General features: G+C 59.0%; 66 protein-coding genes, 7 pseudogenes and 1 CRISPR repeat array. Of the genes and pseudogenes, 23 read left to right on the top strand and 50 right to left on the bottom strand.

The annotated features are described in order from the left end of the window. Positions 1 to 616 precede the first annotated feature (616 nt). Positions 617 to 1,426 (top strand): IclR family transcriptional regulator, encoded by an 810-nt coding sequence (locus C482_RS02810; protein WP_049896419.1) that lies wholly within the window; start codon positions 617 to 619, stop codon positions 1,424 to 1,426. Between the two features lie 319 nt (positions 1,427 to 1,745). On the opposite strand, the gene C482_RS02805 is transcribed toward C482_RS02810, so the two are convergent. Both C482_RS02805 and C482_RS02800 read right to left on the bottom strand, forming a co-directional pair. Further along, the gene (locus C482_RS02805) at positions 1,746 to 3,191 is read right to left on the bottom strand and encodes a uracil-xanthine permease family protein (protein WP_083858572.1); all 1,446 of its coding nucleotides are present in this window, start codon (positions 3,189 to 3,191) and stop codon (positions 1,746 to 1,748) included. Between the two features lie 233 nt (positions 3,192 to 3,424). Then, positions 3,425 to 3,853: a DUF3830 family protein gene (locus tag C482_RS02800; protein ID WP_006165904.1), complete on the bottom strand. Its 429-nt coding sequence runs from the start codon at positions 3,851 to 3,853 to the stop codon at positions 3,425 to 3,427. A gap of 1,390 nt (positions 3,854 to 5,243) precedes the next feature. On the opposite strand from C482_RS02800, the gene C482_RS02795 reads away from it, so the two are divergent. Beyond that, complete coding sequence (locus C482_RS02795) at positions 5,244 to 6,041, top strand: IclR family transcriptional regulator (protein ID WP_161605588.1); 798 nt, start codon at positions 5,244 to 5,246, stop codon at positions 6,039 to 6,041. A gap of 104 nt (positions 6,042 to 6,145) precedes the next feature. Here the strand turns inward: C482_RS02795 and C482_RS02790 are convergent, their stop codons facing one another. From C482_RS02790 to C482_RS02780, 3 genes are all read right to left on the bottom strand, one after another. Beyond that, entirely contained in the window at positions 6,146 to 6,721 is a 576-nt protein-coding gene (locus C482_RS02790) for a VOC family protein (RefSeq protein ID WP_006165902.1), read from the bottom strand. 81 nt (positions 6,722 to 6,802) lie between these two features. Continuing rightward, positions 6,803 to 7,687 carry a DMT family transporter gene (locus C482_RS02785; RefSeq protein WP_006165901.1) on the bottom strand — a complete coding sequence of 295 codons (885 nt, stop codon included), beginning with the start codon at positions 7,685 to 7,687 and terminating at the stop codon, positions 6,803 to 6,805. A 127-nt stretch (positions 7,688 to 7,814) separates the two neighbouring features. Further along, positions 7,815 to 8,639 (bottom strand): aspartate dehydrogenase, encoded by an 825-nt coding sequence (locus C482_RS02780; protein WP_006165900.1) that lies wholly within the window; start codon positions 8,637 to 8,639, stop codon positions 7,815 to 7,817. A gap of 206 nt (positions 8,640 to 8,845) precedes the next feature. Between C482_RS02780 and C482_RS02775 the strand changes: the two genes are divergently transcribed. From C482_RS02775 to C482_RS02765, 3 genes are all read left to right on the top strand, one after another. Beyond that, positions 8,846 to 9,859, top strand: a complete 1,014-nt coding sequence (locus C482_RS02775; protein WP_006165899.1) for a M29 family metallopeptidase — start codon at positions 8,846 to 8,848, stop codon at positions 9,857 to 9,859. A gap of 180 nt (positions 9,860 to 10,039) precedes the next feature. Continuing rightward, a complete protein-coding gene (locus C482_RS02770; protein WP_006165898.1) occupies positions 10,040 to 11,704 on the top strand; it encodes a thiamine pyrophosphate-binding protein in 1,665 nt (554 codons plus the stop codon). Positions 11,705 to 11,776: 72 nt separating this feature from the next. Further along, positions 11,777 to 12,658 (top strand): alpha/beta hydrolase family protein, encoded by an 882-nt coding sequence (locus tag C482_RS02765; protein ID WP_206537126.1) that lies wholly within the window; start codon positions 11,777 to 11,779, stop codon positions 12,656 to 12,658. Positions 12,659 to 12,851: 193 nt separating this feature from the next. Here C482_RS02765 and C482_RS02760 read toward each other — a convergent pair whose 3' ends face one another. Genes C482_RS02760 through C482_RS02750 form a run of 3 tightly spaced genes read right to left on the bottom strand, consistent with a single transcriptional unit; the run spans position 12,852 to position 15,227 of the window. Next, positions 12,852 to 13,307, bottom strand: coding sequence for a hypothetical protein (locus C482_RS02760; protein ID WP_006165893.1), 456 nt, complete (start codon positions 13,305 to 13,307; stop codon positions 12,852 to 12,854). Continuing rightward, positions 13,304 to 13,852 (bottom strand): aromatic-ring-hydroxylating dioxygenase subunit beta, encoded by a 549-nt coding sequence (locus tag C482_RS02755; protein WP_006165891.1) that lies wholly within the window; start codon positions 13,850 to 13,852, stop codon positions 13,304 to 13,306. The genes C482_RS02760 and C482_RS02755 overlap by 4 nt, the downstream gene beginning before the upstream one ends. Position 13,853: 1 nt before the next feature. Next, positions 13,854 to 15,227 (bottom strand): aromatic ring-hydroxylating oxygenase subunit alpha, encoded by a 1,374-nt coding sequence (locus tag C482_RS02750; RefSeq protein ID WP_152421954.1) that lies wholly within the window; start codon positions 15,225 to 15,227, stop codon positions 13,854 to 13,856. Positions 15,228 to 15,399: 172 nt separating this feature from the next. Here C482_RS02750 and C482_RS02745 point away from each other — a divergent pair, with 172 nt between their 5' ends. The 4 genes and pseudogenes from C482_RS02745 to C482_RS02730 form a co-directional block, all read left to right on the top strand. Further along, complete coding sequence (locus C482_RS02745) at positions 15,400 to 16,227, top strand: SDR family NAD(P)-dependent oxidoreductase (RefSeq protein WP_006165887.1); 828 nt, start codon at positions 15,400 to 15,402, stop codon at positions 16,225 to 16,227. A 365-nt stretch (positions 16,228 to 16,592) separates the two neighbouring features. Continuing rightward, a complete protein-coding gene (locus tag C482_RS02740; protein ID WP_049896417.1) occupies positions 16,593 to 16,907 on the top strand; it encodes a hypothetical protein in 315 nt (104 codons plus the stop codon). After that, the gene (locus tag C482_RS02735) at positions 16,900 to 18,447 is read left to right on the top strand and encodes a sodium:solute symporter family protein (protein ID WP_006165883.1); all 1,548 of its coding nucleotides are present in this window, start codon (positions 16,900 to 16,902) and stop codon (positions 18,445 to 18,447) included. Before C482_RS02740 ends, C482_RS02735 begins: the two co-directional genes overlap by 8 nt. Before the next feature lie 130 nt (positions 18,448 to 18,577). Then, positions 18,578 to 18,960, top strand: a pseudogene (locus C482_RS02730) (IS6 family transposase); the annotation flags it as partial. 267 nt (positions 18,961 to 19,227) lie between these two features. On the opposite strand, the gene C482_RS02725 reads toward C482_RS02730, so the two are convergent. Together C482_RS02725 and C482_RS22190 are read right to left on the bottom strand one after the other, a co-directional pair. Then, positions 19,228 to 20,472: a tyrosine-type recombinase/integrase gene (locus C482_RS02725; protein ID WP_006165880.1), complete on the bottom strand. Its 1,245-nt coding sequence runs from the start codon at positions 20,470 to 20,472 to the stop codon at positions 19,228 to 19,230. A gap of 420 nt (positions 20,473 to 20,892) precedes the next feature. Next, positions 20,893 to 21,168 (bottom strand): annotated as a pseudogene (locus C482_RS22190) (transposase); the annotation flags it as partial. A 368-nt stretch (positions 21,169 to 21,536) separates the two neighbouring features. On the opposite strand from C482_RS22190, the gene C482_RS02720 reads away from it, so the two are divergent. After that, the gene (locus C482_RS02720) at positions 21,537 to 21,797 is read left to right on the top strand and encodes a hypothetical protein (protein WP_049896416.1); all 261 of its coding nucleotides are present in this window, start codon (positions 21,537 to 21,539) and stop codon (positions 21,795 to 21,797) included. Between the two features lie 17 nt (positions 21,798 to 21,814). Here the strand turns inward: C482_RS02720 and C482_RS02715 are convergent, their stop codons facing one another. Together C482_RS02715 and C482_RS02710 are read right to left on the bottom strand one after the other, a co-directional pair. Further along, positions 21,815 to 22,132, bottom strand: coding sequence for a hypothetical protein (locus tag C482_RS02715; protein WP_006165878.1), 318 nt, complete (start codon positions 22,130 to 22,132; stop codon positions 21,815 to 21,817). A gap of 8 nt (positions 22,133 to 22,140) precedes the next feature. Beyond that, the gene (locus C482_RS02710; RefSeq protein WP_006165877.1) at positions 22,141 to 26,331 is read right to left on the bottom strand and encodes a hypothetical protein; all 4,191 of its coding nucleotides are present in this window, start codon (positions 26,329 to 26,331) and stop codon (positions 22,141 to 22,143) included. Positions 26,332 to 26,585: 254 nt separating this feature from the next. On the opposite strand from C482_RS02710, the gene C482_RS02705 reads away from it, so the two are divergent. The 3 genes from C482_RS02705 to C482_RS02695 all read left to right on the top strand — a co-directional run bounded on the left by C482_RS02705 (position 26,586) and on the right by C482_RS02695 (position 31,538). Then, a complete protein-coding gene (locus C482_RS02705; RefSeq protein ID WP_006165876.1) occupies positions 26,586 to 27,116 on the top strand; it encodes an aspartate/glutamate racemase family protein in 531 nt (176 codons plus the stop codon). An 86-nt stretch (positions 27,117 to 27,202) separates the two neighbouring features. After that, positions 27,203 to 30,214 (top strand): hypothetical protein, encoded by a 3,012-nt coding sequence (locus C482_RS02700; RefSeq protein WP_049896415.1) that lies wholly within the window; start codon positions 27,203 to 27,205, stop codon positions 30,212 to 30,214. A 133-nt stretch (positions 30,215 to 30,347) separates the two neighbouring features. Further along, complete coding sequence (locus tag C482_RS02695; RefSeq protein ID WP_006165874.1) at positions 30,348 to 31,538, top strand: hypothetical protein; 1,191 nt, start codon at positions 30,348 to 30,350, stop codon at positions 31,536 to 31,538. 465 nt (positions 31,539 to 32,003) lie between these two features. Here the strand turns inward: C482_RS02695 and C482_RS02685 are convergent, their stop codons facing one another. Together C482_RS02685 and C482_RS20200 are read right to left on the bottom strand one after the other, a co-directional pair. After that, positions 32,004 to 32,219, bottom strand: a complete 216-nt coding sequence (locus C482_RS02685; RefSeq protein ID WP_006165871.1) for an SMI1/KNR4 family protein — start codon at positions 32,217 to 32,219, stop codon at positions 32,004 to 32,006. Further along, positions 32,216 to 32,323 (bottom strand): annotated as a pseudogene (locus C482_RS20200) (transposase); the annotation flags it as partial. The gene C482_RS02685 and the pseudogene C482_RS20200, both read right to left, overlap by 4 nt. Positions 32,324 to 32,809: 486 nt before the next feature. On the opposite strand from C482_RS20200, the pseudogene C482_RS22185 reads away from it, so the two are divergent. Further along, positions 32,810 to 33,003 (top strand): annotated as a pseudogene (locus C482_RS22185) (IS5/IS1182 family transposase); the annotation flags it as partial. Between the two features lie 89 nt (positions 33,004 to 33,092). Here the strand turns inward: C482_RS22185 and C482_RS02680 are convergent. Beyond that, a complete protein-coding gene (locus C482_RS02680) occupies positions 33,093 to 34,643 on the bottom strand; it encodes an ABC1 kinase family protein (protein WP_049896414.1) in 1,551 nt (516 codons plus the stop codon). 263 nt (positions 34,644 to 34,906) lie between these two features. Here C482_RS02680 and C482_RS02675 point away from each other — a divergent pair, with 263 nt between their 5' ends. Further along, complete coding sequence (locus tag C482_RS02675) at positions 34,907 to 35,752, top strand: universal stress protein (RefSeq protein ID WP_006165868.1); 846 nt, start codon at positions 34,907 to 34,909, stop codon at positions 35,750 to 35,752. Positions 35,753 to 35,841: 89 nt separating this feature from the next. Here C482_RS02675 and C482_RS02670 read toward each other — a convergent pair whose 3' ends face one another. From C482_RS02670 to C482_RS02660, 3 genes are all read right to left on the bottom strand, one after another. Beyond that, a complete protein-coding gene (locus C482_RS02670; protein ID WP_006165863.1) occupies positions 35,842 to 36,333 on the bottom strand; it encodes an adenine nucleotide alpha hydrolase family protein in 492 nt (163 codons plus the stop codon). A gap of 505 nt (positions 36,334 to 36,838) precedes the next feature. After that, positions 36,839 to 37,087, bottom strand: coding sequence for a hypothetical protein (locus C482_RS02665; RefSeq protein WP_006165861.1), 249 nt, complete (start codon positions 37,085 to 37,087; stop codon positions 36,839 to 36,841). A gap of 626 nt (positions 37,088 to 37,713) precedes the next feature. Then, the gene (locus tag C482_RS02660) at positions 37,714 to 38,328 is read right to left on the bottom strand and encodes a DUF389 domain-containing protein (protein ID WP_394295527.1); all 615 of its coding nucleotides are present in this window, start codon (positions 38,326 to 38,328) and stop codon (positions 37,714 to 37,716) included. 115 nt (positions 38,329 to 38,443) lie between these two features. On the opposite strand from C482_RS02660, the gene C482_RS02655 reads away from it, so the two are divergent. Next, entirely contained in the window at positions 38,444 to 38,887 is a 444-nt protein-coding gene (locus C482_RS02655) for a universal stress protein (RefSeq protein ID WP_006165858.1), read from the top strand. 177 nt (positions 38,888 to 39,064) lie between these two features. On the opposite strand, the gene C482_RS02650 is transcribed toward C482_RS02655, so the two are convergent. After that, positions 39,065 to 40,282, bottom strand: a complete 1,218-nt coding sequence (locus C482_RS02650; RefSeq protein WP_006165857.1) for a CBS domain-containing protein — start codon at positions 40,280 to 40,282, stop codon at positions 39,065 to 39,067. A gap of 696 nt (positions 40,283 to 40,978) precedes the next feature. Between C482_RS02650 and fer the strand changes: the two genes are divergently transcribed. Both fer and C482_RS02640 read left to right on the top strand, forming a co-directional pair. Continuing rightward, positions 40,979 to 42,205 (top strand): ferredoxin Fer, encoded by a 1,227-nt coding sequence (gene fer, locus C482_RS22595; RefSeq protein WP_006165855.1) that lies wholly within the window; start codon positions 40,979 to 40,981, stop codon positions 42,203 to 42,205. A gap of 74 nt (positions 42,206 to 42,279) precedes the next feature. Next, positions 42,280 to 42,930 carry a cytochrome b family protein gene (locus tag C482_RS02640; protein ID WP_006165854.1) on the top strand — a complete coding sequence of 217 codons (651 nt, stop codon included), beginning with the start codon at positions 42,280 to 42,282 and terminating at the stop codon, positions 42,928 to 42,930. 114 nt (positions 42,931 to 43,044) lie between these two features. On the opposite strand, the gene C482_RS02635 is transcribed toward C482_RS02640, so the two are convergent. From C482_RS02635 to cobN, 19 genes and pseudogenes are all read right to left on the bottom strand, one after another. Then, a complete protein-coding gene (locus tag C482_RS02635; RefSeq protein ID WP_049896413.1) occupies positions 43,045 to 45,855 on the bottom strand; it encodes a cation-translocating P-type ATPase in 2,811 nt (936 codons plus the stop codon). 369 nt (positions 45,856 to 46,224) lie between these two features. Further along, the gene (locus C482_RS02630; RefSeq protein WP_006165850.1) at positions 46,225 to 47,112 is read right to left on the bottom strand and encodes a universal stress protein; all 888 of its coding nucleotides are present in this window, start codon (positions 47,110 to 47,112) and stop codon (positions 46,225 to 46,227) included. A gap of 549 nt (positions 47,113 to 47,661) precedes the next feature. Beyond that, positions 47,662 to 48,147, bottom strand: a complete 486-nt coding sequence (locus C482_RS02625; protein ID WP_006165849.1) for a hypothetical protein — start codon at positions 48,145 to 48,147, stop codon at positions 47,662 to 47,664. Positions 48,148 to 48,297: 150 nt separating this feature from the next. Further along, on the bottom strand, positions 48,298 to 50,577 hold the full coding sequence (locus C482_RS02620) for a phage tail protein (protein WP_006165848.1): 2,280 nt from the start codon (positions 50,575 to 50,577) through the stop codon (positions 48,298 to 48,300). Positions 50,578 to 50,579: 2 nt separating this feature from the next. Continuing rightward, entirely contained in the window at positions 50,580 to 52,610 is a 2,031-nt protein-coding gene (locus tag C482_RS02615; protein WP_049896420.1) for a putative baseplate assembly protein, read from the bottom strand. A 174-nt stretch (positions 52,611 to 52,784) separates the two neighbouring features. After that, positions 52,785 to 56,348 (bottom strand): baseplate J/gp47 family protein, encoded by a 3,564-nt coding sequence (locus tag C482_RS02610; protein ID WP_006165846.1) that lies wholly within the window; start codon positions 56,346 to 56,348, stop codon positions 52,785 to 52,787. 39 nt (positions 56,349 to 56,387) lie between these two features. Further along, positions 56,388 to 56,786, bottom strand: coding sequence for a GPW/gp25 family protein (locus C482_RS02605; RefSeq protein ID WP_006165845.1), 399 nt, complete (start codon positions 56,784 to 56,786; stop codon positions 56,388 to 56,390). Positions 56,787 to 56,789: 3 nt separating this feature from the next. Next, positions 56,790 to 57,080 carry a PAAR domain-containing protein gene (locus C482_RS02600; protein WP_006165844.1) on the bottom strand — a complete coding sequence of 97 codons (291 nt, stop codon included), beginning with the start codon at positions 57,078 to 57,080 and terminating at the stop codon, positions 56,790 to 56,792. Positions 57,081 to 57,213: 133 nt separating this feature from the next. Further along, on the bottom strand, positions 57,214 to 57,951 hold the full coding sequence (locus C482_RS02595; RefSeq protein ID WP_006165843.1) for a phage baseplate assembly protein V: 738 nt from the start codon (positions 57,949 to 57,951) through the stop codon (positions 57,214 to 57,216). Further along, positions 57,948 to 58,973: a phage late control D family protein gene (locus C482_RS02590; protein WP_006165842.1), complete on the bottom strand. Its 1,026-nt coding sequence runs from the start codon at positions 58,971 to 58,973 to the stop codon at positions 57,948 to 57,950. The genes C482_RS02595 and C482_RS02590 overlap by 4 nt, the downstream gene beginning before the upstream one ends. Before the next feature lie 25 nt (positions 58,974 to 58,998). Further along, the gene (locus C482_RS02585) at positions 58,999 to 59,670 is read right to left on the bottom strand and encodes a CIS tube protein (RefSeq protein WP_006165841.1); all 672 of its coding nucleotides are present in this window, start codon (positions 59,668 to 59,670) and stop codon (positions 58,999 to 59,001) included. Continuing rightward, positions 59,671 to 60,327, bottom strand: coding sequence for a hypothetical protein (locus tag C482_RS21010; RefSeq protein WP_152421953.1), 657 nt, complete (start codon positions 60,325 to 60,327; stop codon positions 59,671 to 59,673). Positions 60,328 to 64,347: 4,020 nt separating this feature from the next. Further along, positions 64,348 to 65,520 (bottom strand): hypothetical protein, encoded by a 1,173-nt coding sequence (locus tag C482_RS02565; protein WP_152421952.1) that lies wholly within the window; start codon positions 65,518 to 65,520, stop codon positions 64,348 to 64,350. Positions 65,521 to 65,834: 314 nt separating this feature from the next. Next, a complete protein-coding gene (locus tag C482_RS02560; protein WP_006165835.1) occupies positions 65,835 to 66,761 on the bottom strand; it encodes a cobalt-precorrin-4/precorrin-4 C(11)-methyltransferase in 927 nt (308 codons plus the stop codon). A gap of 11 nt (positions 66,762 to 66,772) precedes the next feature. Beyond that, positions 66,773 to 67,456 (bottom strand): annotated as a pseudogene (locus C482_RS02555) (cobalt-factor II C(20)-methyltransferase); the annotation flags it as partial. After that, positions 67,453 to 68,064, bottom strand: a complete 612-nt coding sequence (gene cbiT / locus C482_RS02550) for a precorrin-6Y C5,15-methyltransferase (decarboxylating) subunit CbiT (protein ID WP_006165832.1) — start codon at positions 68,062 to 68,064, stop codon at positions 67,453 to 67,455. The gene cbiT and the pseudogene C482_RS02555, both read right to left, overlap by 4 nt. A 231-nt stretch (positions 68,065 to 68,295) precedes the next feature. Continuing rightward, positions 68,296 to 69,144, bottom strand: coding sequence for a cobalt-precorrin-7 (C(5))-methyltransferase (locus C482_RS02545; protein ID WP_006165830.1), 849 nt, complete (start codon positions 69,142 to 69,144; stop codon positions 68,296 to 68,298). Next, positions 69,141 to 69,914: a precorrin-8X methylmutase gene (locus C482_RS02540; protein WP_006165828.1), complete on the bottom strand. Its 774-nt coding sequence runs from the start codon at positions 69,912 to 69,914 to the stop codon at positions 69,141 to 69,143. The genes C482_RS02545 and C482_RS02540 overlap by 4 nt, the downstream gene beginning before the upstream one ends. Then, positions 69,907 to 73,824 carry a cobaltochelatase subunit CobN gene (gene cobN, locus C482_RS02535; RefSeq protein WP_006165826.1) on the bottom strand — a complete coding sequence of 1,306 codons (3,918 nt, stop codon included), beginning with the start codon at positions 73,822 to 73,824 and terminating at the stop codon, positions 69,907 to 69,909. The genes C482_RS02540 and cobN overlap by 8 nt, the downstream gene beginning before the upstream one ends. Before the next feature lie 34 nt (positions 73,825 to 73,858). On the opposite strand from cobN, the gene C482_RS02530 reads away from it, so the two are divergent. Next, positions 73,859 to 76,132, top strand: a complete 2,274-nt coding sequence (locus C482_RS02530; RefSeq protein WP_006165824.1) for a VWA domain-containing protein — start codon at positions 73,859 to 73,861, stop codon at positions 76,130 to 76,132. 206 nt (positions 76,133 to 76,338) lie between these two features. Here C482_RS02530 and C482_RS02525 read toward each other — a convergent pair whose 3' ends face one another. From C482_RS02525 to C482_RS02515, 3 genes are all read right to left on the bottom strand, one after another. Next, complete coding sequence (locus C482_RS02525) at positions 76,339 to 77,658, bottom strand: MFS transporter (protein ID WP_006165822.1); 1,320 nt, start codon at positions 77,656 to 77,658, stop codon at positions 76,339 to 76,341. A 76-nt stretch (positions 77,659 to 77,734) separates the two neighbouring features. Further along, positions 77,735 to 79,018 carry an ethylbenzene dehydrogenase-related protein gene (locus tag C482_RS02520; protein WP_083858569.1) on the bottom strand — a complete coding sequence of 428 codons (1,284 nt, stop codon included), beginning with the start codon at positions 79,016 to 79,018 and terminating at the stop codon, positions 77,735 to 77,737. Between the two features lie 72 nt (positions 79,019 to 79,090). Next, complete coding sequence (locus C482_RS02515) at positions 79,091 to 79,312, bottom strand: DUF7130 family rubredoxin-like protein (protein ID WP_006165815.1); 222 nt, start codon at positions 79,310 to 79,312, stop codon at positions 79,091 to 79,093. Positions 79,313 to 79,525: 213 nt separating this feature from the next. Between C482_RS02515 and C482_RS02510 the strand changes: the two are divergent. The 4 genes and pseudogenes from C482_RS02510 to C482_RS02495 all read left to right on the top strand — a co-directional run bounded on the left by C482_RS02510 (position 79,526) and on the right by C482_RS02495 (position 85,263). Next, positions 79,526 to 80,807 (top strand): annotated as a pseudogene (locus C482_RS02510) (amidohydrolase). 73 nt (positions 80,808 to 80,880) lie between these two features. Then, positions 80,881 to 81,528 (top strand): hypothetical protein, encoded by a 648-nt coding sequence (locus C482_RS02505; protein WP_006165809.1) that lies wholly within the window; start codon positions 80,881 to 80,883, stop codon positions 81,526 to 81,528. 639 nt (positions 81,529 to 82,167) lie between these two features. Then, positions 82,168 to 83,876, top strand: a pseudogene (locus C482_RS02500) (BCCT family transporter). Positions 83,877 to 83,901: 25 nt separating this feature from the next. Further along, a complete protein-coding gene (locus C482_RS02495) occupies positions 83,902 to 85,263 on the top strand; it encodes a class-III pyridoxal-phosphate-dependent aminotransferase (RefSeq protein ID WP_006165808.1) in 1,362 nt (453 codons plus the stop codon). A 324-nt stretch (positions 85,264 to 85,587) separates the two neighbouring features. Here C482_RS02495 and C482_RS02490 read toward each other — a convergent pair whose 3' ends face one another. The 9 genes from C482_RS02490 to cas6 all read right to left on the bottom strand — a co-directional run bounded on the left by C482_RS02490 (position 85,588) and on the right by cas6 (position 99,485). After that, positions 85,588 to 86,637: an RNA-guided endonuclease TnpB family protein gene (locus C482_RS02490; RefSeq protein WP_006165806.1), complete on the bottom strand. Its 1,050-nt coding sequence runs from the start codon at positions 86,635 to 86,637 to the stop codon at positions 85,588 to 85,590. Positions 86,638 to 86,799: 162 nt separating this feature from the next. Continuing rightward, positions 86,800 to 89,675: a CRISPR direct-repeat array (repeat unit 30 nt; unit sequence GCTTCAACCCTACAAAGGTTCGTCTGAAAC). Positions 89,676 to 89,784: 109 nt separating this feature from the next. Then, complete coding sequence (gene cas2, locus C482_RS02485) at positions 89,785 to 90,045, bottom strand: CRISPR-associated endonuclease Cas2 (protein WP_006165803.1); 261 nt, start codon at positions 90,043 to 90,045, stop codon at positions 89,785 to 89,787. 1 nt (position 90,046) lies between these two features. Next, the gene (gene cas1b, locus C482_RS02480; protein WP_006165802.1) at positions 90,047 to 91,039 is read right to left on the bottom strand and encodes a type I-B CRISPR-associated endonuclease Cas1b; all 993 of its coding nucleotides are present in this window, start codon (positions 91,037 to 91,039) and stop codon (positions 90,047 to 90,049) included. Positions 91,040 to 91,041: 2 nt separating this feature from the next. Continuing rightward, positions 91,042 to 91,590 (bottom strand): CRISPR-associated protein Cas4, encoded by a 549-nt coding sequence (locus C482_RS02475; protein ID WP_006165800.1) that lies wholly within the window; start codon positions 91,588 to 91,590, stop codon positions 91,042 to 91,044. Further along, positions 91,587 to 94,259: a CRISPR-associated endonuclease Cas3'' gene (locus C482_RS02470; protein ID WP_049896409.1), complete on the bottom strand. Its 2,673-nt coding sequence runs from the start codon at positions 94,257 to 94,259 to the stop codon at positions 91,587 to 91,589. The genes C482_RS02475 and C482_RS02470 overlap by 4 nt, the downstream gene beginning before the upstream one ends. A 1-nt stretch (position 94,260) precedes the next feature. Next, a complete protein-coding gene (gene cas5b / locus C482_RS02465; protein WP_006165797.1) occupies positions 94,261 to 95,070 on the bottom strand; it encodes a type I-B CRISPR-associated protein Cas5b in 810 nt (269 codons plus the stop codon). 4 nt (positions 95,071 to 95,074) lie between these two features. Continuing rightward, on the bottom strand, positions 95,075 to 96,148 hold the full coding sequence (cas7b, locus tag C482_RS02460) for a type I-B CRISPR-associated protein Cas7/Csh2 (RefSeq protein WP_006165795.1): 1,074 nt from the start codon (positions 96,146 to 96,148) through the stop codon (positions 95,075 to 95,077). 1 nt (position 96,149) lies between these two features. Beyond that, on the bottom strand, positions 96,150 to 98,306 hold the full coding sequence (cas8b, locus tag C482_RS02455; RefSeq protein ID WP_006165794.1) for a type I-B CRISPR-associated protein Cas8b/Csh1: 2,157 nt from the start codon (positions 98,304 to 98,306) through the stop codon (positions 96,150 to 96,152). A gap of 411 nt (positions 98,307 to 98,717) precedes the next feature. Continuing rightward, the gene (gene cas6 / locus C482_RS02450; protein WP_086009503.1) at positions 98,718 to 99,485 is read right to left on the bottom strand and encodes a CRISPR-associated endoribonuclease Cas6; all 768 of its coding nucleotides are present in this window, start codon (positions 99,483 to 99,485) and stop codon (positions 98,718 to 98,720) included. Between the last annotated feature and the right edge of the window lie 616 nt (positions 99,486 to 100,101).

Below are 100,101 nucleotides of genomic sequence, written 5' to 3'. Positions count from 1 at the left end.
TCTCCGACTCGTTGTTGCAATCACCAACTACGAGCGAGGAAACGAACCGGGCTGTGAGAAGCTATGAGATGGATTCTATGACACGCTCTAACTGGTTGCCCTTTTCACGGAGAACAGTTCCGATTCAGCGGGGTAACAATTGTGCCCTATTGCGATCGTCCCCAGCCCAGTTATACTGGGTCCGGGGACGAGACGAGGCACATGCGTCCAGGTGCAAGTAGTGTTGCAATGGAGCAGGTTCTGGCTCTGTTATCCTGACGAGTACCGGCTACTCACGGCTGTACCGCCAAGTTGCTGGGACAGTTTGTCGCCGATAGTGTCACATTCGAGATGTGGTAGATGCGTCCGCTCGCTGTTCGTCCGGACGAATCATCCGGCCCCTTCCGGATATGTTCACAAGTGTCCGTCTCAACCTGATCCCGGTCGTTCTCGTATTACAAACGCATGACTCACGTCAGAGTACCAGAAATTGATTCCCCTCGCTAGGGCCGCTTTTCGTGCCACCACCATCAGTTTCACTCGAAGGCTCACCTGTGATCGTCGCTTACTTCTGCTGTATTGGGTTTTATTTGTCATATGCAAACTTTCATTAGGGACTGGTATGACAATTATTGGTATGGCAAAGAGCGACAATACGGCTGCTCCACGGACATTGAAAACAGTGACGAGATCCGTAGATATCATCAATCTATTAATGGAACTTGACAGGGCGAGGTTGACTGAAATAGCGGACCACGTCAATATGTCTAAAAGCACAACCTATACCTATCTCAAAAGCCTTGAAAAATCAGGCCTCATCTCCCGTACACAGAATCAGTATCGACTCTCTGCGAATATGCTCGTTTACGGCGGATATGTGCGGAACAACAATATCTTATACGAGATTGGTAAACCGGAGATCGACGCCTTGGCGACTGAAACAGGACAATACTCACACCTCGTTATCGAAGAACACGGACGAGGAATCAACCTGTATAAGGCAAAGGGGGAGGAAGCAGTTGGTGATGATTATCAAATCGCCAAGTTCCAACAACGTGATTATCTCCATATCACAGCCTCTGGTAAAGCAATTCTCGCATATTTACCTGAGGAACGTGTTCGAGAGATACTCAATACACACGGTCTTCCGAGTCGGACAGAAGAAACAATAACCGATCGTGATGAACTTTTCAACGAGTTAGACGACATTCGTGAACGTGGCTTCGCTTACAACGATGAAGAGGAGATAGAAGGGTTCCGTGCAGTCGGTGCGCCGATCCGTGACCGTAACGGGACAATCCTTGGATCGCTGAGCGTGTCTGCCCCAATAAGCATCTTCAAAGATGAACGGTTTTACGACGAGATTCCAGAGTTAGTCGTCAATGTCGCAAACATAATCGAAGTCAACATAAACATGTCTCACAGAAGTTCTGAGATAACTGAGTAACCACACGTCATCTTGACGCATGCTTGCCTCGGATTTACTCTTGGATCTGTTTGGTGAGACGAATTGCTGTCCCGATTGACCGGTGCAACCGCGACTGCCACCGTCGGCTCTGTCAATGGCGATCTACAGGCGGAACAGGCCGAGTTCCTCGGGGTCGTACGGGAATCAAAAATTTCCGTGATGATGAGACGCTTTCGGCGTCTCGAACCACTTGACCCCGAGGTGGTTCACGATCAACGTTGGCCCTGCGAGGCCCCTGTAGTGTTGTCTCGTCCTCAGACTATGCTTTTTCGAGTACACCACCCACGCCTTGCTGTGTTCAATCTTCGGCCACCGATTCGCTGGGCTTGCCAGTACTTCCGACGGCTGGCTTATCATCACCTTGCTTTTTGTCCTGATCGCGATCACCAGGAGTTGGTATTCGTCCAGCAGTCTCGTCGGTCGGACCGATCCCAACGCCCCCACCCGGTAAGACGACGTTCAGTACGAGCGCAGAGACTCCGCCGACAAGGATTCCCTCCTCAAGGAGCAGCTCGAGTTGAGAAGGTAATTGGGCGAGCGCTTCAGGGCGTGTTGAGACGGCAACACCGAGTCCTATGGAGACGGCCAGAATCGTCATATTCCGGTGAGTCAACTCGACGTTGTTGTGAACAATCGAGAATCCTGATGCGAGAACCATCGCGAACATGATGAGTGCTCCGCCGCCTAACACTGCATCTGGCATGGCAGCAATGACCGCGCCGATCTTCGGAACGAACCCAAAGAGGACGAGGATTATGCCGCCAATACCGGCAACGTAGCGGCTTGCGACCCCGGTCAGATTAATGAGGCCAACGTTCTGTGCGAAGGCAGTATTCGGGAGCGCGTTGAAAATCGCTGCGAACGCACTGGCGAATCCATCGGCCATAATCCCGCCGCTTAGTTCTCGTTCTTTCGGACTACGTCCTTCAACTTCGACAATTGCGCCGATATTCCCGAGCGTTTCAACCCCAACAACCACATAAATGAACGCAATGAGGATGATTGCACTCGGCTCAAATGAGATCCCATACTTGAGTGGGACCGGCACCGTAACCCATCCAGCGTTTGCGACAGGCGAGAAATCAACGAGTCCCAGCGGAATTGCAACGACGTATCCAACAACAATGCCAACAAACACTGCAGCAAGCTTCAAAATCCCCTCCAGGAATTGATTACAGTAAATCGTCACAACGAGGACCAGAAACGCCAGGCCCAAGTTAATCATTGCGCCATAATTTTCGGACTCGGCACCTCCCGCAGCGTAATCCATCCCGGTTGGAATAAGCGTGATTCCGATTAGTATGATCACGATGCCAGTGACTAACGGCGGGAAGTACGGGCGGAGTGGTCGAATCGAGAAACCGAACACGACCTCGATAACTGCTCCGACGAGTGCCGCCCCGAAGACAGCAGCAATACCGAACTCGGTCCCGATATTGAGGACCGGACCCAGGAACGCGAAACTTGTGCCCATTACAATTGGAAGTCGAGCACCGACCGGTCCGATAGTAAATACCTGGACCAAGGTGGCGACGCCTGCAACGATAAGCGCCATCTGCACAAGGAACGTTGTCTCGCCGTCTGGCAATCCAAGTGTTGTTGCCAAGATCAACGGTGGCGCGACGTTCCCAAGGAACATCGCGAACACGTGTTGGAACCCTAGTGGTATCGCCTCCTGTAGTGGTGGTTTATCCTCTACACGATACTCTGCAAACCCCTCTTCTGATGACGATGGGGAACTCACGTGTAAGTATAACACGGAACACACTATATAAAACTAGCTCTAATATCTGTAGTGAATATTAATGTTATTGGGTTGCAGGTATTGCGCTCACGCTTACTTCTCGACTCCTGTGGGACCCCACCCTATCAAAACGAGCCTGGGTTCAGCCGTGGAACCAAAAGAATGTGAGCGGACCGATCTTGGATCTTCTCTGCGTTGATTTTTCAGTTCAGCTGCTTTGAGAGTGAGCCACGTTAGTCAACAATTCGGACAGTCACCTCCTTCAGTCCGTTCCTCAGGGTCTCTTGTTCGAGTTCGACGAGAGTTTCGTCCGCAACATCAAGAGTCGTGACGTGATTACCGGCGAGCTCTCCGGCAGGGCTCTTGAAGCACGTCGATCCACACGGGATCAGAATTTCCTGTTCGTTCCGATAGCCCGGATAGAACAGGATATCGCCGCGTGATGGATAGACTGTATGATTCTCACGGGGCACGTCAGGAAGATCAATCTCATCAATGTTGATCCAGGTGGCGTGCCCGCTCCAACGCACGTGCATCACTTCCGTTTCTAACGGCAGGAACTCTCGCATCGTCTCAATCGACTTCGGTGCCTCATCTTCGAGTAGTTCGCCACTGAAGGTGTCGAACGACCCATCTTCGAATTCAATTTCAAGCGTACTCATAGTCGTTCCTCGGAATATCCATCAGCAGCTATGGGTTATACATAAATATTGTTTTTGGTATTGAGTAGCTTGACTACAAAATAGAGCCACACTGTCGAGTGGGAATCAAATCGTGTCCGAGCGATCCAGCGACGTTCTACCAGCAGCTGCTGGTTCTTGCGTCTGTCATTCCATGTTGCCGTACCGAACGTCAGTGAGATAAAGCGGCTAATCACAGTGCATTGCTTTGGTGATGGTTGAATTAGTTCCACTTTTGGTCTTCACTGACTGTGACACAACTCACCCTACTCTCTCAAAGGGGAGGATCCAACCCTGGTTCAATATATACGAACATCTGTACTTGTGTCTTGTCAGTTTTGCCTGTTATTGGAAGTAATTTCCATACCACACTCCTGCAACAATCTATTTTACACTAGTACGTTAGTAAACGAACTGCTGTCATTCGATCCTTCGAATTACAGTTGTACCACTGTAACGAACATTTGATTACCCGGCTTTTGACGGAGTGACATTTGTATATCGTGAATAGACACCTCGATTCACGACGAGCGTATCGCCTCCATCAGGAAACCACTGGACCAAATCAGTTGCTCTACTACCCGAATTGGAAGAGTATTGGGCCTTCAACCAGATGGTATCAACGCTTTGGTCGACTGGATTGATCGATGCGACGGTAGATACTTCCACACTGTTGTGACACTTGGTTGCTACGAGGTATCGGCGGTCAGCATGGCGTGGGAACCCAATTTGTCACTTTCACACTAGATTTACAGAGGTACTTCTGTAATGGACCCGGAGTGGATTCTGAGGGAACTTCTCTTCACCATCCGTGACAGTATCGAGCGCTATTACCTCTCACGTCGTCGTTTGTGGTCGACAAACACCTCCTACATGTATAATTCCAGTCAAAGAGAGTGTTTTTTCAGAGAAATTTCCTTTGGATATATGTGTTATTCGGGAAAACTACCCCCAGCATCCGTAGACTCGTGACAACGCCATTGATTGACTACGTTTCAATTGTTGCTCTAGAGGAAATCAACCTGTGGGGTCCAATATGTGTTTGCTACTAGCAAACACAGCTCGGTCCGATGCTAGTTCGTCCTTGACTGGCCCGTTCGTCACACACAACCGTTCACCATGGCCAAGCATACCACGGACCACTAGTTTTGTCACAGTCTGGCAGGGCTAGTCTCCTCATTCCTTTGATTGGTACCACGCAGTCACCTTCCGTACTCGAGTACCCGGCTCGTTGATCATCTGCCATATCAACGGAATAGGGCACTGTCTGAAGCCGTGTTTCCAGATGGTTGGCTCATTCTTGCTGAGTCGCCCATACCGTGGCGTTTGTTCATCCCGAACGTATATGTGTGGTGGAGACGCAGCTATCGTCATGACCGAGAACTCGGACGACGGGCCTCGAACCATTCAGTCGGTCGAAAAAGCGTGTGCGATTATCAGAGCATTGCGAGAGCTTGATGGAGCGGGAATCACCGAACTGGCGACCCACCTCGACATGTCGAAAGGGTCTGTTCACACTTATCTGACGACGTTGAAGCGCAACGATCTGGTCACGGAATCCGGCGGTCGCTACCAGCTCGGTCTTTCCTTTCTCGATTTTGGTGAGTACGTCAAACGGCAAAATCTGGTCTACCAGTCAGCACAGGACTCACTCGATGAAATGGCGACGGAAACGGGCGAACTCGCTCGGCTGGTTATGCGAGAAGGAGCCCACGGGATCTATCTGGCCAAAGCTGAAGGCGAGAACGCAATCGAAACAACGGTTCGACCCGGGCAACGGGAGTATCTTCACTGTACGTCACAGGGCAAGGCAATCCTCGCTCACCTACCTACGTCCGAAGTGCGTCGGCTCATCGCTGAACACGGTCTGCCGGAGCGGACAGCGAACACGATTACGGAGGCAGATGAACTCTTTGACGAACTTGAGGAGATACGGTCGCACGGAATCGCGTTCAGTCGGAGCGAACTCACGCGCGGGCTGCGGTGTGTTGCCGCCCCAATTTACGGGACAGACGGAACCCCCATCGCTGCGATCGGGATTTGCGGCCCAACGAGTCGAATGCAAGGTGATCGATTCCGTGAGGAGTATCCGAAAATCGTCCGTGACAAGGCGAACGTCATCGAGATCAACATGCAAATGGCCACGAAGCGTCACGCTGAGACATCGTAACTGCTCTCTGCTGGAAAATTAGTTCTCGATTTTCTGCCAACGATCTCGGCGTGGACCGGCTCTACTGCTGTTCGGTACTCAAGCGGAGTGCCGATCAGCGACAGTTACTCGAGATCGTCGGTTTTTCGCCAGACGTTCCAGGTCTCTGATGACTCTGGCCACTGTTTTGGCGGTCGCCCACCGACCTCGATGGGTTCTTCCATCTTCGCGGTGAGCTCGATCGGATAGCCATCAGGGTCTGGGAAGTAGAGAAAGATGTTATTCCCGGGGCCGTGGCGGCCTGGACCTCGATAGATGGGGTGGTTTCGTTCTTCGAGCCCTTCGACTGTGTCTGTGATGGCGTTGTAGTCGGGAACTTCAAACGCGATGTGGTAAATCGGGCCGGTCGTGGGGAGCATCGGTGGTCCGTCTTCCGGGAGTTCCTCTTCAAAGTCGTGGAGGTCGAGCTCGAGTTCGCCGCGTTCTTCTAGGATTTCGAGTTCTTCGTCGGAGTACTGTGTGACGTTCATCTCGTGGTGTTCAGCCTGGTCAGCGACGGCAGGCGTTCGCAAGAACGCAACCGAGTCACCGATCCGGTCCGAGACGGCCATGTTCATCACGTCCGTATAGAACTCGATGGTCTGTTCAATATCGCGCACTTTGATCGCAACGTGGTCTAAACCCATGTTATCTACGACCATGCCCTACAGAGTAGGCTGGACTGTATTGAGCTTTCTGGTTGTGAGTGTGCTCACTGCAGCGAACACAATCGCGGGCCGTGGTCAGGCCGTCAGAGCAAGCAATACAACGCCGATAACAATAGATACCGTACCTGTGAGTACCTGTACCGAGAACGGTTCGTGCTCTCGCAGGAACGCATACGTGAGGCCGAGTGCGAACAGTGGTGTCGCATTGAGAATCGGTGTGACCATCACGACGTTTCCCGAGTGAAGCGCGGCGTACAGACTCACGAGACCGAGGCTCGAAGCGATTCCGGACAGGCTGAAGTATAGGAGATCGTTCCGCGGGATCGCCAACTGTGCTCGCTGGCTCGGGACGGCCGCCAGAATCAGCATGACGACGATCAATGATGTCGTCAGGTTCACTGCGGCACCGACCGCGGGTGCCGGGACGAGATCTGTGCCTGCCTTCCTGAACAACTGGACGGTGCCGTAGATGACTGCGCCCGCGACCGGAAACAGGAGGTCTCGGTACCGGATGGCCATCTCACGATCCTCGCCGCGTGTTGCGGATGCGAGCAGAATACCGCCGACGATCGTTGCAACTGCGCCGAACTGGCCCCGTACTGAGAGACTCTCCCCGAGAAACACTATCGCGAGTATCACCACCACGAGCGGGTTCGAGTTGCTGATAGGGAGTGTCAGATTCACGCCAACGCGCTCGAGACCGACATAGTTACAGAGTCGACCAAGTACCGGTGCGAATATCCCGGCGAGGATGAAGTAGCGCCACGCCCAGAGGTCAACCGTCACGTCATAGCGTGCGAGGCTGATCGTCCACAAGACGACGACATTAACGGTCACCGTCACCGCGAGGGCCGCCATCGGCGTCGAACGCTCGACGCCGAACCGGACAAGCACCGATGAGGTGGCGAACGCAAACGCCGTTCCAAGTGCGAACAGTATCGGGAGTGGAAGGTCAATCACGTAGTGTCCTCGGTATCATCGATGTCCTTTCGCAGACGGTAGGTGGGTGCGTTCTTCTCGTCTCTTTCGTGACGTGAGGGTGTACTCGAGTGGCGGTTACTCACAGACTGCGTGGTTGTCGCATCAGTCACGTGCCGACGGTCACTGTTGCACTGAGGCTGCGGAGTTTCTCGATGGCCGAAATCGCTGCGAGATAGCTCGTTTTTGGGTTCGTGGGAGAAGGGACGTTTTCGACCGTCGTTTCGATCCGTCCCATGCCACCCGTTGCGCTGATCGTGTGGGTGTTGGTCTCCGCGTCTGGGTGGGCCACGATTTCGACCGCGGTTTCGGATGGGCCAATCCCGGCGAGACTGAGCGCCATCGCGACGTTGATGTTCGACGGGAACGCCGAGGCGGCCTCGTTCGCCGGTCCCTCAAAGACGACTGTCGGTTCGGTAATCGCGTCGAGGTCGATGTCGTTGGCGTCGATATACGGTGCACCCTCAAGTCCCGAAGGTGGTTTCGTGGTCTGAAGCGTTGCGGTTTCTAGCTCGCCGGTGAGTGCTGCAGCCTTGATCGCGTCGAGACCAGCGATTGCGCCGGAGGGCAGATGGAGTCGTCCCGAGCCGGCATCCGCCGCTTCGAGAACGTCCGATCGCAACTCTGCATCAGCGAGGGCACCGACGCTCATGAGGAGACACTCACAGCCGTGCTCAAGCGCATCAATGGCCACATCGTCAACGGCATCTTGTCCTGCTGCCTCGATGACGATGTCTGCCTCGAAGAGATCTGAAATTGACTCTGCTGCTCGAGGCTGGGAGTCGGTGTCGAACTGGTCTTGCACGGCAGCGACCCGGTCCGGGTGTTGTCCGTGGACTACGGAGAGGGTGGCTGGAACCGTTTCAGTTGCAATCGCGCGTGCAATTTCGGTACCGATCGTTCCACAGCCGAGAATGCCGACTGAACGAACCATAGCACCAGTGGGATTGGTGGGATTAAAATAGTGACGCAACCGACCGGTGGTGATCGGTCCGCATTGGTAGTGATGGATCGGTCGGTGTCGAACTCTCTTCCACGAAGTGATAGTCGTTCACACACAAATTATATATAGGCACAAGGAAACAGTCGAGTGTACCCATGGAAGAAGCAGGTTTGCTAGTGCCATTGTTCCGTCGGCAGATGGAACACTGTCAGGTAACGCCCGACGAAACCGTCGCACTGGTGACTGACGCGAAGAGTCCGCGTGAGTTCATCGGTGCCTGTTTCGCTGCCGTCTCGGATCTCGACGCAGATGTCTTCGAGGTCCAGGTGCCAGAGTACGGCCGCAACTCCGTCGGCCCCGAAATTTCCGAGGGCCAAGGTGGAACGCTCCGTCTCCCCGACGGGCCGGTCGAAGCGTGTAAACACGCCGACATGGTCTTTGACTTCACACTCGAGGGCTTCATTCACGTCCCGGAACGCGGTGAAATTCGAGACGCTGGTACACGTATTCTACGTGTGGGCGCGCGTGAGCCGCATTACCTCCGACGGCTGATGCCGTGGGAGCCGGAAGAGGCCGCACGCGTCAAAGAGCGCGTACAACACCACCGCGACCTCCTTGCGGCGGCCGATGAAATGCGGATCACCTCTGAGTACGGGACCGACATCACCATGGAGGTCGAACCAGACACAGCCTTTGACTCCTATGGCTTTGTCGACGAACCCGGCAAGTGGGACGTTTGGGGACAGAATATGGTCTCGAACTACCCATCTAACGTCAACGGGACGATCGTCATCGGGCCGAGCGATTACAACGTCGTTCCCTTCGCTGATTACGTTGACTCCGCCATCGAGTGTGTCGTTGAGGACAACTACATCGTCGATATCAATGGCGAGGGCGGCGACGCTGAACTAATGCGTGGCCACCTCGAGAGCTACGATGATCCGGACGTCTGGGCAACGAGCCACTTCGGCTGGGGTCTCAACCCGAACGGCACGTTCTACAACATGGCGCTGCACGACCGCAAGCCCGATGAAACGGGTGTCAGTGCCAGCGAAGGCCGCGTCTGGGAGGGCAACATGCTCTGGAGCACCGGCCCGAACGTCCACGAAGACCGGTACGCACCGTGTCACTACGACATCGCACAGAAGAACTGCACCGTCTCCCTCGATGGCCGAACGATTGTCGAGGAAGGCGAGATCGTCGTCGACTAACATTACTCTGTCACAGTCCTCATACTGGTACCGCACCGACACCACACCCACCACCTCACCTCGGAAGCGCGGGCGTGCCATAACGCTCCACGCGAGCGTTCTTCGTCCACCGCACGGTGTCGGCACCGACCGTTTCTTGGCGACAGGTAATTTTAATTTGGTCCAGTTCGAGGGTGCTGTATGGACAATTCAGGAGGTGATGCTGTAGCCCGTGTTCTGGTCGAGAACGGGGTTACCGAAGCGTACGTACTACTTGGCAACCAGACCGTTGATGTCGCGGACGGCCTCGATAGTCGCGGTCGCGACGTGATCACGGCCCGTCATGAGTACAATGCCGCCGTGATGGCGGACACTTACGGCCGTCTCACCGGCGATCCTGGCATCGCACTCACCGTTGCTGGCCCCGGTGCGACGAACGCATTAACCGGCGTTGCACAGGCCTACACCGCTGCCTCGCCGATGATCCTCGTGAGCGCTGTGCTTCCGAAAGACGCCCCAACCGAATCACTCCACGGCGTCGACGATCCGTTCTTCCTCGAGAAGGCCTTCGAACCCGCAACCAAGTGGAGCACACAGGTCCACGACGCCGAACGCGTTCCCGACGCACTCAACCGCGCCTTCGACGTAGCGACACGCGGCCGTCCCGGTCCGGTATTCGTCGGTATCGACGAGGAAATCCTCATGGAATCGGTCGATATTCCGGAATCTGCCTTCGAGTGGACACCTGTCTCTGATACCCCTCCATCACCGTCCGCAGCGACGGACGCGCTCGAGACCGTTACGAACGCCGAAAAACGGATGCTCTACGTCGGCAAGGGCGTCCTCAGATCGTTCTCGAGTGACCAGGCGGTCGCGATCGCAGAAGCACTCGAGTGCCCCGTGGTCTGTCCGCGTCATTATCCGGATTCGTTTCCGAACGACCACGAACTGTTCGCGGGGACTGTCGGGATGTCGGATCATCCGGCGGCCGTTGGGGCGCTTGCGGAGGCGGAGGCCGTGTTGTCGATCGGCGTTCGGCCGAGTTCTCACGAGGCGGCCGTTCTCGACGACCGAACGAGCGACGAGGTCGAGATCGCCTATCTCCACTCGGGTCAGTCGGAGTTCCCACAGAGCAGTGCGGCTGCTGTCGTCGGGGGCGATCTGGCGACGACGCTGCCTGCCATCGCAGACACGCTCGCGGACGAGGTGAGCAAGACCGATGGCGACTACCGCGACACCGTGCAGGCGGAGCGACGGCGGGTTGAAGACGAGATCAAGTCGTACCTGGATTCGGTGGCCGAGCAGACGCCGATTCACCCGCTCGTCATCATGGATGCGCTGCGCGACGTGACCGACGATGATGTGATCCTCACGGGTGACGCTGGTGCGGCCGGCGGAGCGTGGCCGAACGACGCTTTCGAGTACCGCACGACAAACACCTTCCAGCACTCACGCCTGTACGACTCGATGGGCTTTCCGGTGCCAGCTGGCAACGTCGCAAAACTGGTCGAGCCGGAGCGCCAGGTCGTCAACCTGATCGGTGACGGTGGGATGCTCATGTGCAATATGGAGCTTGTTACGGCGGCCGCAACTGAGACGGATGCCGTGACGATCGTCATGAACGACGCCAAGTACGGGATGATCTGGAACTACCAGCAACGTGACGGCCACGCGGAGGTTGCTACGGACATTCCGCAGGTTGACTTTGCGACGATGGCGGAGACGATGGGTGTCCAGGGTGTCCGAATCGAAGACCCGGCTGCAGTCCGACATGCACTCGAGGAGGCTCTCGATGCGGACGAGCACGTAGTTCTCGATATCGTCACGGATCCGGCAGCGGACTACGTCTCTCGGACGGTCTGGTAGCGACTGTTCGTCTCGGGGTAACCGGTCGGCGAGAGGAAAACTATCTTATAGCTCGTCCGAGTGTGTCTATCTATGCCAGTGATGGAGCCAACACCAGCAGACATCACGCTTCGTGCAATTAACTACGAGAGCAGTGATGGACGCCAGATGGATGGGTTCGAACTGACCGGCGAGTCGACGACGTTCGAGGGTGAGGAGACGTGCGTGATCTTCCTGCACGGACTGCGTGGGTTCGCGCTCGGGGCGGGCATTTCCCCGGTTGCCTACCCGCTCGCCAGACGGGGTATTCGCTGTGTTTCGATCAACAAGCGAAACAGTGGAAAGGGATACGAGAAGTCCGATTTCGCTGAGGTCGATCGCGACATCGCCGGGGCGGTCGAGTGGGTAGCGGAGACCGGGGCGGATCGGATTATCCTCTGGGGTCGGAGCCTGGGTGCGACTGAGGCGGCCTACTACCAGGGGAAGCACAACGATGCGGCCGTCGATGCGGTCGTTCTGGCCGCGCCGTTCGCAGACATTCGCGAGCGGTCGACACGAAGCTACTTCGAGGCAATCGCCGACGATCCTGACGCCGCCTACGAGGAGTTCGTCGCCGAAGCCCGTGACCTCGTTGAGTCGGGTCGCGAGAACGAACTGGTCGGCCTGCCACGACCCGTTGACGGTGACATTGAGTACATCCCAATGACTGCCGAGTCCTTCCTCTCGTATCGCTCACCGGAAAGCAAGTGTGCAACGATCGACTGGACGCCGTCGATCGAAGTGCCGATACTTTTGCTCCCGCACGCGAGCGACCGAAACGTCACGCCCGACGAGGCACAGGAAATCGCGGATACTGCGGAGCGAAGTTCACTTGTCGACGTGAAACCAATCGAAGCCGATCACTTCTTTACCGGCGCGGAGGACGATGTTGCGGCGGCCACGGTCGATTTCGTTCGGCGTGCAACTGACCGGTAGCTCGCGACTCGGTTCGCGGGTGACACCCTGTTTTCGCGTGCTCGAACACACAAATAGCGGTCGTGCTAGCAATCACGTGACTGGAAGGATAAGCGAACGACGAGAACCGGATCAGACGGACTGTTGGAAGTTCGTTCCGGCGCACCCACGGACTGTCTGTGAGGTCACCAGGCACCCGTTCCAGCAGCCACTATCAGTGGACGCCGTGGTGATGGTCGTCTTCGGGACCCAGTGGCGTCTCGAGGAGATCGGAAAAGAAACCAGTCTCCTGCTGGGCGATTGTGTCCAGTTCGATCGGACTGAGACGGCACGCGTAGCCCAGTTTTGGCGACGCGAGCGCGATCCGCGGTCCGGCATCCGCCTCGAGCAGGCGGATCGTGACGACGGTGTACTCGTTGCTGAGTCGGAGTTCGCCGGACTCGTCGATCACACGCTGGTCTTCCTCGTGTGGCACCCCTGTGAGCGCCTCGAAGAACGACGGCTCCTGCCACGTAAGACTCTCGAGGGCGAGCGCATCGACACGGATCTCCGCCGACGAACCACGGATGATCACCCGCTCTCCACTCGGCGTCTGTAGCTTCTCGAGTTCGACCGTCTGCTCGTCAGCCACCAACTCGATCGATTCGGGTGATGTCGACTCAGGAGTCATAGGATGATCGAGAGCGAACTCGTCGGAATAACCGTGTGGTCGAGCAGGACCTCACGTTCTGCGAGCTTGAGACCAGGACCGTTGATCCACTCGGGGGCGTACCCGTCCTCGTCTCGACGGAGCGTCTCGTGTCGTTTCATCGAGAGGAGGTCCGGTTCTGTTTCGCTCTTTCGCGATTGGACGATGACGAGATTGTTCGTAAGTTCGATTTCGTCGTCGCTGCTGTCGGTAATGCGCACGTTCGATACCTGCCGACGGGTCCGTGATGGTGGATCTTCGGACCAGGCGAAATCACTCGCCATTCGTTCGGTTCGAACCTTGAGCGTGTCCCAGTCCTCTTTCATGTGGTAAGACGTGTCGCTGAATTCGGTGTCGCTCGCCCGCTCGCGCGTGGTTCGGATCGGGACCCGATAGCTGATGTCATCAGTCACCAGTTCGTGCCACTCGTTCAGTCGGCGATCATCGAGGAGTGCTGCTGCGTGGTACAGGAATTGCTCGCACTCGTGTTGGAGCGTCACTCGGTTGGGGATCTGATCTTCCTGCATACTACTCGGCCCCCTCGTTCACCATTGTCTCGTGCCACGTACGGTAGAAATCAAGCTGGTTTTCGTCGGTGAGGCCACCGTTCGCGTACGCAGTTCCCGGCCCAGCCCAGTCGTCGTCGACGGTCGCTGCGGCCTCCTCGCCCGTGCCCATGGTGAACTGCGTCGTCGCCTCGACTCGCTCTGCGAAGACGCTGCCTGCTGCCTCGTCGATCCCGTCCCAGATACCGATGTCGTCAGCCTCGAAGTTGCCGGAGACGCTGAACGTCGACATACCGACCTCATAGACGCGCTCTTTGTACTCCGTTGACGCATCGGCTGGAGCCAGTATCCAGTTCCAGACCTCCATCTCTCCGGGTCCGCGGGGTTGCCATTGGCGGAGACAGAACGTTCCGACGGGGTCTTTGTTCGGGTCATCCCGTCCGCCGAGGAAGATAAACGAGAGGTTCGGGAAGATCGAGCCGAGTGTGACGCCCGACTTGCGAGCAACCTCGTACTGCTCCGGAGACAGAACGTCGTGGTTGAACGTCTCGACGACCTCCTCGGGGTGGCCCCAGAACATCGGCTCTTCGGACTCGATCTGGTAGACGCTGAACGCGTGTCCGTCACAGTCCGCGATGCCGTACAGTTCACTCTCCTGCTCGCCGGTCGCCGTCTCGCTTCCGATCCCGACATCGATTGCTGACTTGTGCCCCATCGGCACGTGGTAGTTGTCGCCGTAGAAGTTCTCTGTCGGCGTCTTCCAATCGGCGTCGACGACCCACCGGTGTGGATCACCGATGACTTCCATGTCGATCAGGTCGAAGTACATGTCCAGATACCACGTCGCTCCACCGAGGTACTCCTCGAGCGGCTGTGCATCCGGCGCGATACAGGCAAACACCAGACCGTTGTACTCGTCGACGTGTGGCGCTTCGTGAAGGCTGTGGTCATCGGCATCGAGATGGTCGAAGCCGTCACCCTTCTGTGGGACACCGACGAGATCACCGGTGTTCTGGTACGTCCAGCCGTGATACGGACATCGAAAGTGGGTCGTGTTCCCTTTCTCCGCCCGACAGACGTTCGCCCCCCGGTGACGACAACTGTTGAACAGGACGCGGATCTCCCCGTTCTCGTCTCGAGTGAAGATGAACGGATCTTCCCCGATCGTTCGCTGCCGGTAATCGCCAGGTTCTGGAATTTCCGATACATGACCGATGTACGTCCAGGTCTGTCCGAAGATCTGGGACAGTTCGCGCTGATAGATCGCTTCGTTGTTGAGTATCTCAAGCGGGACCTCATTTTGCTCAAGCGCCTCCGCCATGTGATCCAGTAGTCGTCGGATTTGCTGTGGATCGGATTCGTCCGAAGATATGGACCGTTCGCTGTCGTGAGACATGTACACATGCCGATTGAGTGGGTTACAAGTACTTAATTATTGTTCCACACTGCTGCGGCGGTGAACACGACGGACGGACGACTGTCAAGTGAACCGGAGGAACAGACCGATTTGGGTGCCAGAATCGACCCCATCAACAAGTATTAGTAGTGACCGGGTGACGACTGGACCGATGGGATGGCTCGATAATCAGGTCGTTCTCGTCACTGGTGGTGGCTCAGGGCTTGGCCGCGCCGTGACGGAACGCTTCGTTGCGGAAGGCGCATCGGTTGGCATCATGGATCTCGACGAAGATCGTCTCGAGACGGTCCAGTCGGAGCTAGGCGAGAGCGTCGTGACGACCGCTGGCGACGTAACCGACATCGACGACAACAAACGCGCCGTCGCCGAAACGGTCGACGCCTTCGGCAAGCTAGACACCTTCGTTGGTAATGCGGGTGTCTTTGATCAGAACGCGGCGCTTCCGGAGCTCGCTCCTGATAACCTCGCGGAGAGTTTCACTGAACTGTTCAGCGTAAACGTCCTCGGATACATGCTCGGTGCGAAAGCCGCACTTCCCGAGTTAGTCGAGACCGGCGGTCAAATGGTCTTCACCGCCTCACAGGCGAGTTTTGGATCTGATGGAGGCGGAGTGCTTTATGTCCCCTCGAAACATGCGGTGGCTGGCCTCGTCAGACAGCTCGCGTTCGAACTCGCGCCGACGGTCCGCGTCAACGGCGTCGCACCGGGATACGTTCCAACCGATCTCTCAGACACCGACGCGCTTGGCGGTGACCGTGGTGTTGTCTCTCCTGATACCTTCGATCCTGAGAACCACCCACTCGAGATGACGCCGACGGCGGCCGACTACACTGGCCCCTACGTGTTACTCGCGTCGCCGGAGAACTCGAGTCCGATGACGGGTTCGATCGTTCGTGCCGATCTTGGCAGATCTGTTCGCGGTATTAGCGAGGTGAATCGGTCGGCAGTCGAGTATATCACGGACGACACCGACACGTGACCGCCAGCGGAGGCCTTGCCATGGAAGCGTTATACGGACTGCTGTAAGTCATTGCCAATGCAATCGTAAGTGCAATCGTGTCCTGTATACGGTTACACCGGTATACAGTGACAGCAGTCTGTCTCAGTCGGTGCGTTCGAGGCGTCCACTGCGAACAGCGTCCTCTCTGTGCTGTTACTGTTGTTGTCCGCTCATTTTGTCGCCTCACAACCGGTTGCTCAGCTCTTAGAATACCCCCGGGCTCTGTGTCTCGGCGCAGCGATGCCACTGTTGCTCGCTTTCAGCCAAATCACCACTATCTATGGCGTACGGTGTGTCACACTCTGTCGCAATGTTTATATGGGGTTACTGTGTTGTGTTACCCCATGGCTTGGAGTGAGAAGTGGCGGTCAGCTGACCGTCCAGACCCAGATGACATCCCAGACGAGTACAGCATTGCAACAAATTCCACAGAAAAACTGATGTGCTACTACTTCTGTGGTGTCACGGTCCTTTCGTACGTTGGCATTCGATTCGTCGGTACACAGGATCTGCTCGTTGCTGGTATTCCCGTCCTCATGTGGGTTATCGCAGTCATCGCCATGCTCGTTATACTTGGCCTCTACGTGATCTTCAGTCACAACTCGGGTAGTGAGACAATCACCGACATTGGTAATCAGACGGATCTCGACAATGAGTAATCAGCAACTGCTTCCACTGCAATCGCTACCGCCTGAGCTGTCGGAGACGATCGCAGCGAACCTACCGATCGCACTCGCAATCCTGGCCGGCTATCTGCTCGTCTTCGTCCTCATCACTCACCTTGCCAGACGTGGGCAAGCGAGCGGCCTGTCCGATCACATCGTTGCCTCCCGTGGTCTAAGCTGGCTCGTTGCGTCGCTTACGCTCGTTGCCACGGTGTTAAGCGGTGTTGGGATGGCCGGGTTTCCCGGAACGGTGTACTCAGTTGGGTTCTCGTTCATCGCAATGATTCTCGCCGGATACGCCGTGACTGCGCCAGCGGTCTGGTATCTTGGTCGCCGAATGTGGCTCGTCGGGAAGGAACACGACTTCCAGACACCTGGTGATCTGTTGGGTGACTACTACCAGAGTGATACCGTTCGTCTCTACACGGTCATCTCGAGCGTCGCCTTCAATACGACGTACATCGTTGCGCAGTTGCTCGCCGGCGGCCTCATCTTGATGATTCTAACTGGTGGTGTCGTGTCGTTCGAAATGGGTGTGCTCTTGCTCGCAGCCGTCGTCGCAGTGCATCTTATCACGACGGGGATGCGCGGTATCGCGTATCTCGATACGTTTAACGGCGTCCTCATTTCGGTGCTTCTCGGTGCGTTCGGTGTGTTCATTATTAGCCACGCCGGCGGGGTCGCGGACGTGTTTACGAGCCTCGGAAGCGAGCGTGCGGGCTACACCACTGCACCCGGGCTGACACAGCTGTTTACGCCGGAGGTTATCCTCATCGTTGGGATTCTGTTCACCGTGGGCAACTCCCTGATCGCACCGGCTGCATGGATTCGAATGTATTCTGTCGACGCTGAGGAGAACTTCGCTAAGGTGGCTGCGATGATGGTCGGTGTCTTGACGGTTATCTACATCTTTGGGACGAGTTTCATCGGCATCTACGGACAGACAGTGATGCCGGATGGGACGAACCCTGATACAGTCTCCTCACTGCTTGCTTTCGAGGTGATGCCCTTTAGTCTCGCTGTCTTGTTCCTCGTCGGTGTCCTCGCTGCGATAATTTCCACGACGGACTCCTATGCGCACGTTCTGGCTGCGACAGTCTCGCGTGACCTTATCAGGGAATTCATCAACCCGGACATCTCCGAGGAACACGAGTTGCTCCTCAATAAGGTCGTTATCTCATTGACAATGATCGCGGGTGCTGTCGGTGCACTCGTTTACCCGAACTTGATCACGCCGCTTGCCCTCTTCGTCGTCGCGATCTCGGTACAATTGTTCACACCACTGATGGGTGCTGTTGCGTGGCCGCGTGCGTCGACAGAAGCTGCTATCATTGCACCGGCTGTGGCGACACTGCTCCTCGTGTTATTCCAGTTCCACGTGATCCCAAATCCATACATAACCCCACTCGTTCCGGGTATTCTCACGGCTACTGCCACCAATTTCTTCCTATTCATCGCCATCAGTTATCTCACTCCCCCACAACCACTCAGTAAACTAGAAGAATATCATGGGCTTATCAACCAAAAGCTCTAGCCTTCACGCTATATGCTGGTCAGAGGAACGCTGGTCAGAGTGCGTTTGAAGAAGTGAGGCGGTGGAATTCGTGGAACTGATGTCAGAATTCAGCCGTCTCACGTACCCTATCACCGACATTCGATTAGGTGACGAGACTGCTGTCAAAATCAACGGAGAACGGTCTTGGTTGTATTCTACAATAGACCCCGACACAAAGTGGATTCTCGACGCCCAGTTGTTCGGACGCTACGGCATCGATCCGGCAGCTGTGTTCCTGCATGAACTCCGCGGAAAACACGATCTCTCAGAGGCGGTGTTTCTCGCCGATCAGTTTGGCTATCGGACTGCCATTGCTCGATTAGGGCTGAACGGTCAGATGGATTATACCGACTGAAAATCTCATCGAAACGTGTTTACACCTTCAAAATTCGGGTTGACCGTTTCCGTAACTCATGGGTTGACAGTTGGGCGAGCGCACGCAAATGAATTGAACAGTTCATACATTACTCCAACCACCAGAGACCCCATTAATCACTCGATAGACAAATCCCATCTGACGAGGTGCTACACCAAGCAGTGCCGAACCATCTTCCCAGCATCACACGGTTCAGAAGATATTGCGCTATGGGATTTATTGGGGCAATAATCCTGCTCGACGCATCGCCCATCTCAACGCAACACTCCCTTCAGACAGGCAAAACAGTCTATAAAAGAAGCCCCTGCAATTTCCAATTCTAAAAGGGACTCAAGTCCGCTCCACAAGCCCCACAACATATCTCACCAGACACAGCGCTAGAATTATGCATCCGCAAACACCGCTGCGAGTCGCTCGCGCATGAAATCACGGCGGTACTCCCGCCGCTCGGCCTCTGAGAGATAGTTCTTCAGCACGACAGACGCATCGGCACTGCCCTGGTCGGCCGCGATGACGTCCAGGTTTTCGAGGAGGTCACTCATCGCTTCGTTATACGTTGTATACCAGAATCGTCGGCCCATCTTCGATGTCGGTTGCTCACTACGGACGCGCACGTCAGCTCGATCTGCGAGGCGCTGAAATCGCGCTTGGACGGTTTCACCGGTGATATATGCACGATTCGCGTTCGGCGAAGGGAACAGATAGCCCGACCAGTCACGGTTCTGTGCTCCAAGTTTGTCGACTCGGTTGGCCAGTTCCGGTACGCCATAGATCAACGCCACCGTTCCCGGCCCGTTCTTTCGTTCCTCGAACGCAATGTGTGGCTCGTCGGACTCGAGTTCGAGCTGTGAGACGTGCAGGCTCGCGACCTCGTTTCGGCGCAGCCCCCACGCACAGAGCGCGAGGACGAGTAGTCCGTCGTCTCGGGAGTCCGCAGCGGCGTATATCTCCCGCACCTGTTCCGGTGAGAGCGCTGCGTTGTCGGGTTCGGCTCGCGACCAGTTGTACTCCTCGTCGATCGATTTGACGGGGTTGAACGACGCCTTCGCCCGCCGTTCGAGGTGCTCGTAGAACTGAGATACGTCGCTGTGATAGCGCAGTTTCGACGCGTCAGTACTGAGTTCGGCGTTCAGTTCGTCGAACACCGCGAGTGCGCGGCGAATCTCGTCGCTCTCCGTGCCGGGATCAGCGACGCGCTCGACGAGGTTCGCTTGCCCGTGTAAATCTCGGTATAGCCGGGAATAGGTCGCCAAGCGCGACTGTTTCGTCCGTACCGTTGTCTCGGCGAGTTGCCGACGACGATCGAGCGTTCGCAAGTAGGACTCGAGTTCAGTGATCGTGGATTCGTCGTCGATAGCCCACTGGTACGACGCACTGCTGCTCGTGTTCGTCTCTGTGTTCGTGTCCTCGTAGCCCACAGTAGCCAAAAATTCCGAGAGCGTCTGGTCGTGGTGTTCACGCAGTGCATAGGCAATTCCAGAGTAGCCGGCGTCAGCCACGTCCTGGTACGTTGGTCGCGTCGTAAGATCGACGCCGTTTCGCCGGAGTGTGGGCTCGATCTCGCTATGCCAGGTCTCCTGCAGGTCGTCGAGAGACTGTCTCGACCAGTTGTAGTGTTCGCTGCTCATGCGGAGTCACGATTTCCGTGATTTCTGGTGAGACAGCCCTGTTCCGGAGTAGAGGGGTGATTTGAAGCCGGCCATTTTCGTACGCCTCAGTTTATGTGACAGTTGTATAAAACTACTGCTTAGTCGGTTGTCGCAGAGTGGACAACCAAAATAAGCAATCTCGCTTCCGATAAGGTCTACTACAACATGAATCGTATGTCGATATATCGAATATGTCCGGATGTGTTTCTCACAGTCTCAGAGAATAGACCAGTTCTAGGTTGAATCACCGTCAGTTCGTGGTTTTATTTGGCGGTCGTGAACCGATTTTGAACTCCCTTGATTCGATCTGCCAAGAGAATATACAGAACCTCGTGGATTTTGGCGTTGCTGAACAGCGTTACTACTCCTAAGCGGCGAACCCAGTAGGGGAGCAATCGGTCAGTCAGGTGGAATCAGTGCCGAAACGACTATCTCGACGCACTCACCAGGGTTAGGTCCGGCGCGTAGTCCATGTCTCCGTCTACACTGCTTTCGGCAGGAAATCTGTGAGCCGACAGATATTGTAGAGTAACACCGCAAACACGAAGTAGAACAGCCTCACTCTGTAGTCCTTCGAGGAGGTCTTCGCAAGGAATCGTTCTTGAGCGATTTATATTCGTTTTCGACCTGCCAGCGACGCCTGTAACGCCGGCAAAACGGCTCGGCTTCCTCTGGGATGTCTGGAGCGAATCGTTCCAGACTATCCTCGTTGATCCAGTCCTTGATCGACTTCGGAAAGAGGTGCTGTCGATCCTGATCGCACTCAATAAAATTATATCTCACGGCTGTGATACACCTACGGAAGCGGGTTCACGCTAGTAAGTTGTACCGATACATCTCTGACGCAGCTTAGATATATGAGTCGTTGCCCCAGGTTGTTCGGACAGGCTCTGCACCCCACGATTATTGATCACGACCCTGAGGAGCATGGGCGTACGTCGAGTCCGAGATCGACGAGTAACTGGTCGCCCACGAGGTTCGGACAGTCTCGCAACAATGCCGCTGTCGGAACGATTTTGCGGATGTCGTCCCTCGATGGACCAATGCGAGTACTCGAGAGGAAGCCGTACTCCTATATTCTGCTGGACCGCGATGGGGAGTGGATTCTCACCTTTCTCCTCGGCGGACCGATAGAGCGCGATGTATCTGTGCGATTGACGCTGGTGGAGGTCACCGCGATCGAAGACGGCGACTCCTCAGCGGAGGATCTCGTCGAGACGTTCCGTGCGGATCCCTCGGTTTACGAGGACAGACAGGTCACGCCCACGGTCTGGCTGGCCAAGGAGGACGACCGTGAGACATAACAGTGCCGACCCGTCCGTCAGTGTTCTTCCGTTTCGAGCGGAACGTGCCTGTTCAGTGTCCGAACGAAGTCCGTTTCTTCAATCGTAGTCAGCGACTCGTATCTCGACAGTTCTTCGAGCAGCCAGTCGCCGGCACAGGCGTCGACGAACTCGGTCCACTCCTCGACCTGGAACTCATCGAAGTCGTAGGACGTGCCGCCGAGACCGTGGCCCTTGCCCTGGTAGAGCCGAATCTCACAATCTTCGAAGGAGAGTCTGAGTACTTTCGGCCAGTCGCGACTGTGGGGCCTGTTGGCGTCGTGATCCGGACTCGAAATGACGTAGTAGGTTGTCATGGGAATGATCAGCGGTCGGCTCGACCGTCCGTGCTCGAATCGGGGTCACTCTCACCGTTAGCTTTGAAGACGGCAGATTCGAGGTCCTCGCCGCCCGCTGTGCGGAGTGCCTGACCGAGCAGGTAGGTGTGGTCTGCCTGGGCTCGGGGATTCCCCGTCGGAAGCATGTCGACGGCCCGCGAGAAGGTTCGAACCACTGCGTCGTCGGTTCCGAGGACGCCCGCCTCGCTCGCCGTCTGGACGGACTGACGGACAGCCTCGACACACGCCTCGACCTCGGCGGATGGTTGACCCTGCGTCGTTCCTGCGACGACGATGTCGGCGTACACCCCCTCCAAGAACGCCGCCGGGTCGTCGACGTTGCTCCCTGCGACGAACGCCCGGAGTTCCGAATCGAGGCGGCGACGCCACGCATCGACCCCGTCGGTGACCCCTTCGACGTACGCGCGAGTGTAGACATCACCGACGAACGTAGTGGGGTCCTCGGGACACTCCCTGGTCGCAGTCGTCTCCATGCGTTCGGTGAGGATGTCCAGCCACTCCTCGGTATTGGGGTGGTCGTGTCCGAGTGCGAGCGCCTCGGCATAGATTCGCTCGAAAACCTCAGCCCGTTCGATGCCGACCCACTCGAAGGACAGGTCCTCGACGGCCGCAACGACTTCCGTGACGCCGAGTTGAACTTTCGCGGGGTCAGACTCGATTGCGAGTGCTAGTGCGGTGCCGTAGACCGAGGCGACGTAGTTGACGGGATGCGGTGGGTTGTCCGCTGCCGTCGCAGCATCCTCGATCTGGGTGAGCACCACCTGCACGAGCCGGTCGTGCGTTCGCTCGCCGACGTCGGTCCGCGTCAGCACTGCCAGGAGGATCGCCGCGTCCGCCTCCGCGAACGCGTCGAACCACTCCACCTTGCTCGGACCGTCGATCTCCCAGCGACACTTGCGAAGGGAACTGCCGAGCGAGGGGAGCCACTCCCCAGCAAGCGCCGCCTCCCCGTTGGCTGCCCAGTTCGCTGCTGCATCACCGTACACGCCACGCAGGAACGCCACTGGATCGTCGACCAGTTCGGCCGTGCCGGCGACTGTCTCGATGCAGTCGGTGAGGGTCTCAAACCAGACGCGCCCCCTGCGTGGCGAGATCCCAGCCACCGACTCGTCGTCGAATCCGCGGACGTGGGTCGACAGCGCCCCGCTGTAGACCGCCGTCAGGTATTGCGCTCGACCTCGATGAGGGCCGTCGGCCACTGCCGCCTGTCTTACGGACCCGTCGTACAGGACGATCCAGTCATCGAACCCGTTCGAACCGGGGAACGGCAGCGCGTTGTTGTATGGGCCGTCCTTGACCCCGACGGGGTCTTTGTACTCGATGCCAGCGAACGCCGCGAGTGCTCCGGCGTGGAGAGCTGCACGATACGCCCACTCCTCGTCGCCGATACCCGACGCCACGATGGTCTCGACGAGTCGGTCGCACGCCTCGAACAACAGGTCCGCACGGTCGAAGTCCCGATATCCGACGGCGTTTCGGATTCCATGCCCGTAGACAGCAACGATGAACGCCGCCGTGTCGTCGAGATCGGTGGCTGTCGCAGTTCGGCAGATGTCTGCCCCGAGCGCCGCCAGCCAGGACTCGGTTCGGTCCGCGGGACACTCGAACTCGAACCAGCAGAACCCTATCGCGCCGGCGTAGGCGTACTCTACCAACTCTTCTTGGTTAGCCAGACTGCCCACCGATCCGAGTGATCCCCTGACTCGGGAGCCGAGCGCGTCCACCCAGGTGGACAGGTTCTCGGGTGGACACGCCGCGCCAGCCACGGCCCCGAACATGGACGCGAAACTGTTCCCGAGGACGAAGGCAACCAACTCGTCGCCGTGGGTCGCTGCGGCCTGCTCGACGAGGTTACACATCGGTGCGAGCACCTCCTCGGCCGCCGAGTTGTCGGTACTCTCGACGAGTCGCCCGACTGTGATGCCGTAGATACGACAGAGCAGCGTCAGTCCCGTTTTCCCGGCGATTGTCTCCGAATCGACGACTTCGTGGAGTAACTGGCCGACGGTCGCGAGCGCCCCCTGGTTCAGGTCCGCGCCGCCCGCTGACCTTGCGAGCCTCGCCAGCGCCGTCGCGAAAGCGGTCACGAATGGTTCGACGTCGCCACCGACCGACTCCCGTCCGTGTGGGGTCGCGGTCTCGTTCGTGAGCGTCAGTGCACGGACCGCGAGCGTCTCAACCCACTCGTCGGCCGTCGGGCGCTCGCTCGCCACAGTCGCCATCGCAATCCCGGAAACAGATCCCCGGTATCTGATGGCCTCGTCGGCGGTGCCACGATTCTGCGCGACGCCCGCGACGAGGTCCTCGACCAGGGTCAGCCACTGCCTGGTGGCACTTGGTCGCGCAGTCTGCGCGACGATATCGATGGCCTCGCCGACCAACTGGCCCACGAACGCCGCGTCGAGGTCGGCGTCGGGGATGCCTGCGATCGCTGCCAGGGTACTCTGGTCCGTAATCGGATCCACGTCGAGCGTCCGACGGGTCGGTGATCGGACGTCCGGCCAGCCCATCGCGTCCAGCAGGTCTTCTGCGACCGCCCGGGGCGTCCGATCGGGCGCGACATCGGCGTCACCCAGGCTGAACTCGGTGCGGTCGCGCCAGGCGGCGACGTCGGCACAGCCAGCCCGGTCGGCGATGGCGTCGAGTTGTTCGCGGTGCTCGTCGTCACAGATGAGTACTGCGCCCGAACAGACCCTGTCCGCGACCCAGTCGACCAGCGCCCGAACACCGGCGTCGCTCATAATCCGTGCCGGCTCGGCACCGTAGGCTGCGACCACGACCGCGTTCGGCGTGGCGTCGATACCTGCCCTGATGTGGTCGGGCTGGCGAAGATCAGGGAGTTTGACTGTCGCCCCCCACGTCGTGAGTTCCGTGGCGACGCGCGCTGCGAGCCCTCGCTTCCCGCTCGCAGCCGGTCCAGAGAGGACGACGACCCCGTCATCCAGCGCGTCGACGATCTCGTCGACGTCTGGTCCTGCCCGTTTGTCGGCTGCATCGGCGAACTCCCGCTCTGTTGCAGTCGCGTCTAACTCTTTGGGTCCGTCCCAGTGCCAGGCACCGACGAGCGGCGACGATCCGTATTTATCGGGCCCCATCGAAACGTCGTCGAGCGACGGTGCGACCGTTTGCATGGCGGATTTGACATCCGCGAACGACTCGCGCGCCTGGGCGAGGGCTAATTCGGGTTCGGATTGAGCGTCGAGTCGCTCGCCGATTTTCGCCCGCATCGACTCGGATGCGAACACCCGAAGCTGTTCGATCGTCCCCGGTGGGAGGTCGAAGGCGATTTCGAGCGCTTGGGCGGCCCCGGCCAGCGGCCGATGTCGGACGAACGGTTCGAGCCACGCCGTGTCCTCTTCCCCCACCGAACTCGCGACGAGCAGGATCGCGGTGCGGACAGCCGGCGAGTCCACACGCCGCTGTCGACCGACGCCCCCATCTCGCGGGCAGAGGTCCGAGGCGAGGTCTCGGGCTGCCTCTCCGAGTGGCTCGACCGAGGCGTCGGACTCCTCGACTACAGCCCTGACGTCAGGTTCGAACAGAACCGTTTCGGACCCGTGCTTCGAGAGCGAGAGGAAGGCTGCGGGCGTGACGCTCTCATCGACGGTTCCGATCTGTTCCTGGAGTCGCTCGCTCTTGAAGTCGTAGCTGGGGACGGTAACGCGTTCGATGAGGGACGAGTTTTCCTCATACCCCGGTCCGGCCGTATTCCGCGCGTAGATGGTTTCGCGAATCTCGTGGAAGGACTCGCCGTAGTCCGTGGGCGGCGTTCGAACCACGAACACGGAATCGACCCGCGCGAGGAGATCACTGGACACGGGGTGACCGCGCTGGTACAGCCAGTCGAGGCTCCATGGCCGTGTCACGAGCACCCCACCACCGGGACGTGCGAATAGGGTGCTCATTCCGGAGGGCTCCCCGTCGGTCGCCCAGTCCTCGTGGTCGCGGTCGACCAGTACCGACACGAAGTCGTCGACGACTACGAGTTCGTCGTCATCCACGGCTGTCATTTCTGCCAACCGCTCGACGGACGGCCCGAGCGTCCGGAGGTGGTGTGACTTTCCGACGCTGGGCGCACCCAGGACGAGGGTCACCTTCCCCGGCTTGACCCCATCGCACAGTTCGTCAGGCGAAACTTCTCGAATAGTGGTATCCATGTGTTCACGAAAACCGACTCCGTCGACGACCCTGTCCGAACGTCAGACACCATCGGTTCTGGACTTCGATACGAAACCCGGTGAGTAAAAGGATTTACAATCGGTCCGACCGCCCGCCAACTGACCGCAGTCCACGACGAGGGCCGCGAGCGCCGCCTGGGACTGTGGACCCACCAACACCAACTCCTCGTCGCCGCTGTAGACATGCGCCGATCACTCTTCTCGAGTATGTGTCCACGGGAAATCGTGATTCGATGAGTGAGATCCAAATCGTCGGTGTTCTCGGTGGAATGAGTAGCCAATCGACGAGCGAATACTATCGGCTCATCGACGACAGTATCAGCGACGCCCGTGGCGGCCACGCGGCTGGTGAGTATCTGGCGCGGGCGGCCACGCAACTGGAGGCCGCTGGTGCGGACTTCGTCGTCATGGCGACGAATACGATACACAAAGTCGCCCCGATGATTCGGGCGGCCCTGACAGTTCCGTTCGTCCACATCGTCGACGTTGCTGCCGATGCAATCTCGGCGGCTGGCATCATCTTCGAGGAATTGACGAACGGCGTCGTTCGAGCGGAGTCTCGAGACACGCATCTGGCGGTGATCGACGAACTGTGTAGTGCGGGGGGAGACGGACTCGTCCTCGCCTGCATGGAGAGTGAACTGTTCGTCGAACAGGACGACCGACCGGACGTGCCGATATTCGACACGACGGCGTTGCAGGCCGAGCGGGCTGTCGAACTGAGCCTGGGAGCACGGACCGACGCGAATTTGATCACCGAGTAACGACGGGGTCGCCAACCGAGTCACGCCGCACTCCCGGCGGGAGCGGGATGATATTATTTATCACCGACAGGATAGTAGCGTTCCCAATGAACGACGGTAGGTCGGAGCGGTCGAGCGAGGACACTGCACCCGAAGACGAGCAGGCTGCGCTGGCCAGGGAGCTTCGCTTCGCTGTCAGGGACGCGTGTAAAGCGGATGACCTCGAGACACTCCAGCCCAGTCTCGACCGGTTCGAGGTCCTGCTAGCGGACTACCCCGGACACGAGGACGTGCGGCGAGAATTCGCGTCGGCACTCTCGCTGGCGATGTATCACGCCGGTGAGGTCGGTCGGGTACAGGACCTTGTCCGGTGGGAAGCGCGTCTCGCTGAACTGGCCGCAGCGTTCAGGAACGACCCGCACGTCCAGTTTCGCTGTTCGCGGGCGCTCGCCAATGCAACCGTCGCCCTCCAGGCGGCTGGTCGTGCCGAAGATCTCCTGCAGACGCTCGAGCGGATCGAGACCGTGGCCGATGAGTCCTCGGCCGAGGACGTGCAGTACCAACTCGCCAGGGCGCTGTGTACCGTGGTGGAGTACGAAATCGAGACCCGACGCTTCTGGGATCATGAGCGCCATCTCGACCGGCTCGAAACCCTCGCCGAAACCCACCCTGGAAACGACGGGATTCAACAGCAACTCGCTAGCGCATTGCAAACCACGAGTCATCGCGACGGGATCGCACAGCGATTCGAGGACCGTCAAGCACGACTCGACCGTCTCGAAACGCTCGCTACAACCAACAACCCGGTTTATATACCCGTCCCTCCGATCGGAATACAAGTCACTTTCGCGAAGGCGCTCAAACAGGCTGTGTCAGCCGATTTGGCTGCTGGTCGCCTCGAGGACGGCCAGGCACAACTGGAGCGGCTCGATTCCCTCGCCGCGAGCTACCCGGAGCTTGACAGGCTCCAGACCCAACTCGCCAAGGCGATCCTCGCAACCATCCATCACGAGGGGCGAGCCGGCATGCTTGACAGCTTCCGGGCCCGTATCGATCAACTCGAAACCGTTGCCGAACGCAATCCCGAGTATGTCGCCGTGCAACGCACCTTCGCCAATGCGCTCCTCACCGCCGTGGAACACGAGGCCAAGTCCGGCCACCTCGACCGCAGTCAGACCCACGTCGACCGCCTCGAACGGCTGGTCCATGATCGCCCAGATACCCACGGATTGTATCCACTGTTGGCCAGGGCGCTCACCGCTGATGCGCGATTCCGGGGGAGAGACGAACAGTTCGGTGTCCTTCACCATCACCTCGACCGGCTCGCACAGCTCAGCATGGAGGCTGCCGACGAGACGGCAATCGATCTAGAGTTCTCCGAAGCGCTCGTCAACGCCACATACGCCGAAGGGATGGCCGGCCGGCTTGACGATCAATGTCGCCACCTCGAAGGGTTGGCGCAACTGGCTGAGGACCACGGGGACGCCGAGCTGTACCGCCGACTCGCCAAAGGGCTGTTCAATGCCACGCATGCGGCGGGCGAGGCGGCGGAATTCGAAGCCCAACGCCGCCACCTCGAACGGCTCGAAGCGTTGGCCGACGAACGCGACGATTCAGTGATTCGAGCGAAACTTGCGCTCACCCTCTACACTGCCACGATTCACTCGTGTCGAGGCGAGCAGTTCGCCGACGTCCGGACGTGGCTCGATCACCTCGAAACGCTGACTGCGACGTACCCCAACACCGACGACGGCCACTTCAACCTCGCCAGGGCGCTTCGCACTGCTGTTAAATACCTTGGGGAAGCCGGGCAGTTCGACCGGCAACGACAGCATCTCAACCACCTCAAAGCGGTGGCCGACGACTATTCCGACACCGGTGCGGTTCAGGTCGAACTCGCAAAAGCTCTCCATGCCTGTGCGAAGACTCGTCTGGAAGCGGGGCGACTCGACACGTTTCCAGAGTGGCTCAACCGTCTCGAAGCCCTCGCCGTCGATTCAGACAGCGACGAGGTTCACTGTGAACTTGGCAAAGCCTACGTCAACGCCACCAAGTACCTAGGGCGAGCCGAGCGGTTCGAAACGGTCGATGCGTACGTGGCCCGCCTTGAAGAAATCGCCGCGGCCTATCCCGGAGACGCCGAGATCCACCTGCAACTCGGCAAGGGGCTCGTCAATGGCGTCTCGTATCCAAGCAAAGCTGGCCAGTTCGAGGTCGCGTTCCAGCGTCTCGACCGACTCGACGAGCTGGTTACCGAGTTCCAGGAACACTCCGAAATCAACCGCTGCCTCGGGAAGGCACTCAGGGTTGCCATACGGAATCTGGGAGAAGCTGGCCGATTCGAGGCCCTCTCATCCCGGCTCGATCGAGTAGAACGCCTGGCCGACCAACACGCCGAGGACGAGGAAATTCAACGCCAGTTCGCTACCGCGCTGTGGTATGCCAGCTACTACGAGGGTGAGGCGGAACGATTCCCGGACCAACGGGAGTATATCGACCGTCTCGAAGCGCTCTCTAGGACCCATACCGAGAATGAGGGGGTTCACGACCGATTCGCGCAGGCTCTCGGAAACGCCGTCATCGACGACGGACGGTCCGGGCAGTTCGACTCGCTCCACCAGCACCTCGACCGCCTCGAAACGCTCGCCGAGACACACCCATCCGTCGACGATATCCAGTGGCGACTCGCTGGCGCTCTGGTCAACGCCTCGCACCACGAAGGCGAAGCCGGGCTGGTTGCGGACCTCCCGAGCTACCTCGACCGTCTCGACGACCTCGTTGACGAGTATCCCGAGAAAGAACGGCTGTATCCTCGTCTCGCCAAGATGCTCAACAACTGCGCGACGTATCTGGGCGAAGCCGGACAAGTGGACGACCAGCAACAGTACCTCTGTCGGCTGGAAGCGGTGGCCAACGAGTACCCCAATACCGACGAGATTCAGGAGCAATTCGCTGACGCGCTGGAGAGTGCGACCGCAAACGCTGACGAGTCCGAAGACGAGATGGGAAACATCGATCCACTTGCACGCCTCGAAACGTTGACCACCAAGTATCCAGACAACGACGTGATTCAGGAGTATTGTCGTGAGGCCCGCGATGGTGTTCAGGGTCCCGACTAGGATGCCAGTCAGTCGAGTGATCGGTACTAAGCGTCCGAGTATCGACGGAAGACCCGAACGCTTATGCCCACATTCCTCCGTTTTTTAACATGAATAGTCGCGTACCGCGCCGATTGCCACGGAGTGGGAAACGATGAGACACACCGTTACGGAGGAGTGGTGGCAGCGTCTCGGCGGGGAACGCGAGCGCGTCATCACGGATGGATCTCCGACGGGTGACGGAGGCCTCTACGTCGTTGGCTGGATCGAAACTGGTCCGAGACGTGGCGATGGCCAGGGTGGATTCCTCACGCGGATGGACACTGTGGGTACCGTCACCTGGGAGTTCTCCTGGAGTGACACGCGACGCCCGAGGGCGGTCACGGTGACACCAACGGGACCAGTCGTCGCTGGGAAGACCAGTGCCGCCGAGACTGGCCGTTCGGATGAGGAAACGCCAGCCTGGATCGCGTCGTTCACGACCGACGGCGACCGACGCTGGGAGCACGGGTATCCGAACGGCGACGGTGACAGCTTCGAGACGGTGGTCGCGACACCGGACGGCGTCGTCGCTGGTGGCAGTACTGGCAAGTACACCAAGCGGACGCCCGATTCCTGGGAACGGGTCTACGGAACCAGGGACTGGCTGCTGGCGGTCGACATTGAGGACGGGACGGAACGCTGGAGCGAGAGTTACTACGGCAACGACTGCACGTCGCTTGTCGCGGACGGGACGGACGAACTGCGGTACGTCGGTGGCTCACGCGTCGTCTGGATCGCCAGCGACGGGACTGAGGAACGGAGTCAGTACTACGATGCTGAGACTGGCAGTAGCGATACGCTCGACAGTATTGCACCCGGTCATCGAGCCGGGGACAGCGTCATCGCCGGCAAAGCGTGGGAAGATCAGGAGTGGAATCCCGCCCGATTGCTCGTCATCGACGCCGACGGTGAGATCGTCCTCGAACGATTCCCTGGCCTTCCCGGCTGGAGTAACTTCGGCAAGGATGCAGTCACGAACGAGGATGGCTACCTGTTATCGGGGACGACACTACTGGACAACTGCTCTCTTCCGTGGCTGACCTGTTTCACAGAGTTCGGGGACCCGATGGACTTTCGGTTCGTGGTCCGTGATCCAGGCCCAACCACTGATCCCGCACTCAGAATTGCAGACCACAAATCGGGTGGGATTCCTATCAGTCCCGAGGGCTATCCCGTCACTGGTCGACACGCCGCCGTAGATGTTCTCGTATCGACGCAGGATGGGCTGTTTGTGGTCTACAACGAGCACGACAAGTCGCAGTCACCCGAACAGCGAAAAACCTGGATCGGGTATCTGACGTAGCTGTGTTCGACGGTCCCGGGCTCATACCACGGGCGGAGAAACTCTGGAACCCGAGAACTACAGGTCGTCCTCTTGGACGAGTGCCCCGTCGTCTTCGGGTAGACATACTCGCCGGCGTCGAGTCCATCGAGAAACGCGTCGAGGTACGCTGCGAAGGAGGTCGCGTTCACGTCACGGGTGGGCTGCTCGTGCCACCACTCGATGACGGGCGTCTCCAAGCCATCTGGAGCGTGTTCAACGTACGGGAGTCGCCGCCGTTTTCCATGACCAGAATCGAAGTCGTCGGATCCGATAGTACCAACTGCAACTAGTTACACACTGATCGCACGTTCGCGGTTCTCGCTCAGTTCACTCGCTCCGACCCGCGCTGCCGCCGTGCGNCCAACTGCAACTAGTTACACACTGATCGCACGTTCGCGGTTCTCGCTCAGTTCACTCGCTCCGACCCGCGCTGCCGCCGTGCGATCAGGTGTGCAGTGACTTGCAGTGGCTACTATAGTGGCCGAACTCAAAGTCGCGTTCGTTCTCCCGTTGGTTCTCCCACTCCCTGACGACGTCCGTCAATTGAAGCAATCGCCAGCCACCGAACAGTCCGAACGTCCCGGGTTCCTGTCCATCGTGGACCTGATAGGATTCTCGAACCGATATCGGAAAGTCGAATCCAATCGTTGTTTCTACCACTCGTCCAGTTCGTACTGCGTCTTCAACTCACGGAATAGCAACTCCACCTCCCACCGACACCGATAGATCGTCCCTAGATCTGACGGCAGGAACTCTTCTCTCGGATTATAAGCACGCAAAGAATGTGCTAATCGGCAGGACCCGCCAATCGACAGGGTGGAAAAGTAGTTGCTTGCGTATGATCACGAGCTGAATCACCATACAGCAGCGCGTTCCATCTTGCTTTATTTCACGCGCTTAGTTTTCCACGGGGATCGATCGGTGACTGCTGAATCGGGTGTCTCTATAACAAGTGCAACTTATTCCCGCAGTGACGCCCTTGAACGCCCCGAAATCCCATAGTTTGATTCACTCGGATTCGCTGGTTGATGTCTTCCAGTTTGTAAATCGGTCGTGAGTGTTGCCGTCGATCAATCGATCGGTGACAACCTGAAGCGTTCGGCAGAACAAGTTGTCTGTTCCCCACTCGAGTAGTGCCGGGTCCGCAAGGCCCAAACGTAGCCTGCCCATTCGAGATTCCGTCGGTCGACTCAACGGTCCCGGCCAATTCAGACAGACCCGACTTAGGTGTCGACAGACTCGTTAAGTAGGCCGCCCGCCGCGGCCCGATTGACTTGGCCTACTGCACCAATTCGACCGATATGAGAACGAAACCCGCGACCAAAATGCGTCGAAATGCGACAGTCCGACAGCTGAGTACTACCACGGCTACGGCCGCACAATTGTCCCGACCGGACAAACGATTCCAATTATAGCTGAATTTTACCGAGAGCAAACAACACCAGTTGTGATAGTGAAACAGAGACGCGGACAGGAGATCAGTCACCGTCAATCAGAATTTCGGATAGCTGGTTTATCATCACTGCTGATCTGTTACCCACGTACATACATCAGCAGAAACACGATAGAGACTACAAACGCGATGGCTGCGTCCAGAGTACTTTGAAAGGATAATAGCGCCGCTGCGAGGACGAAGGCACTCGAGAGGACGGCGTAGCCGAGCCCTGAGTCGATAGTGGTCGGCTCGACAGACTCCGTTCTGACGACGAGTTCGCCGCGCTCGAGTTGGCCGAACACGGTATTGACTTGGGCTGGCAGTCCTGCCACGATTGGCGCTGACTGACGGACGTCGTCTCGGATGTCCTCGAACAGCGCCTCAAGTTCGCTTTCGATGAAGCCGTGGTCGATAAGAAAAGACTGCGTCGTTGCCAAAAAATCGAACTTCGGATCAAGGCTCCGACAGACGCCTTCGCCGACGGTGCCGACCCTGACAAGCAACATTACGTTTGGCGGGATTCGGAACGGAAAATCATGAAGCATCGTGAACAGTTCGGTGATGATCGCGCGCCAAGTGATCTCCGACTGCCCTTCGAGGGTTTCGATCACCAGGTCGAGGGCGCGACGGACGGCTACACGGTCGACCGTCGCGTCGAGGACCTCAAGCGCAATGAGAGCATCTACCAGTCCATCAACGTCTCGCCTGACGAGGGTGCGGTAGAGCGCAGCAATGTCGGCCTGCTCCTGTGAGGTGAGGCGCTGACTCATCCCGTAATCGTAAATGACGAGCTGTCCCGTGTCCGTTACTGCGAGATTGCCAGGGTGTGGATCGGCGTGGAACACCCCGTCGACAAGTCCCATCCGTAGATACGTGCGTGTAATCAGCGTCGCCATCTCGGTTTCACCGACGCCTGCACGTTCAAGCGCGTTCGAATCCGTGATCTTCGTTCCCTCGACGTACTCCATCGCGACGATTCGCGCTGAACATAGTGCTGGATACGTCTCCGGGATGACGACTCGATCGTCGGCGGCAAAGTTCGTGCCAATCTCATCCATCACCGCTGCTTCGCGCTCGAAATCCAGTTCGTCGCGGATGATCTCCTCGAAATCGTTCGCGGCGTTCTCGAGTGAATATCGTTGACGGTCGTCCGCGAAGAACGTAATGAGCGGGATCAGTCGGCGGATAACACGGAGATCCCGTTCAATCATCGCTGCGAGGTCCGGGCGACGGACCTTCAGCGCAATTTGCTCTCCGCCGTACTCAGCGGTATAGACGTACGCGAGCGAACCGCCGGCAATCGGCGTTACCGTCTCCAGATCAAGGGTATCGCCCAGTTCTGCTTCGACGACAGTGAACGGATCACCGCCAGTTTCTTCTGGGACCTCGTCTTGTAAACTCGAGAGGGATTCAACGTAGGTCGGAGGAACAATGTCGGGCCGCGTCGAGAGGACCTGTCCGACTTTGATAAAGGCTGGACCGAGGTCGAGCATTGTCTGTGTGAGTCGGTCGGCCCGCATACGGTGGACGGATTCCGGGACAGATCGTGAAGGACCAAATAGCAGGAATCGTCGGCGGTCCCTAAGGAGAGCGATCGCGATCGGAAGAAACCGAGCGAGAACCTGGAGATATCGATAGTAGAACCTCATCGGCGGCGAACACCGGCGCATGTGGTCCGATGACGACTCATAACAACTTGTTACTCGAGATTCTACTAATAGTTGACTGGTTTTCTCGCTGTGGGCGTCACTCCGGTTTCCATTATAGCATCCAATTCACCGCAGTCGGCGGACAGATTTGTATCAAACCTACCATGTGAATGTGTATGTCGATGTCCTTACGGCTAGATGTGCGTCTAGTTCCTCACTGACCAGTGTGTGGGTTCTTATCAGTCATAGTCGTACTCGTTCCTATGTACGGTACGATTCTCGTCCCCATTGACGGTAGTTCCACTTCGACCAACGCGTTCGAATGTTCCGTGTCGATTGCACGAGCAACTGGTGCGACGATCAAGGTGATGTTCGTCGTCGAGCCAGTCGAGTACGAGCTCGCAGATGAAGATAGCACGGTCCGATCGGCGGCCAGACGCCGCGGTCGAGAGATACTCTCATCGGTCGCCGAGTCCGGTGCTGCTGCCGATCTTACCATCGAACGGGATATCTGCAAGGGTGTTCCGTATCAGGAAATCGTCGCGTTTGCCGAGAGTGAAGCTGATCTGATCGTCCTGGGAACTCACGGTTTGACAGCGGAGACGGGTCCGGGGAGTACGATCCAGCGTGTGCTCAGTACGGTGGAGACACCGGTGCTTGCCGTGCCACCGGATACATCTCTCCCCGACGACGGACCGCGTTGTATTCTGCTCGCAACGGACGGCAGTGAGAGCGCGTCTCAGACGACCAATCACGCACTCGAACTCGCAGCGAACGTCGGAAGTACGGTCGATGTTCTCCACGTTATTGACGAGACGAATCCTGCACTCACAGACCCGTCTCAACCGATGAACGAACTGGCTAGGCAAGGCGGACACGACCTCGTTGAACGACTCCAGACTGCTGCCAGTGAGAGGCAACTCCCTGTCACGACTGTTGTCACACGCGGTGTTCCGGGGATGGAAATTACGTCACGTGCAAACACCGTGGGTGCAGACCTGATTGCGATGGGGGTTCGTGGACGCGCCACACCATCAGAGCAACTGCTCGGCGGGACGACGGTCCGGGTGCTGCGACAGGCCGAACAGCCGGTCCTGCTGAGTCGGTAACCGTCCACCGCCCCTATGCAGTTAACCCAGTTGCTGAGCGCGAATTCGAACGGATAACAGCACTCGGAATCGGGTTTGTGGGACGGTTGTCACACACCGTCCTCGCCGTAGAAGGTTGCGTGTGCCTCGATGGAATCGATGGACGGTGGTGTAGGTTGCCGGACGATAAACACGTCGTAGGAGTGGTCTGCGGCAACGTGAGCGCCAACACTCGTCAAGGGAGTTACGATACGACCGACGTTGTCGCTACCGAGAAAGACCACGCTCGGCTCGTGTTCAAGGATAAGTCGCTCGATGTGGCCAGCCAGTCTGGATTCAGGCGGAAACTCTCGGATGTATTTGTATTCGAACGACGCTTCTGGTGCGAGAGTTTTGACTCGGTCGCGTAATTGATCTGCAATGACATCAACAGCAACCGTCTCGTTCTCTCCGATCCAGCCTTTCTCGCGTGCGTACCGGTTCCGTTCCGGAATAACGGTCACCACCACAATGTCTTGGTTGAGCAAGGCACCGTACTCAGTTGCCCTGACAAGGGCTGCTTCTGCCAGTTCTGAGCTGTCAAAGGGGACGACAAACACCATATCGTCTGTTCCGACGCCCTGTTCAATAACTTCGAGGGGCGACCGAACAACAGGACGACACCACTCCCTGACCATCACGCACTACTTCCCAATTAAAAATGTATTTTTAGATGTACTTAAATCAGTACTTGTGTGCGCTTCAGTCCTGAACACGTGAGGTTACAGTCGTATGACTGTAAATAATTGTGATAGTATTAAGATGGCTTGAACCGGAGGGGGGATATTGGGTTAGACGAACAAACACACTGGAACAATTGGATAAAAGCTGTAGTTGACAATTGAAGTTCTCACCGGTACTCGAGATGAAATATTGACAACGCCACCAGTTCGACACCTATCCAAACAACGGGGTCTATAGTAGCCACTGCAAGTCAATACATACCTGATCGAACGACTGCTATGTGATCAGGTGTGAATGGTTCCAGTTGGTACTATAGGCGATAGCATCGAATTACAGTAGGGACACCAGTACCCCCGGTCTATTCACGCAGCAAACCCGTCCCACTTAACACACTGTAGTGAGTGCAAAGACAATCAGCACAGCGTGCCAAACAATGGCCATCGCTGCAACTCGAGGGTCGGTTGCTGGAAGCGGCGGATGTCGGAACATGGCATCGTAGAGAAACAGCGTCGCTACAACTGATCCAAGCAATAGGCCAGTCTGGAAGGTAAGTGCCGTGACCACGCTCAAGAAGACCCCACCGAGTACGCTTCCGGCGATACCGATGAGAATCTTGTCGTAGTACTCAAGCATAGTTGCCGTCTTCTTTGAAGCTACGAGCTCGATCGATAGGAATCCTCTGGTGGTTCTCGCCAGTCAAGAACTTGATCAGCGGAGTCGGTGACACATCAAGTGCTGCAGCTATCCGGTTAGTATCAACCCCAGACAACATGGTTGCGTTTGTTTGCAAGTTCCACACCAACACGTCATCGAACCGGTGTCGCCAACTGACGGCGTTCTACTCGAATCCACTCTGACTTGCCGCTCACGCCACTGACGGGAACTGTCGACACCCTAAGGATTAGCCGTTGGCCTACAGTCCTCGAAAGCGCCACAGAACGGATCGGGTGGCACACATCAGTACCGTAACCGCTGTTAGACACTGCAAATCGACAGTCACTACTCCGAATGGACCGTCTGAAAGAACACGTCTTCGTCGGTTGACCCCGCTCTTCGCCGACAGTGTACTGGAGTTCGACGACGTCTGACTCTTGGGTCTCTGCTGCGACGCGCTCGACTGACAGGATGGGATACTCGTCGTCCAGAACGACTTCGACCGACTCTGCTTCGAGCTCATCGTATTGGGCGTCCTCAAGCACCTCCGTCACTACCTCGTCGGTCGTCGAGTGAGTTCCGTCGTCTGGAACTCAAGTAGAGTACTACCAATCAGCGGGGCGGTGAGAGCGGTTAGTGCGAGCCCGAAGACTGCCATGTAGGTGGCTATACTTCGAACAGCCTCCGCCCCTGTTTCTGGGACCGGTATTCAGCAACCCAGAGTGTGACCAGTGCGGTGAGGTTAATCGAAAGGAGGTGATGACCACGAGAACGAACGCTCCAAGCGCCGCGCCGTACATTCCCCAGACAGTCGTGATTCCGACGGCAGCCGCAGGCGGGATCAGCGCCGCCGCAATCATCACGCCCATAAACGCGTCAGCTTTGGTCCGCAGTACCTGTCTCGACGTTCGTTCGCCACGCACCCCACCACAACTGTACTGCTCACGGAGTTCGTCGAATTCCTGGGAAACGACCGTTTGTGCGTCGATCACCACCACGCGGACATCGTCGAGTCCGACATCGGGCAGCCGATCCAGTACCGGTTCAACCGCTGGCGTGGGGAGCGAGAACCGCACGACCGCCGCGTCCTCGATCACGCTAGCGGTTGCTTCGTCGGCGATGACGTACTCGATTCCCTCGTCGCCGAGGGCGGCGAGAACGGCCTGTCGACAATCTCTGGGGACAGTTATCTCGAGGTACCGTATCGCAGAAACGGTCAACGGATGAACAGATAGTTCCCTCGGGCCGACGGCAACGACCACCCAACCGTTTGAGCGAACCGTCGGGCACTGACTGGGGCCATCGTTTAACTCTGTTCGAGTCGACGGTACTATCATGCACTGTCTCGTCGCAATCGACGGCTCCGACGCCTCGAAGAACGCGCTCGCCCACGCGATCGACGTCGCCGAGGCGATGGACGGCTCGGTTACAGCCGTGCACTCCGTCGATCCATCAGTCTTCGAGGAGGGTGGCACCGAACCGATCAGCGGTCTTGGGGACGCCGACAACCGGCTGGTGATCGAACGCCTCGACGACGCCGAAGCGCGTGGTCTGGACGTACTCGAGAAGGCCGAACGCGTCGCCGAGGAACACGGGGCAAGCGTCGAGACCGAACTGCTGTACGGTAATCCGGTGGGGACGATCACGGACTACGCCGAGGAGTTTGATGCGCTCTTCGTTGGCCACCGTGGCCGCTCCGAGCGAACGGATTTGATGATCGGCAGCGTCGCAAAGTCGATCGTCGAACGGGCGACGGTTCCCGTCACGGTCGTCAGATGAGGTGCGGTCATCAGGCGAAGGAACGCCCATCCCACGCTGTTCGCGTTCGCGTCGGTGCCGGCATGCTTGTACTTCTCCGGTGCGCTGGTGTGCTGACGCGTTGGTACACTAGTTGCGCCGGCCGACTCCCCGATCAACGCTGGTAACACCGGCCGACCGTTCGACCGACCTACCACCTTACTCTTCGAGCAGCCAGCCGAAACGTTTCTCCCAGAACTCCTCACCCGGCGGTTTCTTGCTCCGGCCATAGGTCTTCTCGTCACGGATCTGGCGCTCCAGTACCTCCCGTACCTCGTTTAGCGCATGTTTAGCGCCGTAACCCTCCCCAGACGCGATGAACAGTCCACTGTCGGTGTAGAGACGAACACGAGCGAGCAGCAGTGATCGACCGCGTCGCGTTTCGTTGTGCTCCTGTAGGTGAACCTTCGCGTCGAGAACGTTCATCCCGTGATCTCGGTCGTCGAACTTCTCGATCATCGTGACGATGTCGTCGTAGGAGAGGTCGTCGATCAGGCTAGCGCCGTACAGTTGGACCCCACGGTTGCCGCCGGCTTCCCAGGTGAGCGAGTCCAGCACATCAGTTTTCGTCACGATGCCGTGGGGCGAACCGTCGTCGGTCACAACGAGCGACGAGGCATCAATTTCGAACATCTCCTCGACGGCCACCTCAAGCGTTTCGGACGGCGACACGGTTCGAACCGGTGTCGTCATCACGTCTCGGATAGGGAGGTCGAGCATGCGCTCACGTTCTCCCTCTCGCGCACCGAACCCACCGCGGCGAGCGCGGGCCGTACTCGAGGAGATCTCGCCGCCGAACGGGTCCACACCGCCGGCGTCCCCGCCCTGACTCTGGACCTCGGCCCGGACCGTCAGATCCGTGACATCGTAGAGGCTTAAGATACCGACTGTCGTTCCGTCTTCGACAACCGGTAGGTGTGTGATGTGGTGTTCTCGGAACGTGTTCACTGCCTCGCCGAGCCGAGAGTCTGGGGAGAGTGTACGCAGGTCGGTCGAAGCTGCCTCACTGACCGTTGCCGCATCGAGGTACGGTTGTACCGCTTCGAGGATGTCGTTGACAGTGACGACACCGTGTAACTCTTCGCTCTTGAAGACCGGCAGCAGCTGGGAGTCGCTGTCGATTATCAACTGTGCGACCTTCCGAACGTCCTCGTCGGGAGTCAGTCGAGGAACATGCCAGACCAGCGAGCCGAGTTTTTCGTTCGGCTGGCGGTGTGACGTTGCAAGTTGTCTGCGGGTGACGACTCCTTCGAACTCGTCGCCACGGACGACGACGCCACTGACGTCTGAATCCGCGAACGTTCCGACAAGTTTCGAGACGGTGGTATCCGCGGGGAACTCAATGTAGTCTTCCGAAACGATGTCTTCGATATTCATGGTGTTTGGAGCTGGGGGTACTCGTCAGGCAGTACGATCAGGGTCGGTCCCACCTGCGAGTTCGTTGAACAATACCAAATAGGCGGTGGGCATTCTCATTCACATGCACTACACACCACTGAGATAAGCACGGTGAGATGCGAATCACTGGTCGACGGCTATAGTAACAACTGCAACTAGTTACACACTGATCGCNGCACTACACACCACTGAGATAAGCACGGTGAGATGCGAATCACTGGTCGACGGCTATAGTAACAACTGCAACTAGTTACACACTGATCGCGCAGCAGTCGTGCAATCAGGTGTGCAGTGACTTGCAGTGGCTACTATAGTCTCTGTCTCAGTGGTGACGTGACGCGTCTATTTCAGGGTCGAACTCGAGTGCCTGTTCGTGAGCCGACGGGCCGGTATCGCGTCAGTAGGATGCCACCTGTTTCCATCGCTGTCCAGCAACTGTGTTCCCATACAGGGCAGACATCGAAGAGGGTAGACCGAGGTCTCATCCGTGACGTCGACGTCGTGGTTCTAGGGGTCCAGCTGTGGCCGCACAGGCAACACTACCAGTTGCCGTTCACGTCTCCCGATATTATAGAGAAGCGTACACGCCATAGACAGGGAGGCATTCGCTGCCTACTGATCAAGAAGAAGAAGAGACTGTAGTTATTTTCACTTGAGTGTGGTAGGACTGCCGCAATGTATGATACGATTCTCGTACCGACTGACGGAAGTACGGTCGCAACAGACGCTGGAAGGTACGCAGTCGGAATTGCAAAGCAGTTCGACGCGACGCTACACATCCTCTCGGTTCTCGAACAGGGACTCGTCGACGACGATAAAAGCGAGAGTGAACTGGCGGTCAACGAACTGTGCCACCGAGCGGAAGATCACGGTCTTGAAGTGACAACCGAGGTTCGTGAGCAGGGCGATGGCGTTCACGAAGAGATTCTCGTATCGGCTGACGAACACGGCGCAGACTTAATCGTGATGGGGACGACTGGGCGGAGTGGACTCGGTCGATTCCTGCTCGGCAGCGTCGCCAAACAGACTCTTCAGGAGTCGTCAGTTCCGGTCGCGACAGTCCACGAAGAGACGACGGCCAAGCGTGGATTTGAGCGCATCCTGGTTCCCACCGATGGAAGCTATAGTGCAGCGACTGCTCTCGAACACGCTGTCGACCTCGCGGTCGAAACGGGTGCACGATTGCACATCGTCCACGTGAACGCTGAATCACCGATCGAGGGAACCGAAACGATCGACCTCTCGAATGAGGTCGAGGTTGGCCTTGATCCTGTTGACGATGCGCTTGAGTTCCTTCACGAGTCGCAACTGGACGTCGTTGACGTATCGATTCCGAGTGGGCGGGTGGATCAGGAAATCCTCGCAACTGCCGCAACGTTCGATGTTGACTGTATCGTAATGGGAACGCACGGTGAGACCGGACTGCGGCGCTATCTCCTCGGGAGTACGACGGAACGCATCGTCCGGTTTGCAAGTGTCCCGGTGATCGGCATCAGCGCACCCCGAGACGAGACGGTATCCGTTGAATACCTCGATTATCAGGTTATCGACGACCGTGGCTGGTCGCTTGAGGATGACGCCCTCCTTGAACGTGCTGCAGACGCTGACCTCGATGAGGCGGTACACGGCACCTTGGAGGTGTCGCGCGACGAGTACGTCCTCGACGCGGCCGAAGCGGCCGGCCACAGTTGGCCGTTTCATTGCCGGGCTGGTGGTTGTGTGAACTGTACAGCCGTGTTGCTTGAGGGGGAACTCGAGATGGATATTCAGCGCAGTCTCTCGGACGAGGAGGTAGAAGAGAAGGGATTCCGATTGACCTGTGTGGCCACGCCAGCGAGCGACTCGATCAAACTGGTCTATGGGGTGAAACATCTCGACGAGTTTCGGGAACGGGTTATATAGGGCCTGTCAGTAGGCATAGTTTTATTGAAGCGATCGGTGTCTGAATCATCACACCCGGGTGACACGAATACACAATGACGGTAGATACCAATAACGAACTCACGCACCATTTGGGCGTAGCGATCGGAAGCATCGTCGTCGCGGTCCTGCTGTGGGTCGTCGGATACGGCGGGCAGCGAGTCGTCGCCGCCGTCCCCTTCTTCATACTGTTTTTCGTGATGATCATCGGCCCGCTGGTGCGTATCCGGCCGTCGATCAGACGTCAGTTTTCGGGGAATTTTCCCGTGAACTGGCGGTCAGAACTGGGTATTTGGTTCGCCATCTGGTCGGTCGTCCACGTCGTGTTCGTCTTCTGGGCGCGCGATTGGAACGTGGTCGGGTATCTCGTCGATATGAGTCCGTGGGCGTTCGGTGCCATGGTTGCCGTCCTCATCGCGATCGTGCTGGCGTTTACCTCCAACAACTGGGCCTACGACTATCTCGGTGCAAAAGCGTGGAAGTGGCACCAGAGCCATGGGACGTATGTCATCTTCTGGCTCGTGGCCGTCCACGGCTACGATCGGGCGTATCTCCGGCCGTACGAAGAGATGGGATTTCCCTCGGACGACCCGCTCCACCTGATTTACCTCGCGATGATCGTCCTGGTGGTTGTCCTCCACGTCGTCGCGTTCACGGCTGTCGTCTCCGAATATCGGAAGACTGGCGAGTATCCACCCGATCTGTGAGTACCGTTGCACGGGAATGGGTAGACGAAACTGTTCTTGCATGCCTTCTCGGGTCTGAGCACCCCTGTACATCCTTGGGCACTGTATGCGACATTCTCCCCGCGCCAGATCCGCTCAATACCGCTCGAAGTACTGGTCCTGGACCTTCACAAAGAGAGACATCAAGAGCGCAAAGACGACCGCGGCGACGCCGATCTGGAGCCAGTGAACGAGTGCAAGCGGTTCGACATCGAACAGGAGCTGGCCGGTCGACGTGTAGAGGACGAGTAACTGGAGTGTTACGGCGACAGCGACCGCAATCACGAGCCAGCGGTTCGTGAAGAGTCCGAGCCCGTACCGGTAGCGGATCGCCTGAATGCGGACGATCTCGAAGACGACGAATCCGGTGAACACCACCGTCTGTGCGAGTTCCCGGCTCGGTTCGTAGCCAGGATTCCAGCCAGCGACTGCCTCCAGTACGTCATATCCAGGCACGAGTTCACCGTAGAAGTTCAGGGTAAAGAGTGGGAGAAGACAGATCGTCATGAAGACGGCGATACCGACGATCGACGTGACGATCCGATCCGTGATGACGCCCTCGTCCGGCGGCCTCGGATCTCTGTCCATGATGTCTTTTGCGGGCGGATCGACGCCCATCGAGAGGGCTGGAATGCCGTCGGTAACGATGTTGATGAACAGGATCTGGATCGGCGTAATGACGAGTCCGAATCCCAACATCGAACCGGTAAAGATCATCGTGACCTCGCCGCCATTTCCCGACAGCAGGTAGTTGACGAACTTTCGGACGTTGTCGAAGATACGTCGGCCACCCTTGACTGCATCCCGAATGGTAGCAAAGTTATCATCGAGCAGGACGATATCGGAGGCCTGTTCGGTGACGTCGGTCCCACGAATCCCCATCGAGACGCCGACATCGGCGTTTTTTACGGCCGGTGCGTCGTTGACACCGTCGCCAGTCATCGCTACCGTGTGTCCCTCCGCCTGCAGCGTCTGTAAGATTCGAGTCTTGTGGTCCGGCGACGTTCGCGCGAATATGTCGACATCCTCGACGACTTCCGCGAGTCGATCGTCAGACATCTCCTCGAGTTCGAGTCCTGAAATCACTGTCACCGACCGGAGCCCAATCTCATCGCCGACCGAACGAGCAGTGACAGCGTTATCACCGGTGATCATCACGATATTGATTCCGGCGTTGAGACATCCGGAGAGCGCGTTGGTCACCTCCGGTCGTGGCGGGTCGAGCATTCCTTGGAGGCCGAGAAAGACCATGTCATGCTCTACTGTCTCGTCCGGACGTGTCGCCTGCTCAGTCGGTACGTCGGGCCGATAGGCAAACCCCATCACACGAAGAGCGTCCTCGGCAAAGTCCTCGTTCTGAGCCTCAATCGCTTCGCGGCGTTCATCCGTGAGTTCGACGAAGCTGCCGTCGATGAGTTCTCGGTCACAGCGCTTGAGGACGGTCTCGGGTGCCCCCTTCATGTAGGCGACGGGGTCACCGTCGGGCGTCTCGTGGACGGTAGTCATGCGTTTCCGTGCGGATGTGAACTCGATTTCGCCAAGGCGGGGGTACGCTTCAAAGAGTTCCTCGTGGTCGAAGCCAGCCTTCTGGGCAGCGACGAACAGTGCGATTTCGGTAGGATCACCGAGGTACGTTCGTTCCTCTTGCTCAGTGTCAGCGACCCCTGTCTCGTCACCATCTGTGTCGCGCTCTCGAGTACCTCTGTCAACGTTGTTGCAAAGCATTCCGCAGCGGAGTATCTCGGCAACTTGGGCTTCGCCTGTAGCCTCGCCATCCTGTAGAAATTCTCCCTCGGTATCGTAGCCCGAACCGGTCACCTCGTACACCTCGCGGTTGGCAGCGATCCGTTGAACGGTCATTTCCTCTTCGGTGAGTGTCCCGGTCTTGTCGGTGCAGATAACATCAACTGAACCTAGCGCTTCGACAATCGGCAACCGGCGGACGAGCGCGTTCTGCTCGGCCATCCGGCGGGCCCCGAGTGCGAGCGAAAGCGTGACGACCGCTGGCAGTCCTTCAGGAACCGCGGAGACGGCGATACCGACAGCCGTCAGGAACACCTGCAGCGGCTCTGTCTCACCAACGATGAGCTCTGCAACTGCGATGATCGCGACCGCGCCGACAACGACGCCGGCAATGATCTTCCCCAGGCGATCCATTTCGGTCTGAAACGGCGTTTCCCGATCTTCAGCCTCCTCGAGTGCCGTCGCTATCTGTCCGATTTCGGACTCAGGACCGGTCTCAACGACGACCGCCGTTCCCGAGCCTCGCTCAACTACCGTGTCCTTGTAGATGGTGTTCTTTCGCTCGGCCAGCGATGTTCCCTCATCGACTTGGTTGGTTTCCTTTGAGACGCCGACACTTTCCCCAGTCAGCGCCGCCTCGTCGACGCGAAGATTTGACTCTTCGAGGAGACGAGCGTCGGCCGGCACGATATCACCCGATTCGACGAATATTACGTCACCAGGGACGAGTTTCGTGGCATCAAGTTCCCGTTTTTCGCCGTCTCGCCTGACGATCGCGTAGGTCGTCGACATCTCTTTCAGCGCCTGCACGCTCTGTTCGGCTCGGTAATCCTGGACGAACCCGAACAGTGTGATGAAGATCACGATTCCCGTGATGACTGCCGCGTCGATCGTGTGTCCAACCCCAGCCATCACAATTGCGGCGACGATCAGCACCCAGATCAGCGCCGACGAGTACTGTTCAACGAGAATCCGTAACAGCGATGTTCCCGCTTCGGCTTCGACCTTGTTCGGGCCGTAGCGCTCAAGTCGCTCACGGGCTTGTGCAGCCGCCAGTCCTTCTTCGGACGTCTCCAGCTCCGCATAGATGTCTGTGAGTGGCCGCGAGTGCCAGTCGCTGCCAGCGCTAAGTTCGATTCGGTCGTCGTATTCTGACTGTGACATCGATCCGTTGTTGTCGGTACTCACTCCGCTCTCGTCTTCAGCCTCGATCCCTCACGAGATATACCGGTGACCGTCGCACCGCGGATCGCCCGTCGCAGCGAGTCTGTCCACTAAACGTCGATTTGAATCACCCCCGTTGTGAGTTCGGTCGTCGATTTCTTCAGCAGAACACAGGTCGTCACTGCTGGAATGTAAGTCCGATATGTACACTGGCATCTCGAAAGCAGACACTCTGAGGAGTGCAGATAGTAGCGTCAAGGAGAGATAGCCCCATTCAGTGCTATCGACACCAGCAAACCGAATGGTCATGCGGCGACTCCTACGACGATTTGCCATTTAATACACCCCCCAGATTTGTTCGGTTACTGATCACGTTGTCCTCGACCGGGGATCACCCTGAACAAGCGTCACTGTCCGCGGGGATCGGCGAGCGACACGTTCCGCAACCGAACCGAGAAGTCGTGCCCTGAGCGAGCGACCGTGAGCCCCCATCACGATCTGATCACACGCGTTCACTTCTGCGTACTCGAGTATCGACTGTGCTGGCAACCCGTCTGCGGTTTCTGTCTCGATCGATGATCCCAGTTCGTCTGAGAGCGTGGTTGCAGATTCGAATAGTTCCTCGGCTTGCTCCTCGCGGTCGGTCACGACTGCTTCGAGATATGTTCCCTCGACTTCCGACCGAGGACGATCGAACGGGAATGACAGGGCGTGGAAGACAGTGTGGGTTGCGTCCGGAAACGTCTCGAGTGCGTATGCGAGCGCGGCATCGGCTTGTGCTGAGCCGTCCACTGGGATGAGAACGTCTCCGGGAAGATCTCGGTTACGAATGGCTGTCGTCGATTCGGGGACAATTGTGGTCGAAACGGGTGTCCGCCGGATGACTGCTTCACTCACGCGACCGAGAAACGGCTTCGTAATTGGTGACTCGCCGTGACTACCAAGGACAATGTGATCGACATCACCAGTTGCGAGGGACAGAATCTCTGTATGTGGCTGTCCAGTTCTGAGTATCGTTTCTATGTCACGATCGCAATCAGAAACGCGTCTCGCCGCACGTTCGAGAACCTGCTCTCCGCGTTCCTTGGTGTGCTCATGTAACGTTGTTTGGGAACCGACCGCTGCCTCATGATCGTATGTGGGGTCGACGACGTACAACACAGTCAGTGACGCATCAGGAAACGACGTGAGGCAATACTCCAGTCCGGCGTGGGCGTGATCCGATCCGTCGATCGGAACGAGGACGTGTTGTGGCATGGATGAACGTGGTTGATCGGGGAAGAAGTCTTCGGAGTCTTTCCAGATGAGCTTCAACGGCAATACCGATAAAGTCATTCCGACAGTACAATAGGTTGAACTAGTACTCAGAACAACTACTGTGTATCCTATCTGCGATCGAGTGAACCACCCTTACCGACTCACTCGCGGTTATCGCTGCTCGTTCCGTAAGGAGGGGAGCTTCCGTCTTCGGCGACGCGACTTGCAGATTGGGAAAGCGTATCCGCAGCGGTTGCATCCCCCACAGAAGTTCAAAAACCGTGAGGAACCCCCACATTCCACAGAACTTCAAAACTCTGAATGTGTTTCTTCGAGGGAACACAATCCTAATTTCTCCAGCCTAGATGATTTGGCGTTCAATACTATACTCCAACCCCTATCCAGACCGGGTGTATCAACAATCTAGACGAATATTTTACGATTGTGGCAAACAGAATTCATGTCCATAAAGTCGCGAAAAAACCCAACTAACCACACGTTGGTAAACAACCACAGGTCGGGTGACCCGTGGAACTCTCGCTGTCTTCTTTAGATCTCGCCAATAGTTTCTTCCATCATCTCAACACAGTCCCACTCCTCGATTGGCCATTCAACAGAAGCGATCTCCCGTCCGAACTGATCGACAGCGGTGACATCACGGATAATCGTCCAGCTGAGCCGATCAGAACCAGCGTACGCACCCTCAATTGGCACACGTCGGTGAGTATTGATATCTAGCCCGTCGCCGTAGTAGGTCGCCGTGAGACGCTCCATATGTGTTGTCGTGTCGAGTTCCTCACGCCAATATTCGGCAATATACTGCACCTGTACCCAGACCTCGGCGAGGTCGTCACGGTTGGTGTCGACGATGACGCGCGTACAGTCCCACTTGGTAAACTCGATACCGTTCTCGACGATTGTTCGTGGTCGATCGTAGTCCCGTGCCGTTGTTGCTGTCGCTGCGATAGACCCGACGGCGACTGCACTAACGCTCGACAGGACAGTTCGCCGTGGAAGTGGCACATCGTGTCCCATGACGCTACGTTCAATACAGGAGAGAAAATAGCTAACACGTCCGATATTTGACTTTCAGTTTGGTCTGAAATCACTTCTGGTCGGTACAGTGAATCGTCGGTTCGAATCCTATCGACCCCGGTGTCGTCGAGTCGAAGGTGTGTACCATACTTACATCGAATCCGGACCAGCGAGAACGGTATCCTCGCCGAGAACCGCCTCGCCCATCGCGAACGTCCGCGTCTGGAGTGCGCTGTTGAGTCCGAGGAATGTCCGATCACCGAGGACGAACTCATCGTCGAGTGCAAGTACCCGTGCATCAACGTGTGCCGGTTTCTCGGTTGCAACAATCCGCTCGATAGCATCCCGTTCGGCGTCAGAGTCGAAGGGGCCACAGAAGAGCGCGAACGACCGATCGCCAGCGAGCATCGATCCGTACTCTCGCTCGACGGCAGTGCCGTCAGCCCGATCGAAATCCGTCGCGTCGAAGAAGAACAGTCGGTGACCGGTTTCGAGGTCGCCAACGGATGGACCCGAAGACGCCTCGAGATCGGAGACCTCGTTCGTCGTGGCCGATTCGTCCGGTCGCGCTCGGTGAGCAGGATCGCTGACACCGCCACGTGGATTCGCGTGCCGAAGGTAGAGCTCGAGCGTTTCACGGAGCCCTGCTCTGGTACCCCGTTTCTGGTACAGCTCGGGTGCTCGCGCTAGGTACTCTCGACGGGCGCTTTCGGGCCAGTCGCGATACTCGTCGGCCGCGAGCCAGTCTTCTAGCCAGGCGAGTGAATCACTCGGAACTCCGTCCGGATCGAAGTAGCGAGGAAGCTGTTCGATCTCGGATTCGATATCGACGAACGAGGTCTCGAACGTCGAGAGATACCGTTCGAGAAACTGTGCCGACCGATCGTCGTTCTGATAGAGCTCCGGCAGGTATCGAAGGTAGGACTGGCGAGGGCAGTAGGCAGTGACGGCGTCGATTCGTGGCGCAGCGGTTGGAGTGCCGACGAGTTCGACGGCGACATAGAGGTACCGGCCGTTCGCCTCGCGCAAGAGGATGTCCTCGGGATCGATTTCGTCGACGAGCGTCCACGTCGTCTCGGCATGAGCAGCGAGTTCTCGTCGCGCCGTTTCCTGCCAGGACCGAACGGTGGTTGTCTCGAGTTCCCCGTCTTCGTCTCTATCCGCGAGTTCGGCGGCGGGTGTGCTCGTAAGTTCCCACACCGAGTCGACGTCGATGGACTGCAGCGTCGAGCGAGCCGTCTTCTCGAGTGCACCGAGATCGGGCTGGTTCGTGGGATCGTCGACTTCATGGTTTTCGCTGTCGTTACTGTTTTCGCCGTCTTGGCCGTCTTCACCGCCTTCAAAATCGTCGCCGTTGAGCGGGAGAACAGTTGGTTTGTCGGTCGCGTAGTATCGAAGCCGGACCTGTGTGCTCGCAGACGAGCGAGCAAGATCGAGTGCGAGACGATGCCAAGAAATACCGTCGACGCCAGCGTCGTACCGGTGGAACGCTAGCCCAACGTGACGATCGCGGTGAGGGTGAGATGCGACGGTCTGGCGTTCCTGGAGGGCACAGCAGACGCGCTGGTCACCGACCAGCGCGTAGAAGACACGTCGATCGCTGTGGCTGAGTGGCCGGCTGATAAGCCGTCGACAGCGGGCCTCGAGTTCGTGTCGCTGTTCGAACTCGCCCGCTGTTTCATTCCACTCGAAGAGCCCGTGCGTGGGGCCTCGTTCACCGTGGACAGTCCCTGCAAGGACGAGCGAACCACGGGGTGCGGCGATTGCGGTCGGGACAAATCGATTGCCATCGATCGCAAACGCGTCCCTAGAGAGTGGATACGAGTCGTTCCGAACTTCGCGTTCGCCCCGGAACAATCGGATGGTCGGCGAGGCATCGACGCTATCGAGGACGTACAGCAGGTCGTCGGCGACTGCGATGTCGGCCGGTGATCGGACCCACCAGTCGACCGTGAGTTCCTCGGTCGTCCCGAGACACGCGATGCGTTCGTCGCCGTCGAGGACGTAAATCGTCCCGCTATCGAAGGTGAGTTCGACCGGCGCTGCCACCGGCGATTGAAGCGCCCCAGTCTCGTTTCGAAGCCGCGGTGAAACCGTGACGATCCGTTCGTCGTCCGCTCCCGCGACGAAGACGCGACTCTCGCTGGCACAGATCGCTCGCGGCTCGTCGAGCGACAGATCGTCGCTATCGAGCAACCGCTGGCGCGAATCGGTACGTGGATTGTACTGTGAGAGTCGCCCCGCAGCATCGAGCGTATAGAGAACACCAGTTGGATCGACAGCGAGGTCGACGATGGATTCACCAAGCGTTGATTCCCGTATCGAAGCCGTTCTCGCTAGTGTGAGTCCTCCGTCCGCGACTTCCGTGTGATCGGTTACCCACTCCTCCCAGTCGGCCTCGCTTGCCGTTGTTGCGTACGAAAACTCCATGGTTAGTACCCTCCATCGTCTGCCGTTCGAAGATCGACGGTGACCGTTTCGACGGTGAAAAGCGACGTGTCGTCGATTGAGATTACCCGGCCATCGAGTGCCGTCCCGCCGTAGGCGGTCATTGATACGTCCGAAATCTGGTCGATTGCATCGACCGATTCGATCACCTCGATCAGTTCCTCGCTCTCGAGTGTTCGGCCGAACGGCCACCCCGAACCGTCGTAGCCATACAGCGGATGCAGGTACGACTCGACTGCCTCCGTAATCGCCGCCTCGTACCCACCGCCGGTGTACCGTGGACGCGTCCGCCCCGTCACGTCTAACTCGAGTCGGACGTACTGAGGACCGGTCACGTGTACGCGGTCGGTCAGCAGCGTCCGTTCTCGGAGATGGCTGTAAATCGCTTCGAGAAAGCCGTCACTTGGCTCTGGACTCGAAACGTCGACTGGTGCGTAAGGAACGACGACCACGGTTGTCCCCTCGCTCTCGACGACAACGTTCGTCCGTCCGATCCTGAGCCCCGGCGTACGCGAAACGAGCGCCCGGTAGTCGTCTGCCGTCACAGCTCGATGCGTTCGGCGGCGGTCGCGTCTGGCCCGTCGCAGTGCGTCCGCGACGCTCTCGCGGTTAGTTCCGCCGGTCGCCGGTCCGAGCGGCGTGATCTCGAGATCGGTCGGTGAGACCGCTACGTCCGAGCTCGAGTCGAAGGACGTACTCGAGTCGGTGATCCGCCAGACCGCGCTATCGGAGACGTTACCTGCAGTGCCGCCGCCGGCGACGTAGTCTGCGGTGATCGTCGCATCGGGGTCAGGAACGCACCCGGAAACGCCGTCGCCGAACGTGATGTGGCCACGCGTGCGGTCGAGGACGTAGTGTGGGTCGTTTGGCCCCGAAGCGACGAAGTCAGGTACTTCGACGAATCGTTCGCCGTCAACGCGAACGGATGCCGACAGGACGGGGGTGTGCTTGACGGCGTACGTCTGGCTGTCGAGGATCGGTGTCGTGTCCGTGTTCCGCGTACTCGTTGTGGCAGCGCCGCCAGCACCACGAGCATCGGCACCGACCGGCGAAAGCTGTTCGTCGATGATCGAGATGTTATGACTCGCGGTGACGACGTTCGTACTGATCGTCTCGAGCTGTGGCGGGAACTCGTAGTCGGGCGTGTCGACGCGACAGCGGAGCCAGACCGTGTCGTCGAGTTCAAGTGGCGGGGTCTCAGGAAGCGTTCCCTCAGCGGCCGATCGTGGACGATCGCTACTGTCAGTGGTCGCCTCGTCGACGACAAGTTCGAGGTGGCCGTCCCGATACAGCGCATTGGTCTCGTCGACGGCGACCGAGAGGGGCTGCCAGTATCCTGTCTCCGGATTGTGATACTCCCAAGCCAGATCGACAGACGGCGAGAAGGTCGGACGGTCGCCATCAGTGTCAGTACCCAGTGACGGCTCCGGAAGGTTATCGTCGTGATAGGCGACAGCGAGCGTGAGGCGGTCGGCGATCGCGAACGGATCGCGGTCGAATCCGAGGTAGACACAGGCTCCCTGATCGACGGTGTCGCCGAACGGACGATAGAACATACCATCAGTCTGGTTTGCCTTCCGATGATCGGTCGCCCCCGTTTCGTCGACCGTCATCACGCGGTCGATGCTGGCTGCTGTCAGCGTCAGTTCGTAGTCTGTCTCGAACTGAAAGACACTCTCCGTCCCGTCAGTGACGGCGACCGGCGTTCCTGCGGGAAGTCGCGCACCGGCCGCATCGCTTGGCGGATCGAGCCGTATCCGGGCTGTCGCCGGCGTCGGCGGGCGGCGTTCGTAGCCGATCAACCGCAGGTACGATTCTCGATGCTCGTCGGTGATCTGGTCTAGCTGATAGGTGTGCGTTTCGGTGAGCCAGGCGAGGACCTCGAGAATCGTAATTCCCGGATCATGCGGGTTGAAATCGGTCCACTCACTCGAGTACGCCGGAATGAGTGTGGTCGCCTGCTCGAGCAGTTCGTCATACGTTCGGTCGTCGAGTTCCGGTATGTCCAGTCCCATTATTGTGTTCGTGTCTCTCTCACCGTCTGTCGGTCGTGTGCTGTGCTCGTCGTCCTCGCCGACTCCAGCAAACATCCCTCCACGTGCCGTACTCACTGGTGTCGCTGAGACCGGTGAGATCGACAGGCTCAAGCACTGATTCGCCCACCGTGGGCCGAGGACAGCCACTCATCCTCAGAACTCCCTCCTCGAGTCTCGTGTCGACACCGCTGTACTCGAGTTCGACCTCGACGTCGAATCCGCAGCCACAGCACCGCCCGTATCCGACTCCCCAACCGTCACCGAAACCTGGTGCGAGCCGCTACAGACGAGCGTATCACGGGGTAACGACCGACTACTGTACTCTGACAACAGCCGTCGGTCGGCACCCGTCTCGACGAGCACGCGACACTCGAGGACGGCCGCCACGTCGTCGACATTGGCGACGACCGAACTGAGCTGGTCGACAGTTGGGAGCGTGCCGAACGCCCAGCCATCTCCATTGCCACCCGACAGCGGGTGGAGAAACGCCTCGAGCCGGCGCTGAATCGTTTCCTTGAGCAACGAGACGCTTGTGACCGCCGTCGCTTCCAGCGTTACGTCGACCGAGAGGTCGGCGTAGTTCGGGCCGCGAACGACGATACCCGTGTCGTCTGCGGCGACGAGCGATGCCGGCGCGCGTTCGGTCAGTGTTTCCCGAACACGGTGTTTGAGCGCAAGCGACGGCACCGGTTTCTCTCGCTCGGTGTGTGGAACGATAAGGACGGTGACCTGTGCGGCGGAACTGCCGGCTGTGTGCTCGAGTGATGGATCACACGTCACCCGTGCGAGTTCCGGGAATTCAGCAGCGGCGACTCGTTCGTAGTCGCTCGCGGTCACTGCCTTGCCGCGGTGTTTGAGGCTGTTCGTCGATCGGGAGACCAGCGCGTCCGTCGATTCGATGTCGGCCCCGCCGTCGGCCGGCAGCGGGTTCGAGACCGATTCGACCAGCGCGATCGAACTCTTCAGATCGGTGATCGTCTTCGCGCCGATGTTGCCGTCGCTACCGCCACCGGTCGTGTACGTCGCACGGACGTTGTCCTGCCCAGCCGCCGGGATTGCGCCGTGGTCGCCGTCACCGAAGGAGATGAGGCCGAGTGTGCGGTTGACGACGTAGTGTCTGTCCGCTGGCGTCGAGTCGAGAAAGTCATCGACCGCGTGCCAGCGCACCCAGAAGGCGGTCGGCTCGCCGCGGGCATCATACTCCGTCGTGACTGCGTCGGGTCGCTCCTCCGCGAGGCGGCGGCGTTCACTCGCCGATAGCGTCGACAGTTCGTCGACCCAGACCTCGATATCGATCACGGGAGCGTGCGAACAGCGAAACGACTGCTCGTGTGACCCATCGCTCGAGCCGAGGAGTTCCTCCTCGACAGTGACCGTGTTGTACGCCCACTGCGTGTTCGGGTAGAGGCCATCGAGAACGGGCGGTGTACTGGTCCGATCGCTGGAAACGCCTGCTGGCGTCCCATCGACTGCGTCCGCCGCTCTACTCGAGTCACCACCGCTCGCGGCAGTGGCTTCGATTGCGGACGCGGTGGCAGCGCCAGTCTTAGTCCCATCGTCAGCGCCAAACGGGACGGTAGCATCCGAGGACACGCTACCAGACTGCGTCTCGAACTTGTCTTTCGTCACTCGCGCCCGTATCCAGTGGCGTTCGTGTCCGAACAACTCGACCGCAGTCGTCGAGTCGGGAACGGTCAGCGTCACGATGCCACGCTCAGTCAGGCCGCCTGTCCGATCGTGAACGTCGAGTTTCGACCACGAGCAGCCGTCGGCGGCGTGGGTGCCGCCGGCGCGTCGGACGCCGTCGCAGTACTCCCACTCGATTCCCGGATCGAACGAGCGTGGATACGTCGTATCTTCGACCGTGACGAACAGCGACAGCGGACCGTTCTCGAGTACGTCGTCGAAGCCGAGATACAGCGTCTGCTGGTCGTCGGGTACGTCGACGAACGGCACAATGGAGTCCGGTTGGGCCGAGAGGTCAGGACTGAAGGCCGCGTTGTTGTACCGAAATACCGTTTCGGCGGGCTGGCTCCCGCGGTCGTACTGGACGGATACGTCACCAAAGACTGGCGGATCGGGTTCGTCGGTGATCGTCCGACTTCCATCGCGCGTCACGTCGAACGACGGCTGGCCGTAGTTCCCGCTGACCAGTCGCGACCGAATCCAGACGTTGTCGTGGCCGGACACCGTCGTCGGCGCGATGTCCTCGGGCACCTCGAACCGGACAGTTCCAGGCGAGGAGAGCGCTGCAGTCCCGTCTTCGACGCCGTCGAGACGCGTCCAGCCGTCGCCGTTCCAGTACTCCCAGGAGAGGCGAGGCGGACCGCCGAGCACGCCGATACCCGCAGCCGCCGACTGCTCCGTGCCGCCGAGAGCATCCGACGAAGTTGACCCGGCCATGAGGCCATCGGTTTCCGAACCTGCATCCGTAGCGTCCGGCCCCACAGATGCATCATCGCCAACCCCGGAGCCGTTTCCATTGTGATCCCCGGTTCGATCGTGGCCCTCAGAAGACCCATCTCCACCAGCATCGCCATCACTATTGCCACCGTTACTGCCACTGCTATCGCCATTGGTAGCCACACTCCCAACCGAGGCAAACTCGAGATCGACCACGCCGCCCGGCTTCGTAAACGCCTCCTCGCAAGCCACGTAGAACGTCGCCGGTGGCTGTGGAATTCGTCCGAACGGTTTGATCGACCCGTCAGCCGCAGACAGCGGCACGTCGTTCGACAACAGCATATCCGGTTCCATCCCGCCATCCTCACCGTTACTCGCCGCATGCAACGACACAGATTCGAGCGCCGCCGACACGACAGCCGTCTCGTCGGCGAGTCGACACCGAATCCAGCGACTCTCACACTCGTTGACCGCACATTCGAGTGTCTGTCCTGGAAGCCGGAACGTCCGTTCAGCGGCGGTGTCGTCGGTGGGTGCATCCTCGCGTCGCGAGAGATCGGACTCGAGTTGCTCCTGGAGGGCTTCGACACCGGCGTCCTCGCCGAGGTGGAGACCGTCGCCTGCCCGTTCGAGGCGATGCCAGCCCTCGGTTCCAGTTTCGTCCTCGCCGTAGTACTCCCAGCTGGTTGCGTCGAAAAACTCCTCAGCCGTAGGTGAGGTTGCGGTTGCGGCGGCGTCTAGCTGTATCGAAATCGACAGCGAGGAGCCGGCTGCGAGCGTGAGGACGGTCTCGTGGCCAAGATAGAGGACGTGCGACTGTCGGTTGTCGCCGACGAACAGCGTATTCGACTCGTCCTCAAGTACATCGCTGTGGTCGACGATTCGGTCGGTCGTTGGGTCGACGCCGACGACGGTGGTGAGCCTGGCCGGCGTCGCCTCGAACCCACCTTCCTGCGGGAGTTCGAACAGTTGTGTATCACCGGAGCCTGCATCCGCGACGGCCTGTGTTCCACCCGGAATTGGGACATTGCGATCGAGGTCGGTCGAGACGCTGAACGAAAGCGGTGTTCGGGCTGCCTGAGGCGGCCGACGGTCGAAATCGAGTGCATCGAGGAACGCAAGGAGATGTTTCTCGGGGACCTCGTTCAGCCGGTTGCGGACGTCGGATTCGAACGTCGAGAAGATGCGAAGCAGCGTTCGACCGACGTCATCGGAGTGGGGATCCCACGCGTCGGTGTAGGCGTCCGCGCGGTCAAGCAGCGTCTCGAAGAGTTCCTCCTGATCCCGGTCGTCGATCGTCGGCCCTTCACGCATAGTCGTCCGTCCCTCCGCGACGGTGAAGCGGGCGTGCCATCACCCATCGCCCTCCGTAATGTGAAACGGATACACCATGTTCGACAGGCTGTTCGTCGACCGAACGTGGTACTCGATCTCGATCAGGATGCGATTCGGATCGTCCGTGGCAGTTCGTGCGTCGACGTCGACGATATCGATTCGGGGCTCCCAGCGGACGAGCGCCTCGCGGACGCTGCTCTCGATCAGATTCAACGTTGCCGGCGAGGCTGCCGAGTAGACGTGGTCGTGGATGTCACAGCCGAACTCCGGGCGCATGATCCGTTCGCCCTTCGCCGTACCGAGGATGATTCTGATTGCCTCCTGAATGTCGCCTTCGGCGTTCGAGAGTTCGACGTCGCCGCGGTGGTCCGACGTGACCGGGTACTGCCAACCGGTGCCGAGGAATTCGTCTGCCATAGTTCAGCCGATGTGAACGCTTGGACAGCCCGCAACGATCGTGTTCGGCGGGCCGTTCTCGATGATCTTGTCGCCCATTCTCGCCGCCGGCATCTTGTTGATCAGAACGCTGGTGCTACCGACCGCCACGGTTCCGCCAACGTGTGGGACTGGCCCGGAGGAGAGCGGACAGGTGTGGACGTCGGCAAGCGCGCGCCAGGCGGGGCGCTTACCGATCAGAACGTTCGGACTCGCTGTGCCAGTCAACGGCGTGCCGTGTGCGGTCGCATCGCCGAGTCGTGCTGCTGGTTTCATGGATTTAGATTCGGATCTGAATTGGATTCCGCTTCCGTTTCCGTTTCGATTTCAGGTTCACGTTCGGGTACAGATCTGTGATCTACGGTCTCTGACCTGTGCTCTGTGAACACTCATCGTTCGATACAACTGCTCAATTGAGCTGGATAATCGCGCCACGAATCGTCAACGGCCCCGTCGAATCGATCCCCATCAGTCCGCTACTCGAGATATCCAGTCGCGCCTTACTCGAGAGGTCAATCGTATTCTTGCTCGCAATCTCGACGGACGTGCCGCCGTCGATATCGACCGTTTTCGAGCCGTCGATCCGAACCGTCGGCGCAGACAACTCGAGTTCATCATCAGCGGTGATCGAGACGGTGCCCGATGAACTGTCGAGAGTGAGTTCGTTCTTCCCGTCGTCGTCACGGATCGCAATGGTCTCAGTGTTCTTCGAGTCGTCGACGACGATTTCGTGTCCACCGCTGGTCTTGATGGTGATACTACCGTCCTCGCCGTCGTCGAACGCGATCGAGTGCTCGGATCGGGAGCGAATCTCTCGAACGTCGTTTTTCCCGTCGTTCTGCTGGGGAGGCTGTTGTTTGCCGTTCCACAGCGAGCCGACGACGTATGGGTTGTGGATGTCGCCGTTCTCGAAGGCGACGAGCACCTCGTCCTCGACTTCAGGCAGGAAGTACGTGCCGTATTCGTCGCCAGCCATCGGTGTCGCAATGCGGGCCCAGTAGCTCTCGTCGTCGGCGTCACGCCAGGGGAACTGGAGTTTGACGCGACCGAGATCCTTCGGATCTTCGTTGTCGGTGACGATGCCGACAACGACGCCCTGAATACCGCCATCGGAGGTTTCACCGTCGAAGACACTCGGTCGGCTCACGATGGCACCTCCACTGCCTCGAACGTGGTTCGATAGCCCGAAGCACCCATCCGGTGGGTCGCCTTCGTGATGTGGTACGTCCCCGAGAAACGGGACCCAAGCTCGGCGAATCGGACCGTTTCACCCGCACGGAGGGCGGGGATACCGTCAGTTTCGCCGTGGGCCTGCACGATCCCGTCCGAAAACTGGTTGTGCTTCGTCTCTGCAATCCGTTCGGCTTCATCGCGTGACATAGCTGGTACTCTGAAAACCTCCTTGTGTTTTGCGTTGGAACTGCCCGCAGTCGTGATGATCTCCTCTTTCTTCCCGACATCCCACGACCGAACCTCGACTTCGTGCGTCTGACTCTGCTGGGTGATTTCACCGAAGAAGTCGTGCAGTGCCTCCCCGTACCAGAGTTCGTCGATCGGATCATCGGTCACTGCCGAGGACCGCGGTACGAACCGTACCGTCTCCCGTTCGGCATAGAACTCGAAGCCGTACGTTGCGGCGAGGTCGTGAACGAACCGGTAGTCACTACAGTCGTTCTGAATGAGCTTCTCGCGTTTGATGTCCGCACGTTCGACGACGACTGACGAAAAGGAGTACGAGGAGAGGACGTCCTCAACGGCCGCCCCAACCGTCGTTTCCGACCAGGAGTCAGACCGGGTTCCCTGCATCAGTTCCCAGAGCAATCCGTAGCCGGCAACCTGCACCGACGGGCCGCGATCGACCGTAAACTCGCCGGTGATCGACTGGATCTTCCCGCTCAACAATGGAGTCAACTGCCCGTCGTCGCCGTACCCCATCGAAATGTCGACATCGGTTCCGATGTCGAAATCGTCCCAAGAGAGACCGGCGAACTCATCCAGTTCTTCGTCGAACGGATAGTTTAACGCAAACGAGAACCGGTCTGCGCCCTCGAAGGTCGTCTCGACCACGAGATCCGCGATCCGGCCACCCGGCTCCTGAAACGTCTGCTCGCCGATCTCGACGGTAAACCGTGGTGAGTACCGCGGATGGTTATCCAGTTCAGGACTCATCGGAACACCTCATGACGTCTCAACCTCATAACGGCGGTAACTCGAGTGTCTCGCCCGGCGTAATCGCACGCGGGTTGTCGATATCGTTCTGATCTGCAATCGTCCGCCAGTGAGCAGAATCGCCGTACTCCTCGGCAGCGATCAACCAGAGGGTATCGCCCTCAGTCACTGTCCACGCCTTAGTCTTGTCCGTCGATTCGGGCGAAACCTCGGACTTGTGGTAGTCTGCTGTCTTGAACTCGGTGAAGACGATCGAGACGCGAGCGCGAATCGGCACGCCGCTTGGCAGGAACTTGGTGAACTGCTTGTTCGCACTCCGGACAAGCGCCGTAAAGTCGATGCCGTCACCCCAGACGAACCGACAGACTGGCGGTGCGTGAAGTTCGCCGTCGACTGACAGCAGCATATCGATGTACTTTGTGTACTGCTCACGGACGTCGACAGCCGAAGCGTCGACATCGTCTGACTCGAGTGCATCGGTCGTATCGAAGAACAGTTCGGTCGAGAGCGTCTCGGCGTTGCCGTCGACGAATTGCATGATCGACGCGCCGGAACCGGTGGCTTTCATCTCACCGTAGTTAACGCTCTTCTCGAGCGTGTAGGAGTTCGGGTTGAACTTGCATTCGATCGTTTCACCCTGGTGCTTCCCGTTGACGATCATAATCTGTGCCTTCTCGAGCTTGCCGCCGGTTGCCATCTAAAGTCCCCTCCGTTCGCGTTCAATCCGTTGCTTGCGGTCGAGTCGGCGGTAGAGCCGCTCGACGATTCGGTCGACATCGGCGTCAAACTGGACGGCATCGTCACCCCAGGGCACGTCGGCAAGGTCCCGCTCGCTGCCACGTTGGGTCCGCTGTGACGGGTCGCCAGTTCGTGTCGATGATTCAGCGGCCGGTTCCCGTCGCTGTGTGTGTCCGCTGGCTGCGTTCGCATCGCTGCTGTGAGGGCCAGGCGGAAGCGACTCAACTGGGGAGCGAGATCGACTATGCGACTCACGGGAATCGGTGCGAGAGCCACCCCGAGACCGTGAGGCAGACTGGTTACCAAACCCGCTCGCCTGATCGGAACGCCGCGTTGTCGCTCGCTCGTTCAGTCCCGACACTCGTCCCGTCCCGCGCGACCGTTCGGACGATGGTATGTGACTGTGTTGGGGCGTCTGTGGGCGTGCGTTCGCATGCGTTCCTGCACCGCTTCCGCCAGGGTTGCCGTCGACCGTACGTCTAGCTGGTTCGCCGCGAGCCGCCGCTACCGACGAGCGACCGCCGTGGTCCGCTGCGCCAGACGTGGCCGCATCCGTGGCGGTGCCCGGGTTGCCAACGCGATAGACGAGGTCCGGCCGACTGCTACTCGAGTTCATTGGTTTGCTATCTGACTTGCTGCTGCTTCGTTTTTTCGCACGTGTTTTATATTTAATCATTCTATCCGAACTATTCTGGACGCCGGTGTTGGGAGTCGAGTCAGTGGGTGTGGGAGCGGGACTGAGTTCAGGGTTGGGGTCCGGGTCGGGATCGATCAGTGTCGTCGGCGCAGTCCACGATGCAGTTGTGGCAAGTGAGGGGGACGAAACCGAGGACGTGACGGAAGCAGAAAAACGCGACCTGGTCGCGTTCGTGCCACGTTCCCGCTGTTGGTCGGAACCGGTGTGTCCGTCGGCGCTCGACCGCTCGGGCGGTTGGCTGCCACCCGGAGACGTGTCGGTGCTGGACCGAATCGGCCGGAGCCGCGACATCCGTCCAGCTCGCTCTCCCGTTCGAGCCGAATCTGTGGTGGCACTCGCCGACCAGTCCGACCCCGAGTTCGGAAGGTCCCTGACACTATTGTCGGGGACGGAAGTAGGCACAGACCCAAAGTCAGAGGCAAACGCAGAGCCAGAAGCAGGGAGTGTGGCCGCGCCATCCCTCGAAAACTCGGTACCCGAAACGTCGCTCACCACGGACGCACTCCCGCCAGCAGCCGACGTGTTCAGGCGGGTGACACCGTGCTCGGTACTCGCCGGCACCGACTCCCCCATCCGCTGGCGATTGACCACCGACGACAACCGGGCTGTAACCGGATCAACAGCTGTGTCGTTACCGGCCGATCGCTGCCAAGGCGTCTCCTGCTGTCGAGGCCGCGACCGGGCAGTCGATTCAGCTGCAATGCGATTGGCGGCAACTCGAGTTCGGGTCCGGTTGTCCACACGATTGCGGGCCGAGACCGAGTCGTTGTAACCAGAAGTCACTGCGGATGTCGGAAGAGAGCGGGAGAGCTGTCCCGAGCCGGATTCGTGGTCGTCGAGAGTGGGAACGAACTGCCGGTGTCGTGTCTGGTTGTTCCCGGCCTCATTCTCACTGCTATCTTCAGTCTCGCTCCTGGGTTGATTCGAGATCGGAATTGAACTTGAGGCCGAAACCGGGGTTGCGTTCGATGTGGATGCCGAGGTTTGGTTCGGGGTGGAAATCGAGGTCGTGCTCGATGTCGGGGCCGAGGTGGAAATCGGGGTCGTGGTTGAGGTCGAAGTCGAAGCTGCTGATTCAGTCCAATTAGTTCTCGATCGATCGTCAATTGTGCGCACATCCAGAGACCGCTGGTGGGAATGCGATCGAGAACGTCCGGTTTGGTCCTCAGAGTAAGTGTGGGTACGAGACTGTCCCAAAGAAGCAGTCTGGGTCTGCGATCCAGACTGGACTTGCGACGGTTCTGCGGGCTGGGGTCGAGCAATCGACGTATCCGCAGCAGCGGGCGTAGACACGGCCCCACCGTTCGATCGCGAGTGCGAACTCGCCTCGGACCACCTAGTGGGATCCGTCGCAAGCACCGAAATCCCGGTCCCAGCTGCCGACCGAGACAGGAAGCGGCGCTCAACCGAAGGCATAGTCACACCACTGCGGCGGATCGACTCGAGTACGGCGCTCGGTGCAGTCCCGCTGTCCACGGACAGTTCAGATCGTGCGCGTGAGTTGGCGTCCCTGTGCTGAGCGGAACTTCTGTCAACAGGCACAGTGCCGATCAGTGCACTGTTCCCTACGGCTGCCTGGGTTTGTTGTGGCGACTCAGTGGCCGTTACATTGGTACCGGCGAGAGTGGAGGAGGGAGACGTAACTGTTGACGCAGGCGGAGCAGCGGTCGTGTCCCTGCCGGCTCTCGATCCCAACGTCTGGAGGTCCTCCAACAATGTCTCACTCATCGCACTCGAGTGCGGACGAGAGCGCGGACGCGACAGCACAGATCGTGAGTTGTCGTCGCGTTCGATCGCCGGTGAGTGGCCAGCAGCGCTGTTCCGTGCGACTGAACGGGTTGGTGAAGTAGTGCTCCCGGTTGCAGCGTGCGAGAGAGGAGCGTCCGCCCCCTCCCACGATGTCTCGGTGACCGGCGCGGAACGATGATCGCGTTCGCCAGAAGTCTGCGTCGCGAGTGTACTCGAGCCCCGCTCCCCTGGCATCTGCCTCTGTGAGAGCGAGAAGTCGTCAGAAGACGAAACCGGGGATGAACGGCTGACAGCCGCGCGATCAGAACTGGTGCCAGTCGGTACGGTCCGCGGAACGGAACCAGGTGTGGCCGTTGCCGGAACGACGACCTGCCTATCTCGGACCCCGCGCTGGGGCAAGACACGCGGAGCGCGGACTCGCAGTGACTCACCGACGGAGGCCGTTCGAGAGACCGTTCCGGTCGACGGCGAAACCCGTTCGGGAGCGTCCGACGTCAATCGTGGCCGCTGGGATCGAATCGGTTCGTCCTCCCCTGTCACCGTGGTGGGCGCGCGAGACGCCGTCGACGGTGATGACGGGCCAACTGTCGAGCGTGGGGCGCTGGCTCTAGATCCTGAGTCAGGTCTGGATTCGGGTTCGGGTTCAGGTCCGGGTCCGGGTCCGGATTCAGGTTCAGTTCCAGCACCAGGTCTGGGTCCGTGACCGGATACGAGTCGGCTATCTTCGCTCCCAGGACGCGCCGAACGCGGCGCTGCGTCGGGAGTTATAGCAACTCGTCGTGTCCCGGACGAAACCGAGTCGGACAGGCGTGATCGTTCGGCCGTTCGCGCTCTCTCAGGTTCGGCCGTCGATGTAGCAAACGCGTTACCCCCACTGGGTTCGACCAATACTGTCGGCGCTGCAGCGTGTCGAGCGCGCTGCTGTCCGTTCATGGGGGGTTGTCGGTGTGTGAGGTGGTGGAGTCGGGATGATCGATGTGGCTGTGGTGTCCACTCACGTTCAACGGTGTCGGCCGTACCATCTGTCTCCACCGTGGCGTCCGTACTACCTGAGAAACCTTTCGGGGAGTTACCACTACTCGACGGGGTACTTGAGAACGGGTCGGCGAGGCGCTGTCCGCTCGGTGGTTGGAGTGACGGCGACCCGATATCCGAGCCGGAACCCAAACCCGAACTCGGTTTCGGTCTCTCACGCAACTTCGCCGGATCTTGACGGACTGGCTTGTCCGCGGTTGCCGGTGTGGTATCCAGTTTGGGCGGAAATGTCCGAGAGGGAGCGTCAGTCGATAAACTGGCTCGACGACGGACGGGCCGAACAGGGCCATGGTCGTGGTCTATCAATTCCCGTGTCTGATGTTGGTGCTGGTCGTCGCTACTATCGACGGGAAGACTGCCAACGTGGGGACGATTACGGCCGTTTCGTGCTGTCTGTGCACCGACGTGGCGCATCGAGGAGTCAGGTGCCGCCGACTCACCTTCGGCTGAGTGAGCGAGGCGGGACACTGAAGTTGCGTCTGGAGCACTCGATTGGGGGTTAGACGATGAAATCCACCGGAAAGACGGTGTCCGATCGTTCGCGGATGACCGGGTACGAGTTGTGGCATCGGTACTCGGCGCAGAACTAGCGGCGGTGTCGGGTGAACCTATGGACATAGGGGCGGCCCCGGGGTTGGCAGCGGGCTCTGAGGCAGGGAGCAACGACGGCGGATCAGACGGCATCTCTGCCGTGACTCCATCGGAGAGATCGGCGTCTGCGGGAGACTGTCGGCGTGAGTGGCGAAAGACGAGCGACATGCCTGCGTGTCGGGTGAGTATTCGATGAACGAAGCGGCCAGCGAGGCGAGTCGGGTCGAGTGTGGCAATCGGTCTGTGCCGGCGACTGAGTCCGTCGATTGTCAGTTGGTGTGGCGACTCTCGCGCCACTGTAGACGACACCGAAGCTGGTGCTCGCGGTGTGTTCTCCCCTGCTGTCGTGTCGCCCTGTTTGTGGTTGGTACTAACGCTGATGTCGCGAACCGCCGGTTCGACGGAGGGCAGTGCCGAGTCAGTCATCGGCGGCCTTCCTCCGTGGGTGGCAACCAGTGCTGGGACGAACGCCAGGAGACGGTCGTTTCATCGAAGGTGGTACTAGGTGATGCTATCGACTGCGATGACTTAATTATTATCACTGTGAGTGAAAGTCACGACTCGTTAGTCCTGCGGCGTAGTACCGGTAACGGGCGGCTCCAGGTCGGACTCGCCATCCTGTTGTGTGGAGTGGTCAGACGGGGTCTCCGACGCCGAGTCGGAATCGATCGTTGCATCGAGCGCATCGACATCCGTGGTCGCATTCGGTGCCCACTGTAGAGAGTAGATCGCGCCAGTTCTCGTCAGAAGCGTCGGTGTTTCACCCCCACGTTTGAGGCTGTATCCGAGCGGCAGTTCGACCGAGTCGTCGTTCGGTGCGATCGAGAACGATTCGGGAATCTCGAACGAACAGACGGCACCCGGTTTGAGTGTGACGTTGACGCCGAGTCGATACAGGTCGAACTCGGTGTCGCGAATCCGAGACTCCGAGAGATCGATCGCTGCAGCGGAGTCGTTTCTGATGGCGAGTTCCCGCGTTGGACGGGAGTCCGGGGTTCTGAGGGCGACGACGGTAAGTTCTGTTCGTGCCGTCGTGGCGGCCGCGTACCGGTTGTAAACGAGGACCGTCGTTCCGACCCAGAGTACGAGCGCAATCGTGGCCGTCACCGCCAACGGAACGCGACCAGTGTACCAGGTGCCGATGTACCAGAGGGCGACGCCGCCGGCGACGCCGACCGAGAAGCCAACGATCACGGAAAGCGTCCGGCTCTCGAGTCCCTTCGTGTGAGCGTAGCCAGTTCTGACAGACGAGAACGAGGAGTCAGCGGTCGCGCTTCGCCGATCCTGGAGGAGTAACAGCCCAGCCGCGAGCGGCCAGGTAACGAGGAAACCGAGGACGACGGCAGTGCCTGTGAGCTCGCTCACCAGTGTGAACGAACCGAGCACCAGAGCGGCGACGACGGCACAGAGACAGCCGACGATCACCGACTGCGCCCACGTCGAGTACTGTTGCCAGTGGGCATCGACTGCCTCCCGATTTGCTCGATAGATGAGAACGCAGACACACGTGAGTGCGCTGCAGAAGAACGAGACGAGAAAGAGAACCACCTCAGGACCAAGCGTTTGCGAGACGAGCGGCGGTGACGAGGATGGAACGCGTGTAACAAGACCGGAGAGACGGCCGACACCGATAGCAAGCAGTCCGAACACGACGCCACAACCGACAATGAGGAGTACCGGAACCAGTCGCTTCCGGGCGCGGCCGGCGAACGACTGAATCAATGTGAACAATCTCATTGGTATCTCACCCGCCATCCACGCGACACTGACGGACCTGCGAAGCCGCTCGAGACCCAACACCAGCACGACCAGCACTCGCTCCCCTCAAAAGCGTACATACGAATTGTTTGTTATCCCAACTTTCCTGAGGAATTATAAATGCTCTGATTGAAATGGCTTAGCCGTGACCCGATGTCGGATGTAGATGACAGCAGAATGGTGGCCGACGAGTGTGACGCAAGACGAGTAGAGCGGTTGGAACGAGAGAGGAACAGGTAAACGACACCGGACGCGGTGGCCCGAGGTTTTGTTGGTCCCAAACAGCAACCGAGTCAGTCAGACGACTCCGTGCTGCCTCGGGTGGCCCAGTCGCCATAGAGGAACGACCGTTCGTAACCCGCACCGGTTACCGCCTCACCGATAACGACCAACGCCGAGGCACGGTAGCCCGCCTCCTCGACACGATCCGCAATGTCACCGATCGACCCGACGAGCACGTCTTCGTCCGGCCAGGAGGCGTGGTAGATAACTGCGACCGGCGTCTCGGGATCGTGTCCATCGGCAAGCAGGCGATCCATCGTCTCACGGACAGCGTGAGTTCCGAGATAGATGCACGTCGTCACGTCGCCCATTTCAACGAACTCGGAGATGTGGTCTTCCTCGGGAGTGAGCGTCTTCCCCTGTGGCCGGGTAAACGCGACGTGATTCGAAACCTCGTTGAGCGTTAACTGTGTCCTGAGCGTGGCGCTGGCCGCAAACGCCGAGGTAACTCCCGGGACGAGGTAAGTGGGAACGCCTTCGTGTTCCAGCGCGTCCATCTGCTCGAGTGCAGCGCCGTAGATCGCGGGGTCGCCGCTGTGAAGTCGAACCACGTTCCGGCCGTCCTCGTAGGCATCCCGCATTAGCGGAATGAGTTCCTCCAGGTCCTTTCCGACAGAGTTTACGAGGTCGGCGTGGTCGCAGTACTCGTCTAACAGTTCGCTGTTGACCAGCGAGCCCGCATGGACAACCAGATCGGCCTCCTCGAGGAGTTCCATTCCGGCGACGGTCAACAGCCGCGGGTTACCCGGGCCGGCACCGACGAACGGAACCCCGTCCTGCTGATCACCGGCGCTGTGCTCGACGATTCGGTCGTCGAGCGCCGCACGGCGGCGCTCGCTCTGGGCGTCAATCGCCGCCTGCGGATCGTCAGCGGGTCCGTCATCACTGGCGGATGCATCGTCATCGGTAGGTCCGCCGGACACACCATCAGCAGTCATTGGTGACCCCCACGCTGGAACGCCGCCGTCGGTGACTCGATTTCGAGATCCTGCCGCTCGGCGTACGCCAGCGTGTAGTAATCTCGTTCGGCCAACTCCGTGGGATCGTCCGTGATGAGCGTCTCGCCCTGCTCCATGAAAAGTCGCCGTCCGTATCGAACGTCGTACCCTGCCTCGATCAGCCCCTCGTGAGTCGCGGGCGCGTCAGTCACCTTGAAGAGGATCATCCGATCCGGACCAGTCGGGCTCGCACCGTTGGCCGCCTCGCGCAGCGAGAGACCCGCACCCGCCTCGATCTCGACACCAAGCGCCGTCGCGAACGCCGTCATCGCGGAGACACCCGGAACGATTTCGAGGTCCACGTCGGAGTGAAAGGCCTCGAGCGTCCGTCGAAGATGACCGAACGTCGAGTAGACGTTCGGATCACCGAGCGTAACGAACGCAACATCGCCTTCACGAGCCTTCGGCGCGACCACCTCGGCCGCTTCCTTCCAGGCTCGACGGAGTTTCTCCTCGTCTTTCGTCATCGGAAAGTCGAGGTCGCCGATCGCATCCTCGTCGACGTACTCGAGTGCGACCGATCGTGAGAGGCGGCCGGGCGAGTAGACGATGTCGGCGCGCTCGAGGAGTTGTTTGCCACGGACGGTGACGAGGTCGGCCTCGCCGGGACCGAGTCCGATGCCGTAGAGCGTCATTGGGAGTCCTCCGCGGCGCTGTCTGTGTCGGTTTCACCGTCGCCCGTCTCGGTCACGGCTGACGTAGCCGAGCCGACAAGCATGTAGACCGGATTTTCCGAGTTGAAACTCGTTGCACCTGCGAGTTCGTAGCCGTGACTGACCTGCAACTGGACGACCTCCTCGAGAAGGTCTCGGTCGCGGAAGGCCTCGACTGCATCACCGGCGACCTCGAGTCGCGAGACGTTCATCACGATGCGGTCGATGCCGAGTTCCACGGCGCGGTCGAGGACGGCCTCGAAATTGCGACTGCCGCCGAGGAAGATGGCGTCCGCGTCGGCCGGGATTCCTGCCGGTGCTGCCTCGTTCACGAGGTCAACATCGGCAGTAACCTCGTCCTCGTTCGCTGCGAGATTCTGCTCGGTGACGGCGAGACGGTCCTCCTTGCGTTCGATCGCGGTGACACGCCCACTGTATCGTGCCGCCTCAATCGTTACTGCTCCCGTACAAGAGCCGACGTCGACGAAGTGGTCGGTGGACTCGAGTGCGAGTTTGCCCAGAACCACCGAGCGTACCTCGGGCTTTGTCGGCCCTGCCTTGGCGTCGTGTGGAAGCGCGATAGCAGACATCGTGCGACCAATCTTCCGCAGGCACTAAATCAATTTTCTTTGTTCTATAACAATCGAGCTTGTTAGTCCGAGCAGCGGAGCCAGGCGGCAGGGAGACGAGAGTGAACGGAGAGTGAGAACGGGAACCGGAACGGAAAAGAACGGAAAAGGGAGCCGGAACGAGAACGGAAACAGTGGGAGGGCCGCTGTCAGCGGATTCGGTCACCACATCCGATCAGTCGACGAGCCCGGTTACTCGACCGGAACTGGCTGTCGCACCGCGAGCACGATCAGATCGGAGAACGGCGTCTCCTCGGGACCGGTGCCGCCGGCGTACACCGCCAGTTCGTCCAGCGTGAAGCGGTGGCACTGCTCGTCGTCGTGGGTGAGTTTCTCCAGAACGAGTGCCTCGAGATCGCCGTCCGCTCCCTGTTCGAGCAGGAAGTCGGCGATGTCGCCGGGCATCCGGTCGTAGGGACGCGGCAACACGAGCAGGTGTCTGTTCTCGACGGCTGCAGCAAGGCGATCCATATCGGACGCCAACGAGCCGCTCTTGTGGAGAGTGACGAACTCGGTGTCCTCCATCGGCGTTCGAGCACGGCTGGCGGCCAACTGGAGCGAAGAGATTCCGGGAACGACACGCACCGGACTATCTGCCGATTCCGATGATGATTCCGATGCCGATGCTGATTCCAAGGCAGACGCGACAGCGTCCTGCACTTTGCCGACGAACTGGTAGCCGGAGTGGTTCGGATCGCCCATCAGAACCGCCGTTCCGCGCTCGCCCGCGGCGACGCGCTCGCCAAACGCCTCGAGGGCAGCCGCTTCGTCCTTGTACCCACAGGTGAGCAGGTCAGCGTCCGTTCGGTCCTCGATAAACTCCACGACGGTCGAGAAGCCGACGACAACATCGGCCTCGCGGATCGCACGCTCACCGCGCGGGGTGAGATACTCGAGATTACCGGGGCCAATACCGACAGCGTAGACTGGCGACAACTCGTCGTCCGCCCCACTGTTCGATGTCTCGAAGTCCGTCTCGGCCGCTGCAGCGGCGACTGTTGCCGGATCTGGGCCGGCATCCAGATCGTACTCGTCGCTCATTCGTTTGTCTCCGTTGTGGCACTTGTCGGCTTTCGGTTCCGGGTACCATCACGGTCGAGGGCGAGTTCAAGCTCGCCGTTTCGCACGTCCGACGCGACGTGAATCAACTCGTTCGTTAGCGCCGCAGCGAGCCCGCTGCCGCCGCGCCGTCCGACGTTCGTCACTGCCGGGACACCGTACGTTTCACTGACCGCACGAATGCGGTCGCGGCTCTCCTCGGCCTTGACAAAACCGACTGGCGTCGCCACGATCACGGCCGGCCGCGTCCCGTTCTCGATACAATCTGCAAGCGCGAACGCAGCCGTCGGCGCGTTGCCGACAACGGCGATCGATCCGTCATAGACGCCCTGTTTATCGAGTTCGAGCACCGACGCGGCGGTACGGGTCATTCCCGTCTCGGCCGCCAGCTCAGCGCCGTTACCGATCGCCTTGCGCTTCTCACAGTCATGGCCGCGGCCCGTGATGCCTGCTTTCGCCATCGTAATGTCCGTCACGATAGTTGCCTCGTCGAGCACCGCTCGCGCGCCGGCACGGACTGGCGCGTCCTCGTCGCCGTGCTCGTCCCCGGTGAACTCGAGTAGGTGCTGAAATTCGATGTCACCCATCGAGTGGACGGACTTCTGTCGCAGCCTATCGGCGAGCGTCTCGTCGGGGACGAACTGCCGAACGATGTCCATGCTGGTCTCGGCGATGTCCATGGCGTTCTGGGTGGTTGCGCCGAGGTCGGCGTACGCTTCCTCGACGGAATGGTCACCTTTGCCATCAGTCATCGGTGGACACCTCCGAACCCACGGCCTCGTTCGTCGTTCGAGCCTCGAGATCGCCGTCAACAGTGAGGTTGAGATCGCGCAGGCGGTCGGCAGTCTCCTCGTCGGCGTCCCAGAGGTCGCGGTCGATCGCCTCGAGCAACGTGTCGGTGATGGACTCGAGTGCCCACGGGTTCACGTCGCGCATCCACTCTTGACGCTCAGCGTCGAAGGCGTACGCCTCGGCGACATCTGACCAGAGACGGTCCGAGATGACGCCGGCGGTCGCGTCCCAGCCGAGGGTCACGTCGACCGTCGTCGAGAGGTCGCCAGCGCCTTTGTAGCCGTGTTCCTCCATAGATTCGAGCCAGTCGGGGTTCAGCACCCGGGCGCGCATCGCCTTCCGGACCTTCTCCTCGTTGGTGTAGACATCGACGTTGTCAGGGTCCGAGGAGTCGCCGACGTAAGAGGCGGGCTCTTCGCCCGCGATTTCGCTCACAGCGGAGATGAAGCCGCCGTGGAAGGCGTACCAATCCGAGGAGTCGAACTCGTCCTGTTCCATCGTGTCCTCGAGCTTGACGGTGGCGTCGACACTCGAGAGCCGTCGCTCGAAGGCGTCGTGGGCGTCCGAAACCCGACCTCTGGAGCCCATCGCGTAGCCACCCCACTGGACGTAGACCGAGGCGAGGTCTGAACGGTCGTCCCAGTTGCCCTCGTCGACAGCCTTGTTCGTCCCAGCGCCGTAGCCGCCGGGTTTCGTGGTGAAGACGCGGTGTTTGGCGGCCGTTCGAGCGTCGGCCTCGTCGAGACCCTCGGACTCGAGTTCGGCCTGTTCCTCCTCGACGTGTTTCTTCACGTAGTTCATCTCGTGCGGTTCGTCGAGGTCGACAACGGCGTCGACGGCGTCGTGGATGACGCCTGCCGCGGCGGGGAACGCATCCCGGAAGAGTCCGGAGACGCGCGTCGTCACGTCGATTCTGGGCCGTCCCAGTTCGTCGAGCGGAATCGGTTCCACGTCGTCGATTCGGCCTGCATCGGTCCACTGCGGTTCGACGCCCATCATCGCGAGCACCTGGGCGATGGTCTCCCCGCGGGTGCGTACCGTCGGGGTACCCCAGGCGACGACGCCGATCTCTTCGGGATATTCATCGTTTTCGGCGTGATGTCGATCAAGGACGCCCGCCGCGACCTCCCGACCCACTTGCCAGGCTGGCTTCGCGGGTACCTTGCGCGGGTCGAGCGTGTAGAAGTTTCGCGCCGTGGGCAACAGATCGACGCCGCCGCGGGTCGGCGCGCCGGAACCGCCTGGTGGAACGTACTCGCCCGAGAGCGCGTCCGCGGTACGCGGAATCTCGTCTTCTGCGCCCTGCACGCGGGGCTGGGCCTCCTCACAGATGTACGCAAGTGCTTTCCGGAGGTCGTCGTGCGCGCCCGATTCAGCACGCGCGTCGCCGATCGTTTCGAGGTCGACGACGAGCAGGTTCATGTTCACTTCGTCCTCGGGACCGGATTCGCGCTCGGATTCAGGGACGTCGAACTCGTGCTCGGCCAGCGTCTCGACCAGTTCGAGACTGGTCTCGTGAACCGTATCGGCAGCCTCGGCGTAGGTCATGCCGAGGTCGTCGTCGTAGGTCCCTGGCGAGTTGAGCATCGCCTCGTAGTCCACGCCCAGCACGCCGGCGACACTCTCACGCAGGCTCGGCGCGCCTGGGTTCTCGAGTCGGGTGAGCGCGACGAGGTACTCGACGAGGCGCTCGTCTGCGGGCGGTTCAGACATTGTGTGTAGCCCTAGCCGGATCTGGGTCGTCTTGACATCGGTGAGGTACTCGTGGATGCGTTCGACCAGTTCATCGATCTCGAGGTCGTCGCCTGCCACCTCGCCTTCGGCAAGCGTCGATCCAGCTTCGTCAGGTCCACGAACATCGGCTTTCTCGCTGATTTCGCCGGTGATACCCAACTCGACCGCGAGATCCAACTCGTCGACTGTCTCGCGGATAAGGGTCTCGAGGTGCTCGCCATCGTCTGCGCGGGCGTCTTCCATGCCGGCCTCGCGATACTGATTCGCCAACTCCTCAAGTTCAGCCAGTTCGTCGTAGGTGCCGGCGTTTCGCATCACTGGCGTGAGGTAGTCGACGATGGCGGCGTACGAACGCCGTTTCGCCTGCGTTCCCTCGCCCGGGTTGTTGACGATATACGGGTAGACGTTGGGAATGTCGTCGATCAGCTGGTCGGGTGCACTCTCGCCGTCGAGGCCGACGGTCTTGCCGGGGAGCCACTCGAGACTACCGTGGGTTCCGAGGTGCACAACGCCATCGGCCTCGAACGTATTCCGGAGCCAACCGTAGAAGGCGTAGTAGTCGTGTGGCGGCTGCAGATCCGAGTCGTGGTAGACCTTCGAGGGGTCCATCCCGAATCCGCGCGGGGGCTGAACCGTGACGAGGACATTGCCAAACTGGGCTCCCGGTATCGCAAACGGTCTGTCGGGCACCTCGCCCCACTCCTCGATGATGTTCTCCTGAAACCGTTCGTCAGCCTCGGCGAACCACGATTCGTAGGTGTCGGGTGCAACCACGTCGACCGAGAGGTCACGAACGTCCTCGGGGGCGACCCAGCGGTCCTCGAGCGTCAGTTGTGAGGTTAGCGTCTCGACGAGGGACTGGCCGCTGTCCGGGAAGTCTCCGTCAAGGTCGTAGCCTCGCCGATCCAGTTCGCCCAGCAGATTAACCGTGCTCTCGGGGCTGTCGAGCCCGAACGCGGTGCCGATCCCGTCGTCGCTCGGCGGGTAGTTGTGCAGGACGACGGCCACGTTCTTCTCTTCGTTCGGCGTGTGGCGCAGCGTTGCCCAGTTAACCGCGAGCCGGGTCGCGTGGTCGATCCGATCCTCGATCGGGAAGTGGTGCTTCGGTGCGCTTCCGATACCGGCTTCGTCACTGGTGCGCTCCTTGCCCGAGATGGGGTGGGTGATGACGTTGCCGTCGAACTCCGGTAGCGCGACAGAGAGTGCGAGTTCGAAGCCCATCACGCCGGTGTCGCTCGACTGGTAGCGAGAGCGCGAGCGCATCGTCGTGATCGTCTGGAGGACCGGCACACCGAGCCGATCGAGGAAGACGTCCGCAGCGGAACTGCCCTCGTCACTTGCACTGCGGCCGCGCTCGTCCATCGAGAGGGAGAACATGAACGAAGAGAGCACGGCGTCGACGAGCGGGTCGCCCGCATCGTCGATCAGCCACTCGTCAGTCACCCACTCCGCATCTTCCTGTTCGTCGGTGTCCGTTGCCGGATTACAGAAAATCGGCAGCGCGTTCGCGCCCTGCTCCTCGAGTGCCCGGACCTGCGCGTCCACGTAGCGGGTGTTTTCGTGTGTCCAATGGGACTCGTAGAACCAGACCGCGACGGTCGGCTGCTCAGGGTCGTGCGTCTCGAGTAGGTCCTCGTACTCGATGCCGGGATAATCGGGGTGGTAGACGCCCTCCGTCGGGAGGGAAGTCGGGTCGTCGTACTCGACCTTCTGGACGGTGTCAGCGTCCGGGTCGGCAACCGCGAACTCGGCCGCCAGAAACCGACATAGATTCGCGACGTTGATTGTCCCCCCTTTTTCGAGATACTCGTAAGCGAGATCCCGCTGTGTCGCCGGGATGGTCGTATCCTCGACGGCGAACGCATCGCCGGTCGACTTGACGATAAGTGGCACGCCGGCATCCGCGAGTGCCCCCGTCGCGTACTCGTAGCCCGGCATGCTGTCCTCAGCGCCGTGCAGCCAGAAAATCGCTGCCGCGGCGTCGGTCAGTTCCTCAACGAACTCCTCGATTTCGGCCTCCTCGGAGAGGTCGCTCTCCGAGCGGACGACGAGGTCGATCCCCTCGAGTCTGTCCGCGGCTCGGCCGATCGAGCCAAGCTCGTTCTCGGTCGCGGTGTAGATGCCGATCCGTGTCATCGAATATTTAAACCTCTGTTGTATTATCGCAACTATGGTTGCAGAGTCCGGGTGCAAAAAGCTATCGTCACTGCCTTTCCCGGCAATCGTCGGCCAGAAGGAACTCAAACGGGTGCTGCTGGCTGCAGCGGTCGACGACGACCTGGACGGTGCACTCATCACGGGCGAGAAAGGAACTGCGAAGTCGACGACAGTTCGCGCATTGGTCGACCTCCTTCCCGAACAGCCGACGGTTTCGGACTGCCCCTACGGCTGTGCACCGGATGAGCCGCGACTGCAGTGTGAAGAGTGTCGGAACCGCGAGGAGCCGCCGGTCGAACTGCAGACACCACCGCTGGTAACGCTCCCACTGGGAGCCACCCGTGACCGGGTCGTCGGTACCCTCTCAGTCGAGAACGCGATGGCCGGCGAAACCGCGTTCGACCCCGGTCTGCTCGCCCGCGCACATCGTGGTATTCTCTACGTTGACGAGGTCAATCTGCTCGACGACCACATCGTCGATGTCATCCTCGACGTCGCCGCACGCGGCGTCAACACGGTCGAACGCGACGGCGTCAGCGTCTCACACCCCGCGGAGTTCACCCTGATCGGGACGATGAATCCCGAGGAGGGGGATCTCCGACCACAACTTCGCGACCGGTTCGCTCTGCAGGCGACAGTCGAAGGCGCGACAGCAATCGACGACCGAGTCGAGATCATCGACCGGGCGTTCGACGCCTCGACGGAGAACAAAGCAACGAATCCCGCCGACGAGTACGCGACCGACACCGAGGCGCTTCGGTCGACCCTCGTGGACGCGCGATCGCGTCTGTCCTCGGTCTCGATCCCCGACGATCGAAAGGCAGAGATCGCGGAACTCTGTCTCGACGCCGGCGTGGACGGCCACCGCGGCGATATCGCAACTGCCCGAACCGCAAGAGCCCTCGCCGCACTCGATGGGCGCTTGACCGTCACCGAATCAGACGTACACGAGGCCGCCACCTTCGCACTTCCGCACCGACTCCGGAGTACGCCCTTCGAAGAGGCACCCGAACTCGAGGACCTGCTCAACGAACACTTCGATGACGCGACAGCGCAGGACGACGGCGCGACGGATGGGAGCGAACAGCCGGATCGAGAAGGTGACTCGGAGACGGGCTCAGCGTCAGAATCGGACGCGGAGTCAGACTCAGACCCGAACGAAAATGGAGGGTCGGAGTCCGGAGAGGGTGACCACGGCAGTTCTGCCGATTCCGGAGACGACAGTGGTGGTGACGGTGACGGCACCGAACAGCCACCCGAATCCGGCCCAGAAACGGACACGAAGCCGAACGCAAACGGTGACCGCGACGATGCCGGTCGCACCGATGACCCTGACGGGAACGCGAGTACTCCCCAGTCGACAAACGCGGCGGGCGATACGAGAACAGACGGCGATGAAGGCGAACAACAAGGTGGCGAGTCCCGACCCGACGAGGAGTCCAGCGGCGACGAAACCGCAACCCCGCTCGTCCCCGGTCAGCGCCAGCACGCCGTCGACGTTGGCGATGCGGTCGCACCGAACCTGAACAACCAGGCCACGTCCGCCGAGCAAGACGCAGCAGGCGATGGAGCGCGAGGGCGTGCAACACCGAGCACGGCCAACCGCGGCGCGCGTGTCCGTACCGAGCGCGCATCAACGGCGGCAGGTGATCCCATCGACGCCGCCGCGTCGGTTCGCGCTGCCGCCAACCGCGGTCGCTCCCAGGTCGAACGCGACGACCTTCGAACCGCCGTCCGAGAAGGGACGACCTCAGCCACGATCGTCTTCGTCGTCGACGCCAGCGCGTCAATGCGGCCGGCGATGCGCGCCGCGAAAGGCGTCGTACTCGAGTTGCTCCGCGAGAGCTACCAGCGGCGCGACGAGGTTGCGTTTGTCGCCTTTGCAGGCAAGGATGCCGAGGTGTTGTTACCACCGACAGCGAGCGTCGAGTTGGCTGCACGCCATCTCAAGGAGTTACCGTCGGGCGACCGCACGCCGCTCGCGGCGGGGCTCAAGACGGGCCACAGCGTCGTCGAACGGGCAGCGACGGAGACGGCGATCGTCGTGCTCGTGACCGACGGGAAGGAGAACGTCGCGGAGGCACCGACGAATGCGGTTCGAACGGCGGCGCGGCGACTCGAGCAGGCCGCCGACGATGTCGTTGTCGTCGACGCTGGCGACGACGACCGCGTTGGACTCGCGTCGCTGATTGCGGGCGAGACGGGCGGTGAACACGTGCCGCTATCCGCACTGACGGCCGACCACGTGCGGTCGGTCGCCGAGACGGCGACGAGAGAGAACTCGTAGGGAGCCGAACAACGGATTCGATGGCGAACTCGAATCGAACTCGAGTGTCGTGTGTGAGTATGTGCTCGGTACTCGAGTAGCCCCATACCCGTTCGGTCCGTTTGTCCGAGGAATCGACGCTGGTTCTCAAGATGCGGTTTACTGAACGGGAGAGCAACGGAGCATAGTTTGACCAGCTGCGAACGAACCGAGAAACAAGCTCGACGTTACTGGTACGCTTCGAACTCCTTGCCGTAGAGCAAGAAGTAGGCGACACCGATCAGTCCGATAATCGAAGCGAGGGTGAACGACACTTCTGGCGTGACGTACTGCCAGAGGAAGCCGCCGAGCGCACCACTCGGGATGACGATTGCACCACGTACGAGGTAGTACGAACCGGTAACGCGGCCACCTGCGTCTTTCTCAGCGGGACCGACGATCAACGCCTTGTGAGCCGGCAGACCGGCGAACCGGAGTCCTGAAAAAGCGAAGAGAGCGATAAACAGCAAAGCGTTGTCCTCTGGGGCGGAGATGAGCATCACCGGGAAAATTGCGTAGACGAAGAACCCGAGTGCCACGACCGGCTTGAGGCCTGTGTACTCGGCGATTTTAGCTACCGGTGCCATAGTGAGCAGCGCGACCAACATCTCGATGCTGAGGAGGACACCGAAGAACGCGGCCGGTGAGAGGTCGACTGCGCCGATCACAGGGAGCGTGAGCGAGAGACCAATCCCCTTCTCGAATGTGATCACGAGGATAAAGAACGCGTACACCATGCCGTTGGCGAACCGGACCAGTGCGTCCGAGACCAGCAGTGGACGCAGTTCATCCGGCAGCGCCCGCAGGTCGTCAACGACCTGGCCGACGCCCTGGAACTCCTTGCCGAGCGTGTCCTGATCGGTCTCGTAGAGGAAGTGTTGGATGATCGTCCCAAGCAGCGCGAAGATGATCCCAATGACGAGCACCCACAGGAAACCGGGCATGAGTTCGTCAACCACGAGCACGGCGACGATCAGCGGCGCGATCAGGAACGCCATCCGTCGGAACGTCTCCGTGCTCGCGAAGCCACGCGCCAGGTGGCCGGGTTCCGTCGCTTGCTTCACGATGGCGTAGTGGCCGCCGATTCCGAACGATTTCCAGCACTGGGCCAGCAGGAGGCCGACGAAGACCCAGACCCACGGCTCGACGGCGACGACACCAAGGTCAATAGTGGGAACGTACGCGGCAGCGAGCCAGATCGCAAAGCCAAACGTCGAGAGAAAGCCGAACACCGTCAGGGCGTATCGCGAGCCGACGCGGTCGGAGACGGCCCCGCCGTAGTAGGGGTACACCGCCCCGATGACGTTTCCGAGAGTTGCGAACAGACCGACGACGAAGCCGCCTGCGCCCAGATAGAAGAGGTAGTCCGGAATGAACCGATTCGTCATCTGGAATCCCAGACTGAACGCAAACATCGCCAGCGAGAGCACCAGCACATCTCGGCGAAGGGAGAAAAACTGCCGGAAGGCGTCGATCGGGCCAGCAACTTCGGCTTGCTGTTGGGCCATACGAAAACGTGAACTGGGGGTTACTAAGACGTTGTTGTTACAGCAGTCATGACAGACCAGATTTCAAAGACGTTCTTCAGAACTCCTCAGCAGCAAGAAATGTCTCCGGGTCGTTTTCGTACAGCTCCCACATCGTAACCGTTCCATCACGAACGTCCGCGGCGCGCGGATGGTCTGCGTCCACGAGATCGTCCCAGATGAGAATCCCCGGGAAGATGAGCGGAATCGTATACGACTTGATCGACGACCATGACGGCGTCTCGCCGCTGTATTCGCTAGCGACCAGTTCGGTCGTCCCCTCGGTGTACTGTGACCCCGGATAGTCTGGTTCCACGCCGAGACCCAACTTGTACGGATAGCCGGCCCAATGCCAGCGTTTTCCCGCACCGTGGTGGATCGCCGGCGACCACGTGTAGACCTCACCCGACTCGAGTTGGGTCGTATCTGTGGGATAGTCCGTCTCCAGGTCGCGCCACATCTCGACGGTCCACTCGCCATCGGCCCACGTACCGGTCGCTTGCCAGTCCGCCGCGCTGCCGTGTGGCTCCTGTAGCGGTCGGCGCGGGATCATCGCGCCCTCCCACTCGGCAACCGACGGATCAAATTCGACTGCGTCGTCCAACTCGAGTGCGTACGTGCCGTCTTGTTGGTCTGGAATGGTACCGTCACGGATTTCGTGGTAGTCGAGTGCGCCGCCGTCGACGACCGCCGGGTCCCACATGAGTTCGGGGCCGTCGTCGGGAGTCCACGACTGGGTCGTGTAGGTGTTTCGTCCCTGATCGCTGTGGCGGTAGTCGAGGATGTGGTGGTCCGTGCCGTATCCCTTCGGATTGCTGCGGTGGGCCCGCCACATGGGCAGATCGAGGAAGACGCCGTCGGATTTGAGCTGTTCGAGCTCGGCCTGCGGGCGAATCGTCTCCCAGTCGTTCTCCCACCAGTCGCCCGTACAGGCCTGTGGGATGTACTTCCGAATGTCCGTCTTGTCGAGTCCGTCGAACCCAAAGTGCTCGTCGTTCTGCACGGTCTCTGTCGGAACTTCACTGGGCAGGCTCCGCATGCCGTAGTGTGCGGTCAGCCAGCCGCCGAACTGCTCGAACCCCTCGACGGAGCCGTCGTCGAGGAGGAAGCTGACCCTGTCCTCGTAGAAACCGGTGTGGTCCTCGTCACTGCGGTGTGGGACCCACGGCGACGGCTCGGCGAAGCGCTCCCAAGAGCCGTCGCGATAGACGAGCATGTCGTGCAGCCAGCCGCCCGGGTCCGGCTGCTCCCATCTGAACCGAAAGAAAATCCGCTCGTCGTTGTAGGCAATCTGCGTCTGCAACCGTTTGAGCGTCGTCTTGGGAGTCCAGTCCGAAGGCACACCAGCATACGCGGACGCAGCGTACTTGAATCAGTGTGTTGGCACTCCGTTCACCGTGAGCTGGCCCAGCGATCAGTCTTCTTCCCAGTAGTACAGATCTTCTTTCGGTGCACTGCAGTTGGGACACTCGTCCGGCAAGTCCTCCTCGAGTTCCCCCATCTCGCCACAGTCCTGGCAGCGCCACATGATGTAGCTCGGCTCGGTCGAGTCGTGTGGCTCGCCGATCGGAATTTCGGTTTCTTCCATCTTGTCGACGCCGGCTTTGGTTCGCAGCGGATCGTTGTCGGGACGCATCACATCCACAGCTACAGCAGTGGTATGGTAAAACATAGCGGATAGGATCACATGTATCCGTCACTGTATTTTGAAGGAACCACCAACCCACAGGTACCGACACCGCACAGTCGGAGTCGAAGATGGACCAGGTAGGTCGAACGTGGATTGTGTAGAAGGCGTACGCGATTTCCGACCACAATTAAGTGATCACTGTTCGTAGACGCCACCACGATGGCTACCGATGTGCACACCCGTGTCGTCGATCTCCGACGAGCGTTCCATCGCCACCCGGAACCCGGCTGGCGCGAGTTCAAAACGACCGCCCGCGTCGTCTCCGAACTCGAGTCCCTCGGCGTCGACGAAATCGCAGTCGGCCGGGATGCGCTCGCCACCGAGGAGCGAATGGCGGTTCCGTCCGAGGATGAACTCGAGCCGTGGCTCGAGCGAGCGCGAGCCGCGGGTGTACGCGAGGACGTACATCGAGAAGACTGCCGGCGGCTACACCGGTGCAATCGCGGTCCTCGAACAGGGTGAGGGTTCAACGGTCGGGTTGCGCGTCGATCTCGACGCGATTTCGATGACGGAGTCGGCGGCCGACGACCACCGACCGACAGCCGAGGAGTTCCGCTCGGAGCACGAGGGGTACATGCACGCTTGCGGGCACGACGCACATATCGCAATTGCGCTGGGCACGATTCAGGCGGTGCAAGCAAGCGACTTCAGCGGGACGCTCAAAGTCTTCTTCCAGCCCGCAGAAGAGATTTCGGGCGGCGGGAAGGCGATGGCCGAGAGCGGCTATCTCGACGGCGTGGACTACCTGTTCGCGCCACACATCGGTCTGGGTCACCCAACCGGCGAAATCGTCGCCGGCATCGAGAAGCCGCTGGCGATGGCCCACCTGACGGCCACCTTTGAGGGGGCGAGCGCCCACGCCGGAAAGGCCCCGAACGAGGGCGGAAACACGATGCAGGCCGCCGCGACGGCGATCCAGAACGCCTACGCGATCCCGCGCCACAGCGAGGGGATGACCAGGGTGAACGTCGGCTACATCGAGGGCGGCACGGCGAGCAACGTCATCGCAGAGGAGCTCACGATCCAGGCCGAAGTTCGCGGCGAAACCACGGGATTGATGGAGTACATGCGCACCGAACTCGAGCGCGTGCTCTACGCGGCGGCGGAGATGCACGACTGCGACGTCACACCGCGCGTTATCAGTGAATCGCCGCGAGCAGACAGTGATCCGGCCTTGCGCGACCTCGTCAGCGCCGTCGCGCGGCAGACGCAGGGCGTCGACCAGGTGATCGGAACGACCGAGTTCGGCGTCAGTGAGGATGTCACCTACCTGATGGAGCGCGTGCAGGACGACGGCGGACTGGCCTCCTACCTGCTCGTCGGCTCGGACCATCCGACGAACCACCACACGCCGACGTTCGACATCGACGAAGCGAGCCTCGAAATCGGCGTGCGCGTTCTTTCCGATGCAGTTCGTGAGTGTGCACGGCAGCAGCCCTGACCCACACCTGTCTTCTGGCAGTCATGTCGGTCGGATCAGAAGGATTAATCCGCGGGCTCTCCGTGTATCCCGTATGAGCCAGGACGACGTGCCGGAGTCCTTACAGACGGCGGCGGATTCGGATCGGCCCCGCGGTATCCTCACCCCCTCCGACCGCGATTTCCTTCTCGGTCGAAAAACGGACTACACCGACCACTCGAAAAAACAGAAGCGAAACCGGATTCGGCGGCGCGTTCGGAACGCGATTCTCGATTTCAGCATTCTCTTCGAGTACATGGAAGAACGGGACCGAGAAACAGTGTTCGATCCCGACAACGAGGACCGCGACGCCTACACGCAGGGCATTACGGACATGCTCGCGTTCCTCCATCTCGGAACGATGGGCTATCACACTCCGTTCAAAGACATGCTCTCCGAAGGTGTTGGCAAGGCCGAACAGCGCCTCGCCGGCTCGAACTACCGCATGGTCAACGTCGAGTTCAACGTCGACCCGGTCGGCCAGATCGACGTCGACGAGGTCATCGAAAAGCTCGACAACGAGGAGTTCGCCGAACTTACCGACGAGGAACTGCGCGCGTTCGTCCGCCTGCTGACCATGTCCGACGAGTTCTCCCCCGACGCCGCCCGCGAGCACATCAAGGACCGACTCGACGAGTACTCGAGTAACGTCGAGGAGAGCGCGCAGGCACGCGAGCGCAAACTCGAGGAATTGACGAACTGAACCGGACTGCTGTCGGTCGGTACTGCCGCGTTCGAAGGTGAGTGGTTGGTGTACTACAAGAGGGTACAGCAGACCACGGAGTCCATTTCTACCCGCGCTGATGCAGACCGACTAGCGACAGTGATCCACGAGAAGAGACGGGCCGACTAGCGACATCGATCCACAAGGAGGTGCGGGCCGACCAGCGATACAGACCCACGAGAAGGCGGTTCGTTACTGGCACCGATTCACTGTGAACGTGACGAGGAGGCAGCACACGTCCACGTAGCGCCAGCACCGTTTAGTGTGTCCGTGGCTAGACCGGAACGGCAGGGTACTCGAGTCGGTGCCAGTGTGGCTGTGAGCAGTGTAAGGTTGAAGCCGGTGCTGAGTGTATGGAAGGAAAACCGTGTTGGCGATTAGGAGTCGTCTACCGAGAGGAACGGTGAAGAAGTGGCCAGTCGGTCGATTCTCTCTGGGTATGGTACCCCGATAGCGGACGTTCTCTATAAACGAAATCTGTGTATGCTGATTACGAGAAGAGAACATTTATGCATGATACTAGCAATCACACTGGTATGCCACCATTCAGCATGGTGTATGGTGCCAGGGGTTGGTTACAAACAGCGGCAGCGTATCGCTCGAACGGAGGTGATACCGATGAGCGGAAGTAAGGGGAATGCCGTTGAGCGGTTCGTAAACGAGCTCGACACGGTCGTCTTCGCGTTCGGCGCACTGTTGACGGTAAGCGTGATCGTCGCGTTCTTCGTCAACCGAAGCGCTGTCGAGACGATGATCGACACCGCCCACGGCGAGATGCTCAGCTACATGAGTTGGGCATTGCTGGTTATCGTGTTCCTGATCGTCATCTTCCTCTTGTTCCTGATCGTGGGGCCGTGGGGGAAGATCAAACTCGGCGACGAGGATCCGGAGTATAGCTTCCTGTCGTTTTTCGCGATGTTGTACTCGGCCGGCTTCGCTGCAGGTGTCGTGTTCTGGGGACCAACGGAGGGACTGTTCTACTACGCCGATCCGAACCCGCTGTTCGGCGTCGAGGGGGCACGAGTGAGGCGATTCCGCTCGCTGTCCAGCAGACACTGTTCCACTGGGCGCTGCCACAGCTCGCGGTGTTTACCATCATGGGCATCGCAATCGGGTACTTCGCGCACAACTACGACAACGTCCCTCTCCGTGTCTCGTCGGCATTGACGCCCATCCTGGGGAAGGAGAATCTCGATGGACCTGCGGCGAAGGTCATCGACATCCTGGCTGTCTTCGCAACGATTGGCGGGGTCGCGACTTCGCTCGGCTTCATCGGCAGTCAGTTCGTCACGGGACTGGACTACCAGTGGGGGCTCAACTTTGGCGATATGGGTATCCTTCTCGTTGTGACGACGATGACGATCCTGTTTACGGTCTCGATGGTGCTCGGGATCGACAAGGGCATTCGCCGGCTATCGAACTTCAACATGGGCCTGTTCGTCCTGCTCATGGTCGCGACGTTCATCGTCGGTCCGACGATGTTCTTGCTGTTACTCGGCTCACAGGCCATCGGCGGAATGATCTCGGACTTCACCGCGATGAGCCTCTACACGGGCGCTGCCGAAGGCGGCACTGGCTGGGTCGAAGCCTGGACTGTCTTCTACTGGGCGTGGGCGCTCTCGTGGTCGCCGTTCGCCGGCCTGTTCATCGCCCGTATTTCCAAGGGCCGAACCGTGCGCGAGGTTGCCTTTACCGGCATCGTCGCGACCTCTGCAGCGACGATTCCGTGGTTCACGTTCATCGGCGGGACCGCGGTGTGGGCAGAGCACAACGGTATCGCAGACTTCAGCGAAGTGGTAGCGCCTGAAGGTGCCGGACCAGAGGTTTCTGGCTTCATCCTGTTCGAAGCGCTCACCTTCTCGGTCGACCTCGGGGTCGCCGAGTTCGCCGTTCCAATTGGCTCCGTGTTGATCCTCGGATTCATGGTCCTCGTGACGACGTTCTTCATCACGTCGGCTGACTCCTCGACGCTCGCCGTCTCGATGATGACGACGGGCGGCAAGGAGTCTCCATCGACCATCAACCGCATCTTCTGGGGCGTCGTCCTCGGGATGACCGCTGCAATCTTGATGATCCTCGGCGGCGAGGGCGGTGCCGGTGCACTCGAGCAGGCGGTCGTCATCACCGGCGCGCCGTTCGCGATCGTCTGTTTCCTCGCGATGCTCTCGTTGATCAAGAACTTCAGCGCTACCAGAGGACGGGTGTTGCTCCAGGACAAAACGGTACTGATCGGGTCGTCCGGAGATCCGTCCAGTGACGATCCGACACCGGCCGCGGAACGATACCCCGCTCACCCGGAGTGTCCCGCGGCCCATAACAAGTTTTAATTTATAACATACACACAATCTGTGTATGGACAGAAATAGTGCGGAACCGGCCGTGGACGCGTATCCCGGCCCGAACGCTCGCAAGTGGGTCGAATTCCACGGGACAAACGCAGCACCCAGCGAGTACTCCCACGAGTTCGTCTGGGACATCACTCGCGAAGCCGACGGTCCCTTTGTCACCGACGTCGACGGCAACGTCTTACTCGATTTTACCTGCCACATCGGCGCGGCACCGCTCGGCTACAACAACGAGAAGCTCACCGAGAAACTCCACGAGTTCGACCTCGTCGAACCGATGAAGATCGCTGGCCAGGACATGTACTTCGGTGCTGGCCCGACACCCGAGGAGTCAGATGTGCCCGGCTCGAGTCACCTCATGGACAAGCTGACCGACCTCTCGAGTCAGTACGACATGGACACAGTCTTCCTCTCGAACTCTGGAGCCGAGGCCATGGAGAACGCGATGAAGATTTCCCACGACTATCGCGCACCCGCGAAGTACGGCGTCGCGTTCGAGGGAAGCTTTCACGGACGGACGTTCGGAACGCTCTCGATTACGAAGTCGAAGGAGGTCTACACCCGTCACTATCCACAGGTCAGCGGGATCGAAACGGTCCCGTTCTGCGCCGACCGCGGCTGTGACGCCGACAGTTGCGACTGTGGCTTCTTCGCGGGCGAGACCTCACAACTTCGTCGCATGCTGGCACCCGAAGGCGGCCGGATCAACCCCGACGAAATCGCGTTTCTGACCCTCGAACCGATCCAGGGCGTCGGCGGCTACCGCTTCCCCAGTGAGGCGTTCATGCAGGAGGTTGCAGCCGTGACCGACGAGTACGATATCCCGCTCGTTGTCGACGAGATTCAGGCCGGTATCGGCCGCACTGGCGAAATCTGGGCGTCGGATCACTACCCGATCGAACCCGACGTCATCGCCAGCGCGAAGGCGCTTCGGGTGGGGGCGACCATCTCCCGCTCGGACATCTTCCCCAGTGAAAAAAACCGCGTCGGCTCCACCTTCGGCGGCGGCGACCTCCTCGGTTCGATGATGGGCACGTTCACCCTCGAAGCCATCGAGGAACACGGCCTCCTCGAGAACGCCACTCGTCGCGGCAAACAGGCCAAAGAACTGCTTCGCGACGACACGCCCGACTACGTCGACGACGTTCGGGGTAAGGGACTGATGCTCGCCGTCGAGTTCGACACCGCCGAGCGCCGGAACGCGGTCGTGAACGCAGCACTCGAGCGCGGCCTGCTCACCCTCGGCTGTGGGAAGAAAACGATCCGACTGCTCCCGCCGCTAGACTCGAGTACCCGCGAGATCGAACTCGGGATTGGACTGTTCTGTGAGGCGATCGACGCGGTCGGTCCGAATGCGAAAGCGGCGTAGCATTCGAGTGCGAGCAGCACTACGTGCGGGTGCCACGTGGTTACCGCTGCCATGGGTCCATCACGAGTATTCTGCTTCGGTTGACATCCTCCCGCGCCTAAAGACGCGGGAATCCACGAAGTGGATATTCAGGTTGCGCGTTTCCTCGGTTCTCAAGTACGCTTTCGCGTGGAACGTCGAAGGTCGCCACCGAGTTGTGACCAACGGTGTGCTTTCCAGCGCGTGTAGCCCTGTCAATGGGGCCTTCCTCCCCGCATACAGCGGGCGTCAAAGGCGACTGGTTATTCAACCAGCGAGGTAGCACGGTTCGCGTCAGCCGAACTGCTACGCCGTGCATGGTTCACCCTCCCGTTGTGCGATATTTTCCGAAGCGTTCAGGTCGGCGTGGCGTCCACGGCCACATTCTGTACACGAAAAGTGGTCGCCATCACGGGTTCCCATCGAACCACACGCCGAACACCGCTGACTGGTATGGTAGGCATCGACTTTCTCGACACGGATACCAGCGCGTTCGGCTTTGTACGTGATGAACTGTTGGAGTTGGTGAAAATGCCACGAGTGGACGCCCGACCATGAACTGTTCTCACGGATACCTTCGAGGTCTTCCATCCGAATGACGGGGTTCTCGAACTGTTCCGCGAACGTGATGAGGCGACGGGAGAGTTTGTGATTCAAGTCTTTGATTCGACGCTGTTCTTTGTCACCCACACGGTTACGTGCGCGAAGCGCACCCGCTTCCGAAAGCGAATCGCGTAGGGAACGATATTTGCGTCGAACGTACTTCGCCTCTCCACCAGACACCAGCATCGACTCGTCTTCGCCGTGGGCGGTCACAGCGATGATGTGCCGTTCACCAATATCGACACCGATGGGCGTCTCGCCCGACGTGTCGGCGTCGTACTCGATGTTGAACGTACAGTACCAGTCGTCTCCGCGACGGTAGACCTGTAGACGGGTCTTGTCGGCGTCACCTTCAACCAGTCGGTCTACGGGGTCGGCAATGTCGTCGTACACCTCTATCGGGGTGTACCACCATTGGGAGACACATGGGAATCCGACGACGACTGTGCCGTTCTCGGTCGTGTCGAGTTCCCAGTTCTGGTTGTTGACGGCGAACGGTTGACTCTCTCGGTAGCGAACCTCTCCGTCCTTGTTGTGGTCGGATTTCGCCTCTCGAATGGCTTGGTTCTGGATAGCCGAGTAGAGGTCGTTGTCGATGCTGGCGGTGGTCACGGATTTGTCGAAGTCGCCGTTTTCCCATCCGTCGATACAGAACTGTTTGGTGTCACGGTAGAGTCGGCTGGCGTGTTGCCACTCTTTCCGCCGTGAGAGGGATGGGTTGTGAAACTTCGCGGTGACAGTCACCGTGACCATTACAATTGTAATTAGGCACGATATCTTAAGTATCTGTTGGAATATCAGGCCGTGCTATCGTCGGTGGATTGTGTCACTAAGTGACGGCGCGTATCCACGGCCTGAAGACCGTGGCATTGCGCCTGTTCAACCTGTAATGCCGCTCAAGTCGACTGTTGTCAAGCTTCAACCCTACAAAGGTTCGTCTGAAACAAGTCGAGACAGACTTTCCACGTCTTGCCGCCGTCTTCGCTTCAACCCTACAAAGGTTCNCTACAAAGGTTCGTCTGAAACAAGTCGAGACAGACTTTCCACGTCTTGCCGCCGTCTTCGCTTCAACCCTACAAAGGTTCGTCTGAAACCCGCTGACAAGCGCGAAGTCCGGTTGTTGGAGTCCGCTTCAACCCTACAAAGGTTCGTCTGAAACCGTCGTTGCCGTCGTTGATGAGATGGCGGTCCAGGCGCTTCAACCCTACAAAGGTTCGTCTGAAACGTGTTCCGCAGCAGCAATCGCAGCCTCAGTCATCCGCTTCAACCCTACAAAGGTTCGTCTGAAACTGGCGGCCGTCGCTCGTCGACGTGGAGTGATTGTATGCTTCAACCCTACAAAGGTTCGTCTGAAACCCGACGACGGTGGCTTTGTCGACGAGCAGTTCGCTTCAACCCTACAAAGGTTCGTCTGAAACGAGTACAAGGACTCCGAGGTCCAGATCGCGATTCTCGCTTCAACCCTACAAAGGTTCGTCTGAAACCGCCTGGTGGCGCTTCTCCGCGACTAAGTGCGCGCTTCAACCCTACAAAGGTTCGTCTGAAACACCACGAAAACATCAAGTGGGACTTCGTCTACGAGGCTTCAACCCTACAAAGGTTCGTCTGAAACGCGACGTCGTGCTCGTTCATCTCCCGGAAGTTCGAGCTTCAACCCTACAAAGGTTCGTCTGAAACTCTGGTAGCTCCTCGATGCCGGTGAGGCGAACGTCGCTTCAACCCTACAAAGGTTCGTCTGAAACGGTCGACGCCCTCCCCTTGCAGGCTCTTCGGCCGGTCGCTTCAACCCTACAAAGGTTCGTCTGAAACACGTCGCCTCCTACTCTAGCTGCAGGTGTGGGAGGCTTCAACCCTACAAAGGTTCGTCTGAAACCCGGCCGATCATCCGGATCAGGTGCCGTTTACCGCTTCAACCCTACAAAGGTTCGTCTGAAACTGCCGTCGCCGTGGTCGGCGAGTCGGTTCCATGCCTGCTTCAACCCTACAAAGGTTCGTCTGAAACGAGAGTGTATTCCGACACATGAAATCACTCCCCTCGCTTCAACCCTACAAAGGTTCGTCTGAAACCGACGAGTTCGGCGTCGCCGGCCTCGACGTAGTCTTGCTTCAACCCTACAAAGGTTCGTCTGAAACGGAGGTCGTCGGCGTCGAGGTCCTGCTCGTGGCGGCGCTTCAACCCTACAAAGGTTCGTCTGAAACCTTCCGCAGAGTCCACCGTGCGACCCGAGAGGAGCCGCTTCAACCCTACAAAGGTTCGTCTGAAACGAGCGCACGGCACCCGTCGACCACAACTACACCGGCTTCAACCCTACAAAGGTTCGTCTGAAACTGATCAGGGTCATTGGGGACATAATCTTTTTAAGGCTTCAACCCTACAAAGGTTCGTCTGAAACCGGCTTCGACGAGCGGTCGGAGATCGTCGACTGGGGGCTTCAACCCTACAAAGGTTCGTCTGAAACCATTATCTCGATGTGTAATGCGATAGGGGCTTTACGCTTCAACCCTACAAAGGTTCGTCTGAAACTCGCGGTGTGCAGCGGCCGTCGGCCAGCTCGTGTAGCTTCAACCCTACAAAGGTTCGTCTGAAACCATCTCTATAGTCGTGTGTATGGACGTGCCCGATGAGCTTCAACCCTACAAAGGTTCGTCTGAAACCTTTTGCCTCGTGGTAGTGACCTCGTAGGCTGACATCGCTTCAACCCTACAAAGGTTCGTCTGAAACCTGGTTCTAATTCCGGTGAGTCAACCCCTGTGCTACTGCTTCAACCCTACAAAGGTTCGTCTGAAACCGGTCTCTCGCCGATGACGGGCGACGACCATGCGCTTCAACCCTACAAAGGTTCGTCTGAAACGAGTGTCGCTACTGCCGCGCCGCTGTGGCGAAGGCTTCAACCCTACAAAGGTTCGTCTGAAACTGTTTCGGCGGTTTGTTCCGTCCTCTGACATGGCTTCAACCCTACAAAGGTTCGTCTGAAACTCGCACCCGATGCACCATTACCCCAAATGACTGGAGCTTCAACCCTACAAAGGTTCGTCTGAAACTCGACGACATACTCGAAACGTGCGGTAAATTCCTGCTTCAACCCTACAAAGGTTCGTNGAGCTTCAACCCTACAAAGGTTCGTCTGAAACTCGACGACATACTCGAAACGTGCGGTAAATTCCTGCTTCAACCCTACAAAGGTTCGTCTGAAACCAGTCGAGTGTCCGGGCTGTGGCGAATCGTTTCGGGCTTCAACCCTACAAAGGTTCGTCTGAAACGAGACAGCAGCCCGCTACCGCGTCCCTTGGGGCGAGGCTTCAACCCTACAAAGGTTCGTCTGAAACAGTCCGGGTCCATCAGGACGGTATCCGCGAGGAGTTCGCTTCAACCCTACAAAGGTTCGTCTGAAACCCTACTTTCGCGGGCCCCCTGGACCACCACGGTAGCTTCAACCCTACAAAGGTTCGTCTGAAACGGGTAGCGACCTTACCGCTGATCGATATGACGACTGAGCTTCAACCCTACAAAGGTTCGTCTGAAACTCGGTTTCGACCTCGTCGGCGTGTTCTCTCGCGAAGCTTCAACCCTACAAAGGTTCGTCTGAAACCAGTGCAACAGCGAGGCCGCAGAGATGGCGGGCGTCTGGGCTTCAACCCTACAAAGGTTCGTCTGAAACGCTCATTGATACCCCCTAGAGTTATAGTCTGGTCTAGCTTCAACCCTACAAAGGTTCGTCTGAAACCTGTTGAATGCGCTCAACGCCCGCCTCTATCGTACTGCTTCAACCCTACAAAGGTTCGTCTGAAACCATGCCGGAAATCCGGACGTAAAGCCTCGTATGTACCACTCCTACAAATCTATTTTCGTCGACCTTCAATAGTCGTCATTCCCGTGGGGGTTGACGGAACACTCCAGAATTAGAGAAAGCGCTGATCCTCTGTTGGATCTTCGCCGTACACCGTTCGATCGAGAAGTGCGTCTGACGAGAGCTCGTAGATAATCGTAGACTCGCCGGGCTCGAGTAACTCTTCGACTTCACCACGGAGCTGTTCGAGATCGCCCTTCGAGATCTCACCTTCAAGAACAGAGTTTTGAACGTGAGTGAGATACCGACGACCGATCTTGAGAGCTTTGTGTGTGCGATCAGCCTGAAGGTCGTAAACCATGACAACGTACATGTTACCACCACCGTTTGAACGGCTCGTACTTCTCACCGGTCAGGAGATGTTTCTTGAGTTTGTACGCCTCGAGTCGCATCAGATACTGGTAGCTGACTTTTCGTTTCAAATTTGGATGGTCAACTGTTCGCTCGAGCGTCTTCTCAAACTCCTTCGAATACGTCTGTCTACCCTGTTCGTTCAGGAGACACGATTCGAGTTCGGTTTCGAAGTCATCGGCTGTGATCTGGTTGCGGTTACAGAGTCGAAAGAGAACGCGATCCGCAATGACGGGTTTGAACAGATCCGCGATATCCAGCGAAAGCGAGTACCGCCGCTCACCGGGTTCGTGGAGATAACTGATCGTCGGATCAAGCGCGGTTGCCCGAATCGCCGAGGTGCAATTCGCATAGACGAGCGAGTTGCCGAATGAAATAAGGCTGTTTACTTCGTTCGGTGGTGGGTTGTACTCTCGGCGCGAGAGCTGAAATGACGGTGGCAGGATTTCGTTGAACGACTGGTAGTATGCTTTTCGGGCCGTGGCTTCGACACCCATCAGTTCGTCGACCGCGAGATTCTTCTCGACGCGTTCGGCAGCCGCCTCGAGGTCGTCGATAATCTGGTCGAGTTCGCAGCCACGGCCGTTGTAGTAGACGACATTGGTTCGCATGTTGTGGATGCTTCCAGAAACGATCGCTGCCGCTAACCGGCGTCGGTGAGAAGTATCGTCGTACGCACGGACCTGCGAGACAACAGTTCGGCCGGATGTTTGGCCACGCTTTGGCATGATAGAGCCAGCATAGTAATCCTCCCAGCCAAAGACGTGCATTGCGACACCTTGGTCGTTCAAGAAAGACATCAGCCGAGTATTGAAATCGATCTGGCCGTGGAGGTACAGCGCCTCCGCGTTCTCGATTGGGACATATTTCTTTTCACCGTCTTCAGTGACAACTCTGACCGTGTCGTCGTTTCGTTCGATTCGTCCGTCTGAAAATACGTGGTAATTCTTGTCCATGGTTAGCACCAGCAAAAGTCATGGTACGCACAGGAGTCACAGAACGGCTTCTCCTCTGCCGGCGGTGGCGTCTCTTTGCTTACGATTTCGTGAATGCCATCAATTGCAGTTTCCACGGCATCTTTGCGTTCGTCTGTGAGTTCGACGTGTTCACGGTTTCGTTCTCGAGGATGTGCGAGGACGCCGCCCTTCTCGATACCCGCAACGCGATCGAGGTACCAGAGATAGTACGATAGTTGCATTTCGGCTGGCTCAGTCAGCGTCGACGAGGGTTTGACCTCGATGACGCGCCCGTCTTCGAGGAGATCGAGCGAGATCATCCCGAGGTGGAGATTCTGCCGGTTCTCCTCGTAGGCAGTGTCGTCGACGCGGGTGCCACGGACGACCGTCGGGTTTTCGCGGTCAATTTCGAGGTTTCGCGACTCGAACCAGAGTTCTCGCTTACAGACGTGATAGTACTGCATCATGACGCCGGTAACGCGAAACGGTTCGTCGACGGGGTTTCCGCGAGCGGTCTCAAGCAAGCGGGTAACGGGATCGGTGTCACTCATAGGAATCGACGCTCGACGGTGTTGTCAGGGACGACGAATCCGGTTACCGGATCGAAGAAGTTCCGAACCTGCGAGTTGGATGTGTCGAGCAGGCGGATGTCGGTCTCGCGATGGACAGTCGGAAGATTCGCTAGTTTTCGCTCCTCTTCCGATCCGGACTGATAGATTGGAACCGAAATCTGTCTCGTCCGCAACTCGTCCATAAGAGAGTTGACGGTCTCGAAATCATATCGGTCTATCGCGGCTTCAACCTCTTCTATCAGTTCTCGGTCCTCGTCCGTCCGGGAGATGACGACATCAATGGCATGCCGTTGCTCAATCAGCGAGAGGGCCTCGAGTTCGTCGCCTCGAGCATCGTCGACATACGTAGGGTACGCATCTTTCCCGACGTTTTTCTCCTGATGTAGTCGGTTGTAGTACCGCTTGACGGCGGTTCGAGCGACGGCGGTTTCGGGGAGTGGAGAGTCGTCCGCTCGTACTTCGGCAAGCGTTTCGGCCGCGACAGGGAGCAACGACGGACCGCGATTGTAGACTGCTTCTGCCGGCGTCTTCTGCTGCTCTTCAGGAACGTCAAGCCACCAGACGGTCACGATTCCGCGGTCACGTTCGAACGAGCGGTTGCACCGACCAGCGGCCTGGACGATGCTGTCGATCGGTGCGAGATCTCGATACACGCGATCGAAGCTAATATCGACGCCTGCCTCCACGAGTTGCGTCGAAATGGTGACGAGGGGGTGTCCGTGTTCGGTAAGAATCTTCGCCGTTTCGATAAGTGTGAGTCGATCGATAGGACGAAGTCGTGTTGAGAGATGCAGTATCGAGTTCTCTCCGCTGTCCATAATCCGGTTTGCGAGTACTTCCGGATCGACATCGTCGACGCTACCACACCGTTCGAGTTCGGCAGCGTACGCCTCACCGACGTCTGCGAGTTCCGAACGCCCTCCTGTGACGCGTTCTGTGAGTGTCTGTGCACTGTCTATCGTGTTGCAGATAGCGAGTGCAGACTCGCCATCGGTTATCGCCTCGAGCAGTTCTGCGGCAGCATCCTCGTACGATTTTGGGCCAGTCTGCTTGTCGATGTACCGTTCGGTCGACGAATCGAGTTCGTACGTTACTCGCTCAGTCGTTTCGAAGTATACGTCCGGGTCGTCGACGAGTTCGGTCGCATCCTCGACGAACGGAGTTGTTTCGTCGAAGAGTTGCGGTTGCGTTGCCGTCATGGCAATGACCGTCGCATCGTAGCGTTCGGTCAACAGTGCAACCAGTCGGGGAACAAGTTTCCACCAGTTCAGTGGGAGACTCTGTGGTTCATCGAGAATGACAACGCTGTCGCGAAGGGCCGGAAGCTTCATCGATTGCGTGTTCGCCGGACCGGCGAGACTCTCGAACAACTGGACGAACGTCGTCACCGTAAGTCCAGCCCGCCAACTTTCTGCTAACATCCCGGAAACATCGTCATTTTGATCGGCGTCGTCAGCTTCCTGGTCCGAATCCTCACCGGGGTGTTCTTCGTCCCGTATCGTCGTTTCCGAGAGGTGATGGTGTGCCGTGAGCAACCGACCAGCGGTATCGGCGTCGTAGATCTCCTCGATCTCGTCGACGACTTGATCGATGATGCTCGTAAACGGGAGCGCGTAGACGATTCTGTCGCCACCGGTTCGATCACGGATCTCCATCGCTGCTGAGAGCCCGGACAGGGTCTTTCCCATTCCAGTCGGCAGCGTTAGCGTCGCGACACCACCACCGTTGTCCGCAAACGAGGCGGCGTTCTCAAGCACTCGCCGCCGCGCTCGAGAGCGATAGTGGTTCAACTGCTCCGATCGCGTTCCGTTCGGGTCGGCGGTGACACCGGCTTCGATCTCTGCGACGTGTTCGTCCAGTTGCGAAAGCGAGGGCGAGTCTGCGGCGTAGGTCGCTTCGGAAACGTCGTCACTGCTTCCCGCCTGTGCCGCACTCGTCTTGTCTGCGAGGACGAGCGACCCCCAACACTCGAGAACGAGTGCGTAACACGACTCCGAAAGCGACTCGTAATCGAACGTTCCCGTCTCAGTTGTTGTGACGGTCGATTCGATGTCCTCGAGTAGGTTCCCGGCATACCGTTCACAGAACTCGCTCCACGAGCCGTGTCCGTCGGTCGCGGCTTCGAACACCTCGGAGGCAAGATCCGGAGCGTGATCGAGTATGTCCTTGATCTGCAGCCGAATCGCAGTCTGGGACTGTTCTGTCTGTGTTTGTTCGGAAACGTTCTCGCGTCGGTGGGAACGATCGAAGACGTACGACGCAACGTCCGGGACACTGCCGTGGTGTTTCGCGACGGCGACAAACCCCGCGAGACACGTCTCTGCGTCGTACCCTTTCGCCTCGAGCGCGTAGAACGCGGCAAACGAACCGAGTGGGGCGTGGTACCGGTACATCTTGCGGTCCGGCTCGATAGACTCGATCAGGTAGTCCTGAAAGAACGTCGTCGCTTTCCCGAAATCGTGAACGTACGCGAGCGTTTCGACGACATCCTGCAGCGATTCACCGTCGGGCGTCTGTGCGTCGTCTGGGACGACGAAGCCAGTTCGCTTTGCAACGTCCTCGAGGTGGTCGATAAGCAAGACGCCGCCATTGGCTCCATTCGCCGGATCCTGATCTCCGTCCGGTGGATGAGAATAGCGCGTTGACATCTCAGACGAAAACGACGGTTCTGTCGTCGACCGTCGCAGGATCGACATTTCGGACGTCGAGCGGTTCGGCGTCCGGGTTGTACGTGTACGCGGTGAAGTCAGTCGTCGTCCGTCCACCCGAGTCCGTCGCCATGAACGCGGGCGACTCTTCAACCTCACAGCGGGTTCCCTCCTCGAGGACGACGTCTTCGACGGCATCGGGTACGGCGGAGTCGACGGCGACCGCTTGCTCTCCATCGACTGACTCGGACTCGACATCGAACTCGCCGTGGTACTCGATCTCGGCGAGGTACTCCGACAACCCTAAGCTCGGGACGTAGTGGGACTTCCCGTCCTGAAGTATCGACCGAAGCTCGCGGTATCGCTCGTCGTCTGCCAGCGCCACGTCGATACGGTACGCGGGGTCGACAAGCACCTCGTAGTTGTGTTGCTGGCGTAGCGTCGTCGGATCCGGGAGCTTGACGCTGATTTTCCCTCGCCCGTTTAGCGACTGGAGGTTTCCGTCGGCCGTCGAGAGCGTGTTCATCGGCATGTTGATCGTCCGGATTTCGTTTTCCGGCTCGATTGCGATCGCCGACTGACCGGGTCCGAATAGGTCGTAGTAGCCGTCCCGTTCGATACCGAGCATCGCGGCGATCAGTCCGGCGACCGTTGTCCGCGGGATGATTCGATAGGTCTGTTTGACGATATTACCCTCGATACGTCGGAAGTGTCCCCACGGCCCTCGAACGGTAAAGGACAGACAGCGCTCCGGCTGGTCGCTACTGCCATCCTCCCCGGTCGTCCACGTTTCGAGTGATTGCTGTCCCATCGTCTCAACTGTCGTCCGGGATCGTTGAAGTGTGTTCGTCGTAGACGTCGACAACCTCGACGGCGTCTGCCCCCAGTGCGTCCTCGAGTGCATCGTACAACACGTCGGGTCCGCCATCGTCGCCCTCATGACTGAACGTGAGCACGTCACTTGCGACGACCCGAACTCGTTCGATCTGATCGCTCGCGTTCTCGAGTCGAGAGACGAACGTCTCAATATCGACGGCAAGATCACGGACGTTGCGAAGTTCCTCGTCGGGTTCCGAACGTTCGTCGTCCAGCGCAAGGTCCTTGTCCAGACCGCCAAGGTGGAAACTCTCGTCGGCGTATTCGACGCGACAATAGAGACGCGGCTCTTGCCCGACCTTGCTCCGACTGATCGTCTGATTCTTGATCGCGCGCCAGCAAAGCGTGTCGAGTCGCTCGACATCGTCGCTCGTGAGCTTCGTGTCCTCTGCCCCGTGTTCGTCGACGAGTCCGTGGAATCGGATGAGTCCGTACTGGATTCGGTGATCGTCCAGGTCGAATCCGCCCTGCTGTTTGTCCTCCTGCGTTGCGATCACGCTCGTCAAACTGTCGTACTCCTCATTTTCATTGACCGCGTGCATCGTCTTGCCGGGCGAGAACTGGACGGGACCGGTGAAGTGGTCTGGAAGATGCTCTGCGTATTCGTCGTCCGTGTCGACAGACATCGTTGCGCCAAAGTACCGAACGTCAACGCTTTCGCCGAGGAACTCGCCAAAGATGTCGTCGCGGAATCGCTCTGTTTCCTCGTCGTCCTCAAGGTCGTAGTCGTTGGGATCGACTTCCTTCAATCGGTCCTCAAGCAACTGTCCGCGCGTGTACTGGTTTCCTTCCTCCTGCACATTTCGAATATAGACGCCGTGGCCGTCGTCCTCGAGTTGGTCGCGGAGGTATCGCTTCAGTCGGACATCGGTGACGATCGCCTGCTGGGTCTGTGGATCGATTCGGGGACGGTTTGCACCGCTGAGCGGGTTCCCGTTCGGATTCGCGTCGACGGCGTCGTACAGGAAAACGATTTCTGAGCGATTCTCGACGGTGTCGGTAGTGTCTGCCATGTTAGTGTTCCTCCTCGAGTGTCGTTGCTTCGTCGTCCTGTGCACCATTGTCCCACGGATGGTCGTTCATGCCGTAGGTTACACCGAGGGCGTAGTAAAAACGCAGATCGTCGGTGTCGATCTGCCAGTTGTCCGGTTCGGGATCGAGGATCGTCTCCCGTAGTCGGTCGACGATGTGGTCGGCTTTCGTGCCAGGATAGCCGTTTTGCTGTTTCTTTTCCTGACGTGTGTAGGTCAACGTCTTCGCAATCGTCTCCTGTGCGACCTTCTTGATTCGCGACTGGGTGATCGATTTCACCGGATACTGATCGACCAGCGTCGTCGATCGATCCTCGCTGTATTCCTGATAGCTGCCGATATCGCCGACGAGAGCGCCGAGCAAGAACGCACCGCGGCGCTGGTTGGCGACTGTCCCTTCGCTATCCCCTGTAGACGACAGCGCAGGTGTGTTTTCGATGAACGATTCGAGCTTCGCGTCGGCGGGGTTCCCCCCATCCGTGATTGCTATCTCTTCGTAATCTGGCATTGTGTGTTCCTCGTAGGTCGGTTCTCGCGTGATCGGTTCCTTCGCGCTATCGTTCGTCGTCACCAACTCGAGCTTGCCGTCGGCCAGCGAACACAACTGTGCGAACTGGCTGGCGACGAGGAACGACGGAAATCCCTCGTGTTCGCTGTCGTCGGTTTGTTCGTCGATGATTCGCTGGACGTACTCCTCGAGTAGCGTCTCGACAGCGATGGTGTCGCCGCTCAGAACGCTGACGAGCGCTTCGATCCGCGGATCGTCGGCGTCCGCGTCGGCGTCGTCTCGCTCGGCGAACGTCTGATAGAAGTACCAGCCCGTGGAGACGGAGTTGAGCCGATTATTGTCCGATGCAAGTAGCCCCCAACTATCGGTGGTCGGCATGGGTGGCGTCCAATCGTCGACGCTGTTGAACGCGCTCGCGACATCGACGAGACGGTTGTGCGTGAAGGCGAGTTCCCGCGGATACTGTAGCCGTCCGTTCAGCGTCTCGCCGAAAACGTCGTATCGAGACATCTGATGGGGCATCACCGCCGAGACGTAGAACCGAAGATCCGTTTCGTCGATGTCGGCCTCTCGTTGTCGTTCGTAGGCGTCCTCAATCGGTGTGTCTTTCCCTTCGTCGGTTGCTGCTTGGTAGAGGAGTTTGTACAGCTCATAGGCCTTTTCTGGTGTCGGACGCCCGAAGAAGTACGGCAGGTAGTACACCTTCGTTCCGAACGTCCGATAGGTGCAGGCTTCGACGAACGTTTCGGCGTTCATCACAGTGACGGCAGCATCCTCGGAAATGGGGTGGGAACGCCACGCTTCCTCGATGTCGAGTCCGGGGAATTTCTCGAGTTGTTTGCCCAAGAAGTAATTCTGGGGATCCTCCGAGGTCCCAACTGTTCGTGCCGATCGACCGGTCACGATATCGGTTGCATCCCCTGAGGAGTCATCCGCTTTGTTCTTGGTGACGAGCTTCGAGAGTTTACGCTGGCGCATTGCTTCACGGAATGCGTCGATTTGGCCCGGCCAACGATAGTCGCCGTTCGGTTCGGTTTTAATCTGCACCGTGAGCAAGGCGGTCGTCGATTCGCCGCCCAACCCCGTCACTACAGCGTCCTCGATAGCCTCGAGGGTTGCCTCATTCTCGCCCAATGTTGCCAAGTCATCGATTATCCAGCCCTCGGGGTGTTCCTCCGAGACATCTGTTACGACATCATCGGTAGCCCATTTCGTCAGTCGCTCTTTTGCGTACCGAGCGAGCTTTTCGGGATCGCTGTTCCGGCCAGCTTGGTGGGTGACACTGTGGTCGATCCCTCGAGCGGCCGGGTACTTACAGTGGCCCACATTTTGGACCAAGTTTTCCGTATACCGAGTCGCCCAAACGGGACCAGTCGCGTCGTTGGCCAGCGTTGGTTCGTCCCCAGAGACATCAACTCGAACGACGATGAGGCTGTCATCTGTGTCGATGATGTCGCTGGCGGCATCCGGCGTCAAGTAGGGTGCGTACTCGCCGCCGCCCGTTGTGGCAAGTGTGTAGAGCTTGCCGTAGAGGTACTGGATATCCCGAAGAGAACCGACCGGCGAGTTTGGGAGTTCGTCGGCTAGCTCGTCTTCGGTATATTTATCCTTAAAGTCTTTAAGTGAAAGCACTAATCAGCCCCCTCGTTTTCGAATATATTCTCCCATAGTTATTTGATCCCATTAATCATATGTTTTGTTTGAAAGGTGGCGTGCTACATTAGTGTCGGGTGGTTAAAATATCTTTTGGCTCATAGGTAAGCGAACCTGTTCCAAAAGCACTCATAGGTAAGCGAATGAAAAAGACACAAGGTATAAATATGTTGGCCCAAAAGAGTGATACAAGAGGTGATGTGTTATCAGAAGATGATCTCAGGCCAGCGTTGATCTGACAAGGAACCGGCGCTGGCCACGGCTCGTCTGCTGCAGCCTTCAGCAAACGTAAGTAACTGGGGCTGCAACTTAAGACTGAGGGTAGACAAATTTCAGACGAACTCCAGTCAGGTTGAAGCGCTTATGCTATTAGTCTTCCCTCATTTCTGATCAGCCAGAGTTGATTTGCCGATTCATGAATCCGAGTCCGAGCGAGTTCCGTTCTCCAAGCCCGCAATCTAATGCAAGGTTTAGGTGTCGTCGATGGTCATTGTCTCGGACAGTATAATTGAACTTCCACTTGCTCAAGACATAGGTCATCTCCTGACCCTCAGTCACCGTTACGGGTACCGCGAAGGTCTTGATGAGTTCGTAGCCGTCGAACAGATCACCGTCTACATCGCTCGGGCCGGGTAAATCGTCGTGTGCGAACAACTCGTGTTTCTGATCGAGGTTCGACTCGAGTTGCGTCAACAGCGGTTCCGTGGTATGTTCAGGTCGCCAGAAGACCGGCGTATCCCCGCCTGGGTGGTCGATACCGTACTCCTCGCACTGCCATGGCGGAATTCGAACGAGCAACCCGGTTCCCGTCTCGAGCGTGCCTCGCGTCCCCGGTTCACCGACATCCGGCTCGAGTGATTGAATATCGTCGACCAAAAAAGGCATCTGGCCAATGTTTAGTTCACGGTCGTCAAGTAAATCCTCTGCAACGTGTGCGAGGAGTCCCTCATCGTGTGAGGCGACCAGAAGCGTTCGATCGTCACCTTCCTGCATATCACCTGGTGGGAACGGGTTCGACATGACAAATCCCGGTGGCTCACCGGAGTCATGTAGTGTATCGTACTCGGTGTTTTCAAGTGCGTTCCAGATTCGTCCCCGTAGCTTGTGGTGATACGTATTGTCGTAGGCCGTGTCTGCTCGTGCGGACAGACGGATCAGTATTCGAACTATGATACATCACCATTGTTGATACCCGCCATCTCGAATAATCGATTATATTGACAGCACATAATGTTATTGGTGGATCATTATCACAGATGCTCGTTTGAATGAGGTGCTGTTGCTGTGCAGCGAGTTGAGGACGGAGAAGGCGGTTCTCAAGCGTTTGAATTGTGAGTTCCTGGCGGAGATGCGTACTGTCCTCAGTGCGGATCGCGGAATCTATCGATTCCGGCGATTCGCTAATCCCCAACGCCACACTTGGTTCACTATTGAGAGACCGTTCATGAGGCTGCTACGAAATCGGTCTGATGGCGGGTCGCTATCCAACTACGGGCGAGAAGAGTCACGACCATTCGACGGCGTAAGAAGCCACCAATCGGTCAATATCCTAACGTTCTTTACGATTGCTTGAGTAACCAACAGACGCGCACGAAAGTGCGCAAGAGAGCCGGAGTCCATGCCGCCAAGCTCGGAACTCCGGCTCACATGCAGCCCCCGCGTAGCGGGAGCACTCCACCATTGATGGCGACGAAATAAAGACCTGCCGACCTATCGCCAACGTAGTCTCACAAGCGGTTGGATCATCTTGGGGTGCGCTTCGCTGCGTGTCGGG

It is taken from the genome of Natrialba chahannaoensis JCM 10990, assembly GCF_000337135.1.
GTDB classification, from domain to species: Archaea; Halobacteriota; Halobacteria; order Halobacteriales; family Natrialbaceae; genus Natrialba; species Natrialba chahannaoensis.
Note: the sequence above shows the minus strand (reverse complement) of the source record. Positions and strands in the feature narration are given on the sequence as shown.

Coding starts and splice junctions, on each gene's coding strand:
- C482_RS02810 (WP_049896419.1), top strand. CDS start 617: ATGGCAAAGAGCGACAATACGGCTGCTCCACGGACATTGAAAACAGTG.
- C482_RS02800 (WP_006165904.1), bottom strand. CDS start 3,853: ATGAGTACGCTTGAAATTGAATTCGAAGATGGGTCGTTCGACACCTTC.
- C482_RS02795 (WP_161605588.1), top strand. CDS start 5,244: ATGACCGAGAACTCGGACGACGGGCCTCGAACCATTCAGTCGGTCGAA.
- C482_RS02790 (WP_006165902.1), bottom strand. CDS start 6,721: ATGGTCGTAGATAACATGGGTTTAGACCACGTTGCGATCAAAGTGCGC.
- C482_RS02780 (WP_006165900.1), bottom strand. CDS start 8,639: ATGGTTCGTTCAGTCGGCATTCTCGGCTGTGGAACGATCGGTACCGAA.
- C482_RS02775 (WP_006165899.1), top strand. CDS start 8,846: ATGGAACACTGTCAGGTAACGCCCGACGAAACCGTCGCACTGGTGACT.
- C482_RS02770 (WP_006165898.1), top strand. CDS start 10,040: ATGGACAATTCAGGAGGTGATGCTGTAGCCCGTGTTCTGGTCGAGAAC.
- C482_RS02765 (WP_206537126.1), top strand. CDS start 11,777: ATGCCAGTGATGGAGCCAACACCAGCAGACATCACGCTTCGTGCAATT.
- C482_RS02760 (WP_006165893.1), bottom strand. CDS start 13,307: ATGACTCCTGAGTCGACATCACCCGAATCGATCGAGTTGGTGGCTGAC.
- C482_RS02755 (WP_006165891.1), bottom strand. CDS start 13,852: ATGCAGGAAGATCAGATCCCCAACCGAGTGACGCTCCAACACGAGTGC.
- C482_RS02750 (WP_152421954.1), bottom strand. CDS start 15,227: ATGTCTCACGACAGCGAACGGTCCATATCTTCGGACGAATCCGATCCA.
- C482_RS02745 (WP_006165887.1), top strand. CDS start 15,400: ATGGGATGGCTCGATAATCAGGTCGTTCTCGTCACTGGTGGTGGCTCA.
- C482_RS02740 (WP_049896417.1), top strand. CDS start 16,593: ATGGCTTGGAGTGAGAAGTGGCGGTCAGCTGACCGTCCAGACCCAGAT.
- C482_RS02735 (WP_006165883.1), top strand. CDS start 16,900: ATGAGTAATCAGCAACTGCTTCCACTGCAATCGCTACCGCCTGAGCTG.
- C482_RS02725 (WP_006165880.1), bottom strand. CDS start 20,472: ATGAGCAGCGAACACTACAACTGGTCGAGACAGTCTCTCGACGACCTG.
- C482_RS02720 (WP_049896416.1), top strand. CDS start 21,537: ATGCGAGTACTCGAGAGGAAGCCGTACTCCTATATTCTGCTGGACCGC.
- C482_RS02715 (WP_006165878.1), bottom strand. CDS start 22,132: ATGACAACCTACTACGTCATTTCGAGTCCGGATCACGACGCCAACAGG.
- C482_RS02710 (WP_006165877.1), bottom strand. CDS start 26,331: ATGGATACCACTATTCGAGAAGTTTCGCCTGACGAACTGTGCGATGGG.
- C482_RS02705 (WP_006165876.1), top strand. CDS start 26,586: ATGAGTGAGATCCAAATCGTCGGTGTTCTCGGTGGAATGAGTAGCCAA.
- C482_RS02700 (WP_049896415.1), top strand. CDS start 27,203: ATGAACGACGGTAGGTCGGAGCGGTCGAGCGAGGACACTGCACCCGAA.
- C482_RS02695 (WP_006165874.1), top strand. CDS start 30,348: ATGAGACACACCGTTACGGAGGAGTGGTGGCAGCGTCTCGGCGGGGAA.
- C482_RS02680 (WP_049896414.1), bottom strand. CDS start 34,643: ATGAGGTTCTACTATCGATATCTCCAGGTTCTCGCTCGGTTTCTTCCG.
- C482_RS02675 (WP_006165868.1), top strand. CDS start 34,907: ATGTACGGTACGATTCTCGTCCCCATTGACGGTAGTTCCACTTCGACC.
- C482_RS02670 (WP_006165863.1), bottom strand. CDS start 36,333: ATGGTGTTTGTCGTCCCCTTTGACAGCTCAGAACTGGCAGAAGCAGCC.
- C482_RS02665 (WP_006165861.1), bottom strand. CDS start 37,087: ATGCTTGAGTACTACGACAAGATTCTCATCGGTATCGCCGGAAGCGTA.
- C482_RS02655 (WP_006165858.1), top strand. CDS start 38,444: ATGCACTGTCTCGTCGCAATCGACGGCTCCGACGCCTCGAAGAACGCG.
- C482_RS02650 (WP_006165857.1), bottom strand. CDS start 40,282: ATGAATATCGAAGACATCGTTTCGGAAGACTACATTGAGTTCCCCGCG.
- fer (WP_006165855.1), top strand. CDS start 40,979: ATGTATGATACGATTCTCGTACCGACTGACGGAAGTACGGTCGCAACA.
- C482_RS02640 (WP_006165854.1), top strand. CDS start 42,280: ATGACGGTAGATACCAATAACGAACTCACGCACCATTTGGGCGTAGCG.
- C482_RS02635 (WP_049896413.1), bottom strand. CDS start 45,855: ATGTCACAGTCAGAATACGACGACCGAATCGAACTTAGCGCTGGCAGC.
- C482_RS02630 (WP_006165850.1), bottom strand. CDS start 47,112: ATGCCACAACACGTCCTCGTTCCGATCGACGGATCGGATCACGCCCAC.
- C482_RS02625 (WP_006165849.1), bottom strand. CDS start 48,147: ATGGGACACGATGTGCCACTTCCACGGCGAACTGTCCTGTCGAGCGTT.
- C482_RS02620 (WP_006165848.1), bottom strand. CDS start 50,577: ATGGAGTTTTCGTACGCAACAACGGCAAGCGAGGCCGACTGGGAGGAG.
- C482_RS02615 (WP_049896420.1), bottom strand. CDS start 52,610: ATGGGACTGGACATACCGGAACTCGACGACCGAACGTATGACGAACTG.
- C482_RS02610 (WP_006165846.1), bottom strand. CDS start 56,348: ATGCGTGAAGGGCCGACGATCGACGACCGGGATCAGGAGGAACTCTTC.
- C482_RS02605 (WP_006165845.1), bottom strand. CDS start 56,786: ATGGCAGACGAATTCCTCGGCACCGGTTGGCAGTACCCGGTCACGTCG.
- C482_RS02600 (WP_006165844.1), bottom strand. CDS start 57,080: ATGAAACCAGCAGCACGACTCGGCGATGCGACCGCACACGGCACGCCG.
- C482_RS02590 (WP_006165842.1), bottom strand. CDS start 58,973: ATGAGTCCTGAACTGGATAACCATCCGCGGTACTCACCACGGTTTACC.
- C482_RS02585 (WP_006165841.1), bottom strand. CDS start 59,670: ATGGCAACCGGCGGCAAGCTCGAGAAGGCACAGATTATGATCGTCAAC.
- C482_RS21010 (WP_152421953.1), bottom strand. CDS start 60,327: ATGAACTCGAGTAGCAGTCGGCCGGACCTCGTCTATCGCGTTGGCAAC.
- C482_RS02565 (WP_152421952.1), bottom strand. CDS start 65,520: ATGAGATTGTTCACATTGATTCAGTCGTTCGCCGGCCGCGCCCGGAAG.
- C482_RS02560 (WP_006165835.1), bottom strand. CDS start 66,761: ATGACTGCTGATGGTGTGTCCGGCGGACCTACCGATGACGATGCATCC.
- cbiT (WP_006165832.1), bottom strand. CDS start 68,064: ATGTCTGCTATCGCGCTTCCACACGACGCCAAGGCAGGGCCGACAAAG.
- C482_RS02545 (WP_006165830.1), bottom strand. CDS start 69,144: ATGAGCGACGAGTACGATCTGGATGCCGGCCCAGATCCGGCAACAGTC.
- C482_RS02540 (WP_006165828.1), bottom strand. CDS start 69,914: ATGACTGATGGCAAAGGTGACCATTCCGTCGAGGAAGCGTACGCCGAC.
- cobN (WP_006165826.1), bottom strand. CDS start 73,824: ATGACACGGATCGGCATCTACACCGCGACCGAGAACGAGCTTGGCTCG.
- C482_RS02530 (WP_006165824.1), top strand. CDS start 73,859: ATGGTTGCAGAGTCCGGGTGCAAAAAGCTATCGTCACTGCCTTTCCCG.
- C482_RS02525 (WP_006165822.1), bottom strand. CDS start 77,658: ATGGCCCAACAGCAAGCCGAAGTTGCTGGCCCGATCGACGCCTTCCGG.
- C482_RS02515 (WP_006165815.1), bottom strand. CDS start 79,312: ATGCGTCCCGACAACGATCCGCTGCGAACCAAAGCCGGCGTCGACAAG.
- C482_RS02505 (WP_006165809.1), top strand. CDS start 80,881: ATGAGCCAGGACGACGTGCCGGAGTCCTTACAGACGGCGGCGGATTCG.
- C482_RS02495 (WP_006165808.1), top strand. CDS start 83,902: ATGGACAGAAATAGTGCGGAACCGGCCGTGGACGCGTATCCCGGCCCG.
- C482_RS02490 (WP_006165806.1), bottom strand. CDS start 86,637: ATGGTCACGGTGACTGTCACCGCGAAGTTTCACAACCCATCCCTCTCA.
- cas2 (WP_006165803.1), bottom strand. CDS start 90,045: ATGTACGTTGTCATGGTTTACGACCTTCAGGCTGATCGCACACACAAA.
- cas1b (WP_006165802.1), bottom strand. CDS start 91,039: ATGGACAAGAATTACCACGTATTTTCAGACGGACGAATCGAACGAAAC.
- C482_RS02475 (WP_006165800.1), bottom strand. CDS start 91,590: ATGAGTGACACCGATCCCGTTACCCGCTTGCTTGAGACCGCTCGCGGA.
- C482_RS02470 (WP_049896409.1), bottom strand. CDS start 94,259: ATGTCAACGCGCTATTCTCATCCACCGGACGGAGATCAGGATCCGGCG.
- cas5b (WP_006165797.1), bottom strand. CDS start 95,070: ATGGGACAGCAATCACTCGAAACGTGGACGACCGGGGAGGATGGCAGT.
- cas7b (WP_006165795.1), bottom strand. CDS start 96,148: ATGGCAGACACTACCGACACCGTCGAGAATCGCTCAGAAATCGTTTTC.